Annotated in this window: 102 protein-coding genes (2 of these 102 cut by a window edge); 53 read left to right on the forward strand and 49 right to left on the reverse strand. The window is 73.6% G+C overall.

The window, feature by feature from the left end; genetic code table 11:
• Window positions 1–537, forward strand: partial view of an RsmB/NOP family class I SAM-dependent RNA methyltransferase gene (locus ACGF13_RS16550; RefSeq protein ID WP_392874823.1) — the 3' end only. It extends 897 nt beyond the left edge of the window; 537 of the gene's 1,434 nt are visible here — the last part of the coding sequence; its start codon lies off the left edge, out of view; its stop codon occupies window positions 535–537.
• Window positions 538–639: 102 nt separating this feature from the next.
• Window positions 640–1,644 carry a MerR family transcriptional regulator gene (locus tag ACGF13_RS16555; RefSeq protein WP_392874826.1) on the forward strand — a complete coding sequence of 335 codons (1,005 nt, stop codon included), beginning with the start codon at window positions 640–642 and terminating at the stop codon, window positions 1,642–1,644.
• A 60-nt stretch (window positions 1,645–1,704) separates the two neighbouring features.
• On the opposite strand, the gene ACGF13_RS16560 is transcribed toward ACGF13_RS16555, so the two are convergent.
• The 9 genes from ACGF13_RS16560 to ACGF13_RS16600 form a co-directional block, all read right to left on the reverse strand.
• Entirely contained in the window at window positions 1,705–2,154 is a 450-nt protein-coding gene (locus tag ACGF13_RS16560) for a hypothetical protein (protein WP_392874829.1), read from the reverse strand.
• Between the two features lie 41 nt (window positions 2,155–2,195).
• The gene (locus tag ACGF13_RS16565) at window positions 2,196–3,155 is read right to left on the reverse strand and encodes a ChbG/HpnK family deacetylase (protein WP_392874832.1); all 960 of its coding nucleotides are present in this window, start codon (window positions 3,153–3,155) and stop codon (window positions 2,196–2,198) included.
• Between the two features lie 96 nt (window positions 3,156–3,251).
• Window positions 3,252–3,560, reverse strand: a complete 309-nt coding sequence (locus ACGF13_RS16570; RefSeq protein ID WP_392874835.1) for a sulfurtransferase TusA family protein — start codon at window positions 3,558–3,560, stop codon at window positions 3,252–3,254.
• Window positions 3,557–4,258, reverse strand: coding sequence for a class I SAM-dependent methyltransferase (locus tag ACGF13_RS16575; protein WP_392874838.1), 702 nt, complete (start codon window positions 4,256–4,258; stop codon window positions 3,557–3,559). Before ACGF13_RS16575 ends, ACGF13_RS16570 begins: the two co-directional genes overlap by 4 nt.
• 174 nt (window positions 4,259–4,432) lie before the next feature.
• Window positions 4,433–4,942 carry a MarR family winged helix-turn-helix transcriptional regulator gene (locus ACGF13_RS16580; protein ID WP_392874841.1) on the reverse strand — a complete coding sequence of 170 codons (510 nt, stop codon included), beginning with the start codon at window positions 4,940–4,942 and terminating at the stop codon, window positions 4,433–4,435.
• 79 nt (window positions 4,943–5,021) lie between these two features.
• Entirely contained in the window at window positions 5,022–5,378 is a 357-nt protein-coding gene (locus tag ACGF13_RS16585; protein ID WP_392874844.1) for a DUF6204 family protein, read from the reverse strand.
• Window positions 5,379–5,546: 168 nt separating this feature from the next.
• Complete coding sequence (locus ACGF13_RS16590) at window positions 5,547–6,476, reverse strand: aminoglycoside phosphotransferase family protein (RefSeq protein WP_392874847.1); 930 nt, start codon at window positions 6,474–6,476, stop codon at window positions 5,547–5,549.
• Window positions 6,477–6,851: 375 nt separating this feature from the next.
• Window positions 6,852–7,541 carry an alpha/beta hydrolase gene (locus tag ACGF13_RS16595; protein WP_392874849.1) on the reverse strand — a complete coding sequence of 230 codons (690 nt, stop codon included), beginning with the start codon at window positions 7,539–7,541 and terminating at the stop codon, window positions 6,852–6,854.
• Window positions 7,542–7,573: 32 nt separating this feature from the next.
• Window positions 7,574–7,903: a hypothetical protein gene (locus ACGF13_RS16600; RefSeq protein WP_392874852.1), complete on the reverse strand. Its 330-nt coding sequence runs from the start codon at window positions 7,901–7,903 to the stop codon at window positions 7,574–7,576.
• Window positions 7,904–8,283: 380 nt separating this feature from the next.
• On the opposite strand from ACGF13_RS16600, the gene ACGF13_RS16605 reads away from it, so the two are divergent.
• The 5 genes from ACGF13_RS16605 (at window position 8,284) to ACGF13_RS16625 (ending at window position 14,613) form a co-directional block, all read left to right on the forward strand.
• On the forward strand, window positions 8,284–8,919 hold the full coding sequence (locus ACGF13_RS16605) for a TetR/AcrR family transcriptional regulator (protein ID WP_392874855.1): 636 nt from the start codon (window positions 8,284–8,286) through the stop codon (window positions 8,917–8,919).
• Window positions 8,916–10,304: a carotenoid oxygenase family protein gene (locus ACGF13_RS16610; RefSeq protein WP_392874858.1), complete on the forward strand. Its 1,389-nt coding sequence runs from the start codon at window positions 8,916–8,918 to the stop codon at window positions 10,302–10,304. The genes ACGF13_RS16605 and ACGF13_RS16610 overlap by 4 nt, the downstream gene beginning before the upstream one ends.
• 228 nt (window positions 10,305–10,532) lie before the next feature.
• The gene (locus tag ACGF13_RS16615) at window positions 10,533–12,044 is read left to right on the forward strand and encodes a PQQ-binding-like beta-propeller repeat protein (RefSeq protein ID WP_392874861.1); all 1,512 of its coding nucleotides are present in this window, start codon (window positions 10,533–10,535) and stop codon (window positions 12,042–12,044) included.
• 207 nt (window positions 12,045–12,251) lie between these two features.
• On the forward strand, window positions 12,252–13,061 hold the full coding sequence (locus ACGF13_RS16620; protein WP_392874864.1) for an alpha/beta fold hydrolase: 810 nt from the start codon (window positions 12,252–12,254) through the stop codon (window positions 13,059–13,061).
• A 157-nt stretch (window positions 13,062–13,218) separates the two neighbouring features.
• Window positions 13,219–14,613 carry an alpha/beta fold hydrolase gene (locus ACGF13_RS16625; protein ID WP_392874867.1) on the forward strand — a complete coding sequence of 465 codons (1,395 nt, stop codon included), beginning with the start codon at window positions 13,219–13,221 and terminating at the stop codon, window positions 14,611–14,613.
• A 121-nt stretch (window positions 14,614–14,734) separates the two neighbouring features.
• Here ACGF13_RS16625 and ACGF13_RS16630 read toward each other — a convergent pair whose 3' ends face one another.
• Entirely contained in the window at window positions 14,735–15,301 is a 567-nt protein-coding gene (locus ACGF13_RS16630; protein ID WP_392874870.1) for a hypothetical protein, read from the reverse strand.
• A complete protein-coding gene (locus tag ACGF13_RS16635; RefSeq protein ID WP_392874878.1) occupies window positions 15,289–16,431 on the reverse strand; it encodes a serine hydrolase domain-containing protein in 1,143 nt (380 codons plus the stop codon). The genes ACGF13_RS16630 and ACGF13_RS16635 overlap by 13 nt, the downstream gene beginning before the upstream one ends.
• Before the next feature lie 119 nt (window positions 16,432–16,550).
• On the opposite strand from ACGF13_RS16635, the gene ACGF13_RS16640 reads away from it, so the two are divergent.
• Window positions 16,551–17,132, forward strand: a complete 582-nt coding sequence (locus ACGF13_RS16640; RefSeq protein WP_392874881.1) for a hypothetical protein — start codon at window positions 16,551–16,553, stop codon at window positions 17,130–17,132.
• 168 nt (window positions 17,133–17,300) lie between these two features.
• Window positions 17,301–18,125, forward strand: coding sequence for a VWA domain-containing protein (locus ACGF13_RS16645; protein WP_392874884.1), 825 nt, complete (start codon window positions 17,301–17,303; stop codon window positions 18,123–18,125).
• Window positions 18,126–18,210: 85 nt separating this feature from the next.
• On the opposite strand, the gene ACGF13_RS16650 is transcribed toward ACGF13_RS16645, so the two are convergent.
• Entirely contained in the window at window positions 18,211–18,537 is a 327-nt protein-coding gene (locus ACGF13_RS16650) for a hypothetical protein (RefSeq protein WP_392874887.1), read from the reverse strand.
• Window positions 18,538–18,737: 200 nt separating this feature from the next.
• Between ACGF13_RS16650 and ACGF13_RS16655 the strand changes: the two genes are divergently transcribed.
• Entirely contained in the window at window positions 18,738–20,114 is a 1,377-nt protein-coding gene (locus tag ACGF13_RS16655; protein WP_392874890.1) for a pyridoxal-phosphate dependent enzyme, read from the forward strand.
• A gap of 100 nt (window positions 20,115–20,214) precedes the next feature.
• On the opposite strand, the gene ACGF13_RS16660 is transcribed toward ACGF13_RS16655, so the two are convergent.
• The gene (locus ACGF13_RS16660) at window positions 20,215–20,982 is read right to left on the reverse strand and encodes a TetR/AcrR family transcriptional regulator (protein ID WP_392874893.1); all 768 of its coding nucleotides are present in this window, start codon (window positions 20,980–20,982) and stop codon (window positions 20,215–20,217) included.
• A gap of 104 nt (window positions 20,983–21,086) precedes the next feature.
• On the opposite strand from ACGF13_RS16660, the gene ACGF13_RS16665 reads away from it, so the two are divergent.
• The 5 genes from ACGF13_RS16665 (at window position 21,087) to ACGF13_RS16685 (ending at window position 25,613) form a co-directional block, all read left to right on the forward strand.
• The gene (locus ACGF13_RS16665; RefSeq protein ID WP_392874896.1) at window positions 21,087–22,091 is read left to right on the forward strand and encodes an ATP-binding cassette domain-containing protein; all 1,005 of its coding nucleotides are present in this window, start codon (window positions 21,087–21,089) and stop codon (window positions 22,089–22,091) included.
• On the forward strand, window positions 22,091–22,927 hold the full coding sequence (locus ACGF13_RS16670; RefSeq protein ID WP_392874899.1) for an ABC transporter permease: 837 nt from the start codon (window positions 22,091–22,093) through the stop codon (window positions 22,925–22,927). The genes ACGF13_RS16665 and ACGF13_RS16670 overlap by 1 nt, the downstream gene beginning before the upstream one ends.
• Window positions 22,928–23,005: 78 nt before the next feature.
• Window positions 23,006–23,992: an aldo/keto reductase gene (locus tag ACGF13_RS16675; protein ID WP_392874902.1), complete on the forward strand. Its 987-nt coding sequence runs from the start codon at window positions 23,006–23,008 to the stop codon at window positions 23,990–23,992.
• A 220-nt stretch (window positions 23,993–24,212) separates the two neighbouring features.
• Window positions 24,213–24,812: a monooxygenase family protein gene (locus ACGF13_RS16680; protein WP_392874905.1), complete on the forward strand. Its 600-nt coding sequence runs from the start codon at window positions 24,213–24,215 to the stop codon at window positions 24,810–24,812.
• A gap of 87 nt (window positions 24,813–24,899) precedes the next feature.
• Window positions 24,900–25,613 carry a C39 family peptidase gene (locus ACGF13_RS16685; RefSeq protein WP_392874908.1) on the forward strand — a complete coding sequence of 238 codons (714 nt, stop codon included), beginning with the start codon at window positions 24,900–24,902 and terminating at the stop codon, window positions 25,611–25,613.
• Between the two features lie 16 nt (window positions 25,614–25,629).
• Here the strand turns inward: ACGF13_RS16685 and ACGF13_RS16690 are convergent, their stop codons facing one another.
• On the reverse strand, window positions 25,630–26,481 hold the full coding sequence (locus tag ACGF13_RS16690) for a hypothetical protein (protein WP_392874911.1): 852 nt from the start codon (window positions 26,479–26,481) through the stop codon (window positions 25,630–25,632).
• A gap of 264 nt (window positions 26,482–26,745) precedes the next feature.
• Here ACGF13_RS16690 and rpe point away from each other — a divergent pair, with 264 nt between their 5' ends.
• From rpe to ACGF13_RS16745, 11 genes are all read left to right on the forward strand, one after another.
• Window positions 26,746–27,429: a ribulose-phosphate 3-epimerase gene (rpe, locus tag ACGF13_RS16695; protein WP_392874914.1), complete on the forward strand. Its 684-nt coding sequence runs from the start codon at window positions 26,746–26,748 to the stop codon at window positions 27,427–27,429.
• Window positions 27,430–27,579: 150 nt separating this feature from the next.
• Window positions 27,580–28,539, forward strand: a complete 960-nt coding sequence (locus ACGF13_RS16700; protein WP_392875780.1) for a pirin family protein — start codon at window positions 27,580–27,582, stop codon at window positions 28,537–28,539.
• 96 nt (window positions 28,540–28,635) lie between these two features.
• Window positions 28,636–29,142: a tetratricopeptide repeat protein gene (locus ACGF13_RS16705; protein ID WP_392874917.1), complete on the forward strand. Its 507-nt coding sequence runs from the start codon at window positions 28,636–28,638 to the stop codon at window positions 29,140–29,142.
• The gene (locus tag ACGF13_RS16710; RefSeq protein WP_392874920.1) at window positions 29,114–29,533 is read left to right on the forward strand and encodes a hypothetical protein; all 420 of its coding nucleotides are present in this window, start codon (window positions 29,114–29,116) and stop codon (window positions 29,531–29,533) included. Before ACGF13_RS16705 ends, ACGF13_RS16710 begins: the two co-directional genes overlap by 29 nt.
• Window positions 29,534–29,585: 52 nt before the next feature.
• A complete protein-coding gene (locus ACGF13_RS16715; protein ID WP_392874923.1) occupies window positions 29,586–30,545 on the forward strand; it encodes a Gfo/Idh/MocA family protein in 960 nt (319 codons plus the stop codon).
• Between the two features lie 330 nt (window positions 30,546–30,875).
• A complete protein-coding gene (locus tag ACGF13_RS16720; protein ID WP_392874926.1) occupies window positions 30,876–31,127 on the forward strand; it encodes a phosphopantetheine-binding protein in 252 nt (83 codons plus the stop codon).
• Window positions 31,121–34,408 carry an amino acid adenylation domain-containing protein gene (locus tag ACGF13_RS16725; RefSeq protein ID WP_392874928.1) on the forward strand — a complete coding sequence of 1,096 codons (3,288 nt, stop codon included), beginning with the start codon at window positions 31,121–31,123 and terminating at the stop codon, window positions 34,406–34,408. Before ACGF13_RS16720 ends, ACGF13_RS16725 begins: the two co-directional genes overlap by 7 nt.
• Entirely contained in the window at window positions 34,405–35,160 is a 756-nt protein-coding gene (locus ACGF13_RS16730) for an alpha/beta fold hydrolase (RefSeq protein WP_392874931.1), read from the forward strand. The genes ACGF13_RS16725 and ACGF13_RS16730 overlap by 4 nt, the downstream gene beginning before the upstream one ends.
• Entirely contained in the window at window positions 35,157–35,930 is a 774-nt protein-coding gene (locus ACGF13_RS16735) for an SDR family NAD(P)-dependent oxidoreductase (protein WP_392874934.1), read from the forward strand. Before ACGF13_RS16730 ends, ACGF13_RS16735 begins: the two co-directional genes overlap by 4 nt.
• Before the next feature lie 100 nt (window positions 35,931–36,030).
• The gene (locus ACGF13_RS16740; protein ID WP_392874937.1) at window positions 36,031–37,605 is read left to right on the forward strand and encodes an AMP-binding protein; all 1,575 of its coding nucleotides are present in this window, start codon (window positions 36,031–36,033) and stop codon (window positions 37,603–37,605) included.
• Between the two features lie 61 nt (window positions 37,606–37,666).
• On the forward strand, window positions 37,667–39,016 hold the full coding sequence (locus ACGF13_RS16745) for a condensation domain-containing protein (RefSeq protein ID WP_392874940.1): 1,350 nt from the start codon (window positions 37,667–37,669) through the stop codon (window positions 39,014–39,016).
• A 103-nt stretch (window positions 39,017–39,119) separates the two neighbouring features.
• Here the strand turns inward: ACGF13_RS16745 and ACGF13_RS16750 are convergent, their stop codons facing one another.
• The 22 genes from ACGF13_RS16750 to ACGF13_RS16855 form a co-directional block, all read right to left on the reverse strand.
• Window positions 39,120–41,180, reverse strand: a complete 2,061-nt coding sequence (locus ACGF13_RS16750; protein WP_392874943.1) for a BTAD domain-containing putative transcriptional regulator — start codon at window positions 41,178–41,180, stop codon at window positions 39,120–39,122.
• A 32-nt stretch (window positions 41,181–41,212) separates the two neighbouring features.
• Entirely contained in the window at window positions 41,213–42,559 is a 1,347-nt protein-coding gene (locus ACGF13_RS16755; protein WP_392874945.1) for a lysine N(6)-hydroxylase/L-ornithine N(5)-oxygenase family protein, read from the reverse strand.
• Window positions 42,560–42,632: 73 nt separating this feature from the next.
• Window positions 42,633–44,624, reverse strand: a complete 1,992-nt coding sequence (locus ACGF13_RS16760; RefSeq protein WP_392874948.1) for an FAD-dependent oxidoreductase — start codon at window positions 44,622–44,624, stop codon at window positions 42,633–42,635.
• A gap of 37 nt (window positions 44,625–44,661) precedes the next feature.
• Window positions 44,662–46,254 (reverse strand): methionine--tRNA ligase, encoded by a 1,593-nt coding sequence (locus tag ACGF13_RS16765; protein ID WP_392874950.1) that lies wholly within the window; start codon window positions 46,252–46,254, stop codon window positions 44,662–44,664.
• Window positions 46,251–46,619 carry a cupin domain-containing protein gene (locus ACGF13_RS16770; RefSeq protein ID WP_392874953.1) on the reverse strand — a complete coding sequence of 123 codons (369 nt, stop codon included), beginning with the start codon at window positions 46,617–46,619 and terminating at the stop codon, window positions 46,251–46,253. Before ACGF13_RS16770 ends, ACGF13_RS16765 begins: the two co-directional genes overlap by 4 nt.
• A 71-nt stretch (window positions 46,620–46,690) precedes the next feature.
• Window positions 46,691–47,557, reverse strand: coding sequence for a dimethylargininase (gene ddaH / locus ACGF13_RS16775; RefSeq protein ID WP_392874956.1), 867 nt, complete (start codon window positions 47,555–47,557; stop codon window positions 46,691–46,693).
• A gap of 145 nt (window positions 47,558–47,702) precedes the next feature.
• Window positions 47,703–48,566, reverse strand: coding sequence for a hypothetical protein (locus tag ACGF13_RS16780; RefSeq protein WP_392874959.1), 864 nt, complete (start codon window positions 48,564–48,566; stop codon window positions 47,703–47,705).
• A 450-nt stretch (window positions 48,567–49,016) separates the two neighbouring features.
• Window positions 49,017–49,772, reverse strand: a complete 756-nt coding sequence (locus ACGF13_RS16785; protein WP_392874961.1) for an SDR family oxidoreductase — start codon at window positions 49,770–49,772, stop codon at window positions 49,017–49,019.
• A gap of 14 nt (window positions 49,773–49,786) precedes the next feature.
• Window positions 49,787–50,485 carry an SDR family oxidoreductase gene (locus ACGF13_RS16790; protein ID WP_392874964.1) on the reverse strand — a complete coding sequence of 233 codons (699 nt, stop codon included), beginning with the start codon at window positions 50,483–50,485 and terminating at the stop codon, window positions 49,787–49,789.
• 54 nt (window positions 50,486–50,539) lie between these two features.
• Window positions 50,540–52,261, reverse strand: a complete 1,722-nt coding sequence (locus ACGF13_RS16795) for an HAD hydrolase-like protein (protein WP_392874967.1) — start codon at window positions 52,259–52,261, stop codon at window positions 50,540–50,542.
• 21 nt (window positions 52,262–52,282) lie between these two features.
• Complete coding sequence (locus tag ACGF13_RS16800) at window positions 52,283–52,669, reverse strand: L-rhamnose mutarotase (RefSeq protein WP_380454748.1); 387 nt, start codon at window positions 52,667–52,669, stop codon at window positions 52,283–52,285.
• Entirely contained in the window at window positions 52,666–53,586 is a 921-nt protein-coding gene (locus ACGF13_RS16805; protein WP_392874970.1) for a dihydrodipicolinate synthase family protein, read from the reverse strand. Before ACGF13_RS16805 ends, ACGF13_RS16800 begins: the two co-directional genes overlap by 4 nt.
• A gap of 89 nt (window positions 53,587–53,675) precedes the next feature.
• Complete coding sequence (locus tag ACGF13_RS16810; protein WP_392874973.1) at window positions 53,676–54,758, reverse strand: NAD(P)/FAD-dependent oxidoreductase; 1,083 nt, start codon at window positions 54,756–54,758, stop codon at window positions 53,676–53,678.
• A 340-nt stretch (window positions 54,759–55,098) separates the two neighbouring features.
• A complete protein-coding gene (locus tag ACGF13_RS16815) occupies window positions 55,099–56,376 on the reverse strand; it encodes an MFS transporter (RefSeq protein WP_392874975.1) in 1,278 nt (425 codons plus the stop codon).
• Between the two features lie 62 nt (window positions 56,377–56,438).
• Window positions 56,439–57,791: a hypothetical protein gene (locus ACGF13_RS16820; protein ID WP_392874978.1), complete on the reverse strand. Its 1,353-nt coding sequence runs from the start codon at window positions 57,789–57,791 to the stop codon at window positions 56,439–56,441.
• 97 nt (window positions 57,792–57,888) lie between these two features.
• Window positions 57,889–59,118, reverse strand: coding sequence for a pyridoxal phosphate-dependent aminotransferase (locus ACGF13_RS16825; protein WP_392874981.1), 1,230 nt, complete (start codon window positions 59,116–59,118; stop codon window positions 57,889–57,891).
• The gene (locus ACGF13_RS16830; protein ID WP_392874984.1) at window positions 59,118–60,368 is read right to left on the reverse strand and encodes a glutamate-5-semialdehyde dehydrogenase; all 1,251 of its coding nucleotides are present in this window, start codon (window positions 60,366–60,368) and stop codon (window positions 59,118–59,120) included. The genes ACGF13_RS16825 and ACGF13_RS16830 overlap by 1 nt, the downstream gene beginning before the upstream one ends.
• Window positions 60,369–60,370: 2 nt before the next feature.
• A complete protein-coding gene (gene proB, locus ACGF13_RS16835; RefSeq protein ID WP_392874987.1) occupies window positions 60,371–61,453 on the reverse strand; it encodes a glutamate 5-kinase in 1,083 nt (360 codons plus the stop codon).
• Window positions 61,454–61,740: 287 nt separating this feature from the next.
• Window positions 61,741–63,156, reverse strand: a complete 1,416-nt coding sequence (locus ACGF13_RS16840) for a lanthionine synthetase LanC family protein (RefSeq protein WP_392874990.1) — start codon at window positions 63,154–63,156, stop codon at window positions 61,741–61,743.
• Complete coding sequence (locus ACGF13_RS16845) at window positions 63,153–66,263, reverse strand: lantibiotic dehydratase (protein ID WP_392874993.1); 3,111 nt, start codon at window positions 66,261–66,263, stop codon at window positions 63,153–63,155. Before ACGF13_RS16845 ends, ACGF13_RS16840 begins: the two co-directional genes overlap by 4 nt.
• A 121-nt stretch (window positions 66,264–66,384) precedes the next feature.
• Window positions 66,385–66,528, reverse strand: coding sequence for a hypothetical protein (locus ACGF13_RS16850; protein WP_392874996.1), 144 nt, complete (start codon window positions 66,526–66,528; stop codon window positions 66,385–66,387).
• A gap of 108 nt (window positions 66,529–66,636) precedes the next feature.
• Window positions 66,637–67,524, reverse strand: a complete 888-nt coding sequence (locus tag ACGF13_RS16855; protein ID WP_392875782.1) for an alpha/beta hydrolase — start codon at window positions 67,522–67,524, stop codon at window positions 66,637–66,639.
• Between the two features lie 208 nt (window positions 67,525–67,732).
• On the opposite strand from ACGF13_RS16855, the gene ACGF13_RS16860 reads away from it, so the two are divergent.
• The 8 genes from ACGF13_RS16860 (at window position 67,733) to ACGF13_RS16895 (ending at window position 76,760) form a co-directional block, all read left to right on the forward strand.
• Window positions 67,733–68,410: a TetR/AcrR family transcriptional regulator gene (locus ACGF13_RS16860; RefSeq protein ID WP_392874999.1), complete on the forward strand. Its 678-nt coding sequence runs from the start codon at window positions 67,733–67,735 to the stop codon at window positions 68,408–68,410.
• A gap of 333 nt (window positions 68,411–68,743) precedes the next feature.
• Window positions 68,744–70,036, forward strand: coding sequence for an extracellular solute-binding protein (locus tag ACGF13_RS16865; RefSeq protein WP_392875002.1), 1,293 nt, complete (start codon window positions 68,744–68,746; stop codon window positions 70,034–70,036).
• Window positions 70,037–70,189: 153 nt separating this feature from the next.
• Window positions 70,190–71,041 (forward strand): carbohydrate ABC transporter permease, encoded by an 852-nt coding sequence (locus ACGF13_RS16870; protein WP_392875005.1) that lies wholly within the window; start codon window positions 70,190–70,192, stop codon window positions 71,039–71,041.
• Entirely contained in the window at window positions 71,038–71,877 is an 840-nt protein-coding gene (locus tag ACGF13_RS16875; protein ID WP_392875008.1) for a carbohydrate ABC transporter permease, read from the forward strand. Before ACGF13_RS16870 ends, ACGF13_RS16875 begins: the two co-directional genes overlap by 4 nt.
• 453 nt (window positions 71,878–72,330) lie before the next feature.
• Window positions 72,331–73,599 (forward strand): PucR family transcriptional regulator, encoded by a 1,269-nt coding sequence (locus ACGF13_RS16880; protein ID WP_392875011.1) that lies wholly within the window; start codon window positions 72,331–72,333, stop codon window positions 73,597–73,599.
• Between the two features lie 94 nt (window positions 73,600–73,693).
• Window positions 73,694–74,524 carry an alpha/beta fold hydrolase gene (locus tag ACGF13_RS16885; RefSeq protein WP_392875014.1) on the forward strand — a complete coding sequence of 277 codons (831 nt, stop codon included), beginning with the start codon at window positions 73,694–73,696 and terminating at the stop codon, window positions 74,522–74,524.
• 132 nt (window positions 74,525–74,656) lie between these two features.
• Window positions 74,657–75,517 carry a helix-turn-helix domain-containing protein gene (locus ACGF13_RS16890; RefSeq protein WP_392875017.1) on the forward strand — a complete coding sequence of 287 codons (861 nt, stop codon included), beginning with the start codon at window positions 74,657–74,659 and terminating at the stop codon, window positions 75,515–75,517.
• A gap of 226 nt (window positions 75,518–75,743) precedes the next feature.
• Window positions 75,744–76,760: an alpha/beta hydrolase gene (locus ACGF13_RS16895; RefSeq protein ID WP_392875020.1), complete on the forward strand. Its 1,017-nt coding sequence runs from the start codon at window positions 75,744–75,746 to the stop codon at window positions 76,758–76,760.
• A 127-nt stretch (window positions 76,761–76,887) separates the two neighbouring features.
• On the opposite strand, the gene ACGF13_RS16900 is transcribed toward ACGF13_RS16895, so the two are convergent.
• Complete coding sequence (locus ACGF13_RS16900) at window positions 76,888–77,850, reverse strand: SMP-30/gluconolactonase/LRE family protein (protein ID WP_392875023.1); 963 nt, start codon at window positions 77,848–77,850, stop codon at window positions 76,888–76,890.
• Between the two features lie 353 nt (window positions 77,851–78,203).
• Between ACGF13_RS16900 and ACGF13_RS16905 the strand changes: the two genes are divergently transcribed.
• Together ACGF13_RS16905 and ACGF13_RS16910 are read left to right on the forward strand one after the other, a co-directional pair.
• On the forward strand, window positions 78,204–81,164 hold the full coding sequence (locus ACGF13_RS16905; protein ID WP_392875026.1) for an AAA family ATPase: 2,961 nt from the start codon (window positions 78,204–78,206) through the stop codon (window positions 81,162–81,164).
• 295 nt (window positions 81,165–81,459) lie between these two features.
• A complete protein-coding gene (locus ACGF13_RS16910; RefSeq protein ID WP_392875029.1) occupies window positions 81,460–81,924 on the forward strand; it encodes a helix-turn-helix domain-containing protein in 465 nt (154 codons plus the stop codon).
• A 22-nt stretch (window positions 81,925–81,946) separates the two neighbouring features.
• Here the strand turns inward: ACGF13_RS16910 and ACGF13_RS16915 are convergent, their stop codons facing one another.
• The 3 genes from ACGF13_RS16915 to ACGF13_RS16925 all read right to left on the reverse strand — a co-directional run bounded on the left by ACGF13_RS16915 (window position 81,947) and on the right by ACGF13_RS16925 (window position 85,129).
• Entirely contained in the window at window positions 81,947–83,368 is a 1,422-nt protein-coding gene (locus ACGF13_RS16915) for a PucR family transcriptional regulator (RefSeq protein ID WP_392875032.1), read from the reverse strand.
• A 241-nt stretch (window positions 83,369–83,609) separates the two neighbouring features.
• Window positions 83,610–84,590, reverse strand: coding sequence for an AraC family transcriptional regulator (locus ACGF13_RS16920; RefSeq protein ID WP_392875035.1), 981 nt, complete (start codon window positions 84,588–84,590; stop codon window positions 83,610–83,612).
• An 83-nt stretch (window positions 84,591–84,673) separates the two neighbouring features.
• On the reverse strand, window positions 84,674–85,129 hold the full coding sequence (locus ACGF13_RS16925) for an SsgA family sporulation/cell division regulator (RefSeq protein ID WP_392875038.1): 456 nt from the start codon (window positions 85,127–85,129) through the stop codon (window positions 84,674–84,676).
• Between the two features lie 596 nt (window positions 85,130–85,725).
• Between ACGF13_RS16925 and ACGF13_RS16930 the strand changes: the two genes are divergently transcribed.
• The 3 genes from ACGF13_RS16930 to ACGF13_RS16940 all read left to right on the forward strand — a co-directional run bounded on the left by ACGF13_RS16930 (window position 85,726) and on the right by ACGF13_RS16940 (window position 88,911).
• Window positions 85,726–86,976 carry a PucR family transcriptional regulator gene (locus ACGF13_RS16930; protein ID WP_392875041.1) on the forward strand — a complete coding sequence of 417 codons (1,251 nt, stop codon included), beginning with the start codon at window positions 85,726–85,728 and terminating at the stop codon, window positions 86,974–86,976.
• 252 nt (window positions 86,977–87,228) lie between these two features.
• Window positions 87,229–88,107: a helix-turn-helix domain-containing protein gene (locus tag ACGF13_RS16935; protein WP_392875044.1), complete on the forward strand. Its 879-nt coding sequence runs from the start codon at window positions 87,229–87,231 to the stop codon at window positions 88,105–88,107.
• 57 nt (window positions 88,108–88,164) lie between these two features.
• The gene (locus tag ACGF13_RS16940) at window positions 88,165–88,911 is read left to right on the forward strand and encodes an alpha/beta fold hydrolase (protein WP_392875047.1); all 747 of its coding nucleotides are present in this window, start codon (window positions 88,165–88,167) and stop codon (window positions 88,909–88,911) included.
• A gap of 109 nt (window positions 88,912–89,020) precedes the next feature.
• Here ACGF13_RS16940 and ACGF13_RS16945 read toward each other — a convergent pair whose 3' ends face one another.
• Both ACGF13_RS16945 and ACGF13_RS16950 read right to left on the reverse strand, forming a co-directional pair.
• A complete protein-coding gene (locus ACGF13_RS16945; protein ID WP_392875050.1) occupies window positions 89,021–89,974 on the reverse strand; it encodes a VOC family protein in 954 nt (317 codons plus the stop codon).
• Window positions 89,975–90,135: 161 nt separating this feature from the next.
• Window positions 90,136–90,972: an alpha/beta fold hydrolase gene (locus ACGF13_RS16950; RefSeq protein ID WP_392875052.1), complete on the reverse strand. Its 837-nt coding sequence runs from the start codon at window positions 90,970–90,972 to the stop codon at window positions 90,136–90,138.
• 276 nt (window positions 90,973–91,248) lie between these two features.
• On the opposite strand from ACGF13_RS16950, the gene ACGF13_RS16955 reads away from it, so the two are divergent.
• From ACGF13_RS16955 to ACGF13_RS16965, 3 genes are all read left to right on the forward strand, one after another.
• The gene (locus ACGF13_RS16955) at window positions 91,249–91,971 is read left to right on the forward strand and encodes an alpha/beta fold hydrolase (protein ID WP_392875055.1); all 723 of its coding nucleotides are present in this window, start codon (window positions 91,249–91,251) and stop codon (window positions 91,969–91,971) included.
• Between the two features lie 32 nt (window positions 91,972–92,003).
• Entirely contained in the window at window positions 92,004–92,561 is a 558-nt protein-coding gene (locus tag ACGF13_RS16960; protein WP_392875058.1) for a Dps family protein, read from the forward strand.
• A 110-nt stretch (window positions 92,562–92,671) separates the two neighbouring features.
• Window positions 92,672–93,133, forward strand: coding sequence for an SsgA family sporulation/cell division regulator (locus tag ACGF13_RS16965; protein WP_392875061.1), 462 nt, complete (start codon window positions 92,672–92,674; stop codon window positions 93,131–93,133).
• A gap of 136 nt (window positions 93,134–93,269) precedes the next feature.
• On the opposite strand, the gene ACGF13_RS16970 is transcribed toward ACGF13_RS16965, so the two are convergent.
• From ACGF13_RS16970 to ACGF13_RS16980, 3 genes are all read right to left on the reverse strand, one after another.
• Complete coding sequence (locus ACGF13_RS16970; protein ID WP_392875064.1) at window positions 93,270–94,034, reverse strand: hypothetical protein; 765 nt, start codon at window positions 94,032–94,034, stop codon at window positions 93,270–93,272.
• A gap of 150 nt (window positions 94,035–94,184) precedes the next feature.
• The gene (locus tag ACGF13_RS16975) at window positions 94,185–94,667 is read right to left on the reverse strand and encodes a DoxX family protein (protein ID WP_392875067.1); all 483 of its coding nucleotides are present in this window, start codon (window positions 94,665–94,667) and stop codon (window positions 94,185–94,187) included.
• A gap of 29 nt (window positions 94,668–94,696) precedes the next feature.
• On the reverse strand, window positions 94,697–95,359 hold the full coding sequence (locus ACGF13_RS16980; RefSeq protein WP_392875070.1) for a hydrolase: 663 nt from the start codon (window positions 95,357–95,359) through the stop codon (window positions 94,697–94,699).
• Between the two features lie 315 nt (window positions 95,360–95,674).
• On the opposite strand from ACGF13_RS16980, the gene ACGF13_RS16985 reads away from it, so the two are divergent.
• The 8 genes from ACGF13_RS16985 to ACGF13_RS17020 all read left to right on the forward strand — a co-directional run bounded on the left by ACGF13_RS16985 (window position 95,675) and on the right by ACGF13_RS17020 (window position 105,655).
• Window positions 95,675–97,555, forward strand: coding sequence for an amidohydrolase (locus ACGF13_RS16985; RefSeq protein WP_392875785.1), 1,881 nt, complete (start codon window positions 95,675–95,677; stop codon window positions 97,553–97,555).
• Window positions 97,556–97,648: 93 nt separating this feature from the next.
• Window positions 97,649–98,332 (forward strand): YoaK family protein, encoded by a 684-nt coding sequence (locus ACGF13_RS16990; protein ID WP_392875073.1) that lies wholly within the window; start codon window positions 97,649–97,651, stop codon window positions 98,330–98,332.
• Window positions 98,333–98,510: 178 nt separating this feature from the next.
• A complete protein-coding gene (locus tag ACGF13_RS16995) occupies window positions 98,511–99,416 on the forward strand; it encodes a ribosome-inactivating family protein (protein ID WP_392875076.1) in 906 nt (301 codons plus the stop codon).
• A 235-nt stretch (window positions 99,417–99,651) separates the two neighbouring features.
• A complete protein-coding gene (locus ACGF13_RS17000; RefSeq protein WP_392875079.1) occupies window positions 99,652–102,378 on the forward strand; it encodes an AAA family ATPase in 2,727 nt (908 codons plus the stop codon).
• A gap of 152 nt (window positions 102,379–102,530) precedes the next feature.
• Window positions 102,531–103,622 carry a helix-turn-helix domain-containing protein gene (locus ACGF13_RS17005; protein WP_392875082.1) on the forward strand — a complete coding sequence of 364 codons (1,092 nt, stop codon included), beginning with the start codon at window positions 102,531–102,533 and terminating at the stop codon, window positions 103,620–103,622.
• A 103-nt stretch (window positions 103,623–103,725) separates the two neighbouring features.
• Window positions 103,726–104,718 (forward strand): alpha/beta hydrolase, encoded by a 993-nt coding sequence (locus ACGF13_RS17010; protein WP_392875085.1) that lies wholly within the window; start codon window positions 103,726–103,728, stop codon window positions 104,716–104,718.
• Between the two features lie 205 nt (window positions 104,719–104,923).
• On the forward strand, window positions 104,924–105,352 hold the full coding sequence (locus ACGF13_RS17015; protein WP_392875088.1) for an Ohr family peroxiredoxin: 429 nt from the start codon (window positions 104,924–104,926) through the stop codon (window positions 105,350–105,352).
• 141 nt (window positions 105,353–105,493) lie between these two features.
• Entirely contained in the window at window positions 105,494–105,655 is a 162-nt protein-coding gene (locus ACGF13_RS17020) for a hypothetical protein (protein ID WP_392875091.1), read from the forward strand.
• Between the two features lie 16 nt (window positions 105,656–105,671).
• On the opposite strand, the gene ACGF13_RS17025 is transcribed toward ACGF13_RS17020, so the two are convergent.
• The 4 genes from ACGF13_RS17025 to abc-f form a co-directional block, all read right to left on the reverse strand.
• The gene (locus ACGF13_RS17025) at window positions 105,672–106,205 is read right to left on the reverse strand and encodes a hypothetical protein (protein ID WP_392875094.1); all 534 of its coding nucleotides are present in this window, start codon (window positions 106,203–106,205) and stop codon (window positions 105,672–105,674) included.
• A gap of 141 nt (window positions 106,206–106,346) precedes the next feature.
• Entirely contained in the window at window positions 106,347–106,925 is a 579-nt protein-coding gene (locus ACGF13_RS17030; RefSeq protein ID WP_392875097.1) for a CGNR zinc finger domain-containing protein, read from the reverse strand.
• Window positions 106,922–108,646, reverse strand: a complete 1,725-nt coding sequence (locus ACGF13_RS17035; protein WP_392875100.1) for an ABC-F family ATP-binding cassette domain-containing protein — start codon at window positions 108,644–108,646, stop codon at window positions 106,922–106,924. The genes ACGF13_RS17030 and ACGF13_RS17035 overlap by 4 nt, the downstream gene beginning before the upstream one ends.
• Before the next feature lie 86 nt (window positions 108,647–108,732).
• Window positions 108,733–110,367, reverse strand: coding sequence for a ribosomal protection-like ABC-F family protein (abc-f, locus tag ACGF13_RS17040; protein ID WP_392875103.1), 1,635 nt, complete (start codon window positions 110,365–110,367; stop codon window positions 108,733–108,735).
• 449 nt (window positions 110,368–110,816) lie between these two features.
• Between abc-f and ACGF13_RS17045 the strand changes: the two genes are divergently transcribed.
• The 3 genes from ACGF13_RS17045 to ACGF13_RS17055 form a co-directional block, all read left to right on the forward strand.
• Window positions 110,817–111,539 (forward strand): molybdopterin-dependent oxidoreductase, encoded by a 723-nt coding sequence (locus tag ACGF13_RS17045; protein ID WP_392875106.1) that lies wholly within the window; start codon window positions 110,817–110,819, stop codon window positions 111,537–111,539.
• Window positions 111,487–112,155 carry a cytochrome b/b6 domain-containing protein gene (locus ACGF13_RS17050; RefSeq protein WP_392875109.1) on the forward strand — a complete coding sequence of 223 codons (669 nt, stop codon included), beginning with the start codon at window positions 111,487–111,489 and terminating at the stop codon, window positions 112,153–112,155. Before ACGF13_RS17045 ends, ACGF13_RS17050 begins: the two co-directional genes overlap by 53 nt.
• Window positions 112,156–112,253: 98 nt before the next feature.
• Window positions 112,254–113,362 carry the 5' portion of a tannase/feruloyl esterase family alpha/beta hydrolase gene (locus ACGF13_RS17055; protein WP_392875112.1) on the forward strand. 505 nt of this gene lie beyond the right edge of the window, so only the first 1,109 of its 1,614 coding nucleotides appear in the window; it begins with the start codon at window positions 112,254–112,256; its stop codon lies off the right edge, out of view.

Genomic DNA, 113,362 nt, shown 5'->3' on the forward strand with positions numbered 1-113,362 from the left:
GCGCTGCTCGGCGCGCTGGCCGCCGAGCGGGGTGCGGGGCTGGTGGCGAGCGAGAAGCAGCCGCACCGCGCCCGGCTGGTGGCGCGGGCTCTGGACGGCAACCCCGGCCCGTACACCGTGATCGCGGCGGACGGGACGCGCCCGGCCTGGCGGTCCGGCGGCTTCGACCGGGTGCTGGTCGACGTGCCGTGCTCCGGCCTCGGTGCGCTGCGCCGCCGCCCGGAGGCGCGCTGGCGGCGCCGGCCGGCCGACGTCGCCGCCTTCGGCCCGCTCCAGCGGGACCTGCTGCGCTCGGCGATCGAGGCCACCCGGGTCGGCGGCGTGGTCGGCTACGCGACCTGCTCGCCGCACCTGGCGGAGACCCGCGCGGTCGTGGACGACGTGCTGCGGGGCGAGGGCGGCCGGGTCGAGTGGATCGACGCGCGGCCGCTGCTGCCCGGCGTCCCGGCGCTCGGCGAGGGGCCGGACGTGCAGCTGTGGCCGCACCTCCACGGGACGGACGCGATGTACCTGGCGCTGCTGCGGCGTACTGCCTGAGGCCGTTCGGGTGTCGCCGTCCCGGCCGGGGTCGCCTCCGGAAGGGGTCGCCTCCGGCCGGGGCTTGCACCTCCCGTAGGGGGAGGTAGCAGGGTGGTGGCCATGAACGGCGACACGGTGTACACCATCGGTGAGTTGGCCCGGCGGACGGGGCTGACGGTCAAGACCGTCCGCTTCTACTCGGACCGGGGGATCGTGTCGCCGGCCGGCCGCAACCCGGCCGGCCACCGGCGGTACGGCGCCGACGCCGTCGCGCGCCTGGAGCTGGTCCGCACCCTGCGGGAACTCGGGCTCGGACTGCCCGCGATCCGGCGGGTGGTGGAGCGCGAACTGACGCCGGCCGACGCCGCCGCCGTGCAGGCGGAGGCGATCGACCTCCAGATCCGGGTGCTGCGGCTGCGGCGGGCGGTGCTCGGGGTGGTGGCCAGGCTCGGGTCGACACCTGAGGAGTTGACGCGCGTGCACCGGTTGGCCCGGCTCACGGAGGACGAACGGGGGCGCCTGGTCGGGGAGTTCCTGGCGGCGGTGTTCGACGGGATCGACGGCGGAGGGGGCGGCGACGGACGGGGCGATGGCGGACGGGGCGATCGCGGAGGGGTGGGCCGCGGTGGGCGGTTCGCCGCTGTGGCGCGCTCGTTGACGCCGGAGCTGCCGGAGGACCCGTCGCCCGAACAGGTCGAGGCCTGGGTGGAGTTGGCCCGGATGGCGGGGGACGCGGGGTTCCGGGCGCTGCTGCGGGGGCTCGCCGAGGCGGAGGCTGCGGAGGCGACTTCTGCGGAGGCGGCGGGCGGTGCGGGGCTGCCGAAGCCAGGGCTGGCGGTGGCGGTGCGGGAGTCGGCCGGATCGGCGGTCGCGGCCGGGGTGGAGCCGGGGTCGGCGGAGGCGGCGGCCGTCGTCGCGGCGCTGGTGGAGCGGTACGGACAGTGGTGCGCGGGGGCGGTGCCGGGGGACGCCGGGGCGGTGCGCGACCGGTTGGCGGAGCGGCTGAGGGCGATGGCCGATCCTCGGCGGGAGCGGTACCTGGAGCTGCTGGCGGTCGTCAACGGTTGGGCTGCGCCGGAGAGTTGGGCGGCTGAGGTGGACTGGGCGGTGCGCGCCGTGGGGTGAGCCGGTGCGCGGGGGTGTGCGCGGCCGTGGGGCCGCGGCGGACGGCAGCGGCGGTGCGGCCTACCGGCGGGTGGGGCCGGGGTAGGTGGTCAGGAAGGCGTGGGCCTGGGCGCGGAGGTGGTCGATCGGCGGGTCCTCGCAGATCACCTCCAGACCGAGTCCGGTGGCCCGGCCCAGGTCGTAGTAGGACTGGTAGGCGAGGTACGGGCGGTGGTCGTCGGTGGGGTCGAGGCCGACGGCGAAGGTCGCGAAGTGCGGCTGCTGCTCGCCCCGGGCGGCGGTCGAACCGGGGCGGGAGAGCTGCCACTCGAACTCGTACGGCTCGGGCTCGGCGGGCAGGTCCAGCAGGGCCTGGGCGAGTCGGCGGACCTCGTCCGGGTTCGCGAAGGGGATCGACTCCGACCAGTAGGGGGCCGAGGCGAGCAGTTCCCAGCCGTCGCCGTTGTGGCCGACGGTCAGGGCCCACTCGCCGTTCCGGTCCTGCCAGCGGCAGCTGATGATCGGGTCCACGGCGGTCAACCTCCCTGTGGCACTGGGGTGTTCGTGACTCCTCATCGTGGCACACCGGGCGGCCCGGGGGGCTCGGCCGTGAGCCGTTCCCGGGCTCGCTGCCAGGCCTCCTGGAGCGTGCGGTAGCCGAGGACGGTGATGCCGTGCTCGGTGAGCAGCCGGCGCGCTTCGGGGGAGACGAGGAACGCGTGGTCGGTGTGCCGCACGCGCCGACCGTCGTCCGGGGCGGGGTGCATGGTGGGGTGCGGGGCGGGGCGTAGGGCGGGGCGTAGGGCGGGGTGCAGGGCCCACTCGGTGAGGCCCGGCGGGAGGGCGGCGAGCAGGCGGGCGTAGTGGGCGGGCTTGTCGTCCAGGGGGACGGTGAAGCTGTCGAGGAAACCGTGGTCCACCACCGGCAGCCCGCGCTCGCGCATCCGGGCCAGCGCGGGCGGCAGCCAGACCCGGACCGCCAGGCCGTACTCGGCGCCGAGGGAGAGGGTGAGGTTGAGGACGTCCTCGCGGCCACCGTCGGCCAGGCAGTGGAAGTCGAGATGGGTCGGGGCGAGGCCGGCCGCCGCCACCGCGTCGATCTGGGCGCGGAACTCGCGCTCCACGTCGTCGATCCGGGCCCGGGCGAGCAGGGCGGCGCGCCCGGCGGGGGTGGGGGCGAAGAACTCGCCGGAGGCGTCGAGGAGGGAGGGCACTCGGTCGCGGGCGGCGCGCGGGCCCCAGCGGCGGTCCGGGGACTCGCAGACCAGCGTGAGGTGGACGCCGAAGGGGACCTCCGGGTGTCGGCGCAGCAGCCCGAGCGCGTGCGGCGCGGCGACGCAGGGCGTCATCAGGCTGCACGAGGCGGCGATGCCGTTCCGGACGGCGTCGATCACGGCGAGGTTGACGGACTCGTCCAGGCCGAGGTCGTCGCAGTTGAGCAGCAGGAGACGGGCTTCGGGCGGGTGGCCGAGGAGGTGGTTGGCGGTGGTGAGTGGGGGCGGAGATGCGGGTGTGGGGCCGGCTGCGGGCATGGGCGCAGTCTGTCCCGGTGGCGGCGTCGGGCGCGCGGGGTTTTCCGGGCGACGGGGTCGGGCGGTGAGGCCCGCCGACGGGGACGGGCAGACCGGTCAGTCGGCTGTGGGGGCCGGGTGCCAGGGGCGGTCGGGGCGGGTCTGGACCGGGGCGGAGGTGAGGCGCAGCGCGTACACCTCGCGGTCGGTGGCCTCGTACGGGATCCGGCCGAGGTACTCGTGGCCGGTCAGGTGGCACCAGGCGGGGAGGTCGAGCGGGGCGGCGGGGTCGGTGGTGTGGATGTGGACCACCGCGCCGGCGGGGAGGTGCGCGATCCGGGCGCGCAGCCGGAGCAGGAGCTGGACGCAGAGCAGGCCGGTGCCGTCGACGGTGAGGTCGGGGGCGGCGGTGTCGGGTGCGCTCATCGAGAGGTCTCCCGAGAGGTCTGCTGGGTGACGCGCCAGAGGCGGCGGGGCAGGTCGCCCTCCTCGAAGGGGTGGACCTCGGTCAGGCTCCAGCCCTCGGCGGCGAGCGAGTCGACCAGCTCGCGGGGGAAGAAGTGGACGGCGAAGCCGCCGTGCTCCCAGATGTCGTCCCCGTGGCCGCTGCCGGCGCCGTAGTGGGCGTCGCCGGTGTGACGGACGGTGTAGACGAAGGTGCCGCCCGGGCGCAGGACCCGGCGGACCTCGGCGACGAGCGCCTCGATCTCCTCGGTGGAGAGGGCCATGCAGAGCAGCATGTGGGCGAAGACCCCGTCGGCGGAGGCATCGGGGAGGGGCAGCGGGTCGCGGACGTCGTGGGTGAGGACCGAGAGCCGGTCGGCCAGGCCCTGCTCCGCCGCGGTGGAACGCAGCTGCTCCAGGCCGGTCGGGCTGAAGTCGGCGGCCACCACGCGGAAGCCGGCCCGGGCGAAGTGCAGTGTGTCGCGTCCGTGGCCGGCACCGAGTTCCAGCACGTCCCGCGCCCCGGCGGCGGTGAACACCTCGGCCGCGTACTCGGCCGGGGCGGAGGGCCGCTCGCCGTACATCCCCGGGTTGGCGGTGTAGGTCCGCTGCCAGTGGGCGCGTTGGGCCTCGGCGAGGCCGGGCTCCAGGCCGGGCCCGGTGCCGGGGGTGTCGGTCATGGTGCCGCCCTTCGCGGGGTGGGGTGGTGCGGGTGGTGCCGGTGGTGTGGGTAGTGCTGGTGGTGCCGCCGGTGCGGGACCAGCCTAGGACGTGGGGGTGCGCGGTGGGTGGGGCGGGGGTTGCCGGTGCGGGTCCGGGATGGGGGCCCGCGGTGGGGCGGGCGGATCGGCCGGTCAGCCGAGGCGCTGGCCGGGGGCGGTGCCGCCGACGCGGGTGAGCAGGGCGGACAGCAGGCCGAGGTCCTCGGCGCTCCACTGCTCGGCCGCGAAGTGCTCGGCGGCCACATGGCGGGCGGTGCGCAGCATCTCGGCGAGCCGCTCACGGCCGGTCGGGGTGAGCGCGGCGTAGGCGACCCGGGCGTCCCGGGCAGCGGCCTCGCGACTGACCAGGCCGATCCGCTCCAGCGGTGCGAGGCCACGGGTCACGCCGGAGGCGGTGAGCCCGAGGGCCTCGGCGAGGTCGACCCGGCGCATCCGGCCGCCGGGGGCCTGGGAGAGGTGGAGCAGCATGGTGAAGTCGGCCAGGCTGACGCCGTGCAGGCTGCTGAGGCTCGCGTCGAAGCGCTTGACCACGGCGGTCTGTGCGCGGACGAGCCGCAGGGCGGTGTCCAGCGGGTCGGGGTTGGGGGCCGGCGTGGTGTGGGCGGGGTCGGTCTGCTCGGTCCGGTCCGAGTGGTCTGTCATTGCCACCTCCTTGACTGCTCAAGTATATCTCGAAAGGGAGCCGTCAAGGAGGTGGCGAAGGGGGAGGGGGTCGGTCGGGTCAGTGCGCGGTGCCGGCTGCGCGGCGCTGACGCTTGCCGAGCGGCGCCTGGGAGAGGTCCTCGGCCTGGGAGCGGAGGTTCTTGTAGCCGTAGCCGCGTTCGTCGAGCCAGCGCTGTGCTGACTGCTCGGCCCGCTCGGTGGCCTCCAGGATGTCCTCCTCGGCCTCGCCCTCGTCGAGGAAGCGGAAGGTGAAGGCGGCCCGCGCGGAGAGGTCGTAGCTCAGGTGGCCCTCGCGGGTGAAGGCGGCCCGCAGCACGTCGTGCTCGGGGGCGGCGGCGAGCAGTTCGGCGCGCTGTTCGTCGGTGAGGCCGTCGAAGACGCCGCGCACCATGATGCGGAAGGTTCGAGTGGTCATCCCCTGACCATAGGCACCACGGGCCGCCGACCGCCAACGCGATTCCGGGCGCCGGCGCGTGCGCAGCCGGAGGCACGGCGGCGAACGAGGTCTCGGTGCTGTCGGGGTCGGCTCCTTTCACTGTCGGGACGGAGGGCCGTCGCGGGCTGGTCAGGTTGGGGCGGGCTCTCAGGTCGGGGTGAGGGCTTCGGCGAGCCCGTCCGCGTAGCGGATGAGCAGGTCGAGTTCGGGGCCGCCGCGGGCACGCCGGAAGCCGCTGCGCCGGCCCTGGAAGGCGGCCTGGACGGCGTGGAGTTGGGCCCAGCGGCGGGTGCGTTCGCGGTCGAGCTCGGCGGCTTCGGCGAAGACGTCGAGTGCGCGGAGGGCCGTGTGGTGCAGGTCCGTCGAGCCGAGCAGCGTCAGGGTGTGGACCTTGAGCAGGGTGCCGCCGTCGTAGGCCCTGTCCCCTGCGTAGCCCTTGGGATCCACGGCCAGCCAGGGCTCGCGCTCCGCCCGCAGGATGTTGCGGGGGTGGAGGTCGCCGTGGACGAGCACATCCGGCTGGGAGCGGGCGAGTTCGTGGATGGTCGCGAGGGCGGCGCCCACCGTGCGGGCCGACAGGGCATGGGGCAGGGAGGCCGCGTCGTCGCGTAGCCGGGCCTCCCAGTCCGTAGCCCGCTCGCTCAGCCGGGGCAGGCCTGGTGGCGCCGGTACGGCGAGCCGCAAGCCGAGCCGCCCGGCGACCGTCGGTACTTCGTCGCCGTCCCGGACCTCCGCGAGCGTGGCCGGGCCGGCCCGTTCGAGCAGCATCGCGAAGTGCTCGTCGTCGCGTTCGTGCAGCCGGACGGCGCCCTGGCCCGCCCACACCGCGAAGGCGTCCGGCTCGTGCACGTTGCCCGGGTGAGGGAAGGAGACCTTCAGTACGGCCGCGCGTCCCGTGCCCTGCCGGACCGGGAGGATCAGGCCGACACCGCCGTGGGTGGGCTCGCCGTCCGGCACGCAGCCCCAGCGCTCCAGCAGCTCGGCGGCGAGGCCGGGGAGTTCGGCGATCCAGGCCGAACCGGCGGCGCCTGCGCGGTCGACGGTGGTGCGGGCGAACCCGTCGGGGACGGTGATCATGCGGCTTCCTCTCGGCTGGCAGGGTGGGGCGGATCCTGCGGCTGCCGGGGCGGCGGGAGTTCGCCGTCCGGCAGGGCGCGGGGGAGGCGGTCGTGTGCTCTTCGGTGCCGTCGGGGGGCGGGCTGACTTGTGCCGGAGAAGGCGTAGTTGGCGATTGTTCGGGTGCGCCTCGGTGGTGCGGAGGTGGAGAGTGCGCTCGCGGAACACGGTGGGCCCCCCTTCGCGGTGGCCCGGATGGCCGCCGTCGTGGTGCCTCCAAGACTGATCGTCGGGGCCTGGTTCGCGCATGTGCCGATCGGCAGAATCCTGCCGGAAGACGGCCGGGCCTCCCCTGTCGATCGGCAGGGGAGGCCCGGGAAGTGGGAGGGAGAGGGGCTACACGCGCGCGGGGAGCCGGGTGCAGACCGCCCCCGCCATCAGGGGGGCGGGCTCGGCGCCCAGGGTGGCGAGGGTGAAGGCGGTGGTCAGAGCGCTGATGTCGCGGGACTCGCGGATCAGTAGGTGGTTGGCGCCCGGGGCTTCGTACCGCGCGAGGTCCGGCACGACCGGCCGGGCGCGCAGCGCGTACTCCAGGGACTGGGTGGCGCCGGCGGAGCTGTGGTCCCCGGTGCCGTGGACGATCAGCACCCGCCGGCCGGCCAGCTGGTCGACCGGGTCGCCGCTGGGCAGCCAGGGCGCGATCCCGGCGACGCCGACCACCGACGGGTGTCCGGCGCACCAGAACGCGGCCCGCCCGCCCAGCGAGTTGCCGATCAGCACGACGGGTGCGCCCGGGTACAGCCGGGCGAGTTCGTCGAGCGCCCAGCGGGTGTCGACGGCGGTGTCGGCGTCGGCGCCGTTCCAGCCGCCGTGGCGGTAGCGCAGCAGGTGCACCGCGAGCCCGTGCGCCCGGCCGCGGTCGGTGAGCTCCACGGCGAGGTCGCGCAGGCCGAGCTCGGCGACCTTCAGCGGTGCGCGCCGACTGCGGATGAATCCGCCCGGCAGCAGCAGGGCGACGCCGTTGACCGGCCCCTCTCCCTGCCACGGGGTCAGCTCTGCGGTGCGCGGACGCTGCGCTCGGAACACGCGAAATCCCTCCTGATGTGTACAGGCGGATTCTACGGTTCCGAGGACGGGTCACTGTGCGCCAGTAAGGACCACAGGACCCAGCCGGAGATTCGGCTGCGCACCACCATGACCTTCGCCCAGCGGGCGCCGAGCGGCGAGGTCCAGGTGTCCACCACCTCGACCCGGTCACCCGAACGGGCGAGTCCGACGACGGTCTCCTCGCCGAAGTGGTCGACCCGGACGTTGGCGGCGGTGGCCGACACCTCCCACCAGCCCGCACCGGGCTCGGGTGGCAGGTCGGTGCCCGCCGTGACGGCCGCCGGGACGAGCAGGATGCCCAGCGCGACCACGGTGGCCGTCGCACGGCCGATTACTGCCACGGGAACCTCCGGATGGTGTCGATCGCGGGCCAGGGCGATGGCGTCGGGATTGAGGGGGGCATGTACAGCAGAACGAGCCGACCGGGCGTACGCGCACTGTCCGGGGCCGAGGTCTACCCGGTCGGCTCAGCCCGACGCGGAGATCGGGTGCTTCGGCGGTCCTGGTCAACTGTCGCTCCATGGCGAAGGGTTGGCGTGCCGTGGCGGACGGCTGGCGCGCGGGTCGGTCCGCTCGGTCTGCCCGCCCCGCTCGCCCGGGCCGGGACGCGCTCGGACGGCGGGCCCGTGCGGAGCCGGACGGTCGACTGCTCGACGGGCCGCCGGGAGTCGACTCCCCGGAAGGCTGGTAACACTGTTTCCCATCGGTTACGTTGTTACCCATGAGCACGCCTTACCAGGACGCGCATCGGGCCGGCCAGGACGCCGTGCGCGCCGTGATCCTCGACCGCGCCATCTCCCTCCTTGTCGCCGAAGGTCCCGCCGCGCTGACCGTGCGCCGGATCGCCGCCGAGATCGGCTCCTCGACCAAGGTGCTGTACACGATGTTCGGCGGGAAGGAGGGGCTGCTCGACGCGCTGTACCGTGAGGGCTTCGCGCGGCTGCGCCGGGCGCAGGAGCAAGTCCCGCGCGGGAGCGACCCGTTGGCTTACCTCACCGAGCTCGGTCGCGCTTACCGGGAGCTGGCGATCGCCGAACCCGCCTACTACCGCGTGATGTTCGAGCAGCCGGCGCCCGGATTCCGGCCCAGCGACGAGGCGTTGGCCGTGGCGGACGGAGCGTTCGGCGCCTCGGTGGCCGCCGTGGACGCCTGCATGGCCGCCGGCGCCTTCCGGCCCGGCGACGCCCACGAGGTCTCCAAGCTCTTCTGGGCAGCCACCCACGGCGCGGTGAGCCTGGAGCTCGCCGGCCACTTCGCACCGGACGAGGCCGGGGCGCGCTACGAGGCACTGATGGCCGCACTGGGGCGGGCGTTCGGCGCCGGCGCCCAGTCACCCGACGAGAGGTCGATCCCGTGAGTACCGACGGCACGAGCCGCAACCGCTACCTGTCCGGAAACTTCGCCCCGGTGGCCGAGGAGGTCACCGCCTACGACCTGCCCGTCACCGGCCGGTTACCGGCCCACCTCGACGGCCGCTACCTGCGCAACGGCCCCAACCCGCTGGGCCTCGAGGACCCGGCCGCGCACCTGTGGACCCTCGGTGCCGGCATGGTGCACGGCGTCCGGATCCGGGACGGGCGCGCCGAGTGGTACCGCAACCGCTGGGTCCGCTCCGGCGCGGTCGCCGACCGGCTCGGCGAGCCCCGCCGTGGCACGCCCGTCGACGAGCGGCTGGACATCTCCCCCAACGTGCAGGTCGCGGGCCTCGCCGGGCGCACCTACGCGCTGATCGAGGGCGGCATCCGCCCGTACGAACTCACCTACGAGTTGGACACGGTGGGGCCGTGCGGGCTGGGAGCCACGCCGGAGGGGTACAGCGCCAACGCCCACTCGATCCTCGACCCGCACACCGGGGAGCTGCACTCGCTGGCCTTCCGCTACGGTTCCGAGCACGTGCAGCACATCGTGATGGACGCCGGCGGTGCGGTCCGGCGCAGCACACTGGTCGAGGTGCCGGGGAACCCGTACATGCACGACTTCGGGCTCACCGAGCGGTTCGTGCTGCTGTACGACACGCCGGTGGTGTTCAGCGCGGCGCACCTGGCCACCGGCGTGCCCTTCACCTGGGACGGGCGGCGCGCCGCCCGGGTCGGGGTGATGCCGCGCGAGGGCGGTGCGGTGCGGTGGTTCGAGCTGGCGCCGCACCTGGTCGGGCACACCCTCAACGCGTACGAGCGGACGGCGGACGTGCTGGTGGTGGACGTCGTGCGGCACCCGCCGGGCATGGACCTGCGCGACATCGGTGCGAGCCGGCCCACGCTCGACCGCTGGACGATCGACCTGGCGGCGGGAACGGTGCGCGAGGAGCGCCTGGACGACCGGGTCCAGGAGTTTCCACGCCTCAACCCGCGCCACACAGGTCGCCCCCACCGCTACGGCTACACGGCCGCCGTCGAGCTGTACGCGCCGCCGGCCGGGCCAGGGGACGACCGCCCGGACGAGGGCTTCAGCAACGCCCTGCTCAAGCACGACCTGGTCCGGGGGAGTGTCGAGGCCCACGAGTTCGGGCGCGACGGGGCGGTGGGCGAGGCGGTGTTCGTCCCTGCCGAGTCGCCCACGGCGGAGGACGACGGGTACCTGATGGCGTACGTCCACGACCCGGACCGGGGCGCGACGGACCTGGTGGTCCTCGCCGCCCAGGACTTCACCGGAGAGCCCGTCGCCCGCGTTCACCTGCCGGTGCGGGTGCCGCTGGGCCTGCACGGGAACTGGGTGCCGGGCGGGGAGTCGAGCCAGGGCTGAGGGGCCAATATTGGTCCCTCAAGCCTGGTTTCCCGCGGCGTGCCCCGGGCCGCGCTCCGTGGGGTGCGGCCCCGGGGATTCGTCGCGATCCCGGCGATCGGGCCTGGTATGTGCCGGTCATAACCTGGGTTTTCCCTGCTCTTTGTTCAGGATCATGGCGCGCTCTGCGACGATCCGATGATCGTCGCCCCGACGCGGTGGGCGGCGCGTCGCAGGGGAGAGACCGGCATGGCCGTTCGGCCCGAGGACAGTGTCGTCCGGGCGAGGTGGAGAGCCAGGTTCGCCTGGGACAAGGAGACCTGGATGGTGGTCTCCGGCGGGGTACTGGGGGCGATGTTCGCGAGCATGGGCCTGGCGGTGCTGTTCGGCCCGGCGAACGGGTTCGGCGGCGACAGCCTCGCGTTCATGGGGATCATCAGCATCCTCGGGCTGATGCCCTGCGGCGCGGGCTTCGTCTGGGCGCTGATCCACCCCAGGGCCGGGTTCCCCTCGGCCGCCGTCGGGGCGTTGCTGGGGATCGGGATCTTCGTCGGCTTCGCCGGGGACGGCCTCAACGACTCCTGGAAGGCGCCGCTCGACCGGCCGTCCACGATCCGCGCGGTGGGCAGCTGGACCAGCGGGGACCTGGTGGTGCGGGTCCGGCCGGACCTGGTGGTGGCGTACCGCCGCGCCACCGGGGCGGTCGCCTGGCACTGGGCCCCGCCCGGGGAGGACACGGTGTGCGCGATGAGCCGGGGCACCGGGCCCGACGGGACGGGCCGCGGCGGCGCCCTCGGCCTGATCGGCCACGCGCCGCACGACAAGCCGTGCTCCGCCGTCACCGCCCTCGACCTCGCCGACGGGCGGCAGGGCTGGACCGCCGCCGTGGACGCGCCCGCCCGTGACGGGGACGACGCGGCGCCGGACGTGGTCGCGGTGGCCGGGCAGCAGGCCCTCCTCCAGGAGAAGGCCGGCTGGCGCGCCGTACGGCTGGCGGACGGCCGGGACCTCTGGCGCGGTGCCGCCGACCCCGGCTGCACCCCGCTGCAGGTCGCGGGCGGGCCCGCGGACGCCGTCACCGTCGCGCAGTGCGGCGACGCCGCGCCCGTGCTGCGCTCGCTGGCCCCGGCGGACGGCCGGGAGCAGCAGCGGATCGCGCTGCCCGTGGCGGGCGGGCTGAAGAACCTCGCCGTGGTGTCGGTCGACCCGCTCGCGGTCTGGGTGGACGCCCAGGCCGAGCGCGGCACCCACGCGGTGCTCAGCTACGACCGGACCGGCCGGCAGCGGGCGGCGATACCGGTCGCCGGGGACGAGTACGACCTGGACGTGATGCTGGGCGGGCTGCACGCCTTCGACGAGTTCAGCGCCCGCCCGCTGTTCGGCGGGGTGGTCGTGGGGGACCTGTTCGTCGTGCCGGGGGAGAAGCCCGGCGACATCGGCATCAGCGGCGGCCCGCACCCGAGCCGGACCGCCACCGGACGGCTGCTGGCGTACTCGCTCACGGACGGCGGCAAGCGGTGGACGGCCGGGCTGGACGACCAGGTGACAGGTCTGGTGGTGGACGGCGGCTCGGTGTGGGCGATGACCCGGGGCCGGATGACCAGGGTGGAGGCGGCGACCGGGCGGCAGAGCGCCGTGCTGGACGTCAACGACACCGCGTCGCTCTACCCGGTGGACCTGTCGGTGTCCGGCCCGGAGCGGTTCACGGTGGTCGCGGAGGACGGGACGCGGGACGAGCCGCCGGTGCGGGCGATGAGCTGACGGGGCCACGCGACGGGTGGTCACCGCACCGGAGCCGTACGGAGCCGCACCGCAGCCGCACGGGGCCGTACGGAGCTGTACGGAGCGGTGCGGAGCCGCACCAGGTGGCCGGTGACGCCGGGTGACCGCGGCGGGCGCAGGACCGGAGCCTTCCGGACGGTTGTGTCAGGCTGGTGGGGGAGCACCGCCGAGACCGGGAGGCTCGTGATGGCCGAGATCAGGGTGAACGGGGTGGCGCTGTACTACGAGGCCCACGGCGCGGGCCCCGGCGTCGTCCTGGTGCACGGTTCCTGGAGCGACGCGGACTCCTGGGCACGGGTGCTGCCGGGCCTGGCCGAGTCCACCACCGCGGTCGCCTACGACCGCCGGGGGCACAGCCGCAGCGAGGACCTGCTCACCCAGGGGTCGGTGCACGAGGACGCGGCCGACCTGGCCGGGCTGATCCAGGGGTTGGGCCTCGCACCGGCCTTCGTCTACGGCGACTCCTACGGCGCGCTGGTCACCCTGCGGCTCGCCGCGGCCCGGCCCGACCTGCTGCGCGGGATCGCCGTGCACGAGCCGCCGGGCACCGGCATCCTGCTCGCCGACCCGGACCTGCGACCGATCGGCACCGACTTCTCCGACCGGATCGCCGCCGTCCGGGAGCTGCTGGAGCAGGCCGAGTCGGCCGCCGCCGCCGAACTGTACGTGGACAGTCTCGCCCTCGGCCCCGGCGCCTGGGAGCAGCTGCCCGCGCCGGTGCGGCACACGTACGTCCGCAACGCACCCACCTACCTCGACGAGCTGCGCGACCCGGACGCGTTGGACCTCGACCTCACCGGGCTCTCCCGGTTCGGCGAACCGGCGCTGCTGACCCAGAGCGACGACAGCCCACCGATGTTCGGCGAGGTCCTGGACCTGATCGACCTCACCCTGCCCAAGGCGGAACGCCATCTGTACGAGGGCGCGGGGCACGCCCCGCACCTGGCGCAACCGGAGGAGTGGGTGCGGGTGGTGCTGCCGCGGGCGCTGGGCTGAGGAGGCCCCGTTCCGTCCTCCATCGGTGTGCATTTCCGCTCCGGGGATTCGCTCCTGGGCGAATCCACCGATAACCGCTCGCGTTCGAAGTCGCCCGAGGCGCAGGCTACTTCCGTGACCGCGTCAGCCCGGACGCGGTGCGAGCGGAAGGACGAACATGACGAGCACGCGCGCCCGCGTCGCCGCCCTGCTGGGCGCCGTCGCGGTGGTCGCCGGCACCACCCTGGCCACCCCCGCGGTCGGCTTCGCCGCCCCGGCTGACCAGGCCCGCCCCGGCGGCGGCATCGCCGGACAGGCACCCTGCCCGAACGCGCCCGAGTTCACCTGCGGGACCCTCACCGTCCCGCTCGACCACAGCGGCACCACCCCCGGCAGCCTCGACCTCGCGGTGGCCGTCGCCGGCAACACCACGGCGCCCAAGGGCGACCTGCTGTTCCTCACCGGGGGCCCCGGCCAGCCCGGCGTCCCGCTGATGAAGCGGATCGCCGGCAAGCTGGAGCCCGTCCTCAAGGACTACCGCCTGGTGATGTACGACCAGCGCGGCACCGGCGCCCACGCGCTCCAGTGCCCGGGCCTCCAGGAGGACATGGGATCCTCCGACCTCGCCGTGCCGCGCAGGCAGTCGATCGCCGACTGCGCCGCCGCCCTCGGCCCCGGCGCCCGGTTCTACAGCACCGCGGACACCGTCGCCGACATCGACCTGCTGCGCCGCGCCCTCGGCGACCGGCGCCTCACCCTGGACGGCGTCTCCTACGGCACCCTCGTCGCCGAGCGGTACGCGCTCGCCCACCCCGCGCACGTGGCCCGGCTGGTGCTCGACTCGGTGGTGCCGCAGCAGGGGTACGACCCCCTCGACCTGGCCGCGCTGCCCGCCACCGCCCGGGTCCTGGGGGCCGCCTGCCAGGCCACCGGCTGCACCACCGACCCGGCCGCCGACCTCGCCGCCGTCGTGCGGCGGTACGGCGACGGGGCGCGGATCCTGGACGCCCTCACCAGCTACGAGTTCACCGACCCGAACTACGGTGGGGTCCCCGAGGCGCTGCACGAGGCCGCCGCCGGGCAGCCGGCCAAGCTCCAGGCCTTCGTCGAGGCCGTCCACCAGGGCGACGCCGCCCCGGCCGAGGCGCTCAGCCAGGGCCTGCACGCCGCCACCGTCTGCGCCGACTCGCACTTCCCGTGGGGCACCACGGACACCCCGGTCGAGGGGCGGGCGGCCGCGCTGGAGCGCACCCGGCAGCGGCTGACGGCCGAGCAGACCTGGCCGTACGACCCGGCGACGGCGACCGGGCTCGGCAGCCAACTGGTCTGCCTGGACTGGCCGCGCGAGCCGGTGCCGCCGACCCCGCCGGCGCACCGCAAGCTGCCGAACGTGCCGGTGCTGCTGCTCGGTGGCGACCGGGACCTCTCCACGCCCAACGAGTGGCTCTACCAGCAGGCGGAGCTGACGCACGACCCGCGGATCGTGATCGTCCCGGGGGCGGCGCACTCCGTGCAGACCCGGGCGGCGAACCCGGCCGGACGGCAGGCGGTGTACGACTTCCTGCTGAAGTAGCGGGCACTCGGACGGCGGGCCGTTCCGCACAGGGGACGGAACGGCCCGCCGCCGCGAGCCCGAGGAGCGGCCCGCCGTCGCGAGCCCGAAGGCCGGCTAGCCGCCAGTTCGAGGACCGGCTCTACCGTCCGGCGGCGCCCCAGCCGTCGTCGGGGAGCGAGCGGTCCGGCTCGGGGCAGTCGACGTGCTCGAAGCCCCACAGCACCGCCTTGTGCAGCACCCACTCCGGAAGCGGCGGCTGGTCGTAGCCGTCGCGGTCGGTGAGCACCAGCTCCACCCGGACCTCCTCGGCCGGCGAGAACTCCAGGATCCGCTGGCCCGGGAGGTTCTCGTACGTCACCGTCCGCCAGCCGTGGCCGGTGGCGGTCAGCGCCGCCATCAGGTCGGCCTCGCCGACGTGGGTGTCGAGCGTCACCGAACCGCCGTCCGGCAGCGGGAGGTCGAGCTCGCCGTGCCAGACCGGCAGGGACAGCGAGCGGAGCCGGCGGCAGCGGCAGAACACCGTCTGGACGTCGCCCCAGCCGAAGGCGTGCGGCCAGCGGTCGCCGCGGTGGATGCCACCGCCGTCCCACGGATCGCCGTAGCGGGCGGCGAGTTCGGGCAGCGAGGCGCCGTAGCGCAGCTCGCCGAGGCCGCCGGTGGTGGCCAGACCGGTGACGAGCGGGAGGAAGCCGGTCAGCCCAGGCACCCGCGCACCGCCTCGATCAGGCGGTTCGCCCGGGCGTCGCCGTGACCGATCATCCGGTTGGCGACGTAGCCGAAGCCGACGCCGAACTCGTCGTCCCCGAAGGCGAACTGGCCGCCGGCGCCGTCGTTGCCGAAGCTGCGCGCCCCGAGCAGCGGGCGGAAGGCGGGGGAGTCGAGCAGCAGGCCGGAGCCCCAGCGGGCACCCATGTCGAAGCCCAGGAAGCCCGCGCCGGAGGAGACTTCGCGCACCGCGTCGGTCACGGTGTCGTGCGCGAGCAGGCGGGGCGAGCCGTCCAGGCCGGTGGCCGCCGCCGCGTAGAGGCCCGCCAGTCCGGTGGCGGAGGCGACGGCGCCCGCGCCGGGCAGCTCGATCGCGTGCAGGGCCGGGTCGTTCCAGCCGTGCGGCACGTCCAGGCCGGGGAAGACCAGCGCGCCGTTCATGGTGACGATCCGGGTGAGCAGGTGCTCGGGCCCGGGCATCGGGCGACGACCCTCGGCCTCCACCAGCCGGGCCAGACGCGGGAGTTCGCTCTCCGGCAGGCCGATCCAGACGGGCAGTCCGAGCGGCTCGGCGATCTCCTTGCGCAGGAACGCGCCCGGCGTCAGCCCGGTGATCCGGCGGATCACCTCGCCGACCGCGAAGCCGAACACGTGGCCGTGGTACTCGTGGGTCGTGCCCGGCTCCCAGAGCGGCTGCTGCGCCTCGACCGCCCGGATCACCGGATCCCAGGCGGCGACCTCCTCGAAGGAGAGCACCGCGTCCAGCGCCGGGAGGCCGGCGCGGTGGCCGAGGATCATCCGGGTGGTGACGGCCTCCTTGCCGTGGCGGGCGAACTCCGGCCAGTAGCGGGCGACCGGCGCGTCCAGGTCGAGCCGGCCCTGCTGGGCGAGCAGGTGCGCGCAGATGCTCACCGGGCCCTTGGCGCAGGAGAACACCGGGACGACGGTGTCCTGGGTCCAGGCCCGGCCGGTGCGGTCGTCGGCCGTGCCGCCCCACAGCTCGACCACCTTCCGGCCACCCGCGAACACGGTGACGGCGGCGCCCAGTTCGGGGAACTCGGCGAAGTTGGCGGCGAAGACGTCCGCGACGGCGCCGAAGCGCTCGTCGGCCCAGCCGTGGTGCTGCTGCATGGTGTGGTGCCCCGTTCTGTCCTCAAGATCGACCGAACCACGCTACGGGAGCCGGGCGGCCGTGACGAGGGGATTTCACCAGGCCGGGGCCGCTGGGGCGGATGTGGCAGACTCGCCCGGTGGAACGGGGCAGGAACCGGGTGGACCGCGAGGAACTGACGGCGCTCTGGGAGCGGCGGTGGCCCGGCGTGGAGCCCGTCGGGTACGAGATCGGCACCCGGACGCGGGACGTCTGGGTGCGCTTCCACAGCCTGCCGGAGTCCAAGCGGTACCCCGACGACGAGCGCGAGTACGCGATCGTCCTGGAGCGCCACAACACCGTGCTGGACGAGCTGTTCGCCGGTTCCGAGGTGTACGTCCTCACACCGCGGTGGAGCGGCCGGACGAGCGTGCCCCGGATGCGCCGGGACGCGAAGCACTGGCGCACGTGGCTCCAGGCGGACGACCCGGCGCCGGAGTTCCGCACCTACTGCCACGTGTTCGTGGAGCGGCACCGGTGGCGGCGCGGCGAGCTGGACCGGCTGCTGCGCCGGGTCGCCGACGAGCGGGAGGGCGGGGTGATCGTCACCGACACCGGCATGCGGCGGCTCTACCACCCGTACGACGGCGGCGCGGACGTCTACCTGACCACGGCGGAGGAGCGCGACCGGCTGAAGGAGCGGCACGCCGACTGGCTCTCGCGGTACCCCGGCGGTTGGTGAGCGGCGCTCCCGGCCGACGCGGGCCGGCCGGTGCGGGTCTGGTCGGCGCGGGCCCGGCTCGCGCGCGGGCTTGCCGCCGTCCGGGTTCGCCCCACAGAGTGTCCGGAGCGCGTTGGCGATCACGCGCCCCGGCAGTCCGGCTGCCGCAGTGAGCGAGGGAGCGAGCCCATGGCCGTCAGTCTGAGCAAGGTCGAGCAGAGTGCGCCCGCGTTGGTGAGCCTCTACAAGACGGCCGGCGCCTCGGTGGAACGGCGCGGGCTGAGCGGTCAGCGCCTCGCGGTGTACCTGGTGATCGACTACTCCGGCTCGATGAGGCCCTATTACAAGGACGGCAGCGTCCAGGCACTCGCCGACCGGGTCCTGGGCCTGTCCGCCCACCTGGACGACGACGGGAGCGTGCCGGTCGTCTTCTTCTCCACCGAGGTCGACGCCCAGGCCGAGATAGCCCTGGCCGACCACGACGGCTGGATCGACCGGATCGTCGCGAGCCTCGGCCACATGGGCAAGACCAGTTACCACCTGGCGATGGAGGCGGTGGTCCGGCACTACCGCGCGAGCGGCTCCACGGAGCCGGCCCTCGTCCTGTTCCAGACGGACGGCGGGCCGATCAACAAGAGGGCGGCGGAGGTGGGCCTGTGCGAGGCGGCGAAGCTGCCGATCTTCTGGCAGTTCATCGGCTTCGGTGACCCGGGCAGCCGGCAGTTCGACTTCCTGCGCAAGCTCACCGGGCTCGCGGTTCCGGAGATGCGCCCCATCGACAACGCGGGCTTCGTCCACCTGGGGCGTGATCCCCGGAAGGTCTCCGACCGGGACCTGTACGACCTGCTGCTCGCCGACGTTCCCGCCTGGCTCGCGGCAGCCCGGGCCCAGGGCATCGCGCCCCAGGGCCCGGCGGTGCGGCCGCCGGCCGAGCCGGTGGCCGAGGCGGCTCCGGAGCCGCCGCAGCGCCGGGGCCTCTGGGCCGCTCTGACCGCGTGGCTGGGGCGGCGATAGGGGCGCGTGAGCCCGGCTGCCGGGGGCCGCGCTCGGCGCCGCCGCGAGTTCGGTCGCGGGATCGGTCGCGGGATCGGTCGCGGACTCAGTCGAGGACGGGCTCGAAGAGGGGAAGGAAGTTGATCACCGCCTCCTCGTACGGGTGGACGGCGCGGACGGCTCGCAGCACGGCGGCGGCCCGGTCCTGGTCGCAGACGGACTCGACGCGGACCTCCGGGGCCGTCTGGACGACACCCGCCGTGCCCTGGTAGGGCCGGGCGTCGGGCGAGGGCAGCCAACTGCCGGTGATGCGCCAGACGCTGGTGCAGCGGACGTACTCGCCGACCCGGCCCGCACCGGCCGTGTGGAGGGCCTCGACGACCTGGTCGAGGTGGCTCTCGGGGACGGATATCTCGATCTTCAGACGCGTCATGCCGGGACTCTAGCGAGCGCCACGCCCCTCGCCGCCCACGCCCCTCGCCGCCCACGCACCGAGGGGCGTGAACGTGCCTCCTCGCGCCCTCCGCGCTCCTCGGGCCGTGTTTCGGCCGGATGAGCAGGGTGTCACCGCCGTCTACCGACCCGCCGGGCTGGGCAGGCTCGGGCGGACAGCACCAGTGAAGGAGTCAGATGATGACCGCAGTACACGAATCCGTCCTGGACGCGATCGGCGGGACGCCGCTGTTCCGCCTCGCCCGGCTCGGCGCCGGGATCGCCGCGCCGATCTACGCCAAGGCCGAGTTCCTCAACATCGGCGGCAGCGTCAAGGACCGCGCCGCGCTGTCCATGATCCTGGCCGCCGAGCGGGACGGCCTGCTGAAGCCCGGTGGGACGATCATCGAGGCGACCTCCGGGAACACCGGCATCGGCCTGGCGATCGTCGGCCGGCAGCGCGGGTACCGGGTGATCGCCGGGGTGGCGGACAAGGCGGCGCCCGAGAAGGCGGACATCCTGCGGGCGTACGGCGCGGAGGTGGTGCTCGCCCCGACGGCGGTGCCGCAGGAGGACCCGAAGCACCTGTTCAAGGTGATGGAGCGGCTGACCGAGGAGATCCCCGGGGCCTGGCTCGCCAACCAGTACGACAACCTGGCCAACCCCGACGCCCATGTCCGGACCACCGGTCCCGAGATCTGGGAGCAGACCGGCGGCCGGGTGACCCACTTCGTCGCGGGGGTCGGCACCGGCGGCACCATCACGGGGACGGGCGCCCACCTGAAGGAGGTGTCCGGCGGCTCGGTGACGGTGGTCGGCGCGGACCCGGAGTCCTCCTCCTACGGGGGCGGGGACGGCAGCCCGTGGTACGTCGAGAGCATCGGGCACTACCTGCACCCGGAGACCGTCGAGGACCGCTGGCCGCAGGCCTACCGGTCGGAGGTGGTCGACTCCTACGAGCGGATCCCGGACCGCGAGTCCCTACTGACGGCGCGCCGGCTCGCGCGCGAGGAGGGCCTCCTGGCCGGGCCGTCCTCCGGGACGGCGGTGGCGGCCGCGCTGCGGGTGGCGCGGGAACTGGGCCCGGACGACCTGGTGGTCGTGCTGCTGCCGGACTCGGGGCGCTCCTACCTGTCCAAGGTGCACAGTGACGCCTGGATGCGGGGGTGGGGCTTCCTGGAGGACGCGGACGGGCTGCGGCCGCTGCTGGAGGCCGCCCGCCCGCTGGTGACGGTCGACGCCGACGCGACCGTCGGAGAGGCGGTGGAGGCGCTGCGGGAGGCACCGGGCGGCGTCGCCCCGGCGGTGCTGGCGCGGGCTGAGCGCCCGTTCGGGGTGAGCGCGACCGAGGTGGTCGGCTCGGTGTCCCGGGAGGTGCTGACGGCGGCGCTCGCCGACGGCGCGGCCAAGTCGGGCGACCCGCTGGGCGCGCTGCTCGGCCCGGCGCTGCCGACGGTCGGCGTCGGGCAGTCGGCGGCCGAGGCGCGGGCGGCGCTGACGGGCGGGCGGCCGGCGGTGCTGGTGCTGGTGGACGGCCGGGTGGCGGGGCTGCTCCCCAGGGAGGACCTCGCGAGCTGACGGAGCGTCATGGTGATGGGGCCGCGCTCTCCGGGGAGGGCCAGCGTCAGGGCGATGGGGTCGCGTCCCCCCGGGGAGGGCCTCGCTGATTGATTGAGCGTCAGTTGTCGTTCGTCGGCGTCAGGATGGCGGCGATCACCCGGGCCAGGGCGCGCTCGAACGCCCGGTCCGGGTCGGCGGGCGGGCCCGCGGTGGCGAAGGCCTGCGCCAGGTGCGGGTATTCGCCGCTCGCGGCCGCCTGGCCGAGGTAACCGGCCAGCTCGGCCTGCCACTTGGCGCCCGCGGCCGCCGTCTGCTCGTACTGTGCGAACTGGCCGATGAAGCCGTTGAACAGGGCCATCGCCTCCAGCCGGGAGCCCCCGTCGAGGTCGGTGGGGGCGGTGATGGCGAGGAAGTGGTCGGTGTAGCGCAGGGCGTTGGGGCCGATGCCGGGGCGGGCCAGCAGCAGTGCCGGCAGCCAGGGGTGGCGGCGGCAGATGCCGAGCTGCTGATGGGCGAGGTCGGCGAGGTCGGCCCGGACGTCACCGCTCGGCGCGGGTGGGAACCGGTACTCGGCGGCGACCGCGTCGAGCATCAGGTCGAGCAGGTGCTCCTTCTTCGGCACGTAGTTGTAGAGCGACATGGTGCCCGCGCCGAGCGCCGCCGCGACCCGCCGCATGGAGACCGCGTCCAGGCCCTCGGCGTCGGCGATCCCGATGGCCGCGGCGGCGATCGAGTCCCGGCTGTGGGCCGGGCGCGGGCCGCGGCCGGTGCGCTCGGGGCGCAGCCAGATCACCTCGGGGGCTTCGGGGGGCGTGGGCCTGCTCGATGGCGCGGGGCCGCTCGACGGTGCGGGGCTGCTGGACGGCGTGGACTCGCTGGACGGCACTGGAAGATCACCTCGGTTTCCCATCTTAGATACGTACGGCGTACGTAGTAGGGTGGCGCCCGCGCACGCTTCTACGTACGCTGTACCTAGAGAAGGGCAGAGCCATGTCCGACACCACCCGACCCGCCATCGAGATGGCGGGCGTGGCGAAACGCTTCGGTACCACCGAGGCCCTGCGCGGCCTCGACCTCACCGTCCCGGCCGGCACCGTCTGCGGCCTGCTCGGCCCCAACGGCGCCGGCAAGACCACCGCCGTGCGCGTCCTCGCCACCCTGGTCGCCCCCGACCGCGGTACCGCCAGGGTCGCCGGACACGACGTCGTCCGCGCCGCCGAGGACGTCCGGCGCGTCATCGGCCTCGCCGGGCAGCACGCCGCCGTCGACGAGGGCGTCACCGGCCGCGACAACCTCCGGCTGTTCGGCCGGCTGCACCACCTCGGTGCCCGCCGGGCCCGGGAGCGCGCCGACGAACTGCTCACCCGCTTCGACCTCGCCGACGCCGCCGACCGGCTCGTGCGCACCTACTCCGGCGGCATGCGCCGACGCCTCGACCTCGTCGCCAGCCTGGTCACCAGCCCGTCCGTGCTCTTCCTGGACGAGCCCACCACCGGACTCGACCCGCGCAGCCGGCAGGCGATCTGGGACACCGTCAAGGAGTTGGCGGACGGCGGCACCACCGTGCTGCTCACCACCCAGTACCTGGAGGAGGCCGACCGGCTCGCCGACGACATCGTGGTGGTCGACCACGGCGCCGCCATCGCCACCGGCCCGCCCGACCGGCTCAAGGCCGCGATCGGCAGCCAGGTCGCCGTCACCCTGGCCGACCCGGCGCAACTCGCGGCCACCGCCGTGGTGTTGTCCTCGATGACCGGTGGCGACGCGCGGGTGGACGTCGCCGAGCGGACCGTCACGGTGCTGACGATGCCCGGAGTGTCCGTCCTGCTGCCCTCGCTGGTACGGGAGTTGGACGGCGCCGGGGTCGTCGCCGAGGACGTCGCGGTGCGCACGCCCTCGCTGGACGACGTGTTCCTCGCGCTCACCCAGGAGTCCGCGGACGCCCAGGAGTCCGCGGGAACCCGGGAGTCCGCGGACGCCGGGAGGGCCGCCTGATGGCCGCCGGGTACGCCGCCGCGGCGCGGCCGTCCGTCACGCGACCGTCCGCCGTCGGTCGGCTCGCCTCCGGTACCTGGACCTCGATGCTCCGCGTCCTGCTCAACTACCGCCACTCGCCCGGGCTGTTGGCCGCCTCGCTGGGTGTCCCGGTGGTGATGGTGGTGGTCTTCGGCTACGTCTTCGGCAGCGCCATGCAGGTGCCGGGGGGCGGCGACTACCGGGAGTTCCTGATGCCCGGCCTGTTCGCCATGGTGGCCACCAACGGCATCATGCCCACCATGGTCGGCGCCGCCCGCGACGTCGGGCGCGGGGTCACCGACCGGCTGCGCTCCATGCCCGTCTCCCGCACCGGACTGCTGCTCGGACAGACCCTCGCCGACCTGCTGGTCAGCGTGGTCGTCCTGGCGCTGCTGGCCGGGGTCGGGCTCGCCGCCGGCTGGCGCGCCCGGCACGGACTCGCCGACGCGGTGGGGGCGTTCGCCCTGCTGCTGCTCTTCCGCTTCGTGATGACCTGGGTCGGCACGCTGCTCGGACTGGCCGTCGGCAAGGAGGAGGCGGCCGGCCAGCTGTCCGTCGCGGTCTTCCCGCTGGCGATGGTCACCAACGCCTACGTGCCGACCGGTGGCATGCCCGGCTGGCTGCGGTTCCTCGCCGACTGGAACCCGGTCAGCTCCGTCGTCCAGGCCTGCCGGGAGCTGTTCGGCAACCCCTCGGCGGCCGGCACCGCCTGGCCGACCCAGCATGCCGTCCTCGCCGCGCTGCTCTGGAGCGCCGTGCTGCTCGCGGCCTGCATGCCGCTCGCCGTAAGGAAGTTCGCCACCCACGGGCGGTGATCCATCCGTGGGCGGTGATCCGCCGCGTCCGGTGAAATGTGCTGGACAGCGGGGTCGGTGCGACGGAAGGTGGGCGCCATGGAGTACACCCACCTCGGCCGCACCGGCCTGACCGTCTCCCGCCTCTGCCTCGGCACCATGAACTTCGGCCCCCACACCGAGGAAGCCGAGGCCCACCGCCTCATGGACACCGCCCACGAGCGCGGCATCAACTTCTTCGACACCGCCAACAGTTACGGCCGCGACAGCGAGGGCCGGCTGCGGGGCCGCACGGAGGAGATCATCGGCCGCTGGTTCGCCAAGGGCGGCGGCCGCCGCGAGCGCACCGTCCTCGCCACCAAGGCCTACGCCGACATGAGCGACTGGCCCAACGAGGGCAGGCTCTCCGCGCTCGCCATCCGCAAGGCCGTCGAGGCCAGTCTGCGCCGCCTCCAGACCGACCACATCGACCTGTACCAGATGCACCACATCGACCGGGCCACGCCCTGGGAGGAGATCTGGCAGGCGATGGAGGTCCTGGTCGCCCAGGGCAAGATCATCTACGTCGGCTCCAGCAACTTCGCCGGCTGGCACATCGCCCAGGCCCAGGAGGCCGCCCGCTCCCGGAACTTCCTCGGCCTGGTCAGCGAGCAGTCCCTCTACAACCTGCTCGACCGCGCGATCGAGCTCGAGGTCATCCCCGCCCTGCAGCACTACGGCCTCGGGCTGATCCCGTGGTCCCCGCTGCGCAGCGGCCTGCTCGGCGGCGTCCTGCGCAAGGAGCGCGAGGGCACCCGCGACCGCAGCGCCATGCCGTACGCCAGTGAACTCCTCGCCAAGCACCGCGACCGCATCCAGGCCTACGAGGACTTCGCCGACGAACTCGGCGCCGACCCCGCCGCCCTCGCCCTCGCCTGGCTCCTCTCCCGCCCCGCCGTCACCGCCCCGATCGTCGGCCCCCGCACCCCGGCCCACCTCGACGCCGCCATCGGCGCGCTCGACCTCGAGCTCGACCAGAAGACCCTCGACCGCCTCGACGAACTCTTCCCGGGCCACAAGCCCGCCCCGGAGGACTACGCCTGGTAGGCCGCCGCACCAGGCCGGCCCCGGCCCCTGCCCTTCGCGGGGGCCGGGGCCCCGGTGCGTCCGGAGGGGACGGCCCGGGTTCGGCACCATCGGCGGTGGCGAGTGCCAACTGCCCAGCGTGGTAGCCGAATTGTGAGGTCGGCGAGCCTTGACCGGGGCGTCCGGCGCTGGTGTAGTCACCGCTTACATGGACAAGGGGATGGGGGAGGAACAGTTGGCCTTGTTCGCCAAACCACAGCGGGGCATCACCACGGCGGCCGCCACCGGCGACACCGTGGTGCTGCTGATCGGCATGCGGATCAACCGGTTCTGGGCCGTGCACCACTGGGGCCCGGTGATGTTCGCGATGCTCCGGATGCTGTACGAGTTGCGCCGCGCCCCCGAGCGCGGCCTGCGCGGCCGCGTCCTGCTGACCGCCTCGCCGCGCACCTACTACGTCGTCCAGTACTGGGAGTCGAAGGAGAAGCTGTACGGCTACGCGCACGCGCCGGACGGCTTCCACCACACCGTGTGGGGCATCGCCAACCGCAAGCTGCGGGACGGCAAGGTGCGCGGGCACGTCGGGATCTGGCACGAGACGTACATCGCGCCGCCGGGCGGGTACGAGTCGATCTACCTCGACATGCCGCTCTTCGGCCTGGCCGGCGCCACCGGCTCGCTGCCGGTGGAGGCGCGCGGGCGGCACGCGGCGCAGCGGCTGGCCTACCGGGAGCCGGTGTCGGCGCCGACACCGGAGCCGGAGTCGCAGCCGGAGCCGCAGTCGGAGTCGGAGCCGCAGTCGCAGCCGGTGCCTGTTCCGGGGCCTGAGTCCGGCGTCTGAGTCCAGGGCCCGAGTCCGGGGCCCGAGTCCGGCGGCCCCGGGAGTGTCGCGGGTCGCCCGGCCGCCGGGCCGTGAGAGCGTCGGGGGATGGTGGATCGGGGCGACGCGCGGCCGCAGGCGCCGGCGCGGTCGGTGCGGGTGGTGCACGAGGTGCCGTACCACGCGCAGTGGGAGTCGGCGGATCTGGTGCGGGAGATCGTCGACGGGCGGCTGGACGCGTCCGCCGACCCGCGCTGGGGGCAGTCCGGTGCGGCCACCGCGGAGGAGTACGCGTGGTGGTCCTGGCGGCTGTGCGGAGTGGCCTGTCTGCGGATGGCGCTGGCGCACTGGTGGGGCATGGCCCCGGCGGCGGTGGCGCTCGCGGGCGAGTGCCTGGCGGCCGGCGCGTACCTCCGGGACGGCGACAGCCTGCACGGGCTGATCCACGCGCCGTTCGCCGCGTACGTCCGGCAGCGCTGGGGACTGGTCGCGCAGGCAAGGGAGTTGACGCCAGGGGAGGTGTCGGCCGAGGTGGCCGGCGGCGCGCTGGTGATGGTCTCGGTGCACCCGTCGATCCGGGAGCCGTACGGGCCCGAGCCGGTGCGGCGCGGCGGGCACCTGGTGCTGGCGGTGGGCGCCACGGACACGGCGCTGCTGGTCCACAACCCCTCCGGGTTCCCGGGGGAGTCGCAGGCCTTCGCGCGCGTGCCGTGGCGGTCGTTCGGCCGGTTCTACGCCGGGCGGGGGATCGTGCTCGGCCCGCCCGGGCCCTCGCCCCAGGGTCGGCTCCGGGACCCGCTCCAGGCGTCGGTCGCGCCCTGATCGCGCGGGCCGGTCGTCACTGGTTGTCCGGCAGTCCCATCGGGTTGATCGGCAGCTCGCCGCGACAGAGCGCCGAGATCGGCTTCAACGCCGCCGCCAGCCGGTCGAGTTCGGCGCGCGGGTAGTCGTTCCAGACCCGGGCGGCGGCCAGGTCGGTGGCGGCCTCCAGGGCCTGGTGGCGGGTCCGGCCGAGTTCGGTGACCGTCCCCTCGGTGGTCAGCCAGCCGCGCTCGACCAGGCGCTCGGCGGCCGCCTCCCACTCGGTGTCGGTCCACCCGCGCAGCGGCTGGATCATCTCGCGCCGCATGTCCATCGCGCAGCGGACCACCAGGGCCTCGCAGCCGTCCAGTCCGGCCGTCACCAGCGCGGCCACGTGGCCGTCGCCGCGGTGCTCGCGCATCACGGTGGCGGCCTGCCAGAGCCGCTCGTACAGGCCGCTCGGGCGGGGGAGCGCGGCGTTGGCGGCGGCCAGCACCCGGCCGGCGCAGTCCAGCCGGGCGGCGGCCTGCTCCAGGGTCTCGGCGACCAGCTCGACCTGCTCCCGGTCCACGTGCTCCAGCAGCCGGCCCAGGATCGCCGCCGAGGCCTTCAGCCGGGCGGTGAGCGCCTCCTCCGGGCTCGCGTGGCCCCACACCTCCGGCAGGGCGCGTTCGACCATCGCCGGGGCGAAGTTGAAGAACGCGGCGGTCACCGGCGGGGCGTCCACCGCGCCGAGCGGGGCCGCGCGGGTGCCGAAGTAGCCGTGCAGGCGGCCGTGCAGACCGGCCTCCTCGAAGGCGGTGCGGCCCTCGGGCAGGAAGTAGGTGACGGCGTGCACCGGCTCGAAGAGCCACCACAGCGCGCGGGCGGGGTGGACGAGATCGGTCATCGGGGACCTTCCTCGGACGGAGCCCCCGGGTGGGCCGGGGCGCTCGGCTGGTCGGGACGGCCCGGCGGGAGCCGCGGCGGGTCGTGGCCCGTTCCAGGGCTGATGACCACGGCGACGGCCCCGGTAACCCCGCGAGGGGTGTGATGACGGTCACGTGAAGGTCGCCGTGTGCGGTCGGGGGCGGTGCGGCGCGGGATGATGGGGCGAGGTGCCCGCTCCGGGGGTGCCCAGCCCTCGCAAGCCCTCGTACGAAGGTAGTCGGTCATGGCCCAGATCAACCCCAGCATCCTGTCCGCGGACTTCGCCCGGCTCGCCGACGAGGCCGAGGCCGTCCGGGGTTCCGACTGGCTGCACGTGGACGTCATGGACAACCACTTCGTGCCCAACCTCACCCTCGGCGTCCCGGTGGTCGAGTCCCTCGCCCGCGCCACCGACATCCCGCTCGACCTCCACCTGATGATCGAGGACCCGGACCGCTGGGCCCCGCAGTACGTCGAGGCCGGCGCCGGCTCGGTCACCTTCCACGTCGAGGCCGCCGCCGCGCCCGTCCGGCTCGCCCGCGAGATCCGCGCCAAGGGCGCCCGCGCCTCGATGGCACTCAAGCCGGGCACCCCGATCGAGCCGTACGAGGACCTGCTGCCCGAGCTCGACATGGTGCTGATCATGACCGTCGAGCCCGGCTTCGGCGGCCAGGCCTTCCTGGACATCATGCTGCCGAAGATCCGCCGCACCCGGGAGCTGATCGCCAAGCACGACCTCGAACTGTGGCTCCAGGTGGACGGCGGCGTCGCGGCGAGCACGATCGAGCGCTGCGCGGAGGCCGGCGCGGACGTGTTCGTGGCCGGCTCGGCGGTGTACGGGGCCGAGGACCCGGCCGCGGCGGTGCGCAACCTGCGGGAGCGCGCCGACAAGGCGTCGGCAGAAGCCTGGTGGGCCTGCGGGCACTGAGCCTGCGGCCGTCCGGCGGTGCCGCGCCCTTCGCGGGCGGGAAGCCGCCGGATGGCCGGGCACGGGTGGAGGACCGTCGCACCGTGACGCATGATCGGTGACGACGCACTCCTCTCCGCCCGGCCCTCCTCGTACGGTGGTGGAACCGCGATGAGCAACCTCGACCTCCAGCCCACCCCGACCGCCTGCGGCCGCGAGGCCGGTACCGGACCGATGAAGGATCTGCCGACGGCCCGTCAGTGTCCGCTCGGTGGAAGCACGGCGGTCCGCCGCCTGCTGCCCAACCTCGGCCGCCGGATGGTCGGGGCCTGGTGCTTCGTCGACCATTACGGCCCCGACGACATCGCGGACGAGCCCGGCATGCAGGTCCCGCCGCACCCCCACATGGGCCTCCAGACGGTCAGCTGGCTCCATCAGGGCGAGGTGCTGCACCGTGACAGCCTCGGCAGCCTCCAGACCGTCCGGCCGTACGAACTGGGCCTGATGACCTCCGGCCGGGCGATCTCGCACTCCGAGGAGTCCCCCCGCCCGCACGCCCGCCACCTGCACGGCGCCCAGCTCTGGGTCGCCCTCCCGGAGACCGGCCGGCACGTCGCCCCCACCTTCGAGCACCACCCCGACCTGCCCGTGGTCACCGCCCCGGGCCTGCGCGCCACCGTCATCCTCGGTACCCTCGACACCGCCACCTCACCGGGCACCACCCACACCCCGCTGGTCGGCGCCGACCTCGCCCTCGCCGGGGGCACGGACCTCCGCCTCCCGCTCGTCCCCGACTTCGAGTACGCCGTCCTCGCCATGTCCGGCCGGGTCGACGCCGACGGCGTCCCGGTCGAGCCCGGCTCCATGCTCTACCTCGGCTGCGGCCGCCCCGACCTCCCCCTGCGGGCCGACGCCGACGCGGCCGTCCTCCTCCTCGGCGGCGAGCCCTTCGACGAGAAGATCGTCATGTGGTGGAACTTCATCGGCCGCACCACCGAGGACATCGCCCGGGCCCGCGCCGACTGGACGGCCGGCGACCGCTTCGGCGAGGTCCACGGCTACGCCGGCGACCGGCTGCCCGCCCCGGAGCTGCCTGACGTGCCACTGAAGGCCCGGGGGCGCGAGCGCTGAGGCCGCCAAAGATCAGCGGCGTCGCAACAGGTCTTCGGATAGGGGTGCAAGCAGAGGGGGCTCGGTCTCTCCTTCGTAGCCGAAACGCAGCGCGGTGTGCAGCTGCGTCGTACGGGCCAGGCCGCACAGACGGTCGACGTGCTCGGCGCCGCGGGGGAGGGCCTACCGTCGGGCAGTCCGACGGCACAGCTGGTGCGGATCCACCTCGCTCACGCGTTGCGCAACCACGGCGACTACACCGAGGCGGCCGAGATCTACCGTGCCCTGGCGGGGGGCGAGTTCGATGCGGCGGCCCGGTACTGGCTCTGCGACTTCGACTACCTCAACGGGCGGTTCGCAAGCGCCCTGGGTTCACTGCGGGAACAGCGCAGCCGAGGGCCGGAGGACGGGGGCGAGCGACTCCGGTTGATCGGACACATCTGGCGAGTCATCGCCCGCTTCGACGAAGTGAGTACCGCGTACGGCGAGGCAATCTCCCTGGCCCGACGCGAGGGCCTGGCTGCCGCGGAGGCGAAGGCGCTGGCCAACCTGGCGCAGACCGGGTGCTGGTCCGGCGACACGGCAGCGCTGTCGGATGCGGCGGCCCGCGCGGGACCTGCTTGACCTGGCGCCCAACCCCGTCGAACTGGTCAAGGTCCGCTCCGCCGAGTCGGTCGCTCACGCGTTGGCCGGTGATGACGGGGCCGCTGTGCAGGCGATCGAGGGCACCCGGCGGCTGGCGGACGGCATCGGGTACCGCGGGGGTCACAACCTGGCCGACGTGGCTCAGGTCCTGTTCCGAGTCCTCGACGGCGACGACGACGGCGCCCGCCGCACCCGGGCCGAGCTCGACGCGCGAACCCGTCGGTCAGGTGGCAACACCTACTGGGTCCCGATCGTGACCAGTTGGATCGACGGGATCCAGGCGGCGCTGGAGCACGAACCGCGGGTCGAGTGGGTCGACGGCCCGGCCGTATCGTTGGGCCGGTGGGCGCAGGTAGCCGCGCGCCGATGAGGCACCGGAGCCCTGAGGTGCGGCGCCGGATCGGACGAGGGGAAGAGTGTTCATGACCAACCCGGTACGCATCGAGCCGGTACGCGTCGGCTTGGTCGGGGTCGGCATCATCGCCGAGACCCACCTCGCCGTTCTTGCCGAACGGCCGGACGTGCAGCTGGACTTCACAGTCGATCCCCGACCCGCGGCGTCCGTGGAGTTCCGAGGCCGGAAGCCGCCCCACTACGGCGACCTCGCCCGTGCGCTCGACGAGCACCGGCCGGATCTGGTGGTCATCGCCACCCCGACGGAGACGCACGCCGAGCTGACGGAGCTCACCCTGCTCCGCTCCACAGGCCGGGTACTGGTGGAGAAGCCGCTCGTGCATGATCGCGGAGCCCTCGCGGCGTTGCGTGACCTGGACGGCAAGGCCGACGTGTGCGGCCGCGTGTTCACCGCTCACCACTTCGCCTTCTCACCGGAGGTCGACTGGGCGGCAGAGCTGATCGCCGCGCACCCCGAGTGGGGGCCGGTCACGACGATCACCTCCGCCTTCTACGACCCCTATGTCCTGCGAGAAGCGGAAGCCTTCGCCTCGTACGTCTCCAGCTGGACGGACTCCGGGGTGAACCAGCTCAGCATGCTCACCCGCTTCGTGGAACTCACCGGACTCACCTCCGCCCGGGAGATGGACGGCGGCGCGAGTGCCTGGTGCACCGTGGGATTCCGGTCCCGGGGCGAGATCGGCTCGGCCCGTTTGCGCAGCAGCTGGCTCACCGGCTCCAGCAGCAAGGAGAGCAACCTGGTGCTCGGCCGTTCCGGTGTCGAGGTCTGGATCGACCACACCGCCATGACCGGGTTCGCCGCCCGGGAAGGCGAGTTGCTGGCTTCCTTCGGTAACGATGGCCGGACCGCGCGAAAGGTCGCCCACTACCGCCCGCTCTACGCCAGCCTGCTCTCCGACCGGCCCGATCCGGTGCTCGGCTTCGATGCCGCAGCGACGATCACCGCGATCCATCACACGGTGTTGTGAGCTCGACAGCCGCCGATCGCGGTCGATCTCCGTCCCGTCCGATGTTGACGACGTGCTGACCGCGGATGGTCCGCCGAGTCCCTGACCTGGGACGAACCGTGTAACGCGTGGTACGTGGTGGAACTTCGTCGGGCGCTCCACCGCGGCCCCGGGTGCTCACAGGGCAGGCGCATCGACAGCACATCGAGCGAACAACTCGGCTCGGAATGATGGCCGTGCAGGCGGCGCAAGTGCCCGGCGGAGCCTCTTCGCGGGCCGCGCACACCGGTGCCTGTTGCGCGAGCGGACCCGCGCTCGGCGTACGAGCCATCGGCATGAGGTGGAGACAACGTGCTGACCACACCGCCAGACCTTGATTCGACGATCGCGCGATATGCCACGGCAGACTTCGACGACTCCACGCTGATCCAGGAGGCCGGCCTAGAGTCGCTGTCGCTCCTGCGCCTCGCCGTCGAGGTCGCCGACGAGGACGTGGAGATCGACGCCGCGGGCCTGGTCGAGGTACGGACCGTCGGGGACCTCAAGGTCTGGCTCACCAGCCTGCTCCCGGCCGGCGCGGACGAGCCCGGTGCCGCATGCTGAACGACGACTCGGCCGCCGGCACGGCGGGCCCCGCCCTGCTGCCGATCACGGACCCCCAGAAGGGGCTGCTCGTCGTCGACAGCAGGGTGTCGGCCCGTGAGATCTACAACCAGACCATGCTGTTCGACCTCAACCCGGGGGTCTCGGACGACGCCGTCGGCGACGCCCTCACCGTCATGGTCACGGTCCAGCCGGCGCTGCGTCAGGTCTTCGGCCACCTGCCGCGGATGCACGCCAGGTTCACCCCGCCGCCGGAGCCGGGACAGGTGCCGTGCGAGCGGGTGGAGGTGGCGCCGGGCGGGTACGCCGAAGCCGTCGAGGCCCTGGCGGAGCGGCTCGGAGGGCGTCCGTTCGACCTCGCGGCGGGGCCGGCCTACCGGTTCGGGCTCGTGCGCGCCACCGACGGCTCCGCGGCCGTCCTCGTGATGTGCGGCCACCACCTCATCGGGGACGGCGTCTCGGCGGAGCCGCTCGTCCGTGACCTGGAGTCCGCGCTGACCTCGAAGCCCACCGCCGAGGCCGTCGAAGTGCTGCGGGTGGCACGCGAGTCCGCCTTCGTCCGGGAGCTCGAGGCGCAGAACCGGGCCTCCGGCTCGCCGGAGACGGCCGAGCAGGCCAAGGTCTGGGCCGAGCGGCTGCGTGACGTCCCGCCGCTGGTGCTGAGTCCCCGGCCGGGGCGGCCGGAGGAGACGGACTTCACCGGTGGGCGCCTCTCCTGGCTGCTCGGCGAGGGGGAGACGGCCGCCTTCCAGGAGACCAGCAAGCGGCTCTCCGTCACGCCGTTCGTCCTGCTCAGCGCCGTGTACGGGGCCGTCCTCGCCCGGCACGGCGGTGTGTCCACCGTCCTGATCGGCAGCCCGCTGTCGGCCAGGCGCACCGTCCGCGCGTACGACCTCTGCGGCTTCTTCGTCAACACCCTGCCCGTCACGGTCGACGTGGACTGGTCGCGCACGGTGGACGAGCACGTCGCCGGGACCGTCCGGGAAGCCGTCGACTACTGCCGCGCCAGGGCCGCCGTCACGCTCAACCAGCTCGTGGCGAACGTCGGGCAGGACCGCACCAGCAACCGCAACCCGCTGTTCTCCTGCATGCTCGCGATGCAGGACACCTTCGAAGGCACCTCGGACGGCGCCGTCCTCGGGGTGCGGGAACCGGGCAACGGAACGGCGAAGTTCGACCTGTGGCTCGGCGCCACGAAGGTGGACGGCCGATGGCTGCTGGAGCTCGAGTACGACCTGCAGCTGATGTCGCGGCCCGTCGCGGAGGCGCTGCTCGCGTCGCTGCGCACGGCACTGCGACGCGCCCTCGAGGACGGCGCCCGCTCGCTGGCCGAGCTCTTCGTCGACAGTGAACTCCCGTACCCGGCCGTCGAGTCGGCGGGCGCTTCGGCGGGCGACGGCGGTCCGGCGCCGGCCCGCGGTCTCACCGAGTGGATCGAGCGGGCCGCCCGGCGTACGCCCGACGCGATCGCCGTCGAGGAGTCCGGGCGCGAGCTGACGTACGGCGAACTCCTGGCCGCCGCCGAGCGGGCCGCGGACGGACTGGCCCGGCAGGGCGTCACGCCGGGGCAGGTCGTCGGCCTGTCCCTGGGCGGGCTGTGCGACGCCACGACCGCGATCCTCGCCGTCCTGCGCTGCGGTGCCACCTATCTGCCGCTGGACCCGAGCCTGCCGGCCGAGCGCCTCGCCCACATGGTGGACCGGGCGGGCTGCCGCCTGATCGTCGGCCACGGCCTGGACCTCCCCGGGACGCGCACCACCGGCCTGGCCGAACTGTCCGCCCCCGGGGACGGGCCCCGCGCCTCGGGCGGCTCCGCGGACTCGGCGGTGTACCTGATGTTCACCTCGGGATCCAGCGGCACCCCCAAGGGGGTGGTGATGGGCCACCGGCCGCTGCTGAACCTGGCGGCGTGGCAGATCTCCGCCATGGAGCACGGCTCGACGACGCGCTTCCTCCAGTACGCGCCGCTCGGCTTCGACGTCTCCTTCCAGGAGATCGTTCCGACGCTCGCCTCGGGCGGCACCGTCGTCTCCCGCGAGCCCGCCGACCGGCGGGACTTCCCGGCGCTGGTCCGCCGCGTCGAGGAGACCAGGGTCAGCCACGTCTTCCTGCCGGTGGCGGCCCTGCGCCCGTTCGTCCAGGCCGCGCGGCGCGCCTCGGCCCGCTTCCCCGACCTGCGGCGCGTCTGCGTCTCCGGTGAGCAGTTGCTCGTCGACGACGAGATCCGCCGGTTCTTCGCCGACCACCCGGCGTGTGTGCTCGTCAACCTGTACGGCCCGACCGAGACGAACGCCGCCACGGTGCACGAGCTGCGGGGCGACGACCCGCACTGGCCCGCCCACGCGCCGATCGGCCGCCCCCTGCCGGGTGTGGCGACGTACGTGGTCGACGTGACGGGCCACCTCGCACCCGTCGGCGTGCCCGGCGAACTCCACCTCGGGGGCGTCAGCCCCGCGGACGGCTACCTCGACGCGGAGCGGACCGCGGCGAGCTTCCTGCCCGACCGGTTCTCCGCGGACGGCACCGCGCGCATGTACCGCACCGGTGACCAGGTGGTGCGCGACGCCGACGGGACGATGGTCTTCCTCGGCCGGCAGGACAGCCAGACGAAGATCCGCGGGTACCGGGTGGAACTCGGCGAGATCGAGGCGGTCGCCAACGCCGTGGCCGGCGTCCGGCAGTCCGTCGCCGTGGCGCGCGGGCTCGGAGCCGACCGCGAACTGGTGCTCTTCCTCCTCGCGGAGCCCGGCGCCGCCCCCGACCACGCGGAGGTCCAGGACCGGATCACCACGGCACTGCCGTCGTACATGGCGCCGTCCTGGATCCTCGACACGGACCGGATCCCGACCTCGCGCACCGGCAAGACCGACCGGGACGCCCTGGCCGCCCTGGCGGAGGGGCTGATCGCCGAGCGGAGGACGAGCGCGGCCACGACCACGGTCGCCTACGCCTCCGAGCTGGAGCGCGGGCTGGCCGCCATCTGGTCGTCGATCCTGGACACCGACGGCATCGCCCGCGATCGGTCCCTGATCGACTACGGCGCCCACTCCCTGAACATCTTCGCGGCCTTCGCGGAGATCGAGGAGGAGTACGGTACGGCCGTCCCGGTGCCCGAGTTCTTCCGCTCGCCGACCATCGCGACGCTCGCCGAACTCGTCCGCGCGGGCCTGGCCGAGGACGCGCGGGACGCTCTGGAGGCCGAGGCCGCGCGGGATGCCCTGGAGGCCGACGACGCGCAGGACGGCCGAGAGGACGGCGACGCGGACGGGGCCCGGGCATGACCGCCGCGGCGGCGCCCGGCCGGCTCGTCCGGATGTCCCGGGGCAAGGACCGCCCCGGCTGCCTGATCCTGCCGGGAGCCGGCGGCGGCCTCACCCCGTACCTGCAGCTGGCCTCGCTGCTCGGCGGGTCCCGTGCCGTGGACTTCGTGCGGCCCCTGGGGCTCATGCCGGACGAGGAGCCGGAGACCTCGGTCGCGCAGATGGCCGCGTCGGTCCTCGACATCGTCGGGACGGCGGCGGCGGCGACGACGATGGCGACGACGGCCGCGGCGCCGCGGCTGGTGGTCGGCTGGTCGCTCGGCGGCGTCGTGGCGTGGGAGCTCTGCGTCAGGCTCGCCGAGGCCGGACACCGGCCCGATCTCGTGGTCATCGACAGTTCTCCGCTGCCCCGGGTGCCCGGGCCGGGCGAGGACGAGGAGATCGCGGACAGGATGGTGGCCGACCTCGGCCCGAAGGCGGATCCGCGGACCGTCGGCCGGGTGCTGCGCACCCTCGCGGCGCAGGCCGCCGCCCTCGCCGACTACCGGGCCGAGTCGCCCTACTTGGGCCGGGTGCTGCTCCTCGTGTGCTCCCCGTACGACGAGGACGGCCGGGAGGACGCCGTACGGCGCTGGCGGGAACTCGCGCCGCACCTGGACGTCGTCCGCCTCGACGCCGGCCACTACGAGGTCCTGGAGCCCGCGCACCTCCCCCAGTTGGCCACGGCCATTCACACGTTCCAGAACCAGGACGAGAACCAGGACGAGCGATGACAGAGGAAACAGCGACGACCGCGACGGCCCTGCCTCCGGTGGCCGTCGTCAGCGGCGGCACCCGTGGCATCGGGCTCGCGTTCAGCCGCCGGCTGGTGAAGCTGGGCTTCCGGGTGAGCGCGCTGTACCGGTCCGACGAGGAGGGCGCGCGCGCGGCGGAGCGGGAGCTGGGCCCCCGGCTGAACACCGTGCGGGTGGACCTGTCCGACGGGACCGCGGTGGCCGCGGCCGCCGAGGCGGTCCTGGCGGAGTACGGGCCGCCGACGGTTCTGGTGAACAACGCCGGGATGAACATCGACCGCCCGTTCCTGGAGATGAGCCACGACGACTGGCGGCGGGTCATCGACACCAACCTCTCCGGCGTCTTCTACCTGACCCGCGCGCTCGCCCCGGCGATGGTCGCCTCGGGCGCCGCCGCGACGATCGTCAACGTCGGCGCCACCACGGGCATCCGGCCCCGCCTCAACGGCGCCAACTACTGCGCGAGCAAGGCGGGCCTGCTGCACCTGACCAAGTGCCTCGCGCTGGAACTGGCACCCCGCGTCCGGGTCAACTGCCTGATTCCCGGCAACACCGAGACCGACGAACTGGTCGAACGGTTCAACCTGAACGATCCGGACTCCCGGCGCCGGATGCTCGCCGAGATCCCGCAGCGGCGGATCGCCGACCCGGACGAGATCGCGGACGCCCTGGAGTTCCTCGTCGGCCCGAACAGCGCGTACATGACGGGACAGAAGCTCGTCGTGGACGGCGGACAGTTCATGTGGTGACGGGCCCGACGGCACGTTCGGAGGCGGGCGGCAGACCGCTCCGTCGCCCTCCCGGTCCACGCGACCTCCCGACCAGTGTCTCCTCCGAAAGGGAAGCACCATGACGACCCGTTCCCTCTACGACTGGTTCCGCGCCTCGGCCGAGGCGAATCCGGACGCCTCGGCCCTCGAGGTGCTCGACGTTATCCTCAGCTACGCCGAACTGCGGGCCGCCGCCGAGTGGATGTCGGCCCGGATGGTCGAGGCGGCGGGCGGCCGGCCCGGCCGGGTGGGTCTGCTCACCTCGCGCACCGCGGTCAGCTACGTCGCCTACCTGGCGGCGCAGCGGCTCGGCGCGACCGTCGTGCCGCTGAACCCCGCCGCACCGGCGTCGCGCAACCTGGACATCACCGAGGAGGGCGGGCTCGATCTCACGGTGTTCGACGACAACGCGGGTGACGGCGCGGCCGAGTACCGGCGCGACTGCGCGGTGGCGCTGCTCGACATGACGGGCGACAAGTGGCGCCCCCTGCTCGGCCCCGAGCCCTCGGACGACATCCCGGACCAGGGCCACCCGGCGGAGACCGACACCGCGTACATCATCTTCACCAGCGGGACCACCGGCCGGCCCAAGGGCGTGCCCATCCGGTACGCCAGCATCAACGCGTTCCTCACGGACACCATCGCGCGCTACGAACTCGGCCCCGGCAGCCGGGTCTCGCAGTCCTTCGAGATGTCCTTCGACGGATCGGTTTCCGAGATCTTCGCCACCTGGGGCTCAGGCTCGACCCTCTGCGTGGCGCAGCACGGTGACGTGTTCACCCCGGTGCGGTTCATCAACGCCAAGCGGATCACCCACTGGATGTCGGTGCCGTCCGTCATCTCCTTCGCCAAGCGCCTGCGCGCGCTCGCCCCCGGGAGCATGCCGACGCTGCGGCGGGCCATGTTCGGCGGGGAACGGCTCGCCTTCGACCAGGCCGAGGCCTGGTCCGCCGCGGCGCCGAACGCGGTCATCAGCAACTGCTACGGCCCGACCGAGACCACGATCGTCATCACCGGGTACGCGGTGCCGCGGGAGCGGGCCGACTGGCCGGAGACCACCGGCCGGTCCCTCCCGATCGGGATCCCGAACCCGCACATGGACTGGCTCCTGCTGGACGAGGACCTCCGGCCCACCGACGACGGGGAGCTGTGCGTACGGGGACCCCAGCGCTTCCCCGGCTACCTGGACCCGGACGACAACGTCGGGCGCTTCGTCCGCATGGAGCCGGGCCCGGACGGCGGCCCGCAGCGCGGCCGCCTCCACGACGGACGGGAGCCGCTCACGCCGGAGCACTACTACCGCACCGGCGACCGGTGCCGGCTCGAACACGGCGAACTGTTCCACCTCGGGCGGATCGACGGACAGGTCAAGATCCGCGGCAACCGGATCGAACTCGGCGAGATCGAGACGGCGCTGCGCTGCCACCTGTCGATCGACGAGGCCATCGTCCTCGTCGTGCCCGCCGCGGACGGCGAGAACGAGCTGCGCACCGTGTACACGGGCAAGGAGGTCCCGGCGGAGGAGTTCGCCGAGCTGGTCTCCGCGCTGCCCCGGTACATGCGTCCGCGCAGCTACCACCACCGCGACGCGCTGCCGCTGACCACCGTCGGGAAGGTGGACCGCAGGCGGCTCACCGACGAGTTGGCGCACTGACGTGCGTCCGGCGCCCGACCCGGCCGGCCGTACGGCTCGCCCAGTGACCGAGGAGACGAGCGTGACCGCCAGATCCCTGACCATCCCGGCGACGGCCCAGCAGGCCGCCCGGTGGCGCGCCCTGCGGACCGCCAGGGACAGGTCCGTGTACCACGTCACCTGGCGCCTGGGGTGCGCCGGCCGCGTCGACTTCGACGCGCTCGCCGCCGCCTGGCAGACGGTGACGAACCGCCACGAGAGCCTGCGGTCCCGGTTCGAGGAGCTCGACGGCGAGCTGAAGATGATCACCGAGCCGGCCGTGGACGCCGTCGCGCAGCTGATCGAGCCGGCCGTGCCGGAGGCCGGCCGGGCCGCCGAAGAGTTCGCGCGCGTCGCCGCGGAACTGCACCTGGGGGAGTTCCACCTGGAGACGGGCCCCATGGGTCGGCTGGCCCTGGTCAGGATCGGCGCCCAGCAGGAGATCATCCTGACGATCCATCACATCGCGGTGGACGGCTGGGGGATGACCGTCCTGTTCGAGGAGCTCTCCGCCGCGTACGTGAGCCTGGCCCGGGGCGAGAAGCCGTTCTTCGCCCACGACGCCGTCAGTTTCCACGACTACGCCGAGAAGCTGCGCGCCGAGGAGGCGAAGGGCCGATGGCGGCGGACCATCGACCACTGGCGCACGGCGCTCGACGGGGTCACCCTCGGCACGGTCGCCCACGACCGTGAACTCGGCCGGCCCACGGCGGTCGGGGATCCCGGCACGACCGTGCGCTACCGGTTCAGCGAGCGGGCCGACGCGGCGCGTTCGGCACTGGCCCAGGAACTCGGCGCCACCCCGTTCGCCGTGATGTTGGCCGCCTGGCAGATCGTCCTGGCACGGGGCGGGGAACGCGAGTCGACCATCGGGGTCCGCAGCATGAACCGGACCACCCGCAGCGAGCTGGCACTGGTCGGACTCGTCAGCAACGCCTGCCTGGTCCGTGCCACGGTCGACGACGGGGCGTCGATCCGTGAGGTGATCGGGGCGGCGCGGGACGCGACCTGGGACGTGCTGGGCCGCCAGGGCGTGCCGTTCCCGGTCGTGCACGCGAACCTCCCGCAGGAGACCCGGTCCCGTCTGACCAACGTCAAGCTGACCCTCAACTACCTCGGGCCGATCGGTCGCAACCTCAGCCTCGGCGATGTCCGCCTGACCATGCTGGAGACGCCGAACCGCGCCGCCCGCGCCGACATGGTCGTCGGCTACTGGGACGGCGAGGACGGGATCCTCTCCGAGACCGAGTACAACACCGAGGCGTACGAGGAGGAGACCGTGCTGCGGATGCTGCGCGACATGGACGAGGTCCTGGTCGCGGCCGGGGAGGACCTGGACCGGCCGGTGGGCGGCGTACGGGTACGGACCCGGTCCGCGCTCGCCGCGTGGTAGTCCCTTCCGCCCTCGATCCGTCCCGAACGGCAGCGTCCCGGACGGAGGAGGCCCGGACGGCTGTCACCCCGTCCGGGCCCCTTCCCCGCCGGCCGCGGCCGGCCTAGGACGCCGCGCGTGCCGAGCGGGATCCGCCCGCGCTCAACACGTACCGCGTTCCGCCGAGCGGCTCGGCCTGGGCCCCGGTCCGGTCGCGCGGGACCAGGGCCTTGAGCGCCTTCTGCTCCGGGCGGTACCAGGCTCCGTGAGCCGCCCTCGTCTGGTCCCGTGCGGCGCCGGTGTCGTGGTCGGCGACGCGCTGGACGGCCTCGGCGTCCTCGTGGTCCGAGGTTCCGATCTCCCGCGCCAGCGCCCGGACGCTCTGCGGAGCCCGGTAGCGGTCGATCGCCAGCGACTCCAGGAGCCCGACGTCGACGAGCCGTTCGGCGACCCGGTGAGCCTCGCCCTGCGCCGTACCGAGGAGCACGGCCAGCGACGCGACGGTGACGACGGCCCGGTCGAGGAAGCCCAGTCGGCGCAGCGCCGTCAGCGCCGACGCGTCCGTCCCGCCGGACCGGTGGCTCCCGTCGGTCCCGTCGCGCCCGTCGGCCCCGTCGGCCCCGTCGGTCAGAAGGCGGACGCTCGCCATCAGCGACTCCCGCAGGCTGACGTTGCCGTCGGCCAGGAAGTCCAGCCGCTGGTGCGGCTCGGCCACGTACCGGGCGAAGTCCGCGACCGTCCAGTCGGGCCGGGTCGCGAGCCGGTCCGCGGCGAGCCGCAGCGCGAAGGGCAGGTGGTCGCAGGACGTGACCAGTGAGGCAGCGGCGGAGAGTTCCGCGTCGATGCGCGGCACGCCGACGCTCTGCCTGAGCAGGTCGATCGAGGCGGACTCGGTCAGCCCGCCCAGGCGCAGGTGCGTCAGGCCGTCCACCCCCGCGATGGGCGACCGGCTGGTGATGAGGAACGTGATGCCGGGCGCCGCCGGGAGCAGCTCCCGGATCTGCGCGGAGTCCCGGACGTTGTCGAGCACGACCAGGGCCCCGCGCCCGGCCGGACCGGCCCCGGTGCGCAGCGCCGCCGCCTCCTCGCTGCCCCGCTCCATCCCGAACGAGGCCAGCAGCAGCTCCATCGCCTGCTCGGGCCGCAGAGCGGAGCCGCCCGCCGTGCCCCGCAGGTCCAGGTGGACCTGCCCGCCGGGGAAGTCGCCCGCCGCGGCGTGCGCGGCCCCGACGGCCAGTGCGCTCTTGCCCGACCCGGCCGGCCCGTGGATCGCGACCGCCGGGCGTCCTTCGGCCAGGAGCCCCACCAGCTCGTCGAGTTCGGACGTCCGGCCGACGAACGGCACGCGCCGGCGCGGGAGCAGGCGCGGCGCCGCCTCCGCCGCCGGCCCGCCGGGAGCGGACGCCGTCACCGTCACCTCCTGGCGGGCGGCCCGGTCGTTGAGGCTCGGATCCTCCTCCAGGATGCGCTGCTGCAGCTCGCGCAGCGGCCGGCTCGGGTCGATGCCCAGCTCGTCCGCGAGCAGGTGGTGCAGGTCCCGGTACACCCCCAGCGCCTCGGCCTGCTGCCCGGTCCGGTACAGCGCCGTCATCAGGTACTCGTGGAGCCGTTCCCGCAACGGGTGCTGGGCGACCAGGAGTTTGAGCTCGGGCAGCACGTCCTCGTGTTCCCCGAGGGCGATCTGGACGCCGAGCTTCGCCTCCATCACCGCCAGCCGGGACTCCTCCAGGCGCGCGGACTCGGCCATGATCGAGGAGGTGAGGGCGACGTCGGCGAGGGGCGCGCCCCGCCAGAGGTCGAGCGCGGCACTGAAGGACCTCAGGGCCTCGACCGGGTTCCCCGCGGCGCGCTGGGTGCGGCCGGCGGCGACCAGCGACTCGTACTCGTGTAGGTCGAGTCCGCCGGCCGGCACGGCCAGTTGGTACCCGGCGGGGCGGGTGAGCAGGGACTTCCCCTCCGGGTCGCCGATGGCGGCGCGCAGCCGCCACACACAGCCGGCGAGCAGGCTGCCCACGTGGCTCGACGGCCCGTCGCTCCACAGTTCCGCGTGCAACTGCGGTGCGGGTACCAGGTGGTTGGCGTTCAGGAGCAGGACGGCCAGGAGCGCGCGCTGCTTGGCGGCCTTGACGGCGACCCAGTTCTCCCCGTCGTGGTGCTCGACCGGCCCCAGGATGCGGAACCTCACAGGTTGTTGACGCATCGTTCGGCTCATGTCTCTCAGGCCGGGACGGTGACCGAGGCGTGGCGGCGGGCGACCAGCGAGGCCCGGATCTCGCCGGCCCGGACGGCGACCATGGACAGCAGGTTCGCGGTGATGCCGTGGGTGTGTTCCGTGCCGCCCTGCAGGTAGACGCCCGTCTCGACGGTCTCGTCGGTGTGCATCCGGTAGTCGCGGTGGACCAGCGGCCGGCCGCTCTCGTCGCGCCGGCAGCTCGCGGCCAGGTCGCCGAGCAGCACGGTGGGGTCGGGCTCGGAGTAGCCGGTGGCGTACACGACGGCGTCGGCGGTCAGCTGCTCCACGGATCCGTCCGCCAGGTTCCGCACGTGGACGGTCACCGCCTCGGCCCCGTCCTCGACGTGGGTGACCCGGGCGGTGCCCATGATGCGCAGCCGGTTCTCGCCCCGGACCTTCTCCTGGTAGGCGCGCCGGTACAGCTCGTCGATGAGGTCGATGTCGACCACGCCGTAGTTGGTGTTGCGGTGGTAGTCCATGAGCCGGCGGCGCACCGAGGCGTCCGCGCCGTGGTAGAGGTCCACCGCCTCCGGGTCGAAGATGCGGTTGGCGTACGGGCTGTCGTCCGCCGGGCTGTAGCCGTAGCGGGAGAGCACGGCGCAGACCTCGGCCCCCTCGTAGGTGCGGTGGAGGTGGTCGGCGACCTCGGCGGCGCTCTGCCCGGCGCCGACCACGACGAAGCGGCGCGGCGCCGTGGTGCGGAACTCCGCGAGGCGGTGCAGGAACTCGCTGGAGTGCCAGACCCGTGCGGAGCGCGCGACGCCCTCGGGCATGCAGGGGACGAGACCCGTGCCGATCGAGAGGTTGCGGGCCCGGTAGGTGACCCGCTCGGTGCCGTCGACGCCCTGCGCGGTCACCTCGACCTCGCGCACCGGGCCGTGTTCCGTACCGCCGCCGACCGGGGCGACGGCGGTGACCTCCAGGCCGTAGCGCACCATGTGGTCCACGCCGGCGGCGCTCCAGCACAGGTAGTCGTGGAACTCCTCGCGGCTCGGGAAGAGCAGCTTGTGGTTGATGAAGTCCACCAGCCGGCCCTGGTCGTGCAGGTACGACACGAAGCTGAAGCGGCTGCTCGGGTTGCGCATCGTGGCGAGGTCCTTGAGGAAGGACACCTGCATGGTGGCGCCCTCGATGAGCATGCCGCGGTGCCAGCCGAAGGACGGCTGCTTCTCCAGGAAGGCGGCGGTCAGCCGCTGGTCCGGGGCCACGGTCTCGTTGTGTTCCTCGATGGCGATCGCCAGGGCGAGGTTGGCCGGGCCGAAGCCCACGCCCACGATGTCGTGGACGGAGTCCGGCCGGTCGAGTTCGGACAGGGAGCTCAGGAAGGTCATCGTCGAACGTCTCTCGCTTGCGAAGCCCCGGCGAGAGGGCTTCTGGTGTGGGGGAGGGGAAGGGCGCAGGGGGTCAGCCGAGTGCCGCGAGGGCGTGGGCGGCGGCCGACTCCGCCACCGCGGGAGCGGTCTTGAAGCCGGCGCCGGAGCCGCCGGTGGCGAACACGACGCGGGGCGTGGACGGGTCCGGGCCGATCAGCGGGCGGCCGTCGGCCGTGAACAGGTCGACGCCGTGGCGCCCGCCGAGGAACTCGGCGCGCGCGAGCCCGGGCCAGCGCCGTACGGCACCTTCGCGGATGTGCTCGGCCTGGGCGGCGGTGACGGTGTCCGCGCCGCCGGGCGGGACGTCCCACTCGTCCGCCGGGCGGCCCACCAGCCAGCCGCCCGCGCCGAGTCCGGTGTGCTGGGGGCGCGCCCACAGCCCCGTGACGAGGTCCACCACCGTCGGTGTGACCGGGTTCCCGGGGAGCCGGAAGAAGGCGTAGCGGATGCGCTTGGTGCGCGGCTGCCCGGCGGGCGCGTCCGCCGTCGCCGTGAGGCCGTGTCCGCGGATCCACGGGGTTCCGGCGCCGGCCGCGAGGACCACGGCGCGGGCGCCGACCTCGCCCTGCTCCAGGGTGACGTGCACGTGGTCCGGCCGCTGGTCCAGGTGCCGGACCCGGCCGGGCAGGACGAAGGCCCCGTGCGCGGCGGCGTCCCGGCGGTGCCGCAGACAGGTGGCGGCCGGGTCGGCGTAGCCGCCGCCCGGTTCCCACACCGCGCCGGCCACGTCCCGGGTACGGAGCCCGGAGAAGCGGTCGTCGAGTTCGCGCGGGGTCAGGAGGGCGGCCTCGATCCCGGCGCCGGTGAGCTCGGCCACGCCCTTCGCGGCCTCGTCCAGGTCCGCCTCGCCGAGCAGGACCAGGGAACCGGTCCGCCGGAAACCGCTCGGGCCGTGCGGGGCGGCGCCTTCGCGCCAGGCCGGCCGGTGGCTGCGCACGGCGAGTTCGCGCATGGCCGGGTCCGGTTCGTAGGCCCGGACGAGCCCGCCCGAGTACCGGGTCGCCGCCGGGTCCTCGGCGGACGGGGCCGTCATGGCGACGCGCAGGCCCTGGCGGGCCAGCAGGTCGGCGGTGGCGGCGCCGAGGACGCCGGCCCCGATCACCAGCACGTCGTAGGCCTTGCCGTCGTGCCCGGCACCGCTCCCGGCACCGTGGTGGGCCGCCGTGGGCCGGGTGGGCGGGTCCAGCGGGACCACCTCCCAGCCGGGGCCGGTCGTGCCGGTCGCGCTCGGTTCCGGGTCCCCCTGGGGGGTGAAGCGGCGGTCCGCGTGGGCGCGCACGGCGTCCAGGAGCGCCGTCCCGGTGAGTTCCGGGTGCGCGGTGAGGACGGCGGCGGCGGTGGCGAGGGCCGACTCCACGTAGGCGGCGGCGCCGCCGCGCAGCCGGGCCACGTTCGCCGCGTGGCCCGCGTCCCCGAGGAGCCCGGGGAACTCGTCGACCGCGCAGTCGTCGGTGAAGTACAGCGCCCCCGTGAAGCCCGCCGCCCGCCGGGCACGGGCCTCGCGAGCGGCGCCCACGTGGGTGCCGCAGACGACGAGCGCGTCGGCGTCGCCCGCGTCCACGAGCCGCACACCGTCGGCGGGCAGGCCGCGCAGGAGCTGGGCGAGGACCGCGCCGTAGGTGCTGCCGTCGTCCGCCACCGCGAGGCGGGTGTGCCCCGCCCGGCGGATCGCGGAGCGCAGTTCGACGAGCTGGGCCAGGTCGTCCGGGCACCACCGCAGCGCGGCGCCGGCCGGCCCGTCGAGCAGGCGCGGCGCGGTCGCGAGCGGGAGCAGGAGCGGCACGCCCGCGCAGCGGTAGACCGGGAGCGCGAGCCGGGCACCGGCGCTGTTGAAGTGGCCGACGACCAGGGCGTGGCCGCCGTCGGCGACGATCGTCTCGGCGACCTTGCGGGCGACGATGGCGTCGCCCCGGTCGTCGTGGAACTCCCACCGCACGCCGTCGTGCGCCGCCGCGGCGCCTTCGAGCAGCTCGCCCCAGGCGGCGCGCGGACCGGAGAACGGGCCGACGACCGCGACGCGCACGGTGCCCGCTCCCCGGTCGTCGGTCGCGGTGCCCGGCTCAGCCACCGAACACCGCCGGGTCGGGCACGGCGAGCGGGGTGCCGGCCGGCGGGGCGGCCATCGCCGCCGCGTCCACCCGGCGGCCCGCCGGGACACCGAGGAGCTCCGCCAGGCGGGCCGAGGCCGCGGGCAGGACCGGGGCGGCCCAGGCCGCGAGGCCGACGGCGACCGCGAGCTGGGCGACGACGGCCGAGCGGTGCGCGGCCGCGCCCTCGGGGCGGTCCCGCTCGTGGCTGTGGACGTGCCCGAAGTCCGTCGCCAGCGCGACGGCCTCGTCGAGCAGGGCGACCGCGCGGCGGGTGTCGTAACCCGCCACCCCGTAGGCCTCCCGCAGGTCGTCGGCCAGGCGGGCCAGCCGGCCCCGCAGCCGGTCCCAGGCCGCTCCCTGCGGGCGCTCCTGCGGCACGACGCCGCCGAAGTCCTCGGCCACCGTGGTCAGCAGGCCGTGCAGCCAGCCGTCCCAGGCGTCGGCGAGGTGCTGCCGGCTGCGTTCGAGCGCCGCCGGGGTGAAGTTGGTCTGACGGCCGTTGGGGCGGTCCGAGAGGACGTGGTAGCGCAGGACGTCCGCGCTGGTGCGGGCGAGTTCGTCCCGGGCCCAGACGGCGTGGCCGCGGCTGGTGGAGAACTTCAGCCCTTCCAGGCGGTAGAACTCGTTGACGACGAAGGCGCGGGGCAGGGGCGCGTCCGCGGAGCGGGCCAGGAACGCGGCCGGGTTCAGCACGGCGTGGAAGTAGCCGTTGTCGAAGCCGAAGAACTGCACGGGGCCGGGGGCCGGGCGGCCGGTGGCGCACTGCTCCCACTCGATGAGGTACCCCGGGGCCATCTCGAACCAGACGTACACCCGCTGGTCCCGGAAGCCCTCGACGGGAACCGGCACGCCCCAGTCGGAGGGGTGGCTCACGGCGATCTCGGGCAGCCCCTCGTGCAGCATCCGCTCGCACAGCGCGCGCAGGTGCGGCGGCATGTCGACGCGCTGCCAGAAGTCCTGGAGCCGTTCGGCGAAGGGGGCGAGCGGGAAGTAGAGCCGCTCGCAGTCGCGCAGTTCGGCGGGGGAGTCGCAGCCGGTGCAGACGGGGTCGCGCAGATCGCCGCAGTCGTTGGGGCGGCCGCACGGCTCGCAGGCGTTGCCGTTGGAGGCGGAGCCGCAGTGCGGGCAGTCCCCCTTGACGTAGGCCTCGTACAGCCAGCGCTCGCAGCCGGTGCAGTACGGCAGCGGGCGGGTGCGCGCGACGATGTGGCCGGCGTCGTGGAGCTCCTTGAAGAAGTCCTGGACGTGGGCCTGGTAGCCGGCGGTGCGGCGCGGGCGGACGATCGTGTCGAAGTCCGCGTGGGCCCGGGACCAGACCTCCTCGATGGAGTCGCCGTAGTGGTCGGCGACCTCCTCGCCCTTGAGGCCGCCGTCCTTCAGCCCGCGCACCGGCACATAGCTCTGGTGGTCGTCGAGGCCGGTGGTGTAGCGGACGTCCACGCCGTCGGCGGCCAGGAAGCGGCGCAGCACGTCCCCCGCGAGGTAGGGGCCCGCCATGTGCCCCAGGTGCAGGGGGCCGTTGGGGGTGGGCGGTGTGGCGGTGATCCACTCGGCGGTGCTCATGCGGAGGCCTCCTCGGCCTTGGCCGGCTCGTGCAGCGGCCAGTAGAAGGAGACCCACTGGAGCTCCGCGTCGCCCGTGCTGTGCACCACGTGCTCCTGGTTGCGGGGCAGCACCACCACGTCGCCGGCGCCGCAGGACGTCTCCTCGCCGGCGAGGGTGACCCGGCCGGTTCCGGACACCACGATCATGACCTCGTCCTGGTCGTGGCAGTCCGGTGCGGAGCTGCTGCCGGCCGGCAGGAAGCAGGCCATGGCGCCGACCGGCGGCTCCTCCCCGGCGGCACCGGGCCAGGGGATGATCCGCTGGCAGCGCATGCCGAACTCCTCGGCGGCGGAGTTCCGGTCGATGCGGATTTTCGTGATCAACGGTCGGGTCCTCTCACAACGTGCGGGCGGTGATTGGGTGTTCGGGTCTCTCTCAGACGTTGGAGAGCACGTCAGTCGCGCAGTTCCAAGGTGCAGCACTTGGCGCCGCCGCCGGCCTTGAGCAGCTCGGGCAGGTCGATGCCGATGGGCTCGAAGCCCCTCGTGCGGAGTTCCTCGGCGAGGTGGGTCGCGGCGCTCGGCAGCAGGACGTGCCGGCCGTCGCTGAAGGCGTTCAGCCCGAACACCTCGGCGTCCGCCTCGGTCGCGATGACCGCGTCCGGGAAGAGTTCGCGCAGTACGGCCTGGCTGCCGGCGGAGAACGCCTCGGGGAAGTACATGACCTCCTCGTCGGACAGCACCGCGAGCGCGGTGTCGAGGTGGTAGAAGCGGGGGTCCACCAGGGTGAGCCCGGTGACGGGGACGCCGAAGAACTCCTGCGCCTCGAAGTGCGAGCGGAGGTCGCTGCGGAACCCGGTGCCGGCCAGCAGGCGGCGTCCGGCCAGCAGGTAGTCGCCCTCGCCCTCGTTGATGAACTCCGGCCAGTGGACGTCGGTGTAGCCCTGCTCGCGGAACCACTCCAGGTAGGCGGGGCCCTCCGCGGTGCGCTCCATGTGGCGGAAGCGCGCGCCGAGGACCTTGCCGTCGACCATGGTGGCCCCGTTGGCCGCGAAGACCATGTCGGGCAGTCCGGGGATCGGCTCGATGAGTTCGACGGTGTGGCCGAGGTCCCGGTAGAGGTCGCGCAGCCGCTCCCACTGGACGAGCGCGCTCCCGGCGTCCGACGGCTTCTCCGGGTGCATCCACGGGTTGATGGAGTAGGTGACGTCGAAGAACCGGGGGGCGCACATCAGGATCCGCTTGGGCTGCGCGGTCCGCTGCGGCCGCGGGGCGATCGATCCGGGGCGGTCGGAGGGGGCGATGGAATCCGAGTACGGCATGGTTGTTTCCCTTTGCGTAGACGAGAACCGGCCCACCGGAGGCCCGGGGGAGGCGCACCGGGTGATGGGCGCGAGGCAGCGCCGCGGCGGTGCGGTCGGCACCGGCGCGTCTGCGGGGGCGAGGAGGGGGCGGACGTCGGTCGGATCAGTCGACGACGAACACCCCGGAGCGGTTGAGTTCCTGGAGGAACTCGAGGTCGCGGAGGAGGACGCTCTCGTCCGTGTGCTTGAGCAGGACGATGACGCCGGCGCCCTCGTCCAGGGTGCGCTCGATCGGACTGCCGAGGGTCGGCAGGAGGAGGTCCTGGCGGTAGGACGGGAGGCGGCGCACCTCGTCCAGGCCGGTGATCGCCCTCAGGGTGCCGCTGCGCCGCACCTTGAAGGCGTAGTCGGCCACGAACCCGTCCGGGGTCTCGGCCTCCCGCCCGGACTGGCCGGCGACGCCGAGGAACCCGCAGAGCTCCGGCAGCGGCTCCCCGGCGACCCGGTGCGCGAACTTCACCACCTTGACCTGGTCACCGTTGAGCACCACCTCGAAGCAGACGGGCCCGTCGCCGTCCGCCGTCGCCGCGGCCAGCGGCTGCAGCCGCTCCCGCAGCAGCTCGGCCTCCGGCGCGCCGGGCAGGACGTTCACCACCGAGGTGAGGAGCGAGTGCGGGCCCTCGTCCAGGAGGTAGCACCGCCAGATGTCGGTGAGGCGCAGCCGTCCGTCCACCATGACGCCGTTGGCGAAGTGGGGCGTGCCCGGTACGTGGTCGTGGACGACGGCCCGGCCGCCCTCGCGCCACAGCCCGTCGAGCTCGGCCTGCGGCAGCGGCCGGCCCGGGCCGGTGAAGAGCGCGGACCCGGTGTCGGTCGAGAACTCGGGCCGGAGCACCTTGAGGCTGCCCGCGGCGTCCGTCAGATACCGCTCCAGCGCCTGCCGGTCGCTGAAATAGACTGTGTCGAAGGCGAGTTGGGCGTCGATCTTCCGTATGGTCTCGTGCTGGACCACTTTGCTGTTCGTCATGGCGTGAGTAGCTCCACCGGTTGGGGTACGGATGGACGGCGCGGTAGTCGGGGCGCGGCCCCATGTCGAACCAGTGACGGGTCCCGGAGTGGATGTGCTCGGTGGCATGGCCCGTTGGCGCGGGGCCGGTGTGTCACGGGCCTGGCGCGGCAGTTCGTGCGCCGGCTCCCGGATCGAGGGGCGGGGGCCTCACGGCGCTCGGTCGCCGTCCCACGCGGCAGGCGCTTCCGCGCGCCGCCGAGGGTCTTCACGGACCGAAGTCGTCGCCGCGTCGGCGCAGTTCGGCGCGCGGCTCACGGAAGTCGGCGGGCTCGCCGCGGTCGGCGAGCGCCACCCGGGGGCGCGGCGACACGCCCCCGGGGTCGGGCCCGCGCGGGGCCGTCGGGTCAGCCGGGGCCTCGACCGTCGCGCGCTCGTGAGCGAGGTCGCGGACGGGCGAGGACCGGCCGGCTACTTCGTGCCGGCGTCGGACAGGGGCTCGAAGTTGAAGGAGCGGATGAAGCAGTCCCTGGGCTGGCTCACGGCGAACAGCACGCAGTCGAGCAGCGACTGCGAGGTGAGGCCCGCTCCGGCCCGGCGGTCGGTGGACTCCCAGTCCTCGCCCAGCGGGTCCGCGTTCTCGAAGTCCGGCGGGTACAGCGAGATGACGCGCACGCCCTCCGGGCGCAGCCGCCGGGACAGGATCTCGGCGACGTTGGCCTGGGCTCCCTTGGCGGCGTAGAAGGCCGGGCTGCCCGAGCACTCGTCGACGCGCGGGGAGGCCGCCACCGAGACCATGTTGACGATGTCGGGACGCTCCGAGGCGCGCAGCAGCGGCAGGAAGTGCTTGACCATCAGGACCGTGCCCGCGCCGCCGGACGTGATGGTCGCCACGATCTGCTCGTCGGTGGAGGTGCCGAGGTCGAAGCCCTCCAGCCACATGGCGCCGTTGTTGAGGAGGATGTCCACCCGGTCGGTGAGCGCGCCGACCTGCTCGGCGAACTCCCGGACCGAGGCCGGGTCGGTCAGGTCGCAGGAGAAGGCGTGGACCTTGTCGTGGCCGAGCGCGAGGATCTCGTCGCGGGTCGCCTGCGCCGCCTTCAGACTGCGGGCGGACAGGTAGACCTCGGCGCCCAGCTGGGCGAACCGGATGGCCAGGGTCCGGCCGAAGTCACGGGCGGCTCCGGTGACGACGACGCGGGTGTTGTCCAGGGATGCGGTGTTCATGCGTGTGGTGTTCCTCAGTTCACGGTGAGGCCGGTCGCGTCGCTGTGCGCCGGCAACCGGTGGAGTAGGTAGTCGACGGCCTTCTCGGCCCACTCGTCGGCGCCCGGGTAGGTGTGGTGCTCGTCGGGCAGGCAGGTCGCCAGCATCGCGGTGTCCACGCCGCCGCCCGGGTCGACGGCCACCACCCGGACGCCCGGGCGCAGTTGGGCCGCCTCCTGGGCCACGGCCCGGGTGAACCCCTCGACCGCGAACTTGCTCGCCGTGTACGCGGCGAGCATGCCCCGGGGGTTGCGCCCCCAGCCCGACGAGACGGTGACGAGGGTGCCGCCGTCCGCGATGCGCGGCAGGAACGCCCGCGTCATCGCGTACACGCCGCCCACGTTCACCCGGATCACGGTGTCGAAGTCCTCCGGGGAGACCTCCCACACCGGGGCCGGCCCGGTGATGGCACCGGCGTTGGCGATGACCAGACCGGGTGCACCGAGCTCGCGGTGCACCCGCTCGGCCCAGGCGTCGACCCATTCGGCGTCGGTGACGTCGACCCGTTCGAAGCGGTGGCCGTCACCCAGTTCGGACGCCAGCCCGCTCAGCGCGTCGGCGTCGCGGCCGCACCCGGCCACCGGGTGGCCCAGGACGGCGAAGCGCTGGGCCAGGGCTCGTCCGAGCCCTCTGGTCACCCCTGAGATGACCACCGGCTGCCTGCTGTCCGTCACTGTGCCTCCCGTGTGACTCGGTACCTTGTTCCGCCGACGCCCGAACCGTCGGGGTCAGTCGTGATGCTCGGTCAGGAGCCCGACCGGAGCGTTCGGGTTCAGTTCGGTGACGATCCGGGCCGGGCGCCCGACGCGGTCGCGGAGGGTCTGCTCGGCCGGGAAGAACCCGTAGCGGGTCACGAGCACGAAGTCGATGCCCGTCTCGTCCGCGGCGAGGACGTCCTGGCGCGAGTCACCGACCAGCACCACGTCCCGCGCGTCGACCCCGGCGTCCCGCAGGATCTCCGCGAGACGGCGGGACTTCGGCTCCTCCCCGCCGAGCACGGCGCGGAAGGCGCCGAGCAGTCCGCCCGCGGCGAGCACCTTGTCCGCCTCGCCGCGGGGCGTGCCCGTGGCGACGTAGAGCGGGACGCCCCGGTCGGCCAGGTGCTGGACCGTCTCCGCGGCGCCCGCGCACAGCGGCGCCCCGGGGTAGCGGTGCGCCAGCCGGTCCGCGTACGCGCCCGCGTACCGCTCGTAGAACGCCTCGAAGTCCGGTCCCGCCAGGCCGCGTTCCACGCTCGTCCGGTGGAAGTGGACGAAGTGCTCCTGCCGGGAGCGGCCGAACGTGCGCCGGAACTCGTCCGTGAACTGCTCGACGAGGTCGGCCGGGAAGCCGTCGAACGCGGCGCGGACGCACTCGACCTTCAGCTCGTTGGAGTCGACGAGCACCCCGTCGAGGTCGAAGACGACCACCGGGTAGCGCGCCAGGACGTCCGCCAGGCGCTGGCCGGCCGCATGGGCGAGGGCCTCGTCGAGGAGGGCCGCGGAGAACCCCGCGGACGCGGCCTCGGCGAGGAAACCGACGGCCCGCAGCTTCTCCTCCGCGTCCAACGAGGCGTCCTCCTCGACGCGTTGGACGAAGGTCGGGTGGATGTCGCGCATGCCGGCGATCGCGTAGAGCCCGCTCGGGCCCCACCGGTACCGGTCCATCAGCGGGTGGAAGTGCCGCACGATGAGCTCCATCAGCGGCTGCAGCCGGTCCGCGTCCTCGCCGAGGACGGCGAGCAGTTGCTCGATGCGCGTGTTGCCGGCGCCGCGGCCCATGCCGTACGCGGTGCCGTCCAGCCACAGGGCGCCCTGCTGCGCCGCGACGACCGTGTTGTGCAGGGCGAAGCCCTGGTTGTCGTGGGCGTGGACGCCGACCGGGGCGTCCTGCCCGGTGCGGAACAACTCGACGAGTTCGACGGTGCGTTCCGGACGCAGGGAACCCAGCGAGTCGGCTATGTAGACCGCTTCGAGCGGGCCCATCGCGACCACGGCGTCCAGGCAGACGGCGAGTTCGTCTGCGGTCGCGAGGTCGATCTGCATGAGGTTGATGCAGACACCGTACCCGGCCTCGCGGAGCGAGTGGACCGCGGCCACGGCGCCGGCCGCCTTGTCGTAGCGCACCGCGACCCGCACGAGGTCCACCGGAAGCGATCCGGGGGCCAGCTTCTCCCTGAGCAGGCCGCCGACCTCCGCCGCGGGCAGACCCACCATGTCGGCGGCGTCCACCATCACGGCGAAGCGCAGCGCGTGGTCCGCGGGAAGGGCCTCGCGCAGGTTGGGGGTCAGCCCTTCGGGAAGCTGCCCGTACGGGCCGAACCCGCTCTTGGTGAAACGGACGTAGCCCAGCTCCACCACGTCGATGCCGAGGCCCGGACAGGCGGCCAGGTACTCCTCGACGAGAGCGGTGTCGAAATTCCAGTTGGTGTAGTAACCACCGTCACGCAGCGTGCAGTCGAGAACGGTCAACCCGACGCGGTCCACAGGAGCTCACTTCCCGTCGAGGTCGGGCAGCGTGTTGGTGAAGTCCACGTGGTGAATGCGCTGCATCTCGGCCCAGTTGAGCTTGTTGCCGTGGTTCTCGTGCCGGACGAGGAGGCCGCCGTCGGCGTGCATCATGTCGTCCCACTCCTGCACGGCCGGGTGCAGGTCGTTGGCGCGCAGGAAGTCGCGGGTGGGGTCGAAGTGGTCCTCGGCCTCGACGTACATGAACAGCATCAGCGGCTCGATGAAGAAGATCTGGAGCTTGCGGACGCCGATGGTGTCGAGCGCGCCGCCCGGGGCGACGATCTCCGGGATGACGTCACGGTGCAGGCCGATGTACTTCTCGGCGGCGGCGGCGTCCTTGAGACGGATGGTGAAGGCGTGGTTCTTCATCGGGTGAGCTCCTTCGCGAGCGAAAGCAGGTTCTGGTAGGTGTGGTTGACTTCGGTCCACGTCTCGTCGTCGAGCACGTGCCGGCTCGGTCCGCGGACGTGGGTGCTCTTCACGATTCCGCGCTCCTTGAGGAAGCGCTTCGCGATGGACACGTAGTAGTCGGTGCTGTTCATCATGTGGCACATGAGGTAGGAGAGCGGGTGCGCGATCCGCTCCGCCTCCGCGCGCCTGCCCTGTTCGAGCAGGTTCCACAGCGCCACGACGATCTCGGCGATCTCGGTGGCGGGGATCGTGCCCGTCAGGCCGCGCCGGTGGCAGTCGAGCAGCATCATTCCGCCGTCGCCCTCGAAGATGCGGGCCCGGCCTCCGGTCGCGTCGCGCAGCAGGCTGACGCGCGGCGGCGTCGGCTGCGCCTCCGGCTTGAAGAGCACGCGCTCCTCGCCGTACTCCTCCAGCAGCCGCACCTGGGCGGCGATGCTCAGCGGCTGCTTCGCCAGGCTCTTGGCGTGATGGATGATCACGGGGATCTCGACGGACTCGATGACCTCGCTGTAGTACGCGACCATGCCGTCGTCGTCGAGCGGGATCGTCGCCGGGTGCATCACGAGAAGGGCGTCGACGCCGGCCTCCTGGGCGTGGCGCGAGTACTGCACCGCCGTCTGGGGGGTCTCGGCGCCGGTGCTCATGACGGAGACGCCCCGGCCCCGGGCGGCCTTGGCGGAGAGCTCGGCGACCCGCAGCCGCTCCTCGTGGGTCAGCCGCAGTACCTCGGACACCTGGCCCACGACGAAGCCGTTGCAGCCGGCCTGGAACATGAACTCCGTCTGCGAGAGGAAGTCGTCCTCGTCGACCCGTGAGCCGTCTTCCGTGTACGGCATGAGGACGACCGGGAGAACTCCTTTGATGTCCTGGGACATCGACATCCACCTTTCGTGTGGGCATGGCGGAGGAACGGCAGTCGGGATGGACTGTCGTGAACTGCGGGGAGACCGCGGCGGTCCGGTGCTCAGCCGGCCAGGAGTCGGGCTGCTTCTCCGGCGGCCCACGGGGCCAGCTTGAACGCGCCTCCGTTGAAGCCGGTGGCGAGCATCAGGCCGGCCTCCTGCGGGACCCACGCGACGCGGCCCCGCCCGTCCGGGGCGTAGCACTCCGCCGCTCTGAAGCCCCCGAGCGGCACGCTCGCCTCGACCCAGCCGAAGCGCCGTCGCCCGGCCTCGACGGCCAGCCGGGACTGCTCGGGGTCGACGGCGGTGCGTTCGATCGCGCCGTCGACGCGGTACCCGGTGGGGTGGCCGAGCAGCATCCCGGCGGAGTCGGGATCCGGTCTGCCGTTGACGGAGCAGACGTCGTCCATGTACGCGGGGTGGTCTGCCGGCGCACCGTCGACGCCGCGCAGCTCGACCTGGATGGCCTGAGCCCAGAGGTCGTGCGGGACGCCCCAGGAGTCGAGGAGCCGTGGCGTGTGGGCGCCGGTGGCGAGGACCACCGCGTCCGCGGCCACCACGCCCGTGCTGCCCCGCACCCCGCGAACGCGTCCCCCCACCCGGTTCGGGCCGTCGACCCGGACGCCTTCCAGCAGCCGGCCGCCCTTGCGGACCGCGGACCGGACGAGCGCGCGCGTCACCTGCGTGGCGTCCAGATATCCGGCCTGCGGTTCCCATACCGCGAATTCGGCGGAACGGTTGAGGAGATGGCCGAATTTGCGGTCCAGGTCGGCCGAGGAGAGCAACTCGGCGGGAAAGGACCGGGCGATGCGGTCCGTCAGGGACCGGGCTTGTTCACGCATGCTCGGGCGCGGTATGTAGAGGAATCCGCTCTCGATGAAATCCGCGTGAATCCCGGTCCGTTCGGCGAAGTTCCGGAAGAAGGAGAGCCCCTGTATCGCGCGCTCCACGAGGAGCGGATCGTCATGGTAGCAGCGCACGATCCCGCCGCTCCACGCCGTGGTGCCGAGCCCGGTCCGATCCTGCTCGACCAGGCACACGCGGGCGCCGCGATCAGCGAGTTCGTGGAAGACGGCCGCACCCACGATGCCGCCGCCGACGACGACGGCGTCCAACATTTCAGACGTACCGGAAAGCAAGGCCATACCCTTTCCCCCGAAAGGACCAGCTTCTAACCTAAGGCCGGGCGACGCATTTGGTCCCCCTGTTTCTGACTTTCAATCAACTTCTAAGCCAGGTGCGCTGGTTGGCGTGTTGACGACCTGACGTCAAAGCGGCACCGGAGAAGTAGACCATGAAGCCGGGGCTCCGGCAAGAGGTCAAGATCGAACCCTCGTTTCCTGATAAAAAACTGATAGAACGTCAGCGATCCTTGGAGTGAAGGCGGCGATAGCCTGCCCCCCCGACGCGAGAGCGTCGAGGGGGCACGCCGGCACCCGGGCGGCCCCACAACGGGTCGGTGTACCGCTCGTGAGAGGACAGGCGCTAGGGAAGGGTTTTCATTCGCCGAAGCGGGGAGAAGACATAGGGGAGCCAGGCGACCGCCAACCCCACCGCCCCGACGTAGAGCGACGCCCGTACACCGAAGAACTCCCCGACCAGTCCCGAGGCCCCCGCACCCAGCGCGGTGGCTCCGGTCAGGGCGAAACGCATGGTCGCGTTCATGCGGCCCAGCAGGTCGTTCGGGGTGACGCGCTGCCGGAAGCTCACCAGAACCACACTGTTCATCCCCATGCGGTACGTGACCACGAGCCAGCAGACGGCGGACACCCAGTACACCGCCCCGCCGTCGACCAGCGGCACCAGGCAGGCGAACGGCGCGGTGACCAGGCCGGCGAGCCACAGCACGCTGCCCTGTCCCACCCGCTCCGCCAACCGCGGCCCGGTGTACGCGCCGATCAGCGAGCCGACGCCCCCGACGGCCAGGTACAGGCCCAACTTCCACGCGGAGAAGTGGAGCGTGTGCTCGAAGAGCAGGGGCAGCATGATCGTGACCATCTGGAGCGAGAAGTTGGTGATCGCCCCGGCCATCGCGATCGGGCGGAGCAGGGGATGGGAGAAGACGAACCTCACCCCTTCCCAGATCCCCCGGTACAGCGCCTTCTTCTCCGCGGCCCCCGTGTGGGACTCGTCCACCCGCTCGATCCGGGATATCAGGATTCCCGACAGCAGGAAGCCGAGCGCGTCGACGAGCACCGCGGCCGGGGCCGCCATCAGCTGGAGCAGAAGACCGCTCAGACTGGGCCCCGCGACCCCGGAACTCTCCCTGACGCTGCCGATGTACCCGTTGGCCTGGAGGAGGCGCTCCCGGGGCACGATGGACGGCAGGAAGCTCTGCGCGGAGATGTCGGAGAAGACCGTCAACGTTCCGCTCACGAACACGACCAGGTACAGCTGCGTCAGGGTCAGCGCGTCGAACAGCCACGCCACGGGTATCGATCCCAGCAGCAGTGCCCGCCCGAAGTCGGCGGTGAACATGATCGGACGCCGGCGCATGCGGTCGACCCACACGCCGGCCGGGAGGCCGATCAGGAGGAAGGAGACCGTGCTCAGGACCCCGAGCAGGCCGACCTGTGCCGCACTCGCGTCGAGCGCGGTGACCGCCGTGAGCGGCACGGCCAGATAACTGACCTGGGAGCCGTACAGACTGACGGAGTTCGCGGCGAAGAGCCTTCTGAAGTTACCGTTCCTGAAGATCGACGGTTCGGCGGCGGTGCTGCTCCCCGCCGCCGCTTCGCCCTCGATCGGGGTCCGCCTTCCCACTGCCCTGGAAGGATCGTCCGCGCTCGTCCGGGACCGAGTCATTCGTGGAGTCCTCCGCGGTCTCAGGAAGCGTGGCGGAACACGGGGGCCGCCTTGACGCGTCGGTCGGCACCCATGTTGATGACCGCCTGACCGCCGGAAGGGGTGGCCCGCACCTGAGCCCCGCCGTATCCCTCCGGAGTGACGAAGACGCCCCAGACGGAGTCGTGGTCCCGGACGGTCCCGCTCTCCGGATCGACGATCGGCTCCGGATCCGGGACCACTCTTTCCTGGACGATGTACCCGCGCCCGCGGGCCCCGGCCAGGAGCTCCCGCCAGTCCCGGTCGGACTGCTCCCAGCCGGCGTAGCTGCCGATCCCCGAGTATCCGTTGACGGGCTTCATGATGATCTTCTCGCGGTGCTCCCGGCAGTAGTCGAGCAGATCCACCGTGGTTCCCCCGGCCTCGACGGTCCCGGAGTCCAGGACCCGGGCCCAGGGGAGGATCCGGTCGATCAGCGCCCTCTCCTCGGCCGAGAAGGCGTCGCGCCACCTCTGGTCGTGCAGCATCGCCAGGCAGGCCTTGTTGTGCACCAGTCCCGTGCGCATCGTGGTCCACAGGACCACGCGGCCCTCCTCGTGCGCCCGGAAGATCGGCTCCAGGACCTTCTCGCCGTCGGGGCTCGCCACCACCTCCTCCACCGTGAAGTAGCGCGCGACGACGTCCAGCGGCCGGCCCTGGAGGTACAGCCTCCCGCCCTTCTCCCGGACCTCGCTCAGCTCACCGAGGACCATCTCGATGCCGAACCCGCGCATCATCTCCTGGAGGCTCAGGTACATGCTCCGGTACTTGGCCATGGCGCCGTCGCAGTCGACCGCGCCGACGACGGGTGGCGCACCGCCGGTGACGGTCCTCGACGCCTCACGCAGGGCCCGGACGAAACGCTCGCCGGTGTGGACGTAGTCGAGGCCGTGCTCGTCGGCGAACTCCCGGAACTCCGGCACCTCCAGCATGTACTTGGCCATGTCCGACCAGGAGACCCCGCCGACGCTGCTGTTGATGTTGAACTCGAGGAGCTTGAAGGAGTCGTCGACACGGTAGAGGTCGGCGCGCCCGTAGAGGGTGATCTCGCCCCCGAGCCGCTGGATCAGCGCCGCCCGCCGGGGGTCGATGCCCAGTTCCCGGGAGTAGCCGTCGACGTCCCCGCCGAAGAGCCGGTCCGGCAGCGAGGTCAGGACGTGGAACAGCGACGTCAGGTCGTCGGCGCACGTGGCGATGGAGTCGTGCGGCACGAACGTCGGCCGGGGCAGGAGGATGCTCCGGTAGTCGGCGTCGGCTTCCCTGGGGAACGGCACGCGGCTCACGAGGTCCCGCAAGGCGCTGCCCTCTTCCAGGCACCGCTCGACGTAGCTGCGTGTGACGGAGTCCCTCGTCATGGGCCTTCCCCTCGGGTTGCTGTCGGATGATCGGGTTCCTTCCGGCCTCGCGGTCGGGACCGCGAGGCCGGAAGGACTCGGCGCTGCGGCTTGCGGGTCACACCCCGGATTCGACCCTCGACCGCGGTCGGGAGGTCAGGTGTTCGGGCGTGGTGCTCTCGACGAGGTCCCGGATCGCGGCCACGGCACGGGCGATGCGCTCCTCGGACTCGCTGCCCACGGAGACCCGTACGTAGCGGTCGCAGGAGTCCCCGTACCCGATGCCGGGCACCACACTGATCGCGCTCTCCCTCAGCAGCCGGCCGGCGAACTCGGTGGAGTCGAGGCCGGATCCGCCCAGGTGGACGAAGAGGTAGAAGGTCGACGTGCCGGGCATGGTGTCGATGCCCTCGTCCGCGAACCAGCCGGCGACCCGGTTGCGCAGCTGGACGGTGCGCTGGATCTGCGGCCGGGTGACGTCCAGGAGGTCGTCGAAGCGTTCGGCCAGGTAGGCCGCCAGGATGGTGGGCGCACAGGTGACCAGATGCTGGTTGATCTTCAGGATCTGCTCGGTGAGCCGTTCGTTGGCGATGAGGTAGCCGATCCGCCAGCCCGAGACGCCGTAGTTCTTCGACATCGAGTTGACCGTGACCGTGTGCCGCTTCTCCGGGTCGAGCGACCCGGCCGAGATGAACTCGGCGCCCGGCGGGATGAACTCGTTGTACGCCTCGTCGACGATCAGCAGGAGCCCGTGGCGGTCGGCCAGTTCGTGCAGGTACTCCAGCTCGGCCCGGGTGTAGACGTGTCCGCTCGGGTTGTTCGGGTTGTTGATGATGACCGCACGGGTGCGCGCGGTGACGAACCGCTCGAAGTCGAAGACCGGCACGTCGTGCGGAACCATCACCGGCTCGCCCTGGCACATGCGGATCTGCGCCGGGTAGCTCAGCCAGTACGGCTCCGGCACGATCACCTGGTCGCCGGGGTCGACGATCGCCATCAGCGCCATGTAGATGGCGGCCTTCGAACCGGCGGTGACGATCACCTCGGTGTCCGGATCCACCGGGAGCGCGAACCCGGACCCGTAGTACTTGGCGAGCAGCCGCCGTAGCTCCGGCAGTCCCCGGGAGTGCGAGTAGTGGTGCAGGCCGGGCGTGGTGAGGCCGTCGAAGGACGGCAGCGGCAGGTCGAAGAAGGCCTCGCCGAGGGACAGCGTGATGATGTCCTGTCCGGCGGACTTCATGTCGTAGACGACGTTGTTGTGCTGGACCGACAGTGCCTGGGTGATGCCCTCCATCAGCCGGGAGGTGCGCAGCGACCGCTCCGTCGCGGCGTGCGGCTGCCCGGCCATCAGACGACCCTCGTCTGGCCGCTGCCCCAGACCACGTTCTTCACCGTGGTCAGCGACTCCAGACCCATCGGGCCGCGCACGTGCAGCTTCTGGGTGGAGACGCCGATCTCCACGCCGTAGCCGAACTCGCCGCCGTCGGAGTAGCGGGTGGAGGTGTTGACGAAGACGCTGCCGGAGTCGACCTCCCGGGCGAAGCGCCGCGCCACGTCGATGTCCTTGGCCACGATGCCCTCGGCGTTGGACGTGCCCCACCGGCGGATGTGCGCGAAGGCGGCGTCGGCGTCGGGAACGACCTTGACCGCGAGGACGAGCCGCAGGTACTCGGTGCCCCAGTCCTCCTCGGTCGCGGCGAGCGCCTTCGGCCAGACCCGCCGGACGGTCTCGTCGCCGCGGATCTCCACGCCCGCCTCGGCCAGCAGGTCGAGGACTCCGGGCAGCCAGGACTCCGCCAGGTCCGCGTGGACCAGCAGGGTCTCCATCGCGTTGCACACGCTCGGCCGCGAGGTCTTGGCGTTGATCGTGACCGCGGTCGCGATGTCCGGGTCCGCGGAACGGTCGATGTAGGTGTGGCAGTTGCCGGCGCCGTCGATCACCGTGGGCACGGTGGCGTTCTTCTCGACGGAGGCGATCAGCTCGGGGCCGCCCCGCGGGACGAGCAGGTCGACGTACCCCTTGGCGCGCATCAGCTCCAGGGCGGCGTCACGGGACGGGTCCGAGATCAGCTGGACGGCCGCGGCGGGCACGTCGTCGTGCTCGGCGACGGCCTCCGCCAGCGCCTCCATGATCGCGGCGTTGGTGGCGGCGGCCATGGACGAGCCGCGCAGCACCGCGCAGTTGCCGGTCTTCAGGCACAGCGCGGCGACCTCGGCGGTGACGTTGGGCCGAGCCTCGTAGATCACCGCGATGACGCCCAGCGGCTCCCGCACCTGCTCGATCAGCAGGCCGTTGGGGCGGGTCCAGCCCTTGACGACCTCGCCGACCGGGTCCGCCAGCGACGCCACCGTGTGGATGGCGTTCACCAGTCCGGCCATCCGGCTCTCGGTCAGGGTCAGGCGGTCGACGAGGGTCGGGGTGACACCGGCCGCACGGGCGGCTTCGATGTCCTGCTCGTTCGCCTTGATGATCGAGTCGCGGTTGCGCTCGACGGCGGCAGCCATGTCCAGGAGGACCTGGTTCTTCTTCGCCGTGGTCAGCCTCTTGACGGCGGCGGTCGCTTCCGCGGCAGCACGGCAGATCTCGATTACCGACACAACTAGCCTCCAAAAATCCGTACGTAGTCACAGTCGTCGATGAGTTCCGAGGCGAACCGGTCGCCGGCCCCGACCTCCGCCGCGCCGAGGCGGACGGTGCCGCGGGCGATCACCCGGGAGTCCGAGTCGAGGACGTCCACGACGTCGCCGCGGTCGAACGACCCCTTGAGCACGCCGACGCTCCCGGCGAGCAGGGCCCGGCCCGACTCGACGGCCTGCCGCCCCGCGGCGTCGCAGACCACGGTCCCGCTCGGGGGGTACCGGAAGGCCCGCCACAGGCGGCCGAGATCGGGCGCGGCGGCGTGGGTCGTGCGCGGCGGGAAGACGGTTCCCTCCACCTCGTTGCCGCGGAAGGCCGCGATCAGGACGGTGGAGTCCATGGCGTCGGCCACCACGGTGCGGACCCCGGCGTGCGCGGCGATCCAGCAGGCGCTCAGCTTCACGAGCATGCCGCCGGTTCCGCCGTCTCCGGTGGATCCCCCGGCCATCGCCTCGACTTCGGAGATCGGACCCGTCACCTCGGCGATGCGCACGGCGCCCTCTCCGAGCATCGGGTTGCCGTCGTAGAGGCCGGCCACGTTGGTGAGCAGCAGCAGGAGCCGCGCTTCGAGGAATCCGCCGAGCAGAGCGGCCAGGACGTCGTTGTTGCGCACGCCCAGCGCGTCGTTCTCGTTGACGACGGGAACCATGCCCAGCGAGCGCATCAGGTCGAACGTGCGGCGGACACCGCCACCGCGTTCCGGCGCGACGAGGTCGTGCGGGGTCAGCAGGATCTGCCCCGTCTCCAGGCCGTACGCGGCGAACCGGGCACGGAGCGCCGAGTACAGCATTCCCTGACCGAGCGCCGCCGCGGTCTGTGCGGCCTCCGCCGTGTCCTGGGTCAGATCGCCGTGCCTGGTGCGGCCCAGGGCGATCGCCCCGGAGGTGACGAGCACCGGCGCCAGACCGGCCTCGATGCCCTTCGCCACCGTCGTGCAGAGGGTGTCGAGCTTGACGGGGTCGACTTCTCCCCGGGTGATCAGAGACGACGTTCCCACCTTGATGACGACGCGGTTGCCCGTGCCGTCGCTGATTGCATCCCGCATGGTCTCCTCGCCTGAACCTCGGCCGTCGGGTGTGGGAGAGCGGAGGGGCAGCCGCTTCCAAGAAGATGGTTACCGGGGGCGGTGTTCTCCCAATGTGCTGGCGATTCGCGGCCGCTGTCGGGGACTCGCGGCGCACGCGGGAGCGGGGGAGGCGCGGCGCGCGCAGCCGCGCGACGGCGCGTCGAAGCCATGCCGAAGCCGCGCCGAAGCCGCGCCGAGGCCGCGCCGACGGGCGGGCGCTGTGTCGGTCCTCGCTCCCGCGTGACCTCGGGGCGGCGTCGGCGGCCTCAGGTCAGCAGCAGGGCCGCGTCCCAGTCGGGTTCGCCCGACCCGTCGGGTTCGGCCCGCGCGTCGGCGTAGCCGGCCAGGGCCAGGGCCGCTCCGGTGGCGCCGTCGATCAGGGCCGGGCTGTCCAGGTACCGGGGGCCCGTGCCGGTGGGGACGTGCTGGCGGTATCCGAACGGCGCGTCCTCGTCGAAGGCGGCGGCGAGTTCGGCGGCGGCACGGTCCGCGGCCGCCCACAGCACCGGGTTGCCGGTCGCGGCCGCCATCCGCACGGCGGTGTGCAGCACGCCGGCGCGGCCGTGGCACAGGCCGGGGTCGTCCGCCATCGTGCTCGGGAGCGGCCGGGTGACGGCGGCGCGCATGGCGTCCCGGGCGCGGGCCCCGACCGCCGGATCGGCGAGGGCGTGACCGGCGAGGTGGAGGGACCACGCGATGCCGGACGCGCCGTAGCACCAGCCCGCCCGGGGGGTGGCGGCACCGGTGCCGACGGCCTGGCCGGTCTCCTCCTCGTATGGGATCCGCGCGGGCCAGTAGGCGCCCGTCGCGTCCGTCAGCTCCCTGGTCAGGAGCCAGTCGGTGACGGAGCGGATCGCCTCCGGCCCGCCGGGTACCACGACTCCCGCGCGGTGGGCGAGGGCGAGGAGTGAGAGCGGACCGCAGATCCCGTGCGCGGCACCGAGGTTGAAGTCACCGGACGGGTACGCCAGCCGGTCGCGGTCGACGACGTAGCGCTCCGGGGCGCACCACCAGCCCGGCACCTCGCGGCCCCGCACCTCGGTGGGGCGGGTCAGCCGGACCAGCAGGCGCAGCAGGTCGGACAGGACCGCCGTGACGCGCTCGTCCCCGGAGCCCGCGGCGGCCAGCAGGGCGCGGCCCCGGCCCGCGAGACCCGCGACGACGTCGTAGTCCAGGTAGGAGAGGCCCGGCCCGTGTTCGGTCAGCCGGGCGTCGAGCGCGGCGACCGCGGCCGCCGTGTGGGCGGTGGCCAACTCGGTGCTGCGGGCGAGCAGTTTGGCGTATCCGCCGGTCAGGCGGGCGTGCAGCAGGGCCGGGAGGATCAGATCGCCCGCCCCGGCCGGGCCGACTGAGGGGGCGGATCGGACGGCGGCGGCCAGGTGCGCGTGCGCGACGGACGACCAGTCGGGCTCGTGCCGCGCCCGGACGATGTGCAGCAGGGCGATCCCGGCATGCCCGAGCAGGACGGAGGCGGGTTGCCAGCCGGGCAGCAGCAGGTCGGCCGGGGCGGTGGCGAACGCCCGCCCGGCGGTCTCGGCGACGTGCTGCGGGTCACGCAGGCGCTCGCCGACCTGGTGGGCGACGGCCCGGGCCGTGCGCGCGCTCCGTTCCGCGCCGCCCGGTCGCTCCTGGTGCGCGGCGGGCCGGGCCGTCCCGGTGCGGTGGGTCTCGTGGGTGCTCATCGGCCGTGCCGCTTCCGGTCGATGCGCAGGGACAGGGCCTCGCGGGCGATCGCGTGGGCCAGGGCCTCGTCGTCGGGGCGGGGGCCGAGGAGGCGGTTGCAGTGCATGTGGGCGAGGCTCGTCGCGATGGACGCCCGGCGGGCCGGAGCGGTCGCGGCGGCGGTCAGGGCGGTGCGCAGGTCGGCGAGGGCGTCCGCGCGTGCGGCCCACGGCCCGGCCGTCTCCGGTGTCAGCCCGGGCCCGGGCCGGCAGTTCTCGTCGAGCAGTGCGGCCATCGTCTTCTTGCCGTCCCGGTCGACGTCCCCGATGCGGGCGCGGACGGGCTCGCCGCTCAGCCAGGCCAGGGCTTCCTCGGGGGTGCCGAGGGCGGTGACGAGGTCGAGCACGCCGAGGGCCGCGAGTGCGGTGCCAGAGAGCCCGAACACCTCTTTGCCGGAGGCGAGTTGGGCGATCACCAGCCGACTGTCGGCGTGGAAGACCCGGGTGGCGCGGTCGTGCGGGGCGGGTCCGCCGTAGCGTTCGGTCTCGGGGTCGTAGGTGTCCAGGACGAGTCGCCCGCCGAGCCCGGCGTCGCGCAGGTCCTCGGCCCAGCCGTGCAGGCGGGGCAGGAGGGCCGTCCAGAGGCCGGCGGGCTTGCCGTGGAAGCGCAGCCGCAGGTGCGGATCCGGATCCGCGTAGCGCAGGAAGAACCAGTCGTCGACACCGGCCTCGGCGAGCAGGGCGGGGTCCGTGAGCAGCGCCGAGCGCCGGGTGAGGAGCCCGTCCTGGCGCGCCTGCGGGACGTAGACCTTGGCGTACAGCCACTCCCCGCCGGGCAGGTGGGTGGCGGATGCCCGGTCCGGCAGGGGGCGGGGCGCGGGCCGTCGCGGCGCGGTGCGGTTCGCGGGCTCGCGTGCGGCGAGCAGCGGGAGGACGAGCTCGGTGGCGTGCGGGCCGTCCGGGCCGGTCAGCCACGTGCCGGGGCGGTCGGCGCCGAGGCGTTCCACGACGGCGAGCCCGGGGCGGGCGAGTTCCTCGGCGAGGACCGTCCGGTGCAGGGGCTGGTCGAGGTCGACGGCGACGCGGTGGTCCGCGCGGGTCAGCAGGACGTGCCGGGGCACGCTCCAGCGCCCGCGCCAACGCGCCACCTCCGCCTCCCATTCGGGCCCTCCTGCGCTCGCGGTCAGCTCGCGGTCGGGCAGCCAGCGCGCGGGGGCGAGGACGGTGCGGCCGTGGCTGACCCGGGGTTGGACGGGGGCCGTCGACCACGAGCCCCAGTTCCAGGGCAGACACCAGTCCTGGCCCTCCTGCCCGAGCTCCAGGATGAACCGGGCGACGTGCGGGAGGTGGCCGCCGGCCGGGTTGAGCATCGAGTACGAGACCGGGCGGACGGGCTCCCCGCTGCGGGTGTCGGTGAGCCGGAGGCCGTCGAGGTCGGCGTGGACGGCCAGGTGCTCGACCGGCAGGTCCCGGGTGCCCTCCGTCGTGGCGGGGCCGACACCCAGCGGGATCCGGTCCGGGAGCCACTGCGGGACGGCGGCGACGTTGCCCGAGCGGATCGCGCGGGGCCGGTAGGCGACGGTCGCGGCGCGTTCCCCGGGCTCGGCGCCGCCGCCGGCCCGCCGTACGAACGCGGCGACGTCGTCGGCCCGTTCGCCCAGGAGGTGGGCGAACCGGCCGAAGGTGGCACCGGCCAGCGGGGAGCCCGGGTTGCCGCCCAGGACGAGCCGGAAGTCGCCCGCGCACAACGACTCCCAGCTGTCGGCGAGGAGTTCGGCGCCGAGTTCGAGGGAGCCGGGGCGTCGTCGCGACGTCGGCCCGGCGAGGTCGCCCAACGCCCGCTCGTCGAGCCGGACTTCCGGCACCGATCCGTCGGCCGCCCGCCGGACGGCGGCGAGGAGGAGTTCGCCGAGCACCCGGTCCCGGGCATCCGCCCCCGGATGCGGGGCCGGGCGTCCGGCTGCCGCACGGTAGGCCGCAGGAAGTCCCAACCCGCGTCCCTCGTCGAGCAGTTCGAGCACCGGTACGGCCCGGTCGGTGCCGTACCGTTCCAGGAAGGCCTCGTGGTACTCGCGCAGGTGCGCACTGCCGGGCCGGATCAGGGAGACGCTCCACAGGGCGTCCGCCGCCCGTTCGGCCTCGCGGGCGACCTCCGTCGGCAGGACGACGCGGGCGTCCAGAGCGAGGTCGGTCTGGATCGGGTGCTCGGTCGGGTGCAGGGCGGCCATCCGCTCGCGCGCCGCCGTGAGCGCGCGTCCCCGGTCGCCCGGGGCGGCGGCGTCCAACGCGGCGAGGCAGGCCCGGACGCCGCGCAGGGCCGCAGCCGCCGGGTGGTCGAGCCCGTCCAGCCGGTCCAGGACGTGCCGGAGCGGGTCCGCGCACTCGGGCGGCGGGACGATGTCGCTCAACAGGAAGCGGGTGCGGACGAGTTGGGCGATGGCCCGGTCGACGGCGGCGCCCTCCGCCTGCGGGAAGCGCTCGGCCGTCCGGGCCAGCAGCTCCGACCAGCCGACGGGCTCGGCCGCGCACTCCAGCAGGTACCGCACGGCCGGACTCAGCCCGACCGAGTGGTGCAACTGGCTTCCGCCGTCGGCCTGGTAGACGTCGAGCAGCACCAGGCGCCCCTCGCGCTCGACCCGCAGGGCGTTGGCGACGAGCCGTCCGCCGCGGAGCACCGCGGGGTCGGCGAGCAGGGCGCTCAGCACTTCGTCCAGCCACCCGGCGTCCGGACGGCTGACCGGCCGGTGCCCGGTGCCCAGGTCCGCGGCGGGCGAGGCTCCGAAGCCGGCGACGGCGACGCCGGCGAAGAGGCCGAAGGGGGTCGCGCGGTGGGTCATCCGCAGCCGGTACTTGAGGAGCGAGACGGCGAGGCGGCGCAGCCGGCGGAGCTTGAGCGGCTCCCCGGCGAGCACCCGCCGGGCCTCGGCCGCCAGGGCGGGGCTCGCCAGGTCCACCGCGGCCATGAACTCCGCTTCGGATGCCAGGCGTTCGACTTCGGCCCGCAGGCGGTCGGGGTCACCGGAATCGGGAGAGGGCGACCCGCCGCCGTCCGTGGGCAGTGGCAGGGCGGCCGCGCGCAGCAGCGCCACTCCCGCCGATTCGAAGCCGGTCCCGCTGTCCGTCCGCATCCCGTCCATCCCCGTTCCGCTCGTCCGTCCCGTCCGTTCGTCCCGCGCGGCCCGTGGGCGCGCGCGTCGGTGCCGGGCGGCGCACGCGGATCGCGCGCACCGCCCGGCACCGGTCACCGGATCAGCACAGCCAGGAGGTGATCGGGCAGGACAGGCAGGTGCCGGTCCCAGTGAAGGACTTCGCACCGGCGACGGCGCCCTCCTCCACGACGACCTCCAGGTCGAGATCCAGGTCGAACTCGAGCTCGGCGGTGACAGTGCTCATGGTGTCCTCCAGTGGGTGGGTGGGTTCGCCGGAAGTCCGGCGGCCGGTCCGCGCGGCTGCGCGCACCGGAGCTTCGGGGGGTCCACTGCCGTACGGCGGTGGATCGGGTCAGGCGGCCGTCCGCGCGGGGCCGGCCGCGGCGCGTGCGGCCAGGCAGTCCGCCAGGAAGGCGAGCGCCCGCAGGTGGTAGGGGCGGGCGGCCCAGCCGAGGCTGATGTTGTGGCCGGCCTGCGGCTGACGGTCCACCAGCACCCGGGGGGCGGCGGTGAAGCGGGCCGCGAGGTCGCTCAGCGCCCGGTCGTCGTGGCGCCACCAGGCCTCGTACTCGGCGAAGGTGAGCCGGAGCGGCACCCGCACGCGTGGGGCGAGCGCGGCGAAGTCCTCGGCCCAGGCGATGGCGTCCGCCTTCTCGCGGTCGGGCATCGGGGCGACCACCTGGCCGCAGGCGCGGAAGGTGTCCGGCGGGTACAGCCGCACCGGACCCCAGTGGTGCCGCCACAGTTTGCCGCCGGGCGCGACGATGTCGCGCGGGTCGACGGCGTACTCGTGGCCGCAGCCGGAGACGTCGAGGCCGACGAGGTCGAGCCCGTCCGGGTCGGCGGCGAGGCCGAGGGCGAGCTTGCCGCCGAGCGAGTGCCCCAGCAGGAACAGGACCGCGCCGGGGGCGTGCCGGGCGGTGAAGTCCCGCAGGGCCGCGCGGACGGTACCGGCCTGGTCGGCGAGCCGCTGCCCGTCCGGGAACTGCCCGGCGGACCCGCGGTAGCCGGGACGGTCGACGGCGAGGACGGTGTAGCCGAGGCGCGCGCCGAGGGTCAGCAACGACTGGTCCGGGTCGGCCTGGCCGTCGAAGTACGCCGCGCTGGTGCCGCCGCCGTGCAGGGCGACGACCACGGCCCGCGCGGGGCCGTGCTCGGGCTCGCAGAGCAGCGCGGACAGGGCCGCGCCGTCGGCGTCCAGGACGATCCGGCGGACGCCGGGAGAGACGGCCGCGCTCATGACGTCGAGCAGGTGTGGGGGTGCGAGCCGATCGGCCCGGTCTCGGGACATGGCTGCTTCTCCGGTCGAGTGCGTGGGTTGCGCCGGACTCAAAGGTTGTGGATCAACGAGCCGAATCTAACGGCCACTCAGTCAGGTTCGCAACCAACAAGTCCACAATTTTGAACCAGCGAGTCCAAGTCGAGTTCGCCGCGAGTACGATGACCGGGTGACCGAAGCACGTGCGACAGTCGAGGCCGGACGCGGGGCGCCGCGCGGCCGCATCGACAAGAGGCAGGCCATCCTGAGCGCCGCGTTCACGGTGTTCGCCCGCCAGGGCTACACCGACGCGTGTGTACAGGAGATCGCGGCCGAGGCCGGTGTCGCCAAGCCGACCGTCTACAACCACCTGAACGACAAGGCGAACCTCTTCCGCCAGGCCGTCCTCATCGCCGCCGACGAGGCGACGGCCCGGAACCTGGCCGCCGTCGAGGGCCTGCTCCTGTCCTGCGACGACCTTCACGACGCGCTCGTGTCCGTCGCCCAGGCCCTGCTGCTCTGCCACCGCAGCGAACAGTCCTGGGCCCTGCGCCGGCTGCTCTACTCGGAGGTCGCCCGCTTCCCCGACCTGCTGGACACCGTCCAGGGGCGGGGCGTCGACCGGGTGACCGAGGCGATGGCCGACCGGCTGGCCCGGCTGACCCTCTCCGGGCGGCTGACCGCCACCGACCCGGTCTGCGCCGCCGAACAGTTCATGGCGCTGCTCGCCGGTCCGATGGAGGCCCGTTCCCGCTGCGGCACCCGGCAGGTCCCGGACGCCGAGCTGAACGGCATCGCCCGGGCTGCGGTGGACACCTTCCTCAAGGCGTTCGGCCGTGAACCCGGGGCGCCGGGGAGCGGCGCCTGAGCGGCGTGACGCGCGGGTGAGGCGTCGGGGGCGGTGAGGCGGTCCGTTGCCGCCAGGAGCTGACGTTTCGTCATGTTCCTTTCCGCCCCGCCGTGATGGCGTGCACCGTCGACCTTCGTGACGCCCCCCGTTCGCTTTGCGTCATCGTCGACGGCGGTGGCATGGTCGGCCGTCGGTGCCCCCGGAGGGGATCCGCCCATGTGTCGGCCCCCTTGATCTGACGCTCCATCAGGAATCCCGCCGCACGGCGATGGCCGAAATTCGGTTTGTGTAGCGTGAGTTGACAAATTCCTGGGTAGTGGCGACCGGCAGATCGGCGGATGAGGAGGGGGCATGGCGAGAAGAGGGCTGCGCGGCATGGTCGCGATCGCGTCGGCCGCCGCGGTGCTGGCGGGCGCGGCGGGTTGCGAGAGCGGTGGAAGCGGATCGGCGAAGGGCTCACAGCGCCTCACCGTGTGGCTGACCGTCGACGCGCAGGAGAGCTGGCCGGACCTGGTGGAGTCCACCAACGCCCGGTTCGCGCAGCAGCACCCAGGCGTGTCCGTCGCGGTCGAGTACCAGCAGTGGACCACCAAGAACCTGAAGCTGGACGCCGCCCTGGCGGGCCGCGACGTGCCGGACGTCGTGGAGATGGGCAACAGCGAGGTCGTGAACTACATCGTCAACGACGCCTTCACGGCGGTCGAGCCCTCGGTCTTCGACCAGTCGGCCCAGTGGCTCGGTGCCCTCCGGGAGCCCTGCGAGTCCAACGGCCGTACCTACTGCGTGCCCTACTACGTCGGTGCCCGGGTCGGCATCTACCGCACGGACCTGTTCCAGCAGGCGGGTCTGACGAAGGCGCCCGAGAGCTACCCGGAGCTGATCGCGGACCTCGACGCGCTGAAGGCGAAGTTCGGCGCCCAGGACCACGCGTTCTCCGCGCTGTACCTGCCCGGCCGCTACTGGTACGCCGCGATGGCCTTCGTGAAGGACGCCGGCGGTGAGATCGCCGTCAGGGCGGACGGCCACTGGCGGAGCGCCCTGTCCAGCCCCGAGTCCGTGGCCGGGCTGAAGGCCTGGAAGGGCCTGCTGGACGCCTACTACGTGGGGGACCGGTCCAAGGACAACGGCGACGAACCGGCCGTGGTCGGCCAGGGCAAGGTCGCGGTCTTCTACGGCAACACCTGGGAGGCGGAGGCCGCCGCCGACCCGCAGTCCGGAGGGGACCCGGCGCTGCGCGGCCGGTTCGCGACCTTCCCCTTCCCCGGCCCCTCGGGCGGGCCGCTGCCGCCCTTCCTGGGCGGCTCCGAGCTCGCCGTCCCGGCGAAGTCGAAGAACGGGCAGCTCGCCCGGGACTGGATCCGGCTCTTCACCGACCGGACCTCCCAGCAGCGGCTGATCAAGGCCAACACCCTGCCCAACAACACCGCTCAGCTCGCCGAGGTGGACCCCGCCGGCGTCAACGGATCCGCGGCCAGGGCCGCCACCCGGGGCTGGGTCACCCCGCCGGCCCCCGGCTGGGCGGCGGTCGAGAAGGCCAACATCCTGCAGGAGATGCTCGAGGACATCGCCACCGGCAAGCACACGGTGGAGGAGGCCGCGAAGACGGCGGACGGCCGGATCGATGCGGTCATCGACAAGAACTGAGGCGCGGCGATCCTCCGGGGGCACACCGTGAAGAGCGCCACGCCCACGCGCCGTCGCTCCGGCGCCACGCCCACGCGCCGCCGGAGCGACGGGCGCGGGCCGACCACAGGGCGCAGGGGGCGCCGCGCCACCCCGTACCTGCTGGTCGCGCCCATGGTCGGCACGCTCCTCCTGGTGCTCGGCTACCCGCTGGTCGACATGGTCCTGCTCTCCTTCGAGGACATGACCCGCAAGCAGCTGTTCGCCGGCACGGCCCCGCCCTGGGTCGGGCTGGACCAGTACCGCGAGGTCCTCTCCGACGGGTTCTTCTGGACCGTCGTCGCCCGCACCGTGGCGTTCGCCGTCGTCTGCGCCGGGCTGACCATGCTGTTCGGCCTGGCGTTCGCGCTGTTGCTGCGCCTGGTCTCGACCTGGGTGCGGGTGGTGATCACCGGGGTCCTGGTCGCGGTGTGGGCGATGCCGTTCATGGTTGCCGCGTCGGTCTTCCGCTGGCTGTCCGACGCCGACTACGGAGTGGTCAACTGGCTGCTCGGCGGACTCACCGGTGCGGACTTCCGGGGGCACAACTGGTTCGCCGACCCGTGGCAGGGCTTCGCCGTGATCGTCGCCGTCGTGGTGTGGGGGGCGATCCCGTTCGCCGCCATCACCCTGCACGCGGCGCTCACCCAGGTGCCCGCCGAACTGGAGGAGGCCGCGCGGGTCGACGGCGCGAAGGGCCTGGTGCTCTTCCGCCACGTGACGTTCCCGGTGATCAGGCCGCTGTTCACGGTGGTCGCGGCGTTGTCGGCGATCTGGGACTTCGGGGCGTTCAGTCAGATCTGGCTGATGCGTGGCGGCCAGCCGGAGCGGGACTACTACCTGCTCGGCGTCTACTCCTTCATCGAGTCGTTCGCCGTCAACCGCTACAGCGCGGGAGCGGCCATCGCACTGGTCACCGTCGTCCTGCTGCTCGGCGGGTCCGCGGTCTACCTGCGCCAGGTGCTGCGGACGGGAGAGGTCGAATGACCGGTGACAGGCGGCGGCGCCGAAGCCGCCGGATCGCGAACGCCGTCGGACTGCTCGGCGCCGCCGTCATGGCCTTCCCCGTGTACTGGATGGTCCTGACCTCGTTCCGGCCGGCCAGCCGGATCCTGCGGCTGCCGCCGACGTTCTGGCCCGGGCCGTTCACCCTGGACAACTTCCGCCGGGCGGTGGGCTCGGACTCCTTCTGGGCCAACGTGCGGTCGAGCGTCCTGATCGGGGCGGGGACGGTGCTGGTCTCCCTGGTCATCGGCACGCTCGCGGCCTTCGCCGTCGCCCGCTTCTCCTTCGCCGGCCGCAGGGCGCTGGTCCTGGCCCTGCTGTGCGTCCAGACCATCCCCCTCATCGCCCTCGTCATCCCCGTCTACCTGCTGCTCAACGACCTCGCCCTCACCGACACCCTGACCGGCGTGGTCCTCACCTACCTCGCCTTCGCCCTCCCGTTCACCGTGTGGATGCTGCGCGGGTTCATCGTCGCCATCCCCCCGGAGCTGGAGGAGGCCGCCATGGTCGACGGCTGCGGCCGCCTGGGCGCCTTCCGGCACGTCACCCTGCCCCTGCTCGCCCCCGGCCTGGTGGCCACCTCGATCTTCGCCCTGGTGCAGGCCTGGAACGAGTACGTCCTGGCGTACGTCCTGCTCTCCAGCAACGACAAGCGGACGCTCCCCATCTGGCTGGTCTCCTTCCAGACCAGCTTCGGCACGGACTACGGCGGCCTGATGGCCGGTGCGACCCTCACCGCGCTGCCGGTGGTCGTCGCCTTCCTCCTCGTCCAGCGCCGGATCGCCGCGGGCCTGGCGACGGGCGCGATCCGGGGCTGACGGCCCGCGGTGGCCGGTGGCGCGGCTTCGCGGTGGCCGGCGGCTCAGGGTGGCGGGCCGGGTGCGGCCCCGGGGCCGGCCGGCCGATGTCCGGACATTCGGTGATGTGCTGGCGGTGCACCGCGATACGACACTCTGCGCACCGTTCGCGGGGTGCGCGGGCGCTCCTCGGCCTCGTTCCCGTCCTGTCGGCCCGGTCCGGCGGCCGGGGAGCGGCACGGCCGAAGGGTCACCCCGGCCGGCCGTCATCATGGGTGAACTCCACGGCGCTGAAAGCCTTTTGGCCGTCCTCCGGTTCGCCCGGGGAGCCCCTGTGCGCCGCCCTCCGGGGGCCGACGCCGCCCCGGGCGACCGCCCGCCCCGGTCGGGTGGAGCCGCCGGATCCTCGGTTTGTTGAACGTTGTCCTTCCGCTGCGCTCCTTGTATGAATGGCGTGCCAGGAAGGAGTTGATCATGACGATGTGGATCCGGCGCGCACGCTCGGGAGGCGAAGTGCTGCAGCCGCTGGTGGACGGCCTGGCCGAGGAACTGGGGCGCTCCGTCGCCCTCGACGACCCGCTGGTGCGGATGATCTGCGCCAGCCGGCACTTCGGGGACGAGGACCGGGTGCGGGTGCGCACGCTGCTGCAGGGCGTGGCGGACGACGAGGTCGTCCGCCACGTGCTGTCCCAGGGCGTCATCGAGTGGACCCGCCCGGGCGTCCTGCCGGGCCGCGACGACCTCGGGCTGCAGCCGCGCTACTGCGTCCCGATCCGCGAGCGCGGCCACCTGCTGGGCATCCTCATGGTCGTGGCGGCCGGTGAACCCCTCACCGAGTCCGAGACCAGGGCCATCGAGCGGGTCGCCGGCACGGTGGCGGTCGAGATGTACGCCGAGCGCCTCGCCTCGGAGGTGGACGAGGAGCGCACCCGTCAACTCGTGGGCTGGCTGGTCGGATCGGACTCCGCGCTGCGCTGCGCGGCGCACCAGCGCCTGGTCGACGACGGACTCCTTCCGACGGGCCCCCACGTCGTGGTGACCGGCGTGGCCGTCACCGGACAGCGTGGGCCCTCCGGCCGGATCGCGGTGGCCCTCCGCGGCGCCCTGGAGCCGTTCCGGCACGCCCGTACGGCCCGCGGTCTGCTGATGATCGAGCGGGACCGGGCGGTCCTGGTGCAGGTCTTCGAGAAGGAGCCGTCGGAGGCGGACCTGGACCTGCAGGGCCGCGGCATCGTCCGCTCCCTGACGACCTTCCTGGGCCCCGGGACGGACGTCGTGGTGGGTGTGGGCGGCCGGCGGACGGCGCTCGCCGACGCGTGGATCTCCCACGAGCAGGCTCTGGTCGCGGTGCGCGCGGCCCGTCGGCTGCCCCGGCTGGAGGGCGTCGGCGACTGGGAGCGGCTCGGGGAGTACACGATGTTCCTCCAGCTGCCCGACGGCGCGCTCAACGAATCCCTCGTCCCCAAACCGCTGCGGCGCCTGCGGGACGACAGCGCCGGCGCCCGGCTGGAGGAGACGCTGCGCTGCTTCCTGGAGCACGCCGGATCGGTGCCCAGGACGGCGGAGGTCCTGGCGCTGCACCGTACCTCGCTGTACTACCGGCTGCGCCAGATCCAGGAGATCACGGGCCTGGACCTGGACGACGGCGCGCACCGCCTGGTGCTGCACATGGGGCTCCAGCTCCTGGACCTGCTCCAGGCCCCCCGGTCGGGCGGGCCCCCGGACGGCCCCGCGCCGTCGTGACCGCGCCGGGGCCCCGGCCACCGCCCGCCGACGCCACCTCCCGAATCCACCTCCCGAAGCCACGAGCCGAGAAGAACGGACGAGAACGAGCACCATGCACGAACTGATCACGAACGACGGCGTGCGCCTGGCCTACCGCGACAGCGGCGGCGACGGCGTCCCGCTGGTGCTGCTCCACGGCTGGGGGCAGACGCAGGAGATGTTCCGCCACCAGGTCGAGGGGCTGGCGCCCGGCCGACGCGTCGTGACGGTGGACTTCCGCGGCCACGGCCGGTCCGGCAAGCCGCGCCACGGCTACCGCATCGCGCGCCTGGCCCGTGACGTCCTCGACCTGGTCGACCACCTGGGCCTGGACGGCTTCGACGCGCTGGGCTGGTCGATGGGCGCCTCGGTGTGGTGGAGCTTCGTCGACCAGTACGGCACCGGCCGGATCCGCCGGCTCGTCCTGGTCGACCAGCCGGCCGCGGTGGCGGCGGTGCCCTGGATGACGGAGACGGAGCAATGCGAGTGCGGCGCCATCTTCGACGTCGCCGGGCTCCTCGAACTGGGCGACGCGCTGGCCGGCCCGGACGGGGAGAAGGTCCGCGAGGACTTCGTCCGCTCCATGTTCAGCGGCGACACCGACCCGGAGCTGCTCGCCTTCGTGACCGGGCAGATCCGCTCGACCCCGGCGTACGCGGGCGTCCCCCTGCTCTTCGACCACTGCGCCCAGGACTGGCGCGACGTCCTCGACTGCATCGACGTGCCCACCCTGGTGATCGGCTGCGAGGGGAGCCACGTGGACCCGGCGTCCCAGCGCTTCATCGCCGAGCGGATCCCCGGCGCCGGTCTCCACGTGTTCCCGAAGAACGTGGCGAGTTCGCACTTCCCGTTCCTGGAGAACCCCGGCGCGTTCAACGCCGTCGTGGAGAAGTTCCTCTCCTGATCCCCCGATCGTCCTGATCCCCTCCCGATCGCCGCGCCCGTTCCGAAGCGGCTCGGCGATCGTCACCAGCACCCGTACCGAACCCTCGCAACCGGTCAGGAGTCTCCCGTGATCCCGTCGGGTCCCTCGCCCATGCCCGAACCCCCCGCAGGCGAAAGCCGAGCCCGGCAGCTCGCCCAGGCCGCCCGTGACGGTGGCAGCGGCTGCGTCGACGTCCTGCCCCCGCCGCCGGGGGCCGATCCCGAGGACTGCCTGTACGTCCTCCTGCACGTCGGCGGCACCGCGCTGGTCCGCCGCCATGGCGTCAGCACGGTGCTGGAGCCCGGGGACCTGCTGATCGGCGACACCCGCCACCCGGCGGTCCTGTTGCGGGACGCCGAGTGCCGGATGGTCGAGTTCCGGATCCCGTGCTTCTACCTGGGCGTACGGCAGGCCGACGTCCGGCGTGCGGGCGGGCTGGTGGCGCGGGGGAGCGAGGGCGTCGGCTCGCTCGCCGCCCAGTTCCTGCGGACGCTGGTCGTCCAGTCCCGGGCGCACCGGGCCCGGCCGGGCAACCACCTGGCGCGCAGTGTCTGCGACATCGTGGCGGTCCTGGTGGCGGAGCTGCTGGAGCGGGAGGCGCCGGAGCAGCCGGGCGGCGCGGCCGAACTGCTGGCACGGATCCGGGCCCACATCGAGGAGAACCTCGCGGATCCGGATCTGGCGCCGGAGTCGATCGCCCGCTCGCAGCACATCTCGGTGCGCTATCTGCACAAGCTGTTCCAGCAGGACGGGACGACGGTGGGCCAGTTCGTGCGGCAGCGCCGACTGGACGCCTGCCGCCGGGAGTTGGAGCGGCCGTCGCGCCGGCAGACCAGCGTCTCCGCCGTCGCACACCGATGGGGTTTCGTCAGCCACTCCCACTTCAGCCGGACGTTCCGCGACGCCTACGGGCTCTCGCCCCGTGAGTGGCAGGCCTACGCCGCCCGGGCCGACGGCCGTCATTCCTCCTGAACCCGCTCCCGCCTTCCTGCCCCGACCGAACTCCCGGCATCGGCCGGACGCCCGTGCCCTCGAAGGGAAATCCGTGCACGATCAGGCCACTGGGGCCGGTTCCCCGGCAGTACCGTCGGGTGGCGTGTGCGTGGCGCCGGAAGGCCGGCCTTCGGGCGCGGACCGAGCCCACGCCAGGGCGGGCTTCGCGTTGCCGCGCCGATCCGACCAGGCCAGGAGCGACGAGTTGTCCGATCCCACCCCGCTGCCCGACTGGCATCCGGTGCTCGACCGCGCGTTCCAGGAGTTCCTGGACACCGGAGCGGGCCGGTCCGCGACCGGGCTGCCGGACCTCTCCTTCCTCATCCCCGACGGCGTACCGGACGGCGGAGCGGGCGGGGCGCCGACCTGGGACGGGTACGAGGACGAGGAGGACCCCAGCGGCGTCACCTCTGAGTGGCTCACCCTGCCCTGCGGACCGACCGGGCGGGCGCGTGTCCAGGTGACCAGACCCGTCGGCGCCGCCCGGCCCAGTCCGGTGGTGCTGTTCCTGCCCGGCCTGGGCTGGTCGCTCGGTGACGCCGACTGCTACGCCCGGCTGGTGCGGGAGTTCGCGCTGGGTGCGGACGCGGCCGTCGTGTACGTGGACTACGCCCGGGCGCCTGCGGCGCGCTACCCGGTGGCGGTGGAGCAGTGTTACGCGGTGGCCCGGTGGATCCACCAGTACGGGCACGAGATCGGGTTGGCGGGGGAGCGGATCGCCGTCGTCGGGGACTCGGCGGGGGCGAACCTGGTGGCGGCGCTGACGCTGCTGGCCCGGGAGCGCGGTGAACTCCCGCTGGTCCAGCAGGTGTTGCTCTGCCCCGTCACCGATGCCGACTTCGACACCCCGTCCTACCGCCGGTTCGCCACCGGCTACTTCCTGCACCGTGAGCACATGCGCCGGTTCTGGGACGCCTACCTGCCCGAGCCGGACCGCCGCACGGAGGTGACGGCCGCGCCGCTGCGGGCGTCGCTGGAGCAACTCGCCGGGCTGCCACCGGCGTTGGTGGTCACCGCGGAGGCCGACGTGCTGCGGGACGAGGGCGAGGCCTACGCGGCCAGACTCCGCGCCGCCGGGGTCCCGGTGGTGGCCACGCGCTACCAGGGGGTGATGCACGGCTTCCTGCTGGTCGGCGGGACCCATCCCACGGGCACCACCCGGGCCGCGATGATCCAGGTCGTCGACACCGTGCACATGGCGCTGCACAGCCGGTCCTGGTGAGGCCGGGCGACGCGCCGCAGGCGGTCCGTCGCCCCCGACACCGCCGCGGTGGCGCCCGTCGACCGGTGCCCCCCGCCACCGGACCCTCGGGCACGGCAGCGGGGGTGGTCTTGTTCCGGCGGCAGCGCTAGTTGTTCCTGAGCAGGCGGGCGGTGAGGAGGTTCGGGTCCTGCTGGGTCAGGTACGCGGCGTCCGCGACCCAGACCCGGTCGCCCTGGACGGCGACGGAGGTGGGGTTCTGCAGCCCGTCCGCCTGGTTCAGCACGATGGTGTGGGTGCCGTTGTCGTCGACCAGGGCGATCTGGTTGCTGCTGTTGAGGGCGGCCAGGACCTGGTTGCCACGGCCGGTGAAGGCGAAGTCGTCGATGCCGGTCAGTCCGGTGGCGACGGTCTGGGCCGGGCCGGCGGTGCCGTCGGGCCGGACCGGGACGCGCAGCAGGGTGCCGTTGTCGAGGTTGCTGACCCAGACCGCCCTGTCGCGGATCTTGATGCCGTTGGCGCCGAGGAAGCCGTTCGCCTTGAGGTCGGCGCCGGTCGCCCACGGGACGGCGGCGCCGCCGCGGGCGGGGACGCGCCAGACGGTGCCGAGGACGGAGTCGGCGGCGTACAGGTAGCCGGTGCGCTCGTCCCGGGCGAGGCCGTTGGGCAGGGCGTCGGCGGGCAGGGCGGCGATGCGCTGCGGGGTGCCGCCGGGGGCCAGCTTCCAGATGCCGGTGAGGTCGGCGGTCCCGGTCGCGTAGGCGAAGTACAGGGTGCCGCTGTCGTCGCGTACGACGCCGCCGAGGAACGGGGACTTCAGCACGGGAGTGGCCGCGTCCGCCGCCGGGGCGGGCAGGGTGGCGAGGATCCGGACGGCGCCGTGGCAGTCGATCTCGGCGACCTGGCGGGAGAAGGCGAAGGTCACGACCGTGTTGCCGTTGGGCAGCACGGTGAGGTTCTCCGGCTGCCGGCCCTGGGCGAGGTCGAGGTGCGCGACCACCTGGGGCGCGGTCAGCGGGGGAGTCGAAGCGTGGGCGGGAGCGGTGATGACGCCCGCCGTCACCGCGGTGAGGGCCACCACGGAAGCCTGGAGCAGGGTGGAGATGCGCATGGTGTCGTTCCTTCGGGAGCGAGAGGTACGGATCACGGTTGGGCGTGGCGCGGCGCCGGGCGCGGGATCCCGACCGCGCACGGCGCACCCCTCGGGCGAGGTCCGCGACCCCGCGGCAAGGGCGGAGCCAGGGCCTGAAGGCCCGGAGGCCACGATCCGCGACACGGCCACCCTAGGGAGCCGCCACCGCTCGTACTTGCGCCTCAGCGCACCGCTCCTGCTCCGCTAGAGAAACGGGATACGGGAAACGGAGAGCGGGGCCGGTGCGGCGCGAGGACGGGACCGACCCCGAGCAAGATCGACAATGTGGAGAGGTGCCGCGGTGGTCGCGGCGGGCAGTGTGGAGTGCGACGATGACGATCATGGAGACGGTCCGGGACGAACCCGAGGACCACGGGGCGCGACCGGCCTCCGCCCACGGCACCGGCACGCTGTTCGGGCGCGGCGCCGAACTGGAGCAACTGCGTCGCCACGTCCGGCGGGAGCCCGGGACGCCGGGGGCCCTGGTGCTCGTCGGCTCGGAGGGCATCGGGAAGTCGCGGCTCCTGCGGACGGCCTGTGAGCAGGCGGCCGAAGCCGGCGCGGTGGTGCTGACGGCTCAGGGCTGGGCCCCGGAGAGCGGGGTTCCGTACGGGCTGCTCCGCCACCTGCTCGCCCCGCTGACGGACCGGGTGCCGATGCTGGGCGAGCCTCATCGGCAGGCCCTGCTCGGCGCGCTCGCCATCGGGCCCGATGCCACCGCGCCGTCCGCGCCGTCTGCATCGTCCGTGCCGTCCGCGGCGGACGTGGCGGCCGGCACCGCGGCGCTGCTGGAGCGGACGAACGGCCCCGACCGCGGCTGCGCCCCGGGCCCGGTCCTCATCGCGGTCGACGACGCCCACGCCTGCGACCGCCCCACCCTGGAGCTGCTGGGGTCGCTCGTCCGCCGCGCGGAGCGGAGCCGGGTGTCGCTCCTGCTCGCCTCGCGCGAGGACGAGGCCCTGCTGGACCTGCCCGCCGACGTCGAGCCGCTGCACCTCGCGCCGCTGTCGCCGCGCTTCTCCGCCGACCTGCTGGACTCGGTGCCCGGCGCCCCCGTCGGGCGCACCCGCCTGGAGGTGCTGGAGGAGGCCGAGGGCAATCCGTCCGCCCTGCTGGAGCTGTGCCGTCGACGGGCCTCCGCCGATCCGGCCCTGGCCCGTGAGCGGACTCCCCGTCTGCGGAACCTCCGGACCAGGTTCGACACCCTGATCGCCCCGCTGCCCGCCCGGACGCGCACGGCCCTCCTCTACGCGGCCGTGGCCCTGCCCGGCGACGACGCGGCCGCCGTGATGGCCGCACTGGACACCTCCGACCTGGGGATCTGGGCCCCCGCCGAGGAGGCCGGGATCGTCGCCCTGATCGACGGTCACCTCGTCTTCCGGCACCCGCTGGCCAGGGTCGCCGCCTCCACCGGGCAGTCCGCCGCGGTGCTGACCCGTGCCCACCGGGACCTCGCCGACCGGGCCGGCGGGCGGCCGCTCGACCGGGCGCGGCACCTGATGGCCGCCGCCGTGGTCCCGGACGCCTCGCTCACCGAGGACCTGCGGGCGGCGGCCAGGCACTCGGCGGACGACTTCACCCTCGCGCGGGCCCTGGAGGACGCCGCCCGGTTCAGCACCAGCGCGGGTGAGCGGGCCCGGCTCCTCGCCGGGGCCCTGGACGCGGCCGTCGCCGTCGGGGACCTGGACTGGGTCCGCAGCCTCCACGCGCGCTTCCTGAGCGTCAACAGCGACCCCAGGCTCGCCCGCGAGGCCGACCTGGCCGCGGCGACCGCCCTGTCCCACTCCTCCCGGCAGAAGGAGGCGTTCGCCCTCCTGCTCGACAGCGCGGACCGGCACCCGTCGGTCGGTGCCGCCATCGACGCGCGGTCGGTGACGCTGGCCTCGGCGATCGCCGAGCAGTCCGGCCTGCCGGAGCACCGCGCCCGGCTCTCGGAGCTGGTCGCCGGTCTCCGCGAAACGGGCCTCCGCGAAGCAGGCCTCCGCGAGACCGGCCTCCGCGAAGCCGGGCCCGGCCCGGACGCCCACCGCGCGTCCAGGCCCGGACCGACCGGCGTGCTCGCGGGCTTCGTGCAGGGCACGGAGACCCGGCCCACGAGCGCGTCGCGAGCCGTCGAAGGCCCCGACGCCCTCATGGGCAGCGGCCCCCTGGACGGACGGGACCAGCTGACCAGGCGCCTCGCCGTCGCCTCGGTCGGCTACCTCTCCGACGAGCCGGGCGTCACCCTGGAGCACTACCGCGCCGCCGACACCTACCTGCGCGGGCGTCGGGCCTTCGGCCTGCGGGCCTGGCACCTGGCCCCCCTGCTGGACACCCTCCTGGCGACCGGCCAGTGGTCGGAGGTGTCCGCCCGGGTGGAGGAGGCGACCGACCAGGCGGCGGTGCTGCGCCTGACCCGCCCCCAGGCCGACCTGGAGGCCTTCGACCTGTCCCTGCGCGCCCTGCGCGGGACCGCCCCCGCGAACCTGATCACCTGGCCGGAGGTCCCGTTCGACGGCTACGAGAACGCCGCCACCCGGGCCCGGCTGGTCCGGGCCGTCGCCCTGGTCGCGATGTCCCACGCGGAGTGGGCCGACGCCTACCGCTGGCTCCGCAGGCTGTACGCCGAGGACGGCACTCCGGTGCACCCGTTCCACTCCTCGCGCTGCGTCGCGGAACTCGCCCTGGCCGCCCAGCGGGCCGGCACGAGCGAGGACGCGGCGGAGGTCCTGGCGCGGGTGCGGTCGACGCACGGGGAGCGGCCGACGGTCCGGATGACGCTCCTGCTGCACCATGCCACGGCCCTGCTGGATCCCGGCCCCGACCCCGAGCACCACTTCCGCCTCGCGCTGGTGAACGCCGAGGGCGAGCAGTGGCCGGTCGAGCGGGCGCAGGCCCGGTTCAGCTACGCGATCTGGCTGCGCCGCGCCAGGCGCCCCTCCGAGGCCCGGCAGCAACTCGTCGCGGCGCTGGACACCGCCGACGTCCTCGGGTTCCAGCCGTTCGCCGCCGCGATCCGCCAGGAGCTGCGCGCCAGCGGCGTGGCGAACAACGCCGACCCGGCCGTCGAATCCGCCGCCTCCCTGGACGGGTTGACCGCCCAGCAGCAGCAGATCGTCCGCCTGGCCGCGCAGGGCCTGTCGAACCGCGAGATCGGTGAACAGCTCTTCCTGTCGCCCCGCACGGTGGGCTCGCACCTGTACAACGTCTATCCCAAACTCGGCGTCAGCAGCCGGCACCAGCTGCGCGACCTGCTGCAGAGCAGGCAGACCATTGACCCCGACCGCGCGGAGACGAGGCCTCGTGGAGCCTGACGCCCGGCCCGGGCAGGGCCCGGTCCCGCCGCCCCCGGTCACCCTGGACCCGGTCGTGGCCCGGCTGGTCGCGGCTTCGGCCACGCCGCCCGGGCGTCGGCCGTACGGTTCCTCGGCACCGTGCACGACTTCGTGTCGCTGAACGCGCTGCGTGACAGCCCGCCCTCCCGCGCGGCACTGCGGCAGGGCGGCGGCTTCCTGCGGGCGCACCTGGCCTGAGCGGGGCCGGCGCCGCCCGCGCGGACCAGTCACCCGACTCATGCGCCCGGCCCCGCGGCACCGGCATGCTGGCAGCATGGCAGCTCGAATCCCCCCACACACGCCGGACGGTGGTCGCTCCACGGCCTCGACACCGCCCTCCCGCCCACCGGCGACCAGGCCGGCGGGCGAGCTGCCCGGCGTGAACGACGCCGTGCTGTTCCGCGTGCGGCAGTTCGTACGCCGGCACCTGTCCGACCCCGGGCTCAGCCCCGAGGGCATCGCCCGGGCGCACGGTGTCTCCGTGCGGTACCTGCACCGGCTCTTCGAGGGCGAGGGCCGGACGCTGAGCCAGTGGATCCGGGAACAGCGCCTGGAGGGGTGCCGCCGGGCGCTGCTCGCGACCCCGGCGGACGCGCTCAGCGTCGGGCTCATCGCCCGGAGGTGGGGTTTCACGAGCCCCGGGCAGCTGAGCCGCGCCTTCCACGGTGCCTACGGCCTGTCACCGACGGACTGGCTGGCGAACGAGCGTGCCCGCCGGGCGGCGGGGGAGAGGCAGTGAGCCGCCCTGTCTCTCCCCGGCTCTAAGCGGCCTCGCCCCGGACGCGGTCGGCCCGATCCCGTCGGGCGTACGTCCGCTGCGGCGGGACCTGCCGTCCCGGGCGGGCCTTCGTGCCGCGCACGCCCTGCGGATCGGCGCCGGGCGTTCGGTCGACGGGGGCGTCGCCCGGCGCGGCGGCCTGCTGCCGGCGCCCGGCGTCGTCGCCCGACGTGCCGAGGGACAGCAGGAGTTCCCGGATGCGCAGGCCCAGGTGCAGGGTGATGCGGTCCGCCCCGTTGTCCAGGTCGAGCCCGGTGATCTCCTGGATCTGCCGCAGCCGGTAGTACAGCGAGGTGCGGTGGATCCGGAGCGCTTCGGCGGTCCTGGGGACCGAGCCGGCCTGGTCGAGGAAGCACCGCAGGGTCGTTTCCAGGCGCTGTCCGCAGCCGGACTCGAGCAGGGCGCGCAGCGGTTTCGGGAGCAGTGACTCGTTCAGGGCGTGGTCCGGCAGCTGCAGGATCACGGCGAACTCGCCGAGGTCCTCCCAGGAACCGACGCCCTTCAGCTCCGGCATCCGGCGTGCCGCGCGCACGGCGACGAGCGCCTGCTCGTAGGAGGCCCGCGCGCCGGCGAGGCCCGCCTGCCGGCCGCCGACGCCGATGACGGGAGCGGTCGGGGCGGCGGGATCGGTGCCGAGGGCCGCCATGATCCGGGCGGACTGCTCCCGGAGCACCTCCTGGTCCAACGGCCGGTCGGAGAGCTGGAGCAGGACGGCCCGGTCCGGGGTGACGGCGAAGGCGCCGTGCGCCGACCGGGTGCGGCGCAGTGCCTCCAGCGCCTCGTGCAGCGCGGTCGCCACCCGCCCGGGAGACACCCGGGAGCATCCCAGCTGCACGACGCTGACCACCGCGTGGGGGGCGTCCGGGAGCAGCGCGCCGTCCAGGAGCCGCTTGCGGGACTCGGCCCGCGTGGCGGGGCTCGGGTCCAGCAGGGACAGCAGGAGGTCCTGCTCCTCGCTCCGCGCGGCGCCGGCCAGGACGCGGTCGGCGTACAGCCGGCCGGCGATGGCGGGTGTGGCCCGGGCGATGGCCTCGGTCGCCTCCGGCGGCAGCGACGCGCCCGGGGCGATGACCGTCAACAGGCCGAGGAAATGGCCGCGTTCACGCAGCGGCACGCAGTAGCGGGGCAGCAGACCCGCCTCGTCGAGGCCCTCGGTGAAACCCGGCCCGGACCACCGGGCGACGCCCTGGTCGAGGACGTGGCGGACGACTTCGCCGCTCGCCCGCCCGTGCAGAAGGCTGTGGACGCGGGCCGGGTCCGCGTCGTCGAAGTGCCGGCTGGAGCGGATGCGCCCGATCGAGGAGTCGGCCAGGGCCACGGACCGACGGAGCTCCCCCGCGAGTTCGTCGATCAGTTCCTGCAGCGCGGCACTGTCGGCGGGGGTTCGCCGCCACTGTTCGGTCATGGGCAGTCCTCATCGGTGCTCGTCTCTCCGCGACGAGGGACCGGCCGGCCCGGGGCCAGGGGCTTCCCGCGCCCTGGCCCCGGACCCGGTTCGCCGGTTCCGTACGTCCTGGAGAAACGCTGACACCGCCGCGATGCCCCACCGTGCACGGCTCTTGTCCGTGGCTGCGGGGAATGCCGGGCCGCCGTGCGCCCGGGTGAGGACCGCCCCGGACCGATCGCGGTGAGGGCTCCGCGTCAGGTCAATCGAGGCTGCCCACGGGCACGGCGCCACCGAGCCGCCGGTACTCGCTCGGGGACACCCCGCAGGCCGCCTGGAAGCGGCGGCTGAAGTGGCTCGGGCTGCCGAACCCGCACCGGGCGGAGACCGCGGCGATGGTCAGGCGGTCGTAGCGCGGGGAGGCGAGCATGCGCCGCGCCTTCCCGATCCGCTCCGCGATGAGCCACTGCTCCAGGCTGATCCCCGCCCCGCTGAGCAGGGCGTAGAGCCGGCGGACGGAGACGGCGTGCTCAGCCGCGATGCGCTCCGGCGTCAGGTCACGGTCCGCCAGGTGGGAGCGCGCGTAGGCCGTGATCCGGGTGACCAGCGTCTCGTCCATCGTCGATCTGACCTCGACGGCCTCCTCGGCGTGCGCGGCCGAGAGGAGCAGGGCGCGGACGAGTTCCGTCGTGGCGGACGCCAGGGCGTCCGAGCCGGCGTCGGCCTCCAGCCGGCCGGGATCGGTCCACACACCCCGCAGGTGCTGCAGCACCAGGCCGTACAGCGGGCTGGCGCGCAACCGCTGGGAGGCCCGCACCACCGTGTCCACCGGCACGCCGAGGCGGTTCATGTCGAACATGACGACCTGGGACGCGCCGTCGCCGGACCAGCCGTACACGCGGGGCGACAACTCGTGGAAGACGCAGATGTCGTCGGAGCCCAGGAGCGTCTGCCGGCCCGCGACCTCGGCCCGGTGGACACCCAGGGGCTGGAGCGAGACCGAGACGATGGGGTGCTCCCGGTGGTGGCGTACGTGCCGGTCCGTCCGCCGCACCCGGAAGCCCGAGTTGCGGGTGGCGAAGAAGTCGAGTCCGCCGACGCGCCACAGTTCCATGCGCGCGTGGATACCGGTCGCCGGCTCCTCGTGGGCGACGTCGTTGGGCACCAGGGAATCCGTCAACGCGTGGTGGAACGCGTCCACGCGCTCACGAGGTGACACCGTGTTGAGGTCGAGCAGCAGCACACACCCTCCAGGAGAGACGACTTACGGGAATTTCGCGGCAGCGGTGAGTGCCCTCGACCGCGGCCGGCTCCGCCGGCGGGGCGTCAGGCGGCGAGGCCGTCGAGTTCGGCGGCCCAGTCGATCAGGCCGGCCTCGGAGCCCTGGGGCACCAGGGTGAAGCAGTCCCGGCGGAGCCAGCGGCGGACCTGGCGGGCGGGGAGGTCGATGAGGACGACGGTGTCGCAGCCGCGGAGCATGATGCGCAGCGAGGCGCGGCCGTGACAGGTGCAGGGCGGCCAGACGCGGACGTCGCCGAGGCCGGCGGGTCTCTGCAGGCCCTCCCAGAGGAGGTCGCGGGAGAAGCGCCAGGTGCCCGCTTCCGCAGCGGGGCCGAGGAACTCGAGGGCGACGGCGAGCGGGTCGTCCCTGCGGTAGCCGAGGCGCACCGGGATGTCGACGGACTCGTGCTCGCCGAGGGCCAGCCGGGCGTCGAGGGTGATGTCGGTGGTGGTGGCGTCCGGGCCGGGCTGGGGGCTGGGCAGGGGCTGGTGCGTGGGCACGGGGGTCTCCTGGGCGGTGTCGGGGTGGGGCCGGGGTGGGGCCGGTGTGAGTCCGAGAGGGGTCGTCCGGGCCGGCGCGGGCCGGCGGGTGCGGTGTCCGAGCCGGGACGGGGGCACACCGGACGATCGGGGCGTCGGTGCCGGTGACGGCGTGACGCTCCTGCCTCGAGCCCTGGGAACTGCCGAGGAGCAGGGGGAGGCGGAACCGGCCCTCAGGTTAGCGGGCGGCGGCGGGCGTGGATGTTCCGCCCGTGCACCGCGGGGTGACGATCCGCGCACCTTTCGCGCGGTGGACGGGGCCGGGCGCGGGCTCCCCGCTGTCGCTTCCACTCCGTACGACAGTTGTGGCACGGCGCGACCGGTGGCCGGAGCGGCGGTCGCCGTTCGGTCCCGCGCCTCGTCAACTTGGCTGTACGGTAAGAGAGTTCACTGGCTGTGGCCGTGCTCCGGCCTCACGCGCGGAGGCTCTTCCAGGCGCGGAAGCGGCCCGGGGGCGAGGCCGTCCGGCCCGCGGGGAGCCGCCGTTTCCTCGTTTTGTCGAAGGTTTGTCCCTCCCGTTCCGCTCCTTGTATGAATGCGCCGGGAGGCGATTGATCATGACGACGTGGATCCGGCGCGCACGCTCGGGAGGCGAGGCGCTGCAGACGCTGGTGGACGGCCTGGCCGAGGCACTGGGGCGCTCCGTCGTCCTCGACGACCCGCTGGTGCGGATGATCTGCACCAGCCGGCACTTCGGGGACGAGGACCGGGTGCGGGTGCGCACACTGCTTCAGGGCATCGCGGACGACGAGATCATCCGCTACGTGCTGTCCCAGGGCGTCGCCGAGTGGACCCGCCCGGGTGTCCTGCCGGGCCGCGACGACCTGGGGCTGCAGCCGCGCTACTGCGTCCCGGTCCGCGAGCACGGCCACCTGCTGGGCATCCTCATGGTCGTCGCGGCGGGCGAACCCCTCACCGAGGCCGAGACCGAGGCCATCGACCGGGTCGCCCGGGCCGTGGCGGTCGAGATGTACGCCGAGCGCCTCGCCTCGGACGACGACGAGGAGCACGTCCGCGGGCTGGTGAGCGGGCTGGTCGGCTCGGACTCGGCGCTGCGCTGCGCGGCGCACCAGCGCCTGGTGGACGACGGGCTCCTTCCGGCCGGCCCCCACGTCGTGGTGACCAGCGTGGTCGTCACCGGACAGCGCGGGCCCTCCGGCCAGGTCGCGGTGGCGCTGCGCGGCGCCCTGGAGCCGTTCCGGCGGACCCGCACCGGCCGCGGGCTGCCGGCGGTCGACCAGGACCGGGCGGTCCTGGTGCAGGTCTTCGACCGGGAGCCGACGGAGGAGGACCTGGAGCAGCAGGGCCGTGCCGTCGTCCGCTCCCTGACGACCTTCCTGGGCCCGGCGCCGTCCGTGGCGGTGGGTGTCGGTGGACGCCGGACGGCGCTCGCCGACGCGTGGATCTCCCACGACCAGGCCCGGGTCGCGGTGCGCGCGGCCCGTCGACTGCCCCGGCTGGAGGGCGTCGGCGACTGGGAGCGGCTCGGGGAGTACGCCGTGTTCCTCCAGTTGCCCGACAGCGCGCTCGACGAGTCCCTCCTGCCGAACCCGCTGCGGCGCCTGCTGGACGACAGCGCCGGCGCCCGGCTGGAGGAGACCCTGCGCTGCTTCCTGGAGAACGCGGGCTCCGTACCCAGGACCGCGGAGATGCTGGAACTGCACCGCACCTCGCTGTACTACCGGCTGCGCCAGATCCAGGAGATCACGGGCCTGGACCTGGACGACGGCGCGCACCGCCTGGTGCTGCACATGGGGCTGCGGCTGTGGGACCTGCTCCAGTCCGCCCCGGAGGCCGCCGCCCGGTAGCCGGCGGCCGGGGTGGGCCGTTGCCACAGAGCGATGAAGCGCCGTTGCTACAGAGCGATGAAGCTTCGTCGGGCAATCCCTACGTCGGTCGGTGGTCAACGGGTTCGGTGCGCGGCGAGAATCGTCACCACGAGCTGCCGCTCATCCCCCGGCCGCCGTGCCCCCCTCCGTGCGGCGCGGCGAGCCCCAGCACCCGTACTGAACCCTCGCAACCGGTCGGAGCCTCCCGTGATCCCGTCGGGTCCCTCGCCCATGCCCGAAACCCCCGCGTCCGAAAGCCCCACGCCCGAAAGCCGAGCCCAGCAGCTCGTCCAGGCCGCCCTCGACGGCGGCGGCGACTGCGTCGACGTCCTGTCCCCGCCGCCCGGGGCCGATCCCGAGGACTGCCTCTACGTCCTCCTGCACGTGCGGGGCGCGGCCACCGTACGGCGCGGGGGTGTCAGCACGGTGCTGACGCCCGGGGACCTGCTGATCGGCACCGCCGTGCACCCGGTGGGTCTGCTGCAGGACGCGCAGTGCCTGATGATGCGCTTCCGCGTCCCGTGCTTCTACCTGGGCGTGCGGCAGGCCGACGTCCGGCGTGCGGGCGGGCTGGTGGCGCGGGGGAGCGAGGGCATAGGCTCGCTCGCCTCGCAGCTGCTGCGGACGCTGGTCGTCCAGTCCCGGGCGCACCGGGCCCGGCCGGGCAACCACCTGGCGCGCAGTGTCTGCGACATCGTGGCGGTCCTGGTGGCGGAGCTGCTGGAGCGGGAGGCGCCGGAGCAGCCGGGCGGCGCGGCCGAACTGCTGGCACGGATCCGGGCCCACATCGAGGAGAACCTCGCGGATCCGGATCTGGCGCCGGAGTCGATCGCCCGCTCGCAGCACATCTCGGTGCGCTATCTGCACAAGCTGTTCCAGCAGGACGGGACGACGGTGGGCCAGTTCGTGCGGCAGCGCCGACTGGACGCCTGCCGCCGGGAGTTGGAGCGGCCGTCGCGCCGGCAGAGCAGCGTCTCCGCGGTGGCCCATCGGTGGGGTTTCGTCAGCCACTCCCACTTCAGTCGGACGTTCCGCGACGCCTACGGGGTCTCGCCGCGTGAGTGGCAGGCCTACGCCACCCAGAACGACAGTCGAAACCCGGCCTCCTGACCCCCTGCGCCACGACTCCTTCGCCACGACTCCTCCGCCACCCGCCGAAAGGCCGCCATGCCCTCCACCCGGCCCACCGTCGTGCTCGTCCACGACGGCTGCTCCGACGCGACCACCTGGTTCGGCGTCGTCGCCGAACTCCACCGCCGCGGACTGACCGTCCTCGCCGTCGCGAACCCGTTGCGGGGCCTCGCCCATGACGCCGCCTACCTGGCCGACGTCGTCGCGGGCATCGACGGCCCCGTCGTCCTGGTCGGCCACTCCTACGGGGGCGCCGTGATCACCGAGGCCGGGGCGGCCCCCAACGTCCTCGCGCTGGTCTACGTGGCCGCCTACCTCCCCGACGTGGGGGAGAGTCACGAAGCGCTCGCCGGCCGCTTCGCTCCCGCGCCGCTCATCCCCCGGCTGCGGCGCACCGAGTCCACCACCGGCGGCACCGGCCGTCCGACGGAGCTCACCGTGCCAGCGGAGTGTTTCCGGCCGCTGGTCGCCGCCGACCTCGACGCGGAGCTGGCGCAGGTGCTGGCCGCGATCCAACGCCCCGTGGCCGAGCGGGTGTTGACCGACGCGCCGACGGTGGCGGCCTGGCGCGCGAAGCCCTCGTGGGCCCTGGTGACGGGCGCCGACCAGGCGCTCGCGCCGGACGTCCAGCGCTTCACGGCCGAGCGCGCCGGCGCCACCGTGCTCGAACTGCCCGACGCCTCCCACTCCGTGGCCGTTTCCCGGCCGAGCACGGTCGCGGAGTTCATCCACGAGGCGGCCGGATCGGCTTCCGTACGGCCGGCGGCGGCCTCCGTTCGGTAGCGGTAGCGGCGGCGGTGGTCCGCGGAGCCGGATGCGCAGATGCGCCTGCGCCGACGGGCGGCCGGGCGACGAGGTGCCCGGCCGCCCGTGGGTGAGCGCGTCCTGCCGGTCAGCGCTCGGTGTGGATCTCCGCGACGTAACCGCCGGGGAAGCGCACCATCGCGCTGTCCCGGCCGCCCGCGTGGACCGGTCCGGACAGCACCGTGGCGCCGGCGGCCTTCGCCTTGTCCAGGGTGGCGCCGAGGTCCGACACCCCGTAGCCGGTCAGCTCCTTGCCGAACGGGTAGGGCAGGTGGCCGTCGGTCACCGCGACCGTGGTGGTGCCGAAGCCGGAGGTGAGCCGGATGAGCCGGTACGTCGTGCCGGGCAGACCGAGGGCGGCGCCGTCGGCCTTCCGGTCGTCGGAGACGATCCGGCCCTGGGTGAAGGCGAGGTAGCTGTGCAGGAAGTCGCCGACGGCGTCCGGCGACAGGTAGAGCCGGTTCTCCGGCACGCTGGCCAGCGGCGGGTACGACGTCGGGCCGGTGTGCACGTAGAGCTGGGCGCTGATCCCGCCGGGGAACTGGACGACGGCGTCCCGGCCGATCGGGTCGGCGAACGGCGCCACGGTGACGGTCGCGCCGTCGGCGCGGGCGGCCTTGACCGCCTGGTCGAGGTCGGTCACCAGCCAGCCGGTGCGCTCGGTGCCGAAGGGGTACGGGATGGGCGTGGTGTAGTCGAACACCGACAGCGTGCCGACCGGGGAGACCACCAGCTCGGAGAGCGTCCGGCTCGGCGCCGGGGTCACCTGGGTGGAGACGGGTCCGATCGTGGTGCCGCCGAAGGTGGACGTCCAGCTGGTCACGAAGGCCTGCTCGGTGCCGGGCTCGACGTAGACGTGGGTGGTGTCGTACTGCGGGCCGACGGCGAACTGGCGGTGCTGCCCGCCCGACGCGCTCGCCGCGGTGCTCTGGGACGCGCTCTGGGGTGCGCCTTGGGCCGCCGAGACGGCGGGGGCGGCCGTGACGGCGGCGGCGAGCGCCGCCACCAGCGGAACGATGCGGCGGGCCGAACGAAGCTTCACGGGAAACCTCCTGTCGTGGAGCGCGCCCGGTGCCCGTTCGAACGGACACCGGGCGCGTGGTGTGCGGTGGTCGGTACCGCCGTCACCACTGGGCCTGGAGTGGTGCCGGCGGTACCGACGTCTTGCGGACGGCCGCGGTCGGGGGCGGGCGGCCGTCCGGGCTACTTGGCGAGGAAGGCGAGCAGCGCGGCGTTGACTTCCTCGGCGTGGGTCCAGAGCAGGCCGTGCGGCGCGCCCTCGATCTCGACGTAGTCCGCGGCGGGCAGGGCCTTGTGGAAGGGGCGCGCGGTGTTCTCGATCGGCAGGGTGCGGTCGCCGGTGCCGTGCAGGATGAGGGCGGGCACGTCGATGCGGGCGACGTCGGCGCGGAAGTCGGTGTACCAGGTGGTCGGCGCGGCCGAGGCGGCGAAGGCGCCGCCCGAGGTGGCGACGTTCCAGCTGTTGCGGACGGCCTCCTCGCTGATCCGGGTGCCGAGGTTCTCGTCCAGGTTGTAGAAGTCGTTGAAGAAGTCGGTGTAGAAGGCGAAGCGGTCGGCCTTCACCGCGGCGACGATGCCGTCGAAGAACTCCTTCGGGGCGGCGCCGTCCGGGTTGTCGTCGGTCTTCAGCAGGAACGGCTCCAGGGAGGCCAGGAAGGCGACCTTGGCGATGCGGGCCGAGCTGTACTCGGACACGTAGCGGGCGACCTCGCCGGTGCCCATGGAGAAGCCGACCAGGACGGCGTCGCGGACGTCGAGGGTCTCCAGCACGGTGTTCAGGTCCGCGGCGAACGTGTCGTAGTCGTAGCCGGTGGTCGGGTGCGAGGACCGGCCGAAGCCGCGGCGGTCGTAGGTGATGACCCGGTAGCCGGCGTCCAGCAGGGCCGCGCTCTGGCGCTCCCAGGAGTCGCCGTTCAGCGGGAAGCCGTGGATCAGCACGACCGGCTGGCCGGTGCCGTGGTCCTCGTAGTAGACGTCGATGGAGGTGGAGTTCTCCTGGCCAACGGTGATGTACGGCATGGGGTTTCCCTTTCCTAGCGCAGCGGGGGGGCTGCAACGGGGCCCACGCTAGGCGCCACCGGATCCGGCCGGTTGCCTGTGAGAGCACCCTGAGTCGTCCCAGAGCGCCGAGCCTGGGCGGGAGTTGACGGCAGCGGCCCGAACTGCCCTTCGGTGCACGGACCGACTGCAGGCAGTGCGTCGTCGGAACAGGCCGCGGCGGCCGCGTTCCTAGCCTGAGGGGCACAGAAGCACGTGACACGAGGGCCTCGGTGAGGCCTCAGTGAGGACGCATACATGACGACGAACGACATGCCCACCGTCGTGCTGGTGCACGGCGCCTTCGCCGACGCCTCCAGCTTCGCCCGGGTGATCCCGGAGCTGCTGGGCGACGGACTGAAGGTCGTGGCGCCGGCGGTGCCCAACCGCAGCCTGATCGGGGACTCCGCCTACATCGCGTCGGTGGTCCGGCGGATTCCCGGGCCGGTCGTGCTGGTCGGCCACTCCTACGGCGGCGCGGTGATCACCGTGGCGGGCGCCGAGGAGAACGTCAAGGGCCTGGTGTACCTGGCGGGTTACGCGCTGGAGGAGGGCGAGAGCCTGGGCAGGCTGCAGGGCGGCTTCCCCGAGTCCGAGCTCGCCACCGCCCTGGTGTACACCCCCTTCCCGCTGGCGGACGGGGACGAGGGCACCGACGTCTCGGTGGAGGCCGACCGCCTTCCGGAGATCTTCGCGGCCGACGTCGACCCCGCCCTCGGCCGGGTCCTCGCCGTCACCCAGCGTCCGCTCGCCGCAGCGGCGTTCAGCGAGACGGCGCCCACCGCCGCGTGGCGCGACAAGCCGTCCTGGGGGATCGTCGCCAGTGCCGACCGGACCCTCAACCCCGAGGTCCAGCGGTTCGGCTACCAGCGCGCCGGGGCGACCACCGTCGAGGTGGACTCCTCGCACCTGGTGATGCTCTCCCACCCCGGATGCGTCGCCGACGTGATCCGCGAGGCCGTCCGGTCCGTGGCCAACTGACCACCCCCGCAAGCACAGAACCCAGGAGCACCATGACCAACCAGCAGCCGCGCCTCCACCAGCACGGTCCCGAGATCCAGGAGTTCGGCACCGTCACCCAGCTGCCGATCGCGCTCTCCCACGACGCCCGGCAGTACTCGTGCCAGCGGCTCAACCGGGTCCTCGCGGACACCCAGTTCCTGTACGCGCTGTACAAGAAGTACCACTGGGGCATGCGCGGACCGACGGCCTACCAGCTGCACCTGCTGTTCGACAAGCACGCCCAGGAGCAGCTGGAGCTGGTCGACGCGCTCGCCGAGCGGGTGCAGAGCCTCGGCGGCGTCGCCGTGGGCGACCCCCGGCACGCCGCCGAGATCACGGGCGTGCCGCGCCCGCCGGACGGCATCGAGGGCGTGCACTCGATGCTCTCCCGCCTGCTCGACGCCCACGAGAGCATCCTCGCCGACGTCCGCGACGCCGCCACCCGCACCGCGGAGCTCGGCGACGACGGCACCCAGGACCTCCTGGTGTCCCAGATCATCCGCACCGGCGAGACCCAGGTCTGGTTCCTCGCCGAGCACCTGGTCGTCACTCCCGGTACCGGGGAGTGACCGCGGGCCGGGCCTGTTCGTCGGCAGGCCCGGCTCCGCTCAGTGTCGGGCCCGTTCGTCGGCGGGCCCGGCACTTTTCTTGTTTCCGCTCATCGTCCTCGGAGGTACCCGTGCCCGGCCGCCATCCGTTCCCCGGTCACGGCCCCGCCGCGGCCGGGGACTGCGCCACGCCCGTACTGAACGCGCGACTCAACATCGGGGAGGGGAAGTTCATCGACCTGCCGGTGCGTTTCGTGTACCGCGCGCGGGCGCCGTTCTCCGTGGTCATGGAGTTCCCCGGCTCCGACCCGGCGGTCGGGACCTGGGAGTTCGCCCGCGACCTGCTGTGGAAGGGCCTGCACCGGCCGGCCGGGATGGGCGACGTGCGGTTCGCCCCGCCGTGCCGCTGCCACGGCCGCCGGCTGCTGCGGATCACGCTCAGGGGGGACGACGGCACCGCCTCGATCGACGTCCCGGTCGAGCCGGTGCACAGCTGGCTGCACGAGCGGAGCTTCGCCCTCGTGCCGCGCGGCGGCGAGGCCCAACTGATCGACTGGGACGCCGAACTGGGCAGGCTGGCCGGTGGCCGCTGAACCGGCGCCCCGGGCACGGCTCGCACGAACTGTCGACCGACATGCGCGAATCGGCTGTGCCCGTACCGGAATTCCGGTACGGGCACAGCCGATTCGCGTTCCGTCAGCGGAGCCGGGGCGCCGTGCGGGGCGTCCGCTACAGGGTCCGGCGCACGCCCGCCTGCTGCTCCAGCCGGTTCAGCTGGCCGGCCAGCCCCGCGTGCATGGCGTCCCGCACGGGGCCGCTGCGCCCGATCCACAGGACCTCCCGGCCCCGCAGCTCCTCCAGCATCAGGGCGTAGGCCGCGTACATCGCGACCGCCGCGAGGAGCATGCCGAGCGCGCCGGCGACGTACCCCAGCCAGTGCTCGCCCGAGACGCCGTAGAGGCCGGCGACGAGGTAGCGCGGAACGGCGATCATCAGGAGCACCCACAGCACCCTCTTCGGCCTCGCCACCGAGGCCATCAGGGCCGCGAAGACGGTGAACACCAGGTTCATCACGCCCAGGACCCGGGCGCCGCCGGGGGCGTCCGACGCCGTGACCAGGCCGTTGGCCAGCCAGGCACCGGCGAACCCGCCCATCAGCGTCGCCGCGATGACGTCGCGGGCACCGAACGCGAGGATGCTGACCAGCAGTTGGAGGACGAACGCGGAGAACAGCGTGAGCGCCACGGCCTGCCGGTACGCGCCGTCGACCAGGCCGAGCTGCAGGCTGCTGGCCACCGTCGAGGAGATGGCCACCGTGAAGAAGCCCAGGGGCATCGGCGAGGCGATGGGCCGCAGGGTGAGCCGTGTCATGGCGTGCAGGTCCGGCTCGTGGCCGGGGCCCGCCGCCCGCTCCGCGCCCGTGGGCGCCCCGCTCCCGGCCTCCGTCGGGCCCGGCGCGCGTACGTGCGCCTCTTCCGTCGTCGTTGTCGTCATCATCTCGCTCCCTGCTCTCGGTACTTCGGGTACTTCGGGTACTTCGCATGTATGCCGATGTATGCCGACGGGCTCGGGCTCCGGGTGGTCTTCCCACCCGGGGCCCGAGCCCGTTCGGTGTCGGCTGCCTGGCTGCGGTGCCGACCGGGGTCAGTCGCGGTGCAGGGCGAGCCGGGTCGCCAGTCCGCCGCCCACGCCGGCGACGACGGCGGCGGGCAGGCACCACAGGGGCCAGTCGGCGAGGCCGAGCGCCCCGTCGACGGACCACTGTCCGGGGCCGGTGGCGGTGAGTGCCGCGCCGGCGGTGATCAGGACGAACGGGAACTCGTACCCGTCGTGCTGGACCCACAGGCCGTGCGGCCACTTGACCGTCAGGGCGACGGTCATCACCCCCATGACGCCCGCGCCCGCCAGCGGGGTGAGCAGACCGGCGGCGAGCATCAGCCCGGCGCCGATCTGGGTGCCGCCGGCGGCCACCGCGGTGAGCTTGCCACCGCGGAAGCCGTCGCCCCGGAACTCGGCGCTACCGCCGTCGAGTCCGCCGCCACCGAGGTGGAAGCTGACCTTCTGGACGCCGTGGCCCGCGATGAGCAGACCGACGACCAGGCGCAGCAGGAGTAGACCCGTGTTCATGTCGGACTCCGTCGGATCGATGGGGTCCGTCAGCCGGCGGCGTGCGGGTTGATCATGGACTGGGCGTAGACCAGGCCCATGCCGTAGGCGCCGCCGTGCTCCTTGACGAGCTCGGTGACCGCGACGTAGGTCTCGGTGCGGGCCCAGTCGCGCTGGAGCTCCAGGAGGACCTGGATCCAGGTGACGGGGACGGCGCCGGCGGCGGTCATCCGCTGCAGGGCGTGCTCGTGGGCCAGCGGGCTGACACCGCCGGAGGCGTCGGCGACGACGTAGACCTCGTAGCCCTGGTCCAGCGCCGAGAGCGCCGGCAGGACGAGGCAGACCTCGGTCCACAGGCCGGAGAGGATGATCTTCTTGCGGCCGGTGGCCTTGACGGCCTCGACCAGGGCCTCGTCCTCCCAGGCGTTCATCGTGGTGCGGTCGATGACCTCCTGGTCGGGGAAGACGGCCTTCAGCTGCGGCAGGATCGGGCCGGAGAAGGACTCGGCGGCGACGGTCGACAGGACGGTCGGGACGCCGAAGATCTTCGCGGCCTTGGCCAGGCCCTCGGTGGCGTTGATGATGGCGGTGCGGTCGCCGCTGCCGGTGCCGAAGAACATCTGCGGCTGGTGGTCCACGAACAGCATCATTGCGTTGTCCGGGGTGAGCAGGTCCGGGCTCGGGGCGGCGTGGACGTTGGCGAAGTCGACCATGGGTCTTCTCTTTCTCGTGAATGAGGGGAGCGACGCAGGAGATTGACACTGCGTCAGGCTTGGCCCGGCCGGATCGGCGGGGCTTCACGTCAACGACACTAGCCCGCGATCGGCGGGAGGTTCTGCTCGCTCTGCGCCCGGGACTGTCCCGACAACGCACCACCGACCGCACCCGCCCGGCCGGCCCGCGTCAGTGCGCTGCCGGGCAACCGGCCATGCGCTGCGAAGAACCTCGCCCCACCGCCGCCTGCCTACGTTCACCGGGTGGCCTCGCGCCGAATCACCCACCCAACGAAGGGGCTCCCCTTGTCCACCATGCCTGTCGCCGGCGTCCGCCCCGGCACCCCCGACGAGCCCGCCGACCTGGTCGTGCGCAACGCCAAGGTGTTCACCAACGACCCGCGCCGCCCGCAGGCCACCGCCGTGGCCATCCGGGACGGACGGATCCAGGCCGTCGGCGACGACGCGGACGTCGTCCCGCTGGTCGGCCCCGGCACCCGGGTGGTCGACGCGCTCGGCCGCCGGGCCGTCCCCGGCCTCAACGACGCGCACCTGCACGTCATCCGCGGCGGCCTCAACTACGTGATGGAGCTGCGCTGGGACGGCGTCCCCACGCTGCGCGAGGCCCTGACCATGCTCCGCCGGCAGGCCGAGCGCACCCCGCCCGGCCAGTGGGTGCGGGTGGTCGGCGGGTGGTCGGCCGACCAGTTCGCCGAGCGGCGCCTGCCCACCCTGGCCGAACTCAACGCCGCGGCCCCCGACACCCCCGTCTTCGTGCTGCACCTCTACCAGTCGGCCCTGCTCAACAAGGCCGCCCTGCGCGCCGCCGGCTTCACCCGCGACACCCCCGACCCGGTCGGCGGCCAGATCGTGCGCGGCAACGACGGCGAGCCCACCGGCCTGCTGATCGCCGCCCCCGGCGCCCTGCTGCTCTACTCCACCCTCGCCAAGGCGCCGATGCTGGACGAGGCCGACCGCATCGGCTCCACCCGGCACTTCCTGCGCGAGCTCAACCGCTTCGGCCTCACCTCCGCGATCGACGCGGCCGGCGGCTTCCAGGCCTTCCCCGAGAACTACGGCACCGTCATGGAGCTCGCCCGCCGCGGCGAGCTGAGCCTGCGCATCGCCTACCACCTCTTCCCGCAGACCGCCGGGCAGGAGCTCGACGACCTCAAGCGCTGGGTCGACACCGTCCGCCCCGGCGAGGGCGACGAGTGGCTGCGCCTCAACGGCGCGGGGGAAAACCTCACCTGGGCCGCCGCCGACTTCGAGAACTTCACCGAGCCGCGGCCGCAACTGGGCGCCTACGAGACCGAGTTCGAGAAGGCCGTCCGCCTGCTCATGGAGAACGGCTGGGGCTTCCGCCTGCACGCCACCTACGACGAGACCATCCGCCGCGACCTCGCCGTCTTCGAGAAGCTCGCCGCCGAGGGCCTCTTCCCCCAGGGCAACCGCTGGCTCTTCGACCACGCCGAGACCGTCAGCAAGGACAGCCTCGACCGGATCGCCGCCCTCGGCGGCGCCGTGTCCGTCCAGAACCGCCTCTCCTTCCAGGGCGAGGCCTTCGTCAACCGCTACGGCGCCCCCGCCGCCGCCGAGGCGCCGCCGCTGCGCGCCATGCTGGACCGCGGCCTGACCGTCGCGGCGGGCACCGACGCCACCCGGGTCTCCTCCTACAACCCGTGGGTCGCCCTGCACTGGCTGGTCTCCGGCCGGGCCGTCTCCGGCCGACGCCTCGCGGCCGAGCACAACCGGCTCGACCGCGCCCAGGCCCTGGAGCTCTACACCCTCGGCGGCGCCCGCCTCACCGGCGAGGAGGACGTCAAGGGCCGCCTGACGGTCGGCAGTTACGCGGACCTCGCGCTGCTCAGCGCCGACTACTTCACGGTGCCCGAGGCCGACATCCCGCACATCGAGGCCGTCCTGACCGTCGTCGGCGGGCGCATCGTCCACGCCGCCCAGGAGCACGAGGGCCTGGCGCCCGAACTGCCGGAGATCTCGCCGTCCTGGAGCCCGGTCACCGAGTTCGGCGGCTACCACGCCACCCCCGCCCCCAGCCTGGCCGCCGGCGTCCGCCAGGCCGAGGGCGTGCTGGAGGCCGTGGCGGCCTCCGGCGAACAGCACGCCTGGCGCCAGGCGCGCGGCCTCGCCCTGCCCGGGCAGTCCCAGACGCCGATGGACCCCTGCTTCTTCTGACGAGCCCGCCGGTTCCGTCACGGGGCACCGCCTGCACCAGGCGGTGCCCCGCCCGCTTCCCCGCTTCGCCGCATCCCCCCACGAGGAGCCGTCGTGACCACACCCCCGCCGCCGCCGTCCGGATCGCAGATCCACGACCGCCACCCGCTGGCCCTGGCCCTGTTCGGCCTCACCCTGGTCAGCGGACTGATCGACGCCGTCAGCTACCTCGGCCTCGGCCACGTCTTCACCGCGAACATGACCGGCAACGTCGTCGTCATCGCCTTCGCCCTCGCCGGAGCACCCGGCTTCTCCGTCACCGGATCCCTGACCTCCCTCGCGGCCTTCCTGCTCGGCGCGGGCGTGGCCGGCCGCCTCGCCACCCGGCACGCCGGATCCCACCGCGCCGCACGGCTGCGCACGGCCTTCGTCCTGGAGGCCGGGCTGTACGGAGCCGCCGCGGCCGTCGCCTTCGCCCGGAGCGTCGAGGGCCCCGCCCAGTACCCGGTGATCGCCCTGCTCGCCCTGGCGATGGGCATCCGCAACGGCACCGTCCGCGGCCTCGGCGTTCCCGACCTCACCACCACCGTGCTGACCCTCACCCTGACCGGCCTGGCCGCCGACTCCCGCCTCGCCGGCGGCACCGCCCCCCGCCAGCGCCGGAAGATCCTCTCCGTCGTCACCATGCTCGCCGGCGCCGCCCCCGGCGCAGTCCTCGTCCTGCACGGCCAGATCGCCTGGGCCCTGGTCGCCAGCGCCGTCCTGGCCGGCCTCACCGTCCTGCTCTACCGCGAGTGACGATACGTCAAAAGACGTGCGGTAAGCCCATATCGGGCGTGCGCGTACAGCACCGTGGTGGTGCACACTCGGGCAAAGTCGACCCGCTCGCCACGCATACGGTCGGAACATCCCCCACCGGGGTTCCTGACGGACCGGCATCCCGGACGCGCCCCGGTGAACGAGCGAAGGAACCCGGATGCGAACAATTGCCAAGCGGCTCGTCTCACTGACGGCGACGTTGGCGATGGCCTTAGGGCTGGTCACGGTACTCAGCGGCACCGCGCAGGCCGTGCCCGAGCCGAGGATCAAAGCGGTCATCGAGTGGAACGTCTCGGAGATCACCACGGGCGGCTTCGTGCACGAGCGGGCCTACTACCACGTCATCGACCGGATCCACGCGGAGTCCTACGGCGGGGACACGCACATCGACGGCGTCCGGCAGACCCAGGACAACTCCGTGGAACTCATCCAGATCAGGGTGACCGACACGAACGGCGACTACCTGTCCTCGATCTACCTCTGGGCCCACGACCTGTACGTCGCCGGCTTCTACTCGCCCGGCCGCAACGGGCATTCGGGCATGCACTGGAGCTTCAACGACCGGACGGACGAGTTCGCGAGGGCCCTCCGCATCCCCCGCAACACCCTCCACGTCATGAACCCGACCGGGAACTACAGCACCCTCCCCGGCGGCAACGACCGCGGCGAGCTGGTCCTGAACCCCGGCCGGATCTACAACGCCATGTACCAGCTGGGAGACGTCACCCGCTACACCGATGAAGTCGGCCACAACCTGCTGATCGCCATCCAGATCTTCTCCGAGGCCGCCCGCTTCGCGGGCGTCTTCGACACCGTGCGCGGGAACATCGCCAACCCCCACCGGGACTGGGCCATCGACCACTGGGAGCCCGCCCCGCGGGGATTCGTGCGCTACTCCCTGGTCGAGAACCAGTGGGGTGCCATCAGCGACTTCGTGCGCAACGTCCGCAACTCCCCCAACCACTCGATCGAGATCATGGGGCACCACGTCACGAGCATCGTGGCCCTGCTCTACTGGCTCGGGGGCTTCGTCGAGCTCAACGGGTCGAGGGCCCGGCTCTGAGGCCTGACCCCGTCCCGGAACGACCCGGAGGGCTCCGACCGTCGCGTCGGAGCCCTCCGGGCGCGGGGCGGCCCCGGCCACCCCGGATTCCCCGGTTCCCCCCCGGCCACCGCGCGTCCCCCGCCACCGGCCGCGACGTTCCCGCCGCCCGGCCCGCGACCTCGGGAGCGGTTCCGGCGGGCGGTAGCCTTGGGCCCCCGGTGAGCGGATCGACCGGGTCGAGGGAGAGGCACCAGTGGCGGAGGACAGGCGGTTTCCGGTCCTGGTCGGTCGGCAGCGGCAGACGGAGCTGCTGACCGCGGCACTGGTCCAGGCCGAGGACGGCGCGAGCGGCTCCACCGTCCTGCTGCGCGGCGACGCCGGTGTCGGCAAGAGCACGCTGATCGCCTGGGTGGAGCGGATGGCGCGCGAGCGCGGGTTCACCGTGCTGCGCGCGGTCGGCGCGGAGGCGGAGACGGACCTCGCCTTCGGCGCCCTCCACCAGGCCTTCTGGTCGCCGCTCCAGCGTTCCGGCACGCTGTCCGCGCACCAGCGGGAGGCCCTGGAGAGCGCGTTCGGCGTCCGCTCCGGGACCCCGAGCGGCTTCGCCGTCGGCGCCGCCGCGCTGGCCCTGCTGGAGGAGGCGGTGCGGACCGCCCCCGTACTGCTGCTCCTGGACGACCTCCACTGGATCGACTCGTCGAGCGGGACCGTCTTCGCCTTCCTGCACCGGCGGTGCGCCGAGCTGCCGGTGGCGATCGTCGGAGCCACCCGCCCGGACGGCGCGGCCGCCCAGATCTGGTCGGCCGAGGCCGTCGACGTCCCGGCCCTGCCCCCGGCGGACGCGGCCCTGCTGCTGGGCACCCGCTACCCCGAACTCGCGCCGCCCGCGCGGGAACGCGTCCTCGCCGAGGCGGCCGGGAACCCGCTGGCGCTGGTGGAACTGCCGCGCCAGCTGGCGGCCGCCCAGCAGCGGGGCGCCGCTCCGCTGCCCGAGCGGCTGCCGCTCGGGCGCAAGCTCGAGCGGATGTTCGCCGAACGGCTGGGGACGGTCACCCCGGAGGTCGGCCGCCTCCTCCTGCTCGGCGCCCTGGCCACCGGCCCGGACTCCGGCAGCGCCGAGTGGCTGCGCGCCCTCGCCGACGGGAACGCGCGGGAGATCCTGGCGCGGATCGAGGAGGAGGGCCTGGCCCGCCTCGACCCGGCCGGGCACCTCGTCTTCCGGCACCCCCTGGTCCGCACCGCCGTCGTCTCCGCCGCCTCCGACACCGCGCGCCGGGAGGCGCACCGCGCCCTGTCCGACACCCTCGCACCGGAGGACCCCCGGCGGCTGGTCCACGAGGCTGCCGCCGCGCTGCTGCCCGACGAGGACCTCGCCCACCGCCTCCAGGAGGCCGGCCGCGACCTCGCCGGCCGGGGCGGCGAGGCGGAGGGCGAGCTGCTGCTCGAACGCGCCGCCGCCCTCAGCCCCAGCGGGTGCGACCGCGTCCGCAGGCTCACCTGGGCCGCGGTGATGGCGGCCCGCGGCGGGCAACTGCGCCACACCGTGGCACTGGTCGAGGAACTGAGGAGCGGTACCGTCCCGCAGGACATCGACCCGCTGTTCTCCTACGCGGTGGTCTACGCCGACCAGAGCCACCACGTCGACTTCGAGTCCTCCGCCGCGCTGCTGCCCGCCGCCCTCGACACCCTGACCGCGCCGGGCGCCGACACCTTCGGCGGGCTGGTCGAACAGGTCTACTTCAAGCTCCTCCTCGCGGCCACCTACACGGACGACCCCTGGGCCTGGCGCGCCCTGGAACGGCACCGGGAGAACGTCTCCGAGGTCGGCCGGCTCTGCCTGCGCGCCTGGACCGACCCGGGCCCGGACGCCGCCGCCGCCCTGCTGGCGACGGCCGAAGGCCTGACCGGGGAGCAGGAGGCCGGCGCGGCCTGGCTCCTGCTCTGGACCTCCGCCGCGCTGGACTGGCCCGACGGCGACCTGTGGCAGCGCTTCACCGGCCTGCACGGCTACGCCACCCAGGGCTCGGTCGCCAAGGCCAGGGCCCACCAGGACTACCTGCTCGGACACTGGGACCGCGCGGCCGTCTGCCTGCGCGAGGCCGAGATCGCGGACGAACTCGGCTACCACACCAACGCCCTGATGTTCCGTCAGTACCACGCCCACTTCCTCGCCGGCCGGGGCGACGAGGCCGCCCTGCGGGAGGTCGAGCGGACCATCCGGCCGATCGCCACCCGCGCCCGGATGCGGTACGTCCTCGACCGGCTGACCCATCTGCGCGGCCTGGCCGCCCTCGCCCACCGCCGCTACGAGGAGGCGTACGGGCACTTCTCCGAGCTCACCCCGCCAGGGCGGCTGTCCGGCGGCCGGCCCTGGCACCACACGCTGGTCCTCGACCTGGTGACGGCCGCCGTCCACACCGGACGGCACGAGGAGGCCCGGGCCCACCTCGCGGCCGGAGCCGCGGCGCGCTCCGCCGAGATCTCCGGACACCACGCCTTCCTGTGCGCGGCCGCCACCGCCCTGGCCGCGGACGACGACGAGGCCGACGCCGCCTACGAGGCCGCCTACGCCGTCCCGGGCGCCGAGCAGTGGGTGTTCGACCTCGCCCGGCTGCGGCTCGCCCACGGCGCGTGGCTGCGCCGCCGCCACCGGCCCGGCGCCAGGGAGGCGCTGCGCGCGGCCCACCACGCGTTCCGCCGCCTGCGGGCCACCCCCTGGGCGGCGCAGTGCGAGGAGGAGCTCCGCGCCGCCGGGGACTCGGTGGCCCCGCCGCAGACCGGACCGGCCGCCGCGGCGTCCGAGCTGACCGGCCAGGAACTGCGGATCGCCCGGCTGGCCGCGACCGGGCTGACCAACAAGGAGATCGGCCGGCAGCTCCAGCTGTCGCCCCGCACCGTCGGGGCCCACCTCTACAAGATCTTCCCGAAGCTCGGCATCACCACGCGGGCCGCCCTCGCCCACGCCCTCGACGGGATCTGACCTGCGGCCCCGCCCGCCCGACCGGGCCGGCGGGGCCGCCCCGCCGGACTCCACGAAGGGCCGTCCGAACACGTCAGTCAGATGACCTACCGACCCGCCGCGCCGGCGGGCCACGCTGAGAGTGCGCGGGGCTCCGGCGGAAGGGCGGTCAGATGGGCGTGCGAGTGACGACGGCATCGGTCGCGGACGGCGACAAGGCGGCCTTCTGGAGCGGGGCGGTCTCACGGTCGCTGGTGCCGCTGGAGGTGCACCCGCTGACCGGGCGGCCGTTCGAGGGGCTCCTGGAGTCGCACCGCCTCGGGTACGTGCGGATCTCCACCCTGGAGGCCGACGCGGCCCGGCTCTCCCGCACGGCGGCACTGATCGCCCGGACCCCGCGGAGCGAGCCGCAGGTCGGGGTCGGGGTGCAGGTGGCCGGCCGGGCCGTCCTGGAGCAGGACGGGCGCCGCGCCGAGGTGCCGCCGGGCGGGCTGGTGCTGTACGACACGGCGCGCCCGTACGCGGTGGACTACCCGGAGCGGTTCCGCACCCACCTGTTCCACCTGCCGCGCCGGCTGCTCGGAGTGCCGGAGCACGACCTGCGGCACGCCTCGGCGACGGCCGTCGGCCCCACGGAGGGGTGCGGGCCGGCGATCCTGCCGTTCCTGGACGTCCTCGCCGCCTGCGCGCACTCCTACCCCGCCCCGGTCGGCGACCGGCTGGCCGGCAGCGTCACCGACCTGGTCGCCGCACTCGTCGCCCAGCTGGCGCCGCCCCGGGCCGCCGACGAGCCGGGTGCCGCGACCGCGCACCTGGTCCGGCGGGTGCGGGAGTACATCGACCGTCACCTGGGCGACCCGCAGCTGTCGCCGGAGAGGATCGCCCATGCCCACCACATGTCCGTGCGCTACCTGCACCGGCTCTTCGAGGGCGAGGGCGTGACGGTGAGCCGCCTCGTGCGGCAGCTGCGCCTGGACGCCTGCGCCCGCGAGCTGGCCCGGCGCGGCCGCACCGCGCCCACGGTCTCGGCCGTCGCCCAGCGGTGGGGCTTCGTCAACGCGGCGCACTTCAGCCGCAGCTTCCGCGCCGTGTACGGCGTCTCGCCGCGCGAGTGGCGCGCACGTCCGTACGGCGCGGACACCGGCGACGTACGCCCGCACGAGGCACACCCGGACGAGGCACACCCGCGCGAGGCGCACCGGCACGAGGCACGCCCGCAGGACGCACGCCCGCACGACGCACGCCCGCAGGACGAAGCCGGTTGAGGCAGGCGCCGCCGACCCGCCCGCCGCAGGGCACGAACAGGCCGTCACGGCCGGGGCACACACGGAGCCGCCGTGCCCGTCGACCGAAGCCAGGAGCGAAGAGTTGTCCGACCCCACCCCTCAGCCCGACCGGCGCCCCGTCCTCGACCAGGCGCTCCAGGAGTTCCTGGACGACCGGGCCGGCCGGTCCGCGACGGAACTGCCGGACCTCTCCTTCCTCACCGCCGAGGATCTTCCGGGCGACGGCGAGTTCGAGGACCCGGACGATCCGTGCGACATCGAGTCGGAGTGGCTCGCCCTGCCCTGCGGAGCGGCCGGGCGGGTGCACGTCCAGGTGACCAGACCCACCGACGCCGCCCGGCCCAGTCCGGTGGTGCTGTTCCTGCCCGGCCTGGGCTGGTCGCTCGGCGACGCCGACTGCTACGCCCGGCTGGTGCGGGAGTTCGCGCTGGGTACGGATGCGGCGGTGGTCTACGTGGACTACGCCCGGGCCCCGGCGGCGCGCTACCCGGTGGCCGTCGAGCAGTGTTACGCGGTCGCCCGGTGGATCCACCAGCACGGTCACGAGATCGGGCTGGCGGGGGAGCGGATCGCCGCTGTCGGGGACTCGGCGGGGGCGAACCTGGTGGCGGCGCTGACGCTGCTGGCCCGGGAGCGCGGTGAACTTCCGCTGGTCCAGCAGGTGTTGCTCTGCCCCGTCACCGATGCCGACTTCGACACCCCGTCCTACCGCCGGTTCGCCACCGGCTACTTCCTGCACCGTGAGCACATGCGCCGGTTCTGGGACGCCTACCTGCCCGAGCCGGACCGTCGTACGGAGGTGACGGCCGCGCCGCTGCGGGCGTCGCTGGAGCAACTCGCCGGGTTGCCGCCGGCGTTGGTGGTCACCGCGGAGGCCGACGTGCTGCGGGACGAGGGCGAGGCCTACGCGGCCAGGCTCCGCGCGGCCGGGGTCCCGGTGGTGGCCACGCGCTACCAGGGAGCCCTGCACGGCTTCCTGCTGATCGGTGCGAGCCGCCCGACGAGCACCGCCCGGGCCGCGATGATCCAGGTCGTCGACACCGTCCACATGGCGCTGCACAGCCGACCCTGGTGACCCTTTCCCACCCGCCGCCCCGACGACGTCGCACCCGAACGGCACGGTCGCGTCCCGCCACAACCGAATCGTGTCACCGGCTTGACTGGTGACGTGCCGAGTTGCCATCATTGCATCACCGGCTGGGCCGGTGATGCTCCCAGGGTTCGAGTGCATCGCCGGACGTGGTCGGACGCCGATTCGATCCAGATGGGGAGCACCAGTCATGGCAGTCAGCTACACCGCCGTTGTCGACGTCGACGGTGAGGGCCGCAACGGCGGCCGGGTCCGTTCCTCCGACGGTCTGCTGGAGACCGGTCTCGCCATTCCGAAGGAGTTCGGCGGCGCCGGCACCGCGACCAACCCGGAGCAGCTCCTCGCGGCCGGCTGGGCGGCGTGCTTCCTCGGGGCCGTCCGCCGGGCGGCCGGCGACCGCAAGGTCCGACTCACCAGCACCAGCATCACCGCCGAGATCACGCTGAACCACGGCGACGACGACGCCTTCTCGCTCTCCGCGGTCCTCCGCCCCGTACTCGGCGGCGTGGACCAGGCCACCGCCGAGGAGCTGGCGCAGGCCGCCCACCGGATCTGCCCGTACTCCAAGGCCACCCGCGGCAACATCCCGGTCGTCATCCACGCCGGCGTCGTTGCCTGACCCACCCCCCTGAACGGCGGGCCCCGTGCCTGTTTCCCCCGTCCGGCACGGGGCCCGCTCACACCCGCACACTCACACGTACGCACACCGTCGACCGGAGGGCGAAGGGCCATGGCTTCCTCGACACACACATGTCTCCGGGTGGCCGGACGTATCCGTCACGCCCTTGACCGGTGCTCCGACATCTCCGCCGGGCAGCGACCCCCGGGGGAGCGGCCCTGGCCGGACGCCGCGCAGCTGTGGAGCTGGGCGGAGACCGTCGAGCTGCTGGGGTACGGCCCCGGGGCCTCGTTCTTCGTGTGAGTCCGGGGCCGGCCGGTCAGTCGGCCAGGCCCGCGCGCACCAGGGTGTACATCACGGAGCGCTGCTGCTTGTGGCGCCGGACGCGCCCCTTGGCGACGAGGGACTCCAGGGTGTTCCGCACGACCTGCGGCGTCGGATTGCGCTTCGGGTACGTCGCCATCAGCTCGTCGCGCAGGTCCTTCGCCAGGCACGGTTCCTCGTGCCGGCCCAGCAGTTCCGCCAGCAGGTCGCCGAGCAGAGGCCGGTGCGAAGTGCCCTTCGCACCGGCCTTCGTCGTGCGGGCGGCCGGGACGGCCGGGACGGCCGGGGCGGTGGGGACGGTGGGGATAGCGGCGGGCTCCGCGGGCGTCCGCCCGGAAGGAAGCGCCCGGTCGGAGGGCCCCTCGTGGCGCTCGGCCACACTCAGGATCTCGGCCAGGAGGGCCTCCTCCTGCTTCAGCGTCCTGAGCTCCTCCGCCAGCTCCCGCTGTCGCTGGTGGTTCTTCTCCAGGTCCGACGCGGCTTGTTCCACGTAGCGGGACCGGAGCGTGGAGGCTGGCTGGAGGGTCACAACCGTTCACTCCCTAGGGCACGGATGGGGTGTTGCATGGTACCCGTGCCGGGGCCGGTGTGCCGATGCCCGTGACGGCGCACGGCCCCGCACTCGTCGTGCGGGGCCGTGGCCCGAGGGGGTGCCGAGAGGTTCCCGGGGCTACCGGGCGCCCGCCGCGGACGGCGTCTTCTCGGACGGCGTCTTCTTCCGTGCGCGGTAGGCGGCGGCCTTGATCTTGTTGCCGCAGGACTCCATGCCGCACCACTGGCGGCGCATGCCCCGGGAACGGTCGATGTAGATCCGGGTGCACTCCGGGTTGCCGCACTCCTTCATCAGCGGGACGTCCGGACCGCTGAGGAGTTCGACCGCCTGCCGCGCGACGGTCGCCAGCGCCTGCTCGGGGGTCGCCTCGTTGTGCCGCCCGGTCATGGTGAGCTGCGGCGTCACGGGCGTCTTGCGCGCGGCGGCGTTGAGGACGGCGAGCGCCTCGCGGTCGAAGGGCTCGCCGAGCCGCCGGTTGGTGACGAGCCGGTAGATCGCCTCGCGGACGGTCGTCGCCTCGCGGACGTCGTGCTCGTCACCGGGCGTGATCGTGTCCACGAGCCCGGAGTCCAGGTACCAGGCGTTCAGGCGCTCCGGCGTCACGAACATCTCGAACCGGACCGTGCGCCGGGCACGGAGCGTAGCGGCGAAGTCCAGGGCGGGGTGCCCGCAGACGAAGACATGGTCAAGGTTCACATCACCATGCTGACAGGTGACTGCGCGGCGGTGCAATAACGCGGGGCGCCGGCCGGGACGAGCCGCAGCTCGCGGCCCTGCCAGCGCCGGCGCAGCCAGCGGTCGTGACTCGCGAGGACGATCGCTCCGGGACCGGTGCCGAGTGCTTCCTCCAGTTCGTCGCACAGACGCGGGGAGAGGTGGTTGGTGGGTTCGTCGAGCAGCAGCAGCCGGGGTGGGTCGGCGACCAGGAGCGCCAGCGCGAGCCGTCGGCGCTGCCCGACGGAGATCCGGCCGACGGGCTTGTCCAGGTCAGCGGGGTGCAGCAGACCGAGGGACGCCAGCGGCACCCGCTCGGCCCGGGCCGGGCCCAGCGCCAGCAGGTAGGTGTCGCGGACGGTGCGGTCGGGCCGGTCGAACACGGTGTCCTGGGTGAGCAGGCCGACCGTCAGCCCGGGCCGCCGGTGCACCGTGCCCCGGGCGGCGAGGTGTCCGGCGAGCACGGCGAGCAGCGTGGACTTGCCCGTTCCGTTGCCGCCGGTGACCAGCAGCCGGTCGTCGGCCGCCACCTCAAGGGCATCCAGCGCGAGCCGCCCCGGCACCCGGACGTCCCGGAGCGACACCAGCGGCCGACGGTCCTCGCGGGCGCCGGCGCCCGCGGCCAGCAGTCCGGCGTCCGCGGCCAGGCCGTCGCCGGCGCCCGCGGCCAGCGCCTCGACGGCGAACCGCAGTGGGCGCGGCGGCTCGGGGACCTGCGCGCGCTCCAGCTCCTCCAGCCGCCGGGTGGCGTTGCGCACCCGGCGGGAGACCTGGTTCTGCACCCGGCCCGCCCGGTGGCCGTAGCCCATCTTCTCGTGGTCGCGCGGCCCCCGGTCCGGGGCGACCAGGTGCGCCGTCACCCCGGCCGAGTGGCGCAGCTGCGCCAGGTCCTGCTGCTCCTCGGCGTACCGCCGCTCCCAGCGCGCCCGCTCGGTGCGCCGCTCGCCCAGGTAGGCGCTGTAGTTGCCGCCGTAGCGGACCGGCCCGTCCACCGCCGGGTCCAGGTCGATCAGGTCGGTGCAGACGGCGTCCAGGAACGCCCGGTCGTGGGAGGCGAGGACCACGGTGCCGGGCAGGGCGCGGAGCTGCTCCTCCAGGAAGGCGGCGCCGCCGTCGTCCAGGTGGTTGGTCGGCTCGTCCAGCAGCAGCGCGGACGGCCGGCGGACGAGCAGCGCGGCGAGCGCCAGCCGGCCGCGCTGCCCGCCGGACAGCGAGCCGAGCGTGCGGTCGTGCCCGAGCGCGCCGAGGCCCAGCCCGTCGAGGACAAGGGCCGCGCGGCGGTCGGCGTCCCAGGACTCCCGGTTCTGCGCCAGCTCCAGCCGCCTGCCGTAGGCGTCCAGGAGGTCCGCGTGGCCGGGGTCGGACTCCGGGACCCGGGCGATCTCCGCGCCGAGCCGGTCCAGCTCCGCGAGGTCCTCGCGGGCCTCGCGCAGCGCGTCGTCCAGTACGGCGGCGACCGTCGCCCCGGGCTCGTGGGGCAGTTCCTGGTGGAGGAAGCCGAGGTCTGCGGGGCGGGAGACGCTTCCCGCGTCGGGTCGGTCCACGCCGGCGAGCACCCGCAGCAGGGTGGACTTGCCGGCGCCGTTCTCCCCGATCAGGCCGATCCGGTGGCCGGGGGCGGCGGTCAGGCCGACGCCGTCGAGGACGCGCCGGCCGCCGAGGTTGCGGACGACGTCGTGGGCGAGCAGGGCGTGCTGGAGCACGGGGGAACCTTCCGACGTGGGGGTGGGGGCCCGCCGGGCACGGGGCTCGACGGGCCCAGGCGCGGGCCGTGTCACACGTCGGCGGCTCACACCGCGGGCGCCCCGGTCTCCTTCAGCGTGCCGCCGGCCAGCCGGAGCCAGCGGTTCACCCCGATCTCGGCGAGGAACCGCTCGTCGTGACTGACCACCAGGAAGGCGCCCTGGTAGGAGTTCAGGGCGCTCTCCAGCTGGCCGGCGCTGACCAGGTCGAGGTTGTTGGTCGGCTCGTCGAGCAGCAGCAGGTGCGGGGCGGGCTCCGCGCACAGCACGCAGGCCAGGGTGGCGCGCAGCCGCTCGCCGCCGGAGAGCACCCCGACCGGCAGGTGCGCCCGGGCGCCGCGGAACAGGAAGCGGGCGAGCAGGTTCATCCGATCCGTCTCGGGCCGCTCGGGGGCGAAGGCGGCGAAGTTCTCCGCCACGGTGCGGTCGAGGTCCAGCAGGTCCAGGCGCTGCGAGAGGTAGGCGATCCGCCCGTCGTTGCGCGTGATCTCCCCGCCGTCCGGGACGAGTTCGCCGGTGACCAGCTTGAGCAGGGTGCTCTTGCCCGCGCCGTTGGGCCCGGTCAGCGCGATCCGCTCGGGGCCGCGGACGCTGAGGTCGACGCCGCCGTCGGCGAACACCGGCCGGCCGGCGTGGCGGACCTGCAGGCCCTCGCCGAGGAAGAGGTTGCGCCCGGCGGGCACCTGGGTGTCGGGCAGGTCCAGGGAGAGGCGCTGCTCCTCGCGCAGGGCGCGCCCGGCCTCGTCGAGCCGGGCCCTGGCCTCGCTGACCCGGGCCGCGTGCATCTGGCCGGCCCGGCCCGCGGACTCCTGGGCGCCGCGCTTCATGTTCCCGGCGAAGATCCGGGGCAGGCCGGCGTTCTTGAGGTTGCGGGCGGCGTTGCTCTGGCGCCGCTCGGCGCGTTCGCGGGCCTGCTGCATCTCCCGCTTCTCCCGCTTCAGCTCCTGCTCGGCGTTTCGGACGTTCTTCTCGGCGACCTCCTGCTCGGCCTGCACGGCCTCCTCGTAGGCGGTGAAGTTCCCTCCGTAGAAGCGCAGTTCGCCGCTGCCGAGTTCGGCGATGTGCTGCATCCGGTCGAGCAGCGCGCGGTCGTGGCTGACCAGCAGCAGGCAGCCGTTGAAGTCCCCGAGCACGTCGTGGAGCTTGTGCCGGGCCTCGGCGTCGAGGTTGTTGGTCGGCTCGTCGAGCAGCAGGACGTCGGGGCGCTTGAGCAGCTGGGCGGCGAGGCCGAGGGAGACGATCTGGCCGCCGCTGAGCGTGCTCAGGCTGCGGTCCAGGGCGAGGTCGGTCAGGCCGAGACGGTCGAGCTGGGCGCGGGTGCGCTCCTCGATGTCCCAGTCGTCGCCGATGGTGGTGAAGTGCCGCTCGTCGACGTCCCCGGACTCGACGGCGTCGATGGCGCGGATGATCCCGGCGATGTCGAGCACCTCGGCGACGGTGAGGTGGGAGGTCAGGGGGAGGCTCTGGCGGAGGTAGCCGAGCCTTCCGGTGACCGTCACCGAGCCGGTGGCGGGCTTGAGTTCACCGGCGATCAGCTTGAGCAGGGTGCTCTTGCCGGCGCCGTTGGGGGCGACCAGGCCGGTCCGGCCGGCGGGCACGGTGAAGGACAGGTCGTGGAAGACCCGGGTGTCGTCGGGCCAGGCGAAGGACAGGTTGGAGCAGACGACGGCAGCGTCGGACATGGAGATGACCTCGAAGGGAATGAGGGCAGGAAGGTAGACCTCTGCCCTGGGCAGACGTGCGGAAAATGGGTACGACGAAACGGACCATCCCGGCGGCGGCGCTCCTGAAGCACCGGCCGATGGCCGTCAGATCCGGATCTCACCCGGAGATGTCGTCGTCACCCGCCACGTCTGCCACTCCTCGATCACGAACTATCAGGTCGCGGCCACTGTAGCAGGCGTTCCGGAGGCGGCAACTTTCTTTTCCCGCGCCCCCGTTCGCCCCGGCCCGAGCCTCCCGTCGCCTCGTTGACAGGCCGGGCGCGGCCGTGTCAGCATCGTCACCAGTTGAACCGGTGACGAAGTCGAGGCGACTCGATCGTGTTCACACGTGTGAACCGCCCGCGACCGGGCCGGCCGTGGGCGGCCGCCCACCGGGACCGTCGCCACCCCGAAGGAGCACAGTGACCATGGCGGGAAAACCGAAGCGGAGGGCCGAGGGCGCACCCGTGGGGAGGCGCGCGGTCCTGGGAATGCTCGGCGCGGGTGCCGCGGGGCTCGCCGCGGCGCCGTACCTCCAGCGCGGCTGGGAGAAGGCGCTGTCCGTCGCCTCCGAGAAGGACGCGACCGGCCTGACCGGGCTGCTGCCCAACCCCGGCGGCTTCCGGTACTTCAGCGTCGTCGGCTCGGTGCCGCACAAGGACGAGACCGACTACGAGCTGCGGGTCGACGGACTGGTCGAACGTCAGAGGACGTACACGCTGGCGGAACTGCGCGCGATGCCGCAGGCCCGAGTGGTCCGCGACGTGCTCTGCACGGACGGCTGGCGGGTGAACAGCACCCCGTTCGAGGGGGTGCTGCTGGCGGACCTCCTCGATGCCGCCGGAGTGCGGTCCCCGGGCGCGGCGATCCGCTTCACCTGCTTCGACGGCGAGTACACCGAGAGCCTCACCCTGGAACAGGCCCGCCGCGCGGACGTCCTGGTGGCGCTGAACATGCAGGACAAGCCCCTCACCCACGCGCACGGCGGACCGGTCCGCCTCTACGTGGCGCCCATGTACTTCTACAAGTCGGCCAAGTGGCTGTCCGGCATCACGGTCACCGACAAGGTCGTCCCCGGCTACTGGGAGGAGCGCGGCTATGCCGTCGACGGCTGGCTCGACGAGGCCGACCAACGCCCCGAAGCGGCCTGAACTCCCGGACCGGGTCCGCAGGTTCGGCGCCGCCGAGCGAATGGTCCACCGGGCCACCGGCATCCTGATGCTGCTCTGCCTGGCCTCCGCGGCCTGCCTGTACCTCGGGCCGCTGGCCCAACTCGTCGGGCGGCGCTTCCTGGTGGCCACCGTCCACAAGTGGACGGGCATCCTGCTGCCGCTGCCCCTCCTGCTCGGGCTGCTCTCCGCCGAGTTCCGCGCGGACCTGCGCCGGCTCAACCGCTTCGCACCGTACGACCGCGAGTGGCTGCGGGCCGTCCGCAGGCGCTGGACGTGGCCGGAGGCCCGCCCGGCCGGCAAGTTCAACGCCGGGCAGAAGCTCTTCGCGGGCTGGATCGCCGGCGCCGTGCTGGTGATGGCCTCCACCGGTCTGCTGATGTGGTTCAGGGGCCTGCTGCCGTTCGTCTCCCGGACCAGCGCGATCTTCGTCCACGACGTCCTGGCCTGGGCGATCGCCCTGGTGCTGTACGGCCATCTGCGCAAGGCGTTCCAGGACCCGGAGGCGCGGCGCGGGATGCGCACCGGGTATGTCAGCCGTGCCTGGGCACAGCGGCACCACGCCCGGTGGCTGTCCCGGGACCGGACCGACTCCTGACTCCCCGGACACCCCCCCGCTCCCGATCAACTTCCTGCTCGACCACCCCTTTTTTCGACCGAATCCTTTTCGACCAGACGTACTTGGACGGGACACCCATGAAGAGATTCCTGATCGTGCTGGCGACCGGCGCCGCGCTGGCCGCCGTGAACCTGCCGATGGCGGCGGCGGACACCCGGAGCGCCGCCGCACCCACGACGTTCAGCTGTACGGCGCCGTCCGTGCAGGCCCCGGCCGGCACGGCGGTGGAGTCCGTGACGGCGCTCCGGCGCGAGGGCGGCACCATCGACGGCACCGGGGTGGTGGGCGGCACGGTCACCGGGGTCCCGGCCTTCTGCGAGGTGACCGTCACCCTGACCCACCCGGGCGACAACGACCATGCCAAGGTGCTGACCTGGCTCCCCGTCAGCGGCTGGAACGGCCGCTTCCAGGCGCTCGGCGGCAGCGCCTTCGCGGTCGGGGACAACGGCGTCGGAATGGGCACCGCGGTCAAGAACGGGTACGCCGCGACCACCACCGACGGCGGGCTCGGCGACGCCGTCGACGTCAGCTGGGCGCTGGACGCCAAGGGCGAGGTGAACCGCGCGCTGCTGAAGAACCTCGCGTCCCGCTCCCAGCACGAGGCGTCGATCCTCGGCAAGCAGGTGGTCGCCGCGCACTTCGGCCGACAGGCCTCCTACTCCTACTTCAACGGATGTTCCACCGGCGGGCGCCAGGGCTACATGGAGGCCCAGCGCTTCCCCGACGACTTCGACGGCATCCTCGCCGCCGCGCCCGGCGTCAACTGGGACGAGTTCGAGGTCGCCACCCTGTGGCCGCAGGTGGTCATGAACAACGAGAAGACCTACCCGTCCGCCTGCGAGTTCAAGGCCTTCACCGACGCCGCCGTCGCCGCCTGCGACCCGCTCGACGGCGCCAGGGACGGCCTGGTGAACGACGCGTCGCGATGCGACTTCGACCCGCGGCGGCTGATCGGCACCACGGTGGTCTGCGACGGGAGGGAGCTGACCGTCACGGCGGCCGACGCGGCCGTGGTGCGCAAGATCTGGGACGGCCCGCGGAGCACGTCGGGCCGGAAGCTGTGGTCCGGCGTCCCGGTCGGCGCGGACCTGACGGGGCTGGCCGGCACCGTGCTCGGCCCGGACGGTCAGTCGAAGGGCGCGCCGTTCCCGGTGCCCCAGCTCTGGGCGACGACCTTCCTGAAGAA

Source organism: Kitasatospora sp. NPDC048286, assembly GCF_043201735.1.
Classification (GTDB): domain Bacteria; phylum Actinomycetota; class Actinomycetes; order Streptomycetales; family Streptomycetaceae; genus Kitasatospora.

What these genes read in the sequence shown, in the direction of transcription:
- ACGF13_RS16555 (WP_392874826.1), top strand. Translation starts at nt 640, where the DNA reads ATGAACGGCGACACGGTGTACACCATCGGTGAGTTGGCCCGGCGGACG.
- ACGF13_RS16565 (WP_392874832.1), bottom strand. Translation starts at nt 3,155, where the DNA reads ATGCCCGCAGCCGGCCCCACACCCGCATCTCCGCCCCCACTCACCACC.
- ACGF13_RS16570 (WP_392874835.1), bottom strand. Translation starts at nt 3,560, where the DNA reads ATGAGCGCACCCGACACCGCCGCCCCCGACCTCACCGTCGACGGCACC.
- ACGF13_RS16575 (WP_392874838.1), bottom strand. Translation starts at nt 4,258, where the DNA reads ATGACCGACACCCCCGGCACCGGGCCCGGCCTGGAGCCCGGCCTCGCC.
- ACGF13_RS16580 (WP_392874841.1), bottom strand. Translation starts at nt 4,942, where the DNA reads ATGACAGACCACTCGGACCGGACCGAGCAGACCGACCCCGCCCACACC.
- ACGF13_RS16585 (WP_392874844.1), bottom strand. Translation starts at nt 5,378, where the DNA reads ATGACCACTCGAACCTTCCGCATCATGGTGCGCGGCGTCTTCGACGGC.
- ACGF13_RS16590 (WP_392874847.1), bottom strand. Translation starts at nt 6,476, where the DNA reads ATGATCACCGTCCCCGACGGGTTCGCCCGCACCACCGTCGACCGCGCA.
- ACGF13_RS16605 (WP_392874855.1), top strand. Translation starts at nt 8,284, where the DNA reads ATGAGCACGCCTTACCAGGACGCGCATCGGGCCGGCCAGGACGCCGTG.
- ACGF13_RS16615 (WP_392874861.1), top strand. Translation starts at nt 10,533, where the DNA reads ATGGCCGTTCGGCCCGAGGACAGTGTCGTCCGGGCGAGGTGGAGAGCC.
- ACGF13_RS16620 (WP_392874864.1), top strand. Translation starts at nt 12,252, where the DNA reads ATGGCCGAGATCAGGGTGAACGGGGTGGCGCTGTACTACGAGGCCCAC.
- ACGF13_RS16625 (WP_392874867.1), top strand. Translation starts at nt 13,219, where the DNA reads ATGACGAGCACGCGCGCCCGCGTCGCCGCCCTGCTGGGCGCCGTCGCG.
- ACGF13_RS16635 (WP_392874878.1), bottom strand. Translation starts at nt 16,431, where the DNA reads ATGCAGCAGCACCACGGCTGGGCCGACGAGCGCTTCGGCGCCGTCGCG.
- ACGF13_RS16645 (WP_392874884.1), top strand. Translation starts at nt 17,301, where the DNA reads ATGGCCGTCAGTCTGAGCAAGGTCGAGCAGAGTGCGCCCGCGTTGGTG.
- ACGF13_RS16650 (WP_392874887.1), bottom strand. Translation starts at nt 18,537, where the DNA reads ATGACGCGTCTGAAGATCGAGATATCCGTCCCCGAGAGCCACCTCGAC.
- ACGF13_RS16655 (WP_392874890.1), top strand. Translation starts at nt 18,738, where the DNA reads ATGACCGCAGTACACGAATCCGTCCTGGACGCGATCGGCGGGACGCCG.
- ACGF13_RS16665 (WP_392874896.1), top strand. Translation starts at nt 21,087, where the DNA reads ATGTCCGACACCACCCGACCCGCCATCGAGATGGCGGGCGTGGCGAAA.
- ACGF13_RS16670 (WP_392874899.1), top strand. Translation starts at nt 22,091, where the DNA reads ATGGCCGCCGGGTACGCCGCCGCGGCGCGGCCGTCCGTCACGCGACCG.
- ACGF13_RS16675 (WP_392874902.1), top strand. Translation starts at nt 23,006, where the DNA reads ATGGAGTACACCCACCTCGGCCGCACCGGCCTGACCGTCTCCCGCCTC.
- ACGF13_RS16685 (WP_392874908.1), top strand. Translation starts at nt 24,900, where the DNA reads ATGGTGGATCGGGGCGACGCGCGGCCGCAGGCGCCGGCGCGGTCGGTG.
- ACGF13_RS16690 (WP_392874911.1), bottom strand. Translation starts at nt 26,481, where the DNA reads ATGACCGATCTCGTCCACCCCGCCCGCGCGCTGTGGTGGCTCTTCGAG.
- rpe (WP_392874914.1), top strand. Translation starts at nt 26,746, where the DNA reads ATGGCCCAGATCAACCCCAGCATCCTGTCCGCGGACTTCGCCCGGCTC.
- ACGF13_RS16700 (WP_392875780.1), top strand. Translation starts at nt 27,580, where the DNA reads ATGAGCAACCTCGACCTCCAGCCCACCCCGACCGCCTGCGGCCGCGAG.
- ACGF13_RS16710 (WP_392874920.1), top strand. Translation starts at nt 29,114, where the DNA reads ATGCGGCGGCCCGCGCGGGACCTGCTTGACCTGGCGCCCAACCCCGTC.
- ACGF13_RS16715 (WP_392874923.1), top strand. Translation starts at nt 29,586, where the DNA reads ATGACCAACCCGGTACGCATCGAGCCGGTACGCGTCGGCTTGGTCGGG.
- ACGF13_RS16725 (WP_392874928.1), top strand. Translation starts at nt 31,121, where the DNA reads ATGCTGAACGACGACTCGGCCGCCGGCACGGCGGGCCCCGCCCTGCTG.
- ACGF13_RS16730 (WP_392874931.1), top strand. Translation starts at nt 34,405, where the DNA reads ATGACCGCCGCGGCGGCGCCCGGCCGGCTCGTCCGGATGTCCCGGGGC.
- ACGF13_RS16735 (WP_392874934.1), top strand. Translation starts at nt 35,157, where the DNA reads ATGACAGAGGAAACAGCGACGACCGCGACGGCCCTGCCTCCGGTGGCC.
- ACGF13_RS16740 (WP_392874937.1), top strand. Translation starts at nt 36,031, where the DNA reads ATGACGACCCGTTCCCTCTACGACTGGTTCCGCGCCTCGGCCGAGGCG.
- ACGF13_RS16755 (WP_392874945.1), bottom strand. Translation starts at nt 42,559, where the DNA reads ATGACCTTCCTGAGCTCCCTGTCCGAACTCGACCGGCCGGACTCCGTC.
- ACGF13_RS16765 (WP_392874950.1), bottom strand. Translation starts at nt 46,254, where the DNA reads ATGAGCACCGCCGAGTGGATCACCGCCACACCGCCCACCCCCAACGGC.
- ddaH (WP_392874956.1), bottom strand. Translation starts at nt 47,557, where the DNA reads ATGCCGTACTCGGATTCCATCGCCCCCTCCGACCGCCCCGGATCGATC.
- ACGF13_RS16780 (WP_392874959.1), bottom strand. Translation starts at nt 48,566, where the DNA reads ATGACGAACAGCAAAGTGGTCCAGCACGAGACCATACGGAAGATCGAC.
- ACGF13_RS16785 (WP_392874961.1), bottom strand. Translation starts at nt 49,772, where the DNA reads ATGAACACCGCATCCCTGGACAACACCCGCGTCGTCGTCACCGGAGCC.
- ACGF13_RS16800 (WP_380454748.1), bottom strand. Translation starts at nt 52,669, where the DNA reads ATGAAGAACCACGCCTTCACCATCCGTCTCAAGGACGCCGCCGCCGCC.
- ACGF13_RS16805 (WP_392874970.1), bottom strand. Translation starts at nt 53,586, where the DNA reads ATGTCCCAGGACATCAAAGGAGTTCTCCCGGTCGTCCTCATGCCGTAC.
- ACGF13_RS16810 (WP_392874973.1), bottom strand. Translation starts at nt 54,758, where the DNA reads ATGGCCTTGCTTTCCGGTACGTCTGAAATGTTGGACGCCGTCGTCGTC.
- ACGF13_RS16820 (WP_392874978.1), bottom strand. Translation starts at nt 57,791, where the DNA reads ATGACGAGGGACTCCGTCACACGCAGCTACGTCGAGCGGTGCCTGGAA.
- ACGF13_RS16825 (WP_392874981.1), bottom strand. Translation starts at nt 59,118, where the DNA reads ATGGCCGGGCAGCCGCACGCCGCGACGGAGCGGTCGCTGCGCACCTCC.
- proB (WP_392874987.1), bottom strand. Translation starts at nt 61,453, where the DNA reads ATGCGGGATGCAATCAGCGACGGCACGGGCAACCGCGTCGTCATCAAG.
- ACGF13_RS16840 (WP_392874990.1), bottom strand. Translation starts at nt 63,156, where the DNA reads ATGAGCACCCACGAGACCCACCGCACCGGGACGGCCCGGCCCGCCGCG.
- ACGF13_RS16845 (WP_392874993.1), bottom strand. Translation starts at nt 66,263, where the DNA reads ATGCGGACGGACAGCGGGACCGGCTTCGAATCGGCGGGAGTGGCGCTG.
- ACGF13_RS16850 (WP_392874996.1), bottom strand. Translation starts at nt 66,528, where the DNA reads ATGAGCACTGTCACCGCCGAGCTCGAGTTCGACCTGGATCTCGACCTG.
- ACGF13_RS16855 (WP_392875782.1), bottom strand. Translation starts at nt 67,524, where the DNA reads ATGAGCGCGGCCGTCTCTCCCGGCGTCCGCCGGATCGTCCTGGACGCC.
- ACGF13_RS16865 (WP_392875002.1), top strand. Translation starts at nt 68,744, where the DNA reads ATGGCGAGAAGAGGGCTGCGCGGCATGGTCGCGATCGCGTCGGCCGCC.
- ACGF13_RS16870 (WP_392875005.1), top strand. Translation starts at nt 70,190, where the DNA reads ATGGTCGGCACGCTCCTCCTGGTGCTCGGCTACCCGCTGGTCGACATG.
- ACGF13_RS16875 (WP_392875008.1), top strand. Translation starts at nt 71,038, where the DNA reads ATGACCGGTGACAGGCGGCGGCGCCGAAGCCGCCGGATCGCGAACGCC.
- ACGF13_RS16880 (WP_392875011.1), top strand. Translation starts at nt 72,331, where the DNA reads ATGACGATGTGGATCCGGCGCGCACGCTCGGGAGGCGAAGTGCTGCAG.
- ACGF13_RS16885 (WP_392875014.1), top strand. Translation starts at nt 73,694, where the DNA reads ATGCACGAACTGATCACGAACGACGGCGTGCGCCTGGCCTACCGCGAC.
- ACGF13_RS16890 (WP_392875017.1), top strand. Translation starts at nt 74,657, where the DNA reads ATGCCCGAACCCCCCGCAGGCGAAAGCCGAGCCCGGCAGCTCGCCCAG.
- ACGF13_RS16900 (WP_392875023.1), bottom strand. Translation starts at nt 77,850, where the DNA reads ATGCGCATCTCCACCCTGCTCCAGGCTTCCGTGGTGGCCCTCACCGCG.
- ACGF13_RS16905 (WP_392875026.1), top strand. Translation starts at nt 78,204, where the DNA reads ATGACGATCATGGAGACGGTCCGGGACGAACCCGAGGACCACGGGGCG.
- ACGF13_RS16910 (WP_392875029.1), top strand. Translation starts at nt 81,460, where the DNA reads ATGGCAGCTCGAATCCCCCCACACACGCCGGACGGTGGTCGCTCCACG.
- ACGF13_RS16915 (WP_392875032.1), bottom strand. Translation starts at nt 83,368, where the DNA reads ATGACCGAACAGTGGCGGCGAACCCCCGCCGACAGTGCCGCGCTGCAG.
- ACGF13_RS16930 (WP_392875041.1), top strand. Translation starts at nt 85,726, where the DNA reads ATGACGACGTGGATCCGGCGCGCACGCTCGGGAGGCGAGGCGCTGCAG.
- ACGF13_RS16935 (WP_392875044.1), top strand. Translation starts at nt 87,229, where the DNA reads ATGCCCGAAACCCCCGCGTCCGAAAGCCCCACGCCCGAAAGCCGAGCC.
- ACGF13_RS16940 (WP_392875047.1), top strand. Translation starts at nt 88,165, where the DNA reads ATGCCCTCCACCCGGCCCACCGTCGTGCTCGTCCACGACGGCTGCTCC.
- ACGF13_RS16950 (WP_392875052.1), bottom strand. Translation starts at nt 90,972, where the DNA reads ATGCCGTACATCACCGTTGGCCAGGAGAACTCCACCTCCATCGACGTC.
- ACGF13_RS16955 (WP_392875055.1), top strand. Translation starts at nt 91,249, where the DNA reads ATGACGACGAACGACATGCCCACCGTCGTGCTGGTGCACGGCGCCTTC.
- ACGF13_RS16960 (WP_392875058.1), top strand. Translation starts at nt 92,004, where the DNA reads ATGACCAACCAGCAGCCGCGCCTCCACCAGCACGGTCCCGAGATCCAG.
- ACGF13_RS16970 (WP_392875064.1), bottom strand. Translation starts at nt 94,034, where the DNA reads ATGACGACAACGACGACGGAAGAGGCGCACGTACGCGCGCCGGGCCCG.
- ACGF13_RS16975 (WP_392875067.1), bottom strand. Translation starts at nt 94,667, where the DNA reads ATGAACACGGGTCTACTCCTGCTGCGCCTGGTCGTCGGTCTGCTCATC.
- ACGF13_RS16980 (WP_392875070.1), bottom strand. Translation starts at nt 95,359, where the DNA reads ATGGTCGACTTCGCCAACGTCCACGCCGCCCCGAGCCCGGACCTGCTC.
- ACGF13_RS16985 (WP_392875785.1), top strand. Translation starts at nt 95,675, where the DNA reads ATGCCTGTCGCCGGCGTCCGCCCCGGCACCCCCGACGAGCCCGCCGAC.
- ACGF13_RS16995 (WP_392875076.1), top strand. Translation starts at nt 98,511, where the DNA reads ATGCGAACAATTGCCAAGCGGCTCGTCTCACTGACGGCGACGTTGGCG.
- ACGF13_RS17005 (WP_392875082.1), top strand. Translation starts at nt 102,531, where the DNA reads ATGGGCGTGCGAGTGACGACGGCATCGGTCGCGGACGGCGACAAGGCG.
- ACGF13_RS17015 (WP_392875088.1), top strand. Translation starts at nt 104,924, where the DNA reads ATGGCAGTCAGCTACACCGCCGTTGTCGACGTCGACGGTGAGGGCCGC.
- abc-f (WP_392875103.1), bottom strand. Translation starts at nt 110,367, where the DNA reads ATGTCCGACGCTGCCGTCGTCTGCTCCAACCTGTCCTTCGCCTGGCCC.
- ACGF13_RS17045 (WP_392875106.1), top strand. Translation starts at nt 110,817, where the DNA reads ATGGCGGGAAAACCGAAGCGGAGGGCCGAGGGCGCACCCGTGGGGAGG.
- ACGF13_RS17050 (WP_392875109.1), top strand. Translation starts at nt 111,487, where the DNA reads ATGCCGTCGACGGCTGGCTCGACGAGGCCGACCAACGCCCCGAAGCGG.